108 protein-coding genes (1 of these 108 running past the window's edge) are annotated in these 114650 nt (G+C 64.9%); 58 read left to right on the top strand and 50 right to left on the bottom strand.

The window, feature by feature from the left end; translation table 11 throughout:
* From LB547_RS20890 to LB547_RS20875, 4 genes are all read left to right on the top strand, one after another.
* Window positions 1-967: the 3' portion of an ABC transporter permease gene (locus LB547_RS20890; RefSeq protein WP_140763523.1), read on the top strand. It extends 29 nt beyond the left edge of the window; only the last 967 of its 996 coding nucleotides appear in the window; the start codon falls outside the window, past its left edge; it ends in the stop codon at window positions 965-967.
* Between the two features lie 14 nt (window positions 968-981).
* Complete coding sequence (locus LB547_RS20885) at window positions 982-1920, top strand: sugar ABC transporter substrate-binding protein (protein ID WP_140763499.1); 939 nt, start codon at window positions 982-984, stop codon at window positions 1918-1920.
* Window positions 1921-2085: 165 nt separating this feature from the next.
* The gene (locus tag LB547_RS20880) at window positions 2086-2301 is read left to right on the top strand and encodes a KTSC domain-containing protein (protein WP_140763496.1); all 216 of its coding nucleotides are present in this window, start codon (window positions 2086-2088) and stop codon (window positions 2299-2301) included.
* Window positions 2302-2434: 133 nt separating this feature from the next.
* Window positions 2435-3115, top strand: coding sequence for an aspartyl/asparaginyl beta-hydroxylase domain-containing protein (locus LB547_RS20875; protein ID WP_140525094.1), 681 nt, complete (start codon window positions 2435-2437; stop codon window positions 3113-3115).
* A gap of 43 nt (window positions 3116-3158) precedes the next feature.
* On the opposite strand, the gene LB547_RS20870 is transcribed toward LB547_RS20875, so the two are convergent.
* A complete protein-coding gene (locus tag LB547_RS20870) occupies window positions 3159-4655 on the bottom strand; it encodes an HAL/PAL/TAL family ammonia-lyase (protein WP_140514475.1) in 1497 nt (498 codons plus the stop codon).
* 249 nt (window positions 4656-4904) lie between these two features.
* Here LB547_RS20870 and LB547_RS20865 point away from each other — a divergent pair, with 249 nt between their 5' ends.
* Together LB547_RS20865 and LB547_RS20860 are read left to right on the top strand one after the other, a co-directional pair.
* Window positions 4905-5585 (top strand): GntR family transcriptional regulator, encoded by a 681-nt coding sequence (locus LB547_RS20865; protein ID WP_224655938.1) that lies wholly within the window; start codon window positions 4905-4907, stop codon window positions 5583-5585.
* Between the two features lie 197 nt (window positions 5586-5782).
* On the top strand, window positions 5783-6616 hold the full coding sequence (locus LB547_RS20860; RefSeq protein ID WP_224519090.1) for an SDR family NAD(P)-dependent oxidoreductase: 834 nt from the start codon (window positions 5783-5785) through the stop codon (window positions 6614-6616).
* A 6-nt stretch (window positions 6617-6622) separates the two neighbouring features.
* Here the strand turns inward: LB547_RS20860 and LB547_RS20855 are convergent, their stop codons facing one another.
* Both LB547_RS20855 and LB547_RS20850 read right to left on the bottom strand, forming a co-directional pair.
* Window positions 6623-7498, bottom strand: a complete 876-nt coding sequence (locus LB547_RS20855; protein ID WP_140763493.1) for an SMP-30/gluconolactonase/LRE family protein — start codon at window positions 7496-7498, stop codon at window positions 6623-6625.
* Window positions 7495-8154, bottom strand: coding sequence for a GntR family transcriptional regulator (locus LB547_RS20850; RefSeq protein WP_140497561.1), 660 nt, complete (start codon window positions 8152-8154; stop codon window positions 7495-7497). Before LB547_RS20850 ends, LB547_RS20855 begins: the two co-directional genes overlap by 4 nt.
* 141 nt (window positions 8155-8295) lie before the next feature.
* On the opposite strand from LB547_RS20850, the gene LB547_RS20845 reads away from it, so the two are divergent.
* From LB547_RS20845 to LB547_RS20805, 9 genes are all read left to right on the top strand, one after another.
* The gene (locus LB547_RS20845; protein WP_140555621.1) at window positions 8296-9492 is read left to right on the top strand and encodes a UxaA family hydrolase; all 1197 of its coding nucleotides are present in this window, start codon (window positions 8296-8298) and stop codon (window positions 9490-9492) included.
* A 35-nt stretch (window positions 9493-9527) separates the two neighbouring features.
* Window positions 9528-10298: an ABC transporter permease gene (locus tag LB547_RS20840; RefSeq protein WP_140663305.1), complete on the top strand. Its 771-nt coding sequence runs from the start codon at window positions 9528-9530 to the stop codon at window positions 10296-10298.
* Window positions 10295-11047: an ABC transporter permease gene (locus LB547_RS20835; RefSeq protein WP_140583911.1), complete on the top strand. Its 753-nt coding sequence runs from the start codon at window positions 10295-10297 to the stop codon at window positions 11045-11047. The genes LB547_RS20840 and LB547_RS20835 overlap by 4 nt, the downstream gene beginning before the upstream one ends.
* Window positions 11044-11850: an ABC transporter ATP-binding protein gene (locus LB547_RS20830; RefSeq protein WP_140497569.1), complete on the top strand. Its 807-nt coding sequence runs from the start codon at window positions 11044-11046 to the stop codon at window positions 11848-11850. The genes LB547_RS20835 and LB547_RS20830 overlap by 4 nt, the downstream gene beginning before the upstream one ends.
* A gap of 24 nt (window positions 11851-11874) precedes the next feature.
* Entirely contained in the window at window positions 11875-13107 is a 1233-nt protein-coding gene (locus LB547_RS20825) for an ABC transporter substrate-binding protein (protein WP_140497572.1), read from the top strand.
* Between the two features lie 52 nt (window positions 13108-13159).
* Window positions 13160-14059, top strand: a complete 900-nt coding sequence (locus LB547_RS20820) for an NAD(P)-dependent oxidoreductase (protein ID WP_140497574.1) — start codon at window positions 13160-13162, stop codon at window positions 14057-14059.
* Window positions 14056-14337 (top strand): UxaA family hydrolase, encoded by a 282-nt coding sequence (locus LB547_RS20815; protein WP_140497576.1) that lies wholly within the window; start codon window positions 14056-14058, stop codon window positions 14335-14337. Before LB547_RS20820 ends, LB547_RS20815 begins: the two co-directional genes overlap by 4 nt.
* 127 nt (window positions 14338-14464) lie before the next feature.
* Window positions 14465-15253: a DeoR/GlpR family DNA-binding transcription regulator gene (locus LB547_RS20810; RefSeq protein WP_140525088.1), complete on the top strand. Its 789-nt coding sequence runs from the start codon at window positions 14465-14467 to the stop codon at window positions 15251-15253.
* Between the two features lie 83 nt (window positions 15254-15336).
* Window positions 15337-17814 carry a GcvT family protein gene (locus LB547_RS20805; protein ID WP_140763490.1) on the top strand — a complete coding sequence of 826 codons (2478 nt, stop codon included), beginning with the start codon at window positions 15337-15339 and terminating at the stop codon, window positions 17812-17814.
* Here LB547_RS20805 and LB547_RS20800 read toward each other — a convergent pair.
* Window positions 17811-18680: a LysR substrate-binding domain-containing protein gene (locus LB547_RS20800; RefSeq protein ID WP_140497582.1), complete on the bottom strand. Its 870-nt coding sequence runs from the start codon at window positions 18678-18680 to the stop codon at window positions 17811-17813. The two genes, LB547_RS20805 and LB547_RS20800, sit on opposite strands and share 4 nt — an antisense overlap.
* A gap of 293 nt (window positions 18681-18973) precedes the next feature.
* On the opposite strand from LB547_RS20800, the gene LB547_RS20795 reads away from it, so the two are divergent.
* From LB547_RS20795 to LB547_RS20755, 9 genes are all read left to right on the top strand, one after another.
* Entirely contained in the window at window positions 18974-20173 is a 1200-nt protein-coding gene (locus LB547_RS20795; protein ID WP_140497584.1) for a 2-aminoethylphosphonate--pyruvate transaminase, read from the top strand.
* Between the two features lie 25 nt (window positions 20174-20198).
* Window positions 20199-21455 carry a phosphonoacetate hydrolase gene (gene phnA / locus LB547_RS20790; protein ID WP_140562341.1) on the top strand — a complete coding sequence of 419 codons (1257 nt, stop codon included), beginning with the start codon at window positions 20199-20201 and terminating at the stop codon, window positions 21453-21455.
* Window positions 21456-21689: 234 nt separating this feature from the next.
* Window positions 21690-23147: a phosphonoacetaldehyde dehydrogenase gene (gene phnY / locus LB547_RS20785; protein ID WP_140564383.1), complete on the top strand. Its 1458-nt coding sequence runs from the start codon at window positions 21690-21692 to the stop codon at window positions 23145-23147.
* A 71-nt stretch (window positions 23148-23218) separates the two neighbouring features.
* Window positions 23219-24577, top strand: coding sequence for an aspartate aminotransferase family protein (locus tag LB547_RS20780; RefSeq protein WP_140497589.1), 1359 nt, complete (start codon window positions 23219-23221; stop codon window positions 24575-24577).
* Window positions 24578-24579: 2 nt separating this feature from the next.
* Complete coding sequence (locus LB547_RS20775) at window positions 24580-25590, top strand: NAD(P)-dependent oxidoreductase (protein WP_140671901.1); 1011 nt, start codon at window positions 24580-24582, stop codon at window positions 25588-25590.
* A gap of 273 nt (window positions 25591-25863) precedes the next feature.
* Window positions 25864-26892: a 2-aminoethylphosphonate ABC transporter substrate-binding protein gene (locus LB547_RS20770; RefSeq protein WP_140497593.1), complete on the top strand. Its 1029-nt coding sequence runs from the start codon at window positions 25864-25866 to the stop codon at window positions 26890-26892.
* Window positions 26893-26951: 59 nt separating this feature from the next.
* Complete coding sequence (locus tag LB547_RS20765) at window positions 26952-28064, top strand: ABC transporter ATP-binding protein (RefSeq protein ID WP_224646565.1); 1113 nt, start codon at window positions 26952-26954, stop codon at window positions 28062-28064.
* Window positions 28057-28914, top strand: coding sequence for a 2-aminoethylphosphonate ABC transporter permease subunit (locus LB547_RS20760; protein ID WP_140497597.1), 858 nt, complete (start codon window positions 28057-28059; stop codon window positions 28912-28914). The genes LB547_RS20765 and LB547_RS20760 overlap by 8 nt, the downstream gene beginning before the upstream one ends.
* Window positions 28915-28916: 2 nt before the next feature.
* On the top strand, window positions 28917-29714 hold the full coding sequence (locus LB547_RS20755) for an ABC transporter permease subunit (RefSeq protein ID WP_140497599.1): 798 nt from the start codon (window positions 28917-28919) through the stop codon (window positions 29712-29714).
* Window positions 29715-29721: 7 nt separating this feature from the next.
* On the opposite strand, the gene LB547_RS20750 is transcribed toward LB547_RS20755, so the two are convergent.
* The 8 genes from LB547_RS20750 to LB547_RS20715 all read right to left on the bottom strand — a co-directional run bounded on the left by LB547_RS20750 (window position 29722) and on the right by LB547_RS20715 (window position 37032).
* Window positions 29722-30168: a MaoC/PaaZ C-terminal domain-containing protein gene (locus LB547_RS20750; RefSeq protein ID WP_140562340.1), complete on the bottom strand. Its 447-nt coding sequence runs from the start codon at window positions 30166-30168 to the stop codon at window positions 29722-29724.
* A gap of 8 nt (window positions 30169-30176) precedes the next feature.
* Complete coding sequence (locus tag LB547_RS20745; protein ID WP_140562338.1) at window positions 30177-31253, bottom strand: Gfo/Idh/MocA family protein; 1077 nt, start codon at window positions 31251-31253, stop codon at window positions 30177-30179.
* Window positions 31246-31575, bottom strand: a complete 330-nt coding sequence (locus LB547_RS20740; protein ID WP_140497605.1) for an L-rhamnose mutarotase — start codon at window positions 31573-31575, stop codon at window positions 31246-31248. The genes LB547_RS20745 and LB547_RS20740 overlap by 8 nt, the downstream gene beginning before the upstream one ends.
* Before the next feature lie 10 nt (window positions 31576-31585).
* Window positions 31586-32698 (bottom strand): mandelate racemase/muconate lactonizing enzyme family protein, encoded by a 1113-nt coding sequence (locus tag LB547_RS20735; protein ID WP_140623726.1) that lies wholly within the window; start codon window positions 32696-32698, stop codon window positions 31586-31588.
* Between the two features lie 4 nt (window positions 32699-32702).
* Complete coding sequence (locus LB547_RS20730; RefSeq protein WP_140562477.1) at window positions 32703-33800, bottom strand: ABC transporter ATP-binding protein; 1098 nt, start codon at window positions 33798-33800, stop codon at window positions 32703-32705.
* Between the two features lie 4 nt (window positions 33801-33804).
* A complete protein-coding gene (locus LB547_RS20725) occupies window positions 33805-34671 on the bottom strand; it encodes a carbohydrate ABC transporter permease (RefSeq protein WP_140497611.1) in 867 nt (288 codons plus the stop codon).
* Window positions 34671-35567, bottom strand: coding sequence for a carbohydrate ABC transporter permease (locus LB547_RS20720; protein WP_140514521.1), 897 nt, complete (start codon window positions 35565-35567; stop codon window positions 34671-34673). Before LB547_RS20720 ends, LB547_RS20725 begins: the two co-directional genes overlap by 1 nt.
* Window positions 35568-35712: 145 nt before the next feature.
* Complete coding sequence (locus LB547_RS20715; protein ID WP_140655549.1) at window positions 35713-37032, bottom strand: ABC transporter substrate-binding protein; 1320 nt, start codon at window positions 37030-37032, stop codon at window positions 35713-35715.
* A gap of 168 nt (window positions 37033-37200) precedes the next feature.
* On the opposite strand from LB547_RS20715, the gene LB547_RS20710 reads away from it, so the two are divergent.
* A complete protein-coding gene (locus LB547_RS20710; RefSeq protein ID WP_140497617.1) occupies window positions 37201-37986 on the top strand; it encodes an IclR family transcriptional regulator in 786 nt (261 codons plus the stop codon).
* A gap of 62 nt (window positions 37987-38048) precedes the next feature.
* Window positions 38049-38885, top strand: a complete 837-nt coding sequence (locus LB547_RS20705) for an amidohydrolase family protein (protein WP_140763487.1) — start codon at window positions 38049-38051, stop codon at window positions 38883-38885.
* Window positions 38886-38899: 14 nt separating this feature from the next.
* On the opposite strand, the gene LB547_RS20700 is transcribed toward LB547_RS20705, so the two are convergent.
* The 8 genes from LB547_RS20700 to LB547_RS20665 all read right to left on the bottom strand — a co-directional run bounded on the left by LB547_RS20700 (window position 38900) and on the right by LB547_RS20665 (window position 46462).
* The gene (locus LB547_RS20700) at window positions 38900-39868 is read right to left on the bottom strand and encodes an ABC transporter permease (RefSeq protein ID WP_140763484.1); all 969 of its coding nucleotides are present in this window, start codon (window positions 39866-39868) and stop codon (window positions 38900-38902) included.
* 1 nt (window position 39869) lies between these two features.
* The gene (locus LB547_RS20695; RefSeq protein WP_140623722.1) at window positions 39870-40820 is read right to left on the bottom strand and encodes an ABC transporter permease; all 951 of its coding nucleotides are present in this window, start codon (window positions 40818-40820) and stop codon (window positions 39870-39872) included.
* Window positions 40817-41557, bottom strand: coding sequence for an ATP-binding cassette domain-containing protein (locus tag LB547_RS20690; protein WP_140623720.1), 741 nt, complete (start codon window positions 41555-41557; stop codon window positions 40817-40819). The genes LB547_RS20695 and LB547_RS20690 overlap by 4 nt, the downstream gene beginning before the upstream one ends.
* Window positions 41550-42287 carry an ATP-binding cassette domain-containing protein gene (locus LB547_RS20685; protein WP_140497628.1) on the bottom strand — a complete coding sequence of 246 codons (738 nt, stop codon included), beginning with the start codon at window positions 42285-42287 and terminating at the stop codon, window positions 41550-41552. The genes LB547_RS20690 and LB547_RS20685 overlap by 8 nt, the downstream gene beginning before the upstream one ends.
* A gap of 72 nt (window positions 42288-42359) precedes the next feature.
* The gene (locus LB547_RS20680) at window positions 42360-43547 is read right to left on the bottom strand and encodes an ABC transporter substrate-binding protein (RefSeq protein WP_140763481.1); all 1188 of its coding nucleotides are present in this window, start codon (window positions 43545-43547) and stop codon (window positions 42360-42362) included.
* A 22-nt stretch (window positions 43548-43569) separates the two neighbouring features.
* Window positions 43570-44715: an extracellular solute-binding protein gene (locus tag LB547_RS20675; RefSeq protein ID WP_140498094.1), complete on the bottom strand. Its 1146-nt coding sequence runs from the start codon at window positions 44713-44715 to the stop codon at window positions 43570-43572.
* A gap of 32 nt (window positions 44716-44747) precedes the next feature.
* Window positions 44748-45908, bottom strand: a complete 1161-nt coding sequence (locus LB547_RS20670) for a CaiB/BaiF CoA transferase family protein (RefSeq protein ID WP_140763478.1) — start codon at window positions 45906-45908, stop codon at window positions 44748-44750.
* A 2-nt stretch (window positions 45909-45910) separates the two neighbouring features.
* Entirely contained in the window at window positions 45911-46462 is a 552-nt protein-coding gene (locus LB547_RS20665) for a MaoC family dehydratase (protein WP_140655555.1), read from the bottom strand.
* Between the two features lie 199 nt (window positions 46463-46661).
* Here LB547_RS20665 and LB547_RS20660 point away from each other — a divergent pair, with 199 nt between their 5' ends.
* Window positions 46662-47759 carry a lactonase family protein gene (locus tag LB547_RS20660; protein ID WP_140655558.1) on the top strand — a complete coding sequence of 366 codons (1098 nt, stop codon included), beginning with the start codon at window positions 46662-46664 and terminating at the stop codon, window positions 47757-47759.
* A 299-nt stretch (window positions 47760-48058) separates the two neighbouring features.
* On the opposite strand, the gene LB547_RS20655 is transcribed toward LB547_RS20660, so the two are convergent.
* The 3 genes from LB547_RS20655 to LB547_RS20645 all read right to left on the bottom strand — a co-directional run bounded on the left by LB547_RS20655 (window position 48059) and on the right by LB547_RS20645 (window position 50657).
* On the bottom strand, window positions 48059-49048 hold the full coding sequence (locus LB547_RS20655) for a Tim44 domain-containing protein (protein ID WP_140655561.1): 990 nt from the start codon (window positions 49046-49048) through the stop codon (window positions 48059-48061).
* A 68-nt stretch (window positions 49049-49116) separates the two neighbouring features.
* Window positions 49117-49413, bottom strand: a complete 297-nt coding sequence (locus LB547_RS20650) for a zf-TFIIB domain-containing protein (RefSeq protein WP_140497640.1) — start codon at window positions 49411-49413, stop codon at window positions 49117-49119.
* A gap of 254 nt (window positions 49414-49667) precedes the next feature.
* On the bottom strand, window positions 49668-50657 hold the full coding sequence (locus LB547_RS20645; protein ID WP_140514536.1) for a zinc-dependent alcohol dehydrogenase family protein: 990 nt from the start codon (window positions 50655-50657) through the stop codon (window positions 49668-49670).
* 103 nt (window positions 50658-50760) lie between these two features.
* On the opposite strand from LB547_RS20645, the gene LB547_RS20640 reads away from it, so the two are divergent.
* The gene (locus LB547_RS20640) at window positions 50761-51663 is read left to right on the top strand and encodes a LysR family transcriptional regulator (RefSeq protein ID WP_140763475.1); all 903 of its coding nucleotides are present in this window, start codon (window positions 50761-50763) and stop codon (window positions 51661-51663) included.
* A 142-nt stretch (window positions 51664-51805) separates the two neighbouring features.
* Entirely contained in the window at window positions 51806-53452 is a 1647-nt protein-coding gene (locus tag LB547_RS20635; protein WP_140514539.1) for an acetolactate synthase large subunit, read from the top strand.
* A 58-nt stretch (window positions 53453-53510) separates the two neighbouring features.
* Here the strand turns inward: LB547_RS20635 and LB547_RS20630 are convergent, their stop codons facing one another.
* Window positions 53511-54158, bottom strand: a complete 648-nt coding sequence (locus LB547_RS20630) for a GNAT family N-acetyltransferase (protein ID WP_181171737.1) — start codon at window positions 54156-54158, stop codon at window positions 53511-53513.
* Window positions 54159-54324: 166 nt separating this feature from the next.
* Here LB547_RS20630 and LB547_RS20625 point away from each other — a divergent pair, with 166 nt between their 5' ends.
* From LB547_RS20625 to LB547_RS20610, 4 genes are read left to right on the top strand one after another with little or no spacing between them, the layout of a single operon-like run.
* Complete coding sequence (locus LB547_RS20625; RefSeq protein WP_181178031.1) at window positions 54325-55626, top strand: ArgE/DapE family deacylase; 1302 nt, start codon at window positions 54325-54327, stop codon at window positions 55624-55626.
* Window positions 55623-56681 carry a phosphotransferase gene (locus LB547_RS20620; RefSeq protein ID WP_140497648.1) on the top strand — a complete coding sequence of 353 codons (1059 nt, stop codon included), beginning with the start codon at window positions 55623-55625 and terminating at the stop codon, window positions 56679-56681. Before LB547_RS20625 ends, LB547_RS20620 begins: the two co-directional genes overlap by 4 nt.
* 6 nt (window positions 56682-56687) lie before the next feature.
* Entirely contained in the window at window positions 56688-57992 is a 1305-nt protein-coding gene (locus tag LB547_RS20615; protein ID WP_140763472.1) for an aspartate aminotransferase family protein, read from the top strand.
* A 28-nt stretch (window positions 57993-58020) separates the two neighbouring features.
* A complete protein-coding gene (locus tag LB547_RS20610) occupies window positions 58021-58677 on the top strand; it encodes a GntR family transcriptional regulator (RefSeq protein ID WP_140555566.1) in 657 nt (218 codons plus the stop codon).
* Between the two features lie 32 nt (window positions 58678-58709).
* Here LB547_RS20610 and LB547_RS20605 read toward each other — a convergent pair whose 3' ends face one another.
* Genes LB547_RS20605 through LB547_RS20585 form a run of 5 tightly spaced genes read right to left on the bottom strand, consistent with a single transcriptional unit; the run spans window position 58710 to window position 63448 of the window.
* Window positions 58710-60008: an NAD(P)/FAD-dependent oxidoreductase gene (locus LB547_RS20605; protein WP_140763468.1), complete on the bottom strand. Its 1299-nt coding sequence runs from the start codon at window positions 60006-60008 to the stop codon at window positions 58710-58712.
* Window positions 60005-60982, bottom strand: coding sequence for a branched-chain amino acid ABC transporter permease (locus LB547_RS20600; RefSeq protein WP_181178032.1), 978 nt, complete (start codon window positions 60980-60982; stop codon window positions 60005-60007). The genes LB547_RS20605 and LB547_RS20600 overlap by 4 nt, the downstream gene beginning before the upstream one ends.
* On the bottom strand, window positions 60979-61887 hold the full coding sequence (locus LB547_RS20595; RefSeq protein ID WP_140763462.1) for a branched-chain amino acid ABC transporter permease: 909 nt from the start codon (window positions 61885-61887) through the stop codon (window positions 60979-60981). The genes LB547_RS20600 and LB547_RS20595 overlap by 4 nt, the downstream gene beginning before the upstream one ends.
* Window positions 61884-62651 carry an ABC transporter ATP-binding protein gene (locus LB547_RS20590; protein WP_140763459.1) on the bottom strand — a complete coding sequence of 256 codons (768 nt, stop codon included), beginning with the start codon at window positions 62649-62651 and terminating at the stop codon, window positions 61884-61886. Before LB547_RS20590 ends, LB547_RS20595 begins: the two co-directional genes overlap by 4 nt.
* Entirely contained in the window at window positions 62648-63448 is an 801-nt protein-coding gene (locus LB547_RS20585) for an ABC transporter ATP-binding protein (protein WP_140520932.1), read from the bottom strand. Before LB547_RS20585 ends, LB547_RS20590 begins: the two co-directional genes overlap by 4 nt.
* A 145-nt stretch (window positions 63449-63593) precedes the next feature.
* Between LB547_RS20585 and LB547_RS20580 the strand changes: the two genes are divergently transcribed.
* The 6 genes from LB547_RS20580 to LB547_RS20555 all read left to right on the top strand — a co-directional run bounded on the left by LB547_RS20580 (window position 63594) and on the right by LB547_RS20555 (window position 67984).
* Complete coding sequence (locus LB547_RS20580) at window positions 63594-64322, top strand: GntR family transcriptional regulator (protein ID WP_140497664.1); 729 nt, start codon at window positions 63594-63596, stop codon at window positions 64320-64322.
* Between the two features lie 9 nt (window positions 64323-64331).
* On the top strand, window positions 64332-64820 hold the full coding sequence (locus LB547_RS20575) for a DUF3830 family protein (protein ID WP_140497666.1): 489 nt from the start codon (window positions 64332-64334) through the stop codon (window positions 64818-64820).
* Window position 64821: 1 nt separating this feature from the next.
* Window positions 64822-65181 (top strand): TIGR04076 family protein, encoded by a 360-nt coding sequence (locus tag LB547_RS20570; protein WP_140520931.1) that lies wholly within the window; start codon window positions 64822-64824, stop codon window positions 65179-65181.
* Complete coding sequence (locus LB547_RS20565; protein WP_140763457.1) at window positions 65178-66233, top strand: aldo/keto reductase; 1056 nt, start codon at window positions 65178-65180, stop codon at window positions 66231-66233. The genes LB547_RS20570 and LB547_RS20565 overlap by 4 nt, the downstream gene beginning before the upstream one ends.
* A complete protein-coding gene (locus LB547_RS20560; RefSeq protein ID WP_140497672.1) occupies window positions 66230-66661 on the top strand; it encodes a DUF4440 domain-containing protein in 432 nt (143 codons plus the stop codon). The genes LB547_RS20565 and LB547_RS20560 overlap by 4 nt, the downstream gene beginning before the upstream one ends.
* A gap of 63 nt (window positions 66662-66724) precedes the next feature.
* Window positions 66725-67984 (top strand): ABC transporter substrate-binding protein, encoded by a 1260-nt coding sequence (locus LB547_RS20555; RefSeq protein ID WP_140497674.1) that lies wholly within the window; start codon window positions 66725-66727, stop codon window positions 67982-67984.
* Between the two features lie 107 nt (window positions 67985-68091).
* On the opposite strand, the gene LB547_RS20550 is transcribed toward LB547_RS20555, so the two are convergent.
* Entirely contained in the window at window positions 68092-69753 is a 1662-nt protein-coding gene (locus tag LB547_RS20550) for an alkaline phosphatase family protein (protein ID WP_140763452.1), read from the bottom strand.
* A gap of 131 nt (window positions 69754-69884) precedes the next feature.
* On the opposite strand from LB547_RS20550, the gene pcaD reads away from it, so the two are divergent.
* Window positions 69885-70709, top strand: a complete 825-nt coding sequence (gene pcaD / locus LB547_RS20545; protein WP_140671878.1) for a 3-oxoadipate enol-lactonase — start codon at window positions 69885-69887, stop codon at window positions 70707-70709.
* Here pcaD and LB547_RS20540 read toward each other — a convergent pair.
* From LB547_RS20540 to LB547_RS20530, 3 genes are read right to left on the bottom strand one after another with little or no spacing between them, the layout of a single operon-like run.
* Entirely contained in the window at window positions 70699-71562 is an 864-nt protein-coding gene (locus LB547_RS20540) for a carbohydrate ABC transporter permease (protein ID WP_140583863.1), read from the bottom strand. The genes pcaD and LB547_RS20540 overlap by 11 nt on opposite strands.
* Window positions 71559-72449: a carbohydrate ABC transporter permease gene (locus LB547_RS20535; RefSeq protein WP_140763449.1), complete on the bottom strand. Its 891-nt coding sequence runs from the start codon at window positions 72447-72449 to the stop codon at window positions 71559-71561. Before LB547_RS20535 ends, LB547_RS20540 begins: the two co-directional genes overlap by 4 nt.
* An 8-nt stretch (window positions 72450-72457) precedes the next feature.
* Window positions 72458-73750, bottom strand: a complete 1293-nt coding sequence (locus LB547_RS20530) for an ABC transporter substrate-binding protein (protein WP_140763446.1) — start codon at window positions 73748-73750, stop codon at window positions 72458-72460.
* A gap of 321 nt (window positions 73751-74071) precedes the next feature.
* On the opposite strand from LB547_RS20530, the gene LB547_RS20525 reads away from it, so the two are divergent.
* The 8 genes from LB547_RS20525 to LB547_RS20490 all read left to right on the top strand — a co-directional run bounded on the left by LB547_RS20525 (window position 74072) and on the right by LB547_RS20490 (window position 81725).
* On the top strand, window positions 74072-75340 hold the full coding sequence (locus LB547_RS20525; RefSeq protein WP_140514572.1) for an extracellular solute-binding protein: 1269 nt from the start codon (window positions 74072-74074) through the stop codon (window positions 75338-75340).
* Between the two features lie 50 nt (window positions 75341-75390).
* Complete coding sequence (locus LB547_RS20520; protein ID WP_140514575.1) at window positions 75391-76323, top strand: carbohydrate ABC transporter permease; 933 nt, start codon at window positions 75391-75393, stop codon at window positions 76321-76323.
* Window positions 76320-77177, top strand: coding sequence for a carbohydrate ABC transporter permease (locus LB547_RS20515; protein ID WP_140763443.1), 858 nt, complete (start codon window positions 76320-76322; stop codon window positions 77175-77177). Before LB547_RS20520 ends, LB547_RS20515 begins: the two co-directional genes overlap by 4 nt.
* Window positions 77174-77911, top strand: a complete 738-nt coding sequence (locus tag LB547_RS20510) for a PIG-L deacetylase family protein (protein WP_140555546.1) — start codon at window positions 77174-77176, stop codon at window positions 77909-77911. Before LB547_RS20515 ends, LB547_RS20510 begins: the two co-directional genes overlap by 4 nt.
* On the top strand, window positions 77908-78783 hold the full coding sequence (locus LB547_RS20505; protein ID WP_140520923.1) for an ROK family protein: 876 nt from the start codon (window positions 77908-77910) through the stop codon (window positions 78781-78783). The genes LB547_RS20510 and LB547_RS20505 overlap by 4 nt, the downstream gene beginning before the upstream one ends.
* The gene (locus LB547_RS20500; RefSeq protein WP_140520922.1) at window positions 78780-79550 is read left to right on the top strand and encodes a GntR family transcriptional regulator; all 771 of its coding nucleotides are present in this window, start codon (window positions 78780-78782) and stop codon (window positions 79548-79550) included. The genes LB547_RS20505 and LB547_RS20500 overlap by 4 nt, the downstream gene beginning before the upstream one ends.
* 40 nt (window positions 79551-79590) lie before the next feature.
* Window positions 79591-80382, top strand: coding sequence for a sugar isomerase domain-containing protein (locus LB547_RS20495; RefSeq protein ID WP_140497698.1), 792 nt, complete (start codon window positions 79591-79593; stop codon window positions 80380-80382).
* A gap of 308 nt (window positions 80383-80690) precedes the next feature.
* Window positions 80691-81725: a LacI family DNA-binding transcriptional regulator gene (locus tag LB547_RS20490; protein WP_140562048.1), complete on the top strand. Its 1035-nt coding sequence runs from the start codon at window positions 80691-80693 to the stop codon at window positions 81723-81725.
* On the opposite strand, the gene LB547_RS20485 is transcribed toward LB547_RS20490, so the two are convergent.
* Both LB547_RS20485 and LB547_RS20480 read right to left on the bottom strand, forming a co-directional pair.
* Window positions 81713-82678 (bottom strand): alpha/beta hydrolase, encoded by a 966-nt coding sequence (locus LB547_RS20485; protein ID WP_411961466.1) that lies wholly within the window; start codon window positions 82676-82678, stop codon window positions 81713-81715. The genes LB547_RS20490 and LB547_RS20485 overlap by 13 nt on opposite strands.
* Window positions 82679-82686: 8 nt before the next feature.
* Window positions 82687-83835: a Gfo/Idh/MocA family protein gene (locus tag LB547_RS20480; protein ID WP_140562050.1), complete on the bottom strand. Its 1149-nt coding sequence runs from the start codon at window positions 83833-83835 to the stop codon at window positions 82687-82689.
* A gap of 178 nt (window positions 83836-84013) precedes the next feature.
* On the opposite strand from LB547_RS20480, the gene LB547_RS20475 reads away from it, so the two are divergent.
* From LB547_RS20475 to LB547_RS20450, 6 genes are read left to right on the top strand one after another with little or no spacing between them, the layout of a single operon-like run.
* A complete protein-coding gene (locus LB547_RS20475) occupies window positions 84014-84835 on the top strand; it encodes a sugar phosphate isomerase/epimerase family protein (RefSeq protein ID WP_140763440.1) in 822 nt (273 codons plus the stop codon).
* A gap of 4 nt (window positions 84836-84839) precedes the next feature.
* A complete protein-coding gene (locus tag LB547_RS20470; RefSeq protein ID WP_140763437.1) occupies window positions 84840-85916 on the top strand; it encodes a Gfo/Idh/MocA family protein in 1077 nt (358 codons plus the stop codon).
* Window positions 85916-86737, top strand: a complete 822-nt coding sequence (locus LB547_RS20465; protein ID WP_140763434.1) for a sugar phosphate isomerase/epimerase family protein — start codon at window positions 85916-85918, stop codon at window positions 86735-86737. The genes LB547_RS20470 and LB547_RS20465 overlap by 1 nt, the downstream gene beginning before the upstream one ends.
* Window positions 86734-87567, top strand: coding sequence for an alpha/beta fold hydrolase (locus LB547_RS20460; RefSeq protein WP_140763431.1), 834 nt, complete (start codon window positions 86734-86736; stop codon window positions 87565-87567). Before LB547_RS20465 ends, LB547_RS20460 begins: the two co-directional genes overlap by 4 nt.
* Window positions 87564-88286 carry a ribulose-phosphate 3-epimerase gene (locus LB547_RS20455; RefSeq protein WP_140497712.1) on the top strand — a complete coding sequence of 241 codons (723 nt, stop codon included), beginning with the start codon at window positions 87564-87566 and terminating at the stop codon, window positions 88284-88286. Before LB547_RS20460 ends, LB547_RS20455 begins: the two co-directional genes overlap by 4 nt.
* On the top strand, window positions 88283-89293 hold the full coding sequence (locus LB547_RS20450) for an ROK family protein (RefSeq protein ID WP_140583851.1): 1011 nt from the start codon (window positions 88283-88285) through the stop codon (window positions 89291-89293). Before LB547_RS20455 ends, LB547_RS20450 begins: the two co-directional genes overlap by 4 nt.
* Window positions 89294-89411: 118 nt before the next feature.
* On the opposite strand, the gene LB547_RS20445 is transcribed toward LB547_RS20450, so the two are convergent.
* Window positions 89412-90734, bottom strand: coding sequence for a dicarboxylate/amino acid:cation symporter (locus LB547_RS20445; RefSeq protein ID WP_411970496.1), 1323 nt, complete (start codon window positions 90732-90734; stop codon window positions 89412-89414).
* 329 nt (window positions 90735-91063) lie between these two features.
* Here LB547_RS20445 and LB547_RS20440 point away from each other — a divergent pair, with 329 nt between their 5' ends.
* From LB547_RS20440 to LB547_RS20430, 3 genes are all read left to right on the top strand, one after another.
* Window positions 91064-92869 (top strand): sensor histidine kinase, encoded by a 1806-nt coding sequence (locus LB547_RS20440; RefSeq protein ID WP_140763425.1) that lies wholly within the window; start codon window positions 91064-91066, stop codon window positions 92867-92869.
* On the top strand, window positions 92866-94257 hold the full coding sequence (locus LB547_RS20435; protein ID WP_140763422.1) for a sigma-54-dependent transcriptional regulator: 1392 nt from the start codon (window positions 92866-92868) through the stop codon (window positions 94255-94257). The genes LB547_RS20440 and LB547_RS20435 overlap by 4 nt, the downstream gene beginning before the upstream one ends.
* 65 nt (window positions 94258-94322) lie before the next feature.
* Window positions 94323-94751, top strand: coding sequence for a GNAT family N-acetyltransferase (locus LB547_RS20430; protein ID WP_140555529.1), 429 nt, complete (start codon window positions 94323-94325; stop codon window positions 94749-94751).
* Here LB547_RS20430 and LB547_RS20425 read toward each other — a convergent pair whose 3' ends face one another.
* The 9 genes from LB547_RS20425 to murA all read right to left on the bottom strand — a co-directional run bounded on the left by LB547_RS20425 (window position 94752) and on the right by murA (window position 105705).
* Window positions 94752-95867 (bottom strand): anhydro-N-acetylmuramic acid kinase, encoded by a 1116-nt coding sequence (locus tag LB547_RS20425; RefSeq protein ID WP_140497724.1) that lies wholly within the window; start codon window positions 95865-95867, stop codon window positions 94752-94754.
* A complete protein-coding gene (locus LB547_RS20420) occupies window positions 95867-96868 on the bottom strand; it encodes a serine hydrolase domain-containing protein (protein WP_140763419.1) in 1002 nt (333 codons plus the stop codon). The genes LB547_RS20425 and LB547_RS20420 overlap by 1 nt, the downstream gene beginning before the upstream one ends.
* Before the next feature lie 226 nt (window positions 96869-97094).
* Window positions 97095-98843, bottom strand: a complete 1749-nt coding sequence (locus LB547_RS20415) for an ABC transporter ATP-binding protein (protein WP_140763416.1) — start codon at window positions 98841-98843, stop codon at window positions 97095-97097.
* A complete protein-coding gene (locus tag LB547_RS20410; RefSeq protein ID WP_140497733.1) occupies window positions 98840-99679 on the bottom strand; it encodes an ABC transporter permease in 840 nt (279 codons plus the stop codon). The genes LB547_RS20415 and LB547_RS20410 overlap by 4 nt, the downstream gene beginning before the upstream one ends.
* A complete protein-coding gene (locus tag LB547_RS20405) occupies window positions 99679-100638 on the bottom strand; it encodes an ABC transporter permease (RefSeq protein ID WP_140763412.1) in 960 nt (319 codons plus the stop codon). Before LB547_RS20405 ends, LB547_RS20410 begins: the two co-directional genes overlap by 1 nt.
* Before the next feature lie 148 nt (window positions 100639-100786).
* Window positions 100787-102301 (bottom strand): ABC transporter substrate-binding protein, encoded by a 1515-nt coding sequence (locus tag LB547_RS20400; RefSeq protein ID WP_140763409.1) that lies wholly within the window; start codon window positions 102299-102301, stop codon window positions 100787-100789.
* A 140-nt stretch (window positions 102302-102441) separates the two neighbouring features.
* The gene (gene murQ / locus LB547_RS20395) at window positions 102442-103374 is read right to left on the bottom strand and encodes an N-acetylmuramic acid 6-phosphate etherase (protein ID WP_140763406.1); all 933 of its coding nucleotides are present in this window, start codon (window positions 103372-103374) and stop codon (window positions 102442-102444) included.
* A gap of 193 nt (window positions 103375-103567) precedes the next feature.
* Window positions 103568-104452: an N-acetylglucosamine kinase gene (locus LB547_RS20390; protein WP_140763403.1), complete on the bottom strand. Its 885-nt coding sequence runs from the start codon at window positions 104450-104452 to the stop codon at window positions 103568-103570.
* Window positions 104449-105705, bottom strand: a complete 1257-nt coding sequence (murA, locus tag LB547_RS20385) for a UDP-N-acetylglucosamine 1-carboxyvinyltransferase (protein WP_140497743.1) — start codon at window positions 105703-105705, stop codon at window positions 104449-104451. The genes LB547_RS20390 and murA overlap by 4 nt, the downstream gene beginning before the upstream one ends.
* Before the next feature lie 169 nt (window positions 105706-105874).
* Here murA and LB547_RS20380 point away from each other — a divergent pair, with 169 nt between their 5' ends.
* Window positions 105875-106735 (top strand): MurR/RpiR family transcriptional regulator, encoded by an 861-nt coding sequence (locus LB547_RS20380; RefSeq protein WP_140562071.1) that lies wholly within the window; start codon window positions 105875-105877, stop codon window positions 106733-106735.
* Between the two features lie 15 nt (window positions 106736-106750).
* Here LB547_RS20380 and fhuB read toward each other — a convergent pair whose 3' ends face one another.
* From fhuB to LB547_RS20355, 5 genes are all read right to left on the bottom strand, one after another.
* Window positions 106751-108745: a Fe(3+)-hydroxamate ABC transporter permease FhuB gene (fhuB, locus tag LB547_RS20375; RefSeq protein WP_210241353.1), complete on the bottom strand. Its 1995-nt coding sequence runs from the start codon at window positions 108743-108745 to the stop codon at window positions 106751-106753.
* Between the two features lie 11 nt (window positions 108746-108756).
* Complete coding sequence (locus tag LB547_RS20370) at window positions 108757-109632, bottom strand: iron-siderophore ABC transporter substrate-binding protein (protein WP_140663182.1); 876 nt, start codon at window positions 109630-109632, stop codon at window positions 108757-108759.
* A 22-nt stretch (window positions 109633-109654) separates the two neighbouring features.
* Entirely contained in the window at window positions 109655-111844 is a 2190-nt protein-coding gene (locus LB547_RS20365; protein WP_140763400.1) for a TonB-dependent siderophore receptor, read from the bottom strand.
* Between the two features lie 136 nt (window positions 111845-111980).
* Complete coding sequence (locus LB547_RS20360) at window positions 111981-112865, bottom strand: helix-turn-helix domain-containing protein (RefSeq protein WP_181178030.1); 885 nt, start codon at window positions 112863-112865, stop codon at window positions 111981-111983.
* Between the two features lie 127 nt (window positions 112866-112992).
* Complete coding sequence (locus LB547_RS20355; protein WP_140514618.1) at window positions 112993-114348, bottom strand: glutamine synthetase family protein; 1356 nt, start codon at window positions 114346-114348, stop codon at window positions 112993-112995.
* Between the last annotated feature and the right edge of the window lie 302 nt (window positions 114349-114650).

Here is a 114650-nt window from a genome sequence, read left to right as displayed (position 1 = left end):
CAGGGTGGTGATCATCCTCGGCCTGACGCTGATCATTTCCGCCTTGGCGGTTCCGGGTTATTTCTCCGCATCGACCCTCGGACTCGGCCTCGACCGGGCGGCGACGATCGGCCTGATCGCCATTGGACTTACGGTGCTTCTGGTCGCCGGCCAGATCGACCTCTCCGGCGGCGCGGTGTTCGCGCTGGCGGGGATCATGTCGGTCATCCTGCAGCGCGAGATCGGCATCCTGCCTGCCACACTTGTCGGTATCCTGGTCGGCATGCTGGCAGGCGCCATCAACGGCGCGCTGGTCGTCGGGCTGAAGGTGAACTCGCTGGTGCTGACGCTGGCGACGATGCTGATCTTCCGCTCGCTCGCGCATTGGATCACCAACAGCCAGCCGGTGACCGGCACCGACATCATGCTTTCACTGGCGTTCGCCAAGATCCATCTCGAAATCTTCACCATCCGCAGTGCGCTGTTCATCGTTCTGATCGTGCTGCTGCATGTCTGGCTGACGCGTACAATACCGGGCCGAAATGTCTTTGCGGTGGGGTCCAATCCGGCGGCAGCCAAGGAGAGCGGCATCGCTTCCGATCGCATCGTTTTTCTGGGCTTCGTCTTCGCCGGGACGCTCGCCGGTCTCGCAGGCGTTCTCCAGAGCCTCGTCACCAACACCGGTTCGCCCGTCTTCGGCTCGGAACTGACGGTCGCCGTCATTGCCGCGGTCGTGGTCGGCGGAACCCGCCTCGAAGGCGGCAAGGGATCCGCGCTCGGCACGCTTGGCGGCGTGCTGACGATCGGCTCGCTGACCATCGCGATGGAGTTCCAATCCGTTCCCGCATACGTCCAGCAGGTCGTGTCGGGGCTTATCCTGATCCTGCTCGTCGTGCTCGATCGGGCCGTGACTACCAAGGGGAGGGCGCCGGGCACAGGCCCCGCGCTCATTCGCGACAATCCAATCACTCAAGGAGGAAATACATGATCGGGAGGAAACCTATGGTTGGCAAGAAAAGCATGCTCCACATTACCGCCATGGCGGTAATACTGGCCTCGACGGGCTGGGCCAGTGCAAAGACGGTCTGCTACGTCACGGCCGCGGATTCGCATGCCTATGCGACGCCGGCCAACAAGGCGCTCCAGGCGCGCGCCGGCGAGCTCGGCATCGAGATCCTGAGCCTCAGCCAGGATTTCGACGTCCAGAAGGGCACCGAGCAGCTCAACACCTGCGTCGCGCGCAGGGTTGACGGCATCATCCTGTGGCCGCTCGACCCGCAGGCCTACATACCGGGCCTCGCCCGCGCACAGCAGGCGAACATTCCCGCGATCCTCATCAACTCGCCGATGAGCGACGATGCCAAGCCGTTCATCAAGTCGTTCACCGGGCCCGACGTTTACGAGGAAGGCAAGCTTGCGGCCGACTCGCTCAGCAAGGCGCTTGGCGGCAAGGGTTCCGTCGTCATCATCGCCGGCCAGGCCGGCAACGGCACGACGATCGGCCGCGTCGGCGGCTTCACCGATCGTCTCAAGGAAACCAGCGCCGACATCAAGGTGCTCGATACGGTCAATGCCGATTTCGACCAGCAGAAGGCGCTGGTGGTCAGCCGCGACCTGATCACCCGTTTCGGCGACCAGATCAGCGGCGTCTATGCCAATGACGACACCATGGCGCGCGGCTTCATCGACGCCTGGAAGGAGGCCAATCCGTCCAAGGCGGCACCGCCGATCGTCGGCATCAACGGCCAGAAGGACGCGTTCGAATCGATCCGCACCAACGAAATGTACTCCACCATCGTGCAGTCGCCGGTCGAGGACGGCCGCTTGGCGATCAACACCATGGCGGAGATCATGGACGGCAAGGAGGTCAAGGACCGTTTGCCGATCCCGCTGACGGTCGTCACCAAGGACAATGTCAACGCGGTCGAGCCGGCGTTCTGATCCCTTGGGGCCGGCTCGGCAGAAGCGGGCCGGCTCCTTCATCTCCTGGCGCGGACGGACGATCCGGCTGCGCTGCTCCCGAATGGAAAGGCCTGTCGGCCAGGGCTGCCCGGCACAGTTGGAACTTCCGTTTGCGCCCCGGATTATCCATCCGGGAGAACGCCAATGCCTTCTACGGCCATCCGCAGCACACAGTACCATTTCGCCACCAGGGTGCTCTCGGTCTGGTTCGTGCCGAGCGGAAACCGCTATGACTACGAAGACGTGGAGCCCGAGACCTACGCTGCCTTCAAAGCCGCCTCTTCCAAGGGGCGCTTCTTCAATGAATTCATACGGGATCGCTACAGGTTTCATCTGGTCGAACGCGCCCCTGAACGCTGACGCACGCCAGCAACAAAGCGCGGTATCGCGGGACTGTTCGTCGGTCACGAATTCGTGCCGACAGGCATACGCCGAACAAGATCAGCAACTTAATTGCCGGATATTCGTTTCATGATGTCCTCGAGGCCATGAAATGTCTCAAGTTTACGATCTTGCATCCGGTCTGGTGCGGCGGATCTACGAAAAGCGCATCGACGCGCCGGCGATCCTCGATACCGCCAGCGAATTTCCAAACGCGACCAAGTTCACGGCCGCCTGGCAGGCCATCCGCGACGAAGCGCTTGCCGTGGGCAAGGCGCCCCGCTTCCACGACATCATGCCTGAACAGGCCGACATCTCGGCCAATGACGGTCGCGACTGGCGTATGTTCGTGCTCAAGGCCTACGATGTCGCGGTTCCGCAAAACCTCGCGCGAATGCCGGTCCTCGACCGGCTGCTTGCAGAATGCCCTGAGGTGAAGTCGGCGGCGATCTCTTTCCTGGCTCCGGGCAAGCACATTCCCAGCCATCGCGGCCCTTTCAGAGGCATAATGAGGTTCCATCTCGGCCTGGTAATCCCTCGACAGGCAGATGGTCGTCCGGCGACGGTCATGATGATCAATCATCAGGAGAGGCGGATCGCCGACGGCGAGTGTCTGTTGTGGGACGACACGTTCCCTCACGAAGTGACAAACAACGCCGACAAGCCTCGCGTGGCCCTGCTTTTGGATATCTGGCGTCCACGAATGCCGCGCGACATGGAAATCCTGTCACGCCTGATCGTCCACGGCGTGCAGGCAGGCATGCGCCGCAGAGGCGTGTCCTTTTCTGCGTGAGGAGAGGCTCGCGGGCCATGGGCTCGCCGAGCGCCTTGGCGCGTCAGTCGCGTGGGCCCGCCACCATCCGTGCGATCCGTGTCATGTCCGTGCTCATTTCGCGGTCGTCGTCAAGCGGGCTGACAAGGGAGCGCACGGCGGCGAAGGTGCGCTGCGGTCCGTCGCCCATGCCGTCGACGACACCGCGCAATTCTACCCCCGTAGCCGCAAAGATCAGTTCCATCGCAACGAGATAACGCAGCCGCTCGACGATCTCGGCTGTCTTGGCCACCACGCGCGGGGCCATCGACGACTGATCCTCGATGCCGTCCGAAACGGCAAGCGGGCTGAGCGACATCGGGTTGGCGAGGTGCCGGATCTCGACTTCCAGCGCGGCAAGCGGTTTCTGCAGCTCCGCGTAGCCCTGGCGGCTCCCACCCCTGGCCGACAGGAAGCGCGGCAGCTCCGCCGTTATCGGCGACATCAGCTTCATGCAACGGTTGGCGGTGCCGACCGCGCAATGCGCAAGCGCCTGGCCGAGCTGTTCCCAGGCCAGCGTCATCGCCGTCAGGTCGAAGTTGCCGTTCGAGACGACCCGCTCGATCTCCGGCAGGATAACCGGGTTGTCGCCCGAATGGGCCAGTTCGATCTCCGTCGCCAGCTTCGCCTGTTCGAACGCATGCAGCAGGCCGCCCCACACTTGCGGCACGCAGCGATAGCTGAGCGGGTCCTGGAGACGCCGCGCGGCGTTGTCCTCCCACAGGCCGCTTCCCGCCAGTTCCGCCCGCAGACGCGCGCCGATCTCGCGCTGGCCGAATGCCGGGCGGGCTGACAGCGCCTCCTCGCTGATTGCGCTGACGGATGAGCGGAATGCCTCATAATTGAGGGCCACGGCAGCCAGCGACCAGTCGATGAGATGGGCGACGTCTTCCAGGCACAGGCATGCCGTTCCGGTCGAAAGGCTGTTCGCGACGATGATGGCGTGGCCGTCCTTCTCGCGCAGGTTGAGTGGTTCGAGCCCGGCGAGAGCCAGCGCCTCGGCGGACGGCATGATCTTGCCCTGGAACTCCGCTTCGCCGTCGCCGCGCAGCGCCCTTGCCATATGCCCGAGGGCGGCAAGGTCCGCCGCCCCGATCGATCCCCAACTGGGGATCACCGGATGAACCCCGGCGTTAAGTGCCGCCACAAGGCCCATGACCACATGTTCGGAGGTGCCGGTGCCGCCGGCCGCCATGCCTGAAATCCTTGCGGCCATAAGCGCCCGCACGGCCTCCGTCGGAAGGGCGGGGCCGATGCCCATACTGTGGCTGAGCGGTACGCTATGCTGGAACGCGATCAGGTCGGCCTGCGCAAGCGGCGTATCCACGCACGCACCGAGACCGGTGGTGACGCCATACATGGGCTTGCCAAGTTGCGTGAGATGCTCGATGAGCGCACGGCTCTCGCGGATGCGGCGCATCGCCTGACCGCCCAACTCGAGGCGGGCGTTGCGCCGTGCGACCTCGGCCACATCAGCCGCACTGAGCGGCTTGCCGTCAAGCACTACCATTCTGAGTGTCATATCCTGCCCCCATGATCGCTGCCGCCAATGCCGCGCGGGCCTCACCGCATGCGGCTGGCGGCTGCCGGTTTTGCTGTTTCCGCGGGCCAAACTGCAAGCCATTCCCGTTCCGAAGGTTTCGCCGCGGCGATCTCGCGTCCATGCCGGGCGCATCGCCGCCGGCTTGCAACTCTTCTCGTACACATGGATACCTATATCCGAGAATGAAGCTTTCCCCTAAGCTGACGATACGTGAAATGGGAGCATGGATTGCGCGGATTTGGCGAAGGCTTGATCGAGAGGCCGCAAACGGTTGCCGAGCAGGTCGCCAATGTCTTGCGCGAGGCCATTGCCAGCGGGACCCTGAAGGCCGGCACGACGTTGCGCCAGGATGATCTGGCCGAGCAGTTTGGCTTCAGCCGGATGCCTATCCGGGACGCGCTTCGTCAGCTCGAGGCCGAAGGCATCGTGTCCATCCACCCGACAAAGGGTGCGCACGTCGCCAGAATGGACGGCGACGAGATCCGAGAGATCTATGCCGTGCGCGAACTGCTCGAGTGCGAGGCACTGCGGCTCTCCATTCCCGGCCTGCCCGGCGGCAAGCTGGACGAGGCCGAACAGGTGCTCGATCAGATCGATGCCGAGCGCAATGTCGGCAGGTGGGGCGTGCTGAACCGGGCCTTTCATCTGGCGCTTTATGACGCCTGCGGCAATCGCCGGTTGCTCGGCCTGATCGAGGCGCACCATAATGCGGCCGACCGCTACGTCCGTATCCTGTTGTCGAACCTCGACTACCGCGCCCGCTCGCAGACGGAGCATCGCGACCTCTTGGCCGCTTGCCGGCGACGCGACGCCGGCGAGGCCGTCAGCGTTTTGACGCAGCATCTGCGCCAAGGCAGCGAGACACTGGTCAACGCCATAGAAGGCGACGGTCTGTCGCGAAAATCTTAGAATCTTTGTCCAATTCCGATGGGCGCGCGTGACGGGCTGTACGCCTTCGTCTAGCCGCTGCCGCCAGGGACGCTGCTTTTCAGCCTGCCTGATTTGATCAAATGGAAGAATTGGTTCTGGATTTCTCCCTGAAAATACGTTTTGAAGAGCACTCCAAATAAAAGTGTGATCAAATTGGAAAGGCTGGGCTATTGACGGTGCAAAAGGAAGAGATCGACATCCAGAATGCGCTGGCTCTTGCCGAGCGCTTCACGATGGCTGGCCGGCGCGCCTTGGTGACCGGCGGCAGCGTCAGCATCGGCCGTGAGATCGTGCGGGTTTTTGCCGAGGCGGGCGCCGATGTGGCCGTCCATTTCGCTCGCGACGCCGACGTGGCATTCGGGCAGCCGGATGCGGCCGCCGAAGCTGTCCGTGAAATTCGCGGGAAGGGCAGGCGCGGCGTCGCCATCGATGCTGATTTCGCTCGGGCCGGAGAGGCGGCTCGCTGTGTCCAGGCGGCGATCGAGGCGTTGGGTGGTGTCGACGTGCTTGTCGTCTGCGCCTCGATCCAGTACCGCACGCCTTTCCTCGATCTACCCGCCGAGCAGATCGAGCACCAGATCCAGATCAACTTCAAGGCGACGATCGAATTGCTGCAGGCCGCCTTGCCCGGCATGAAGGACAATGGCTGGGGCCGTGTGCTGACGATCGGCAGCATCAACCAGACGCGGCCCGAATCCGATCTCGCCGTCTATGCCGCGCTGAAGAGCGCGCAGCACAATCTGTCATTCAACCTTGCCAAGGATTATGCGCCACACGGGGTGACGATCAACAACCTGTCGCCCGGGCTTGTCGTTACCGAGCGCAATCGCTGGCGCCGCGAGGACGCGGCCAAATGGGCGGAGATCCAGAAGGGGTCCGCGCCGATGCAGCGGGCCGGCGAGGCGCGCGAGATGGCGGGAGCGGCGTTGCTGCTTTGCTCCGACGCCGGCAGCTTCATCACCGGGGCGGACCTGCAGGCGACGGGTGGCCGCCATCTCGGCTGGCAATAGCCGAGATTAACCGGCAAAAGCCGGCTCCGGCAGTCCCGCCATGCCGACGTCGAGTGCAAGCAGGCAACCCGCCAGGGGCTCGTTGGCCAGTTGATCCTCCGTCAGCTTCTGCGTTGCGGTCGTCACGTACAGTGTCTTCAGGCCTGGACCGCCGAAGGCGCAGGAGGTCGGCTGAGTGACTGGCAGAGGGACCAGCCTGTCGAGCCGGCCATCGGGCGCGAACCGCGCCAGCGAGCCGCCTTGGTAGCGCGCATTCCAGAGGAAGCCGTCCGCATCGACGGTGGCGCCGTCGGGCTTTCCAGGCGCCGCGTGCCGGTCGGCGAACAGGGACCACGGCCCCACAAATCCGCTCGCCGGGTCGAAATCCGCCCGCTCTATGTCACCTTGCCGCGTATCCGTGAAGTAGACGGTGCGGCCATCCGGGGCAAAGGCGATCGCATTGGGCACGGCGATCCTGTCGCGGATCCGGCTCGAACTTCCGGCGACCTCGATCCGGTAGAGCGCCCCGGACGCATGCAGCCCATAGTCCCACATACTGCCGCAGATTATGCCGCCGCCAGGATCGCACTTCATGTCGTTCAGCCGATGCTCGGGCGGCCCATCCTCCACGCGCGCCAGCAGGCTCAGTGCGCCGCTGGCGGGATCGAATGCGTGGAGACCTTGCCGCAAGGCCACGACGACTCCGCCCGATGCTCGTGCAACCACCGAGCCGATGACCTCAGGCATCGGCCACGATGTCACCGCTCCGGTCTCGGGCCGCAGCCTGTGCAGGCAAGGACGCCGTAGATCGACCCAGAACAGCTCTCCGTCCCGCGCCAGCCATGTCGGCGATTCGCCGAGCGTGTCGGCCGTTGACGCCGCAACCTCGAACCGGGCCGTCATTGCCGGCCGATATCGGGTTTGGGATCGACGGCGATGCGCGCCAGGAGGTCGTGTTTGGCCTTTTCGATATGCGCGCCCATCAAGGTCGCCGCCGAGCCGGCATCCTGGCGCTCTATGGCCCGGATGATATGGCGATGGTCGTCGATGACGCCATGGAAGCGCCCCTCGTCATAGCCGTAGCGTTGCCAGATCGCCGCCACCAGCAGCCAGTTGCGGTCCACCATCGACAGCGCGCCCGGATTGCCGGCCGCCTCGTTGATGACGCCGTGAAAGATGTTGTTGGCATGCGGGACGGCAAGGAAGTCGTCGCTGGCCACTCTTTGCTCAAGCATGTCCTGCGCGGCCTTCAGATCGCGCAGGTGCTCGGCGGTGCGCCTTTCGCTGGCGCGCCGTGCCAGCATCGTTTCGACGGCGCTGCGGATATCGAACAGGTCGATCACAAACGACATGTGGACCGTCCTGACGCTGGCGCCGCGATTGGGTTCCAGCACGACCAGTCCCGTGCCGCTCAAGGCGCGCAAGGCCTCGCGGACCGGCATGTGGCTTACGCCATAACGGCCGGCGAGATCGTCGATCCTTAGCCTTGCCCCGAATGGAATGGCTCCGGAAACGATGTCGTCACGAAGAAGCTTCTGAACGTCGGGAATACGCGCCATGCATCCAAGCCTACCCTGATTTGAGCAAATATTGCTCGCACGGCGATCGAAAGAAGTCAATTTTGCCCTTGCCAAGGCGACATTTGATCAAATATTGAGATTTGAAGAGATTGCCACGCTCGCGACGGTTTGGAAACGCCAATGCCACTGCCTGCCTCCGGTGCCGACAAAATCGACGGCCTGCCGCCATTCAGTGGCTACAGGCGCGCCGATGGCCGCGCCGGAATCCGCAATTATGTGCTGATCCTGTGCATCAATGGTTTGGCGCTGCGTGTCAGCGAGCGAATCACGGCGGGTCTCGAAGGCGCGCTTCTGGCCGCGACGAGCGCGGGCAGGGGGCACATCGAGCCGGACCTCGGCCTGCACCTTGATCAACTTGTCGGTCTCGGCCGCAATCCGAACGCCGCCGCCGTTCTGGTGGTCGGAGTGGATTCGGCGACGACCGAGATGGTCGCGGCCCGCATTTCGGCTTGCGGCAAGCCGGTCGCCAGCGTTTCTTTCGCCGAGCAGCATGAGGACATGCTGTCGGTCATGGGCGAGGGCATCAGGCGCGGCGCGGCGTTGCTGCGCGAGGCTTCGCGGATCCGGCGCGAGAACTTGCCCGGCGCGCAGCTGGTGGTCGGCATCGAATGCGGCCATTCCGACGCGACGTCGGGTCTGGTCAGCAATCCGGTCGTGGGGGCCGCGGTCGATCTTCTGGTTTCGCATGGCGGCACCGTCATTGTCGGTGAGACCGTCGAGTGGCTGGGGGCAGAACATATACTCGCGGCGCGCGCTCGCGATGCAACGGTGGCACGACAGATCCTGCAGGCCGTGGAGCGCAAGGAACGCTTCGCCGCCGCTTCCGGCCACAGCCTGACCGGCAACAATCCGGGCGAGGAGAATATACGCGGCGGGTTGAGCACGATCGAGGAGAAGTCCCTCGGTGCCCTGGCCAAGACGGGAACTTGCCGCATCGACGGCGTGCTCGGCATGGCCGAGCCGGTCACCGCCGGCGGCCTTTACCTCATGGACGGCCCGTCCTTCTCGCCGGAATCGATGACAGGCTTCGCCGCGGCCGGTGCCCAGATCATGCTGTTCACAACCGGGCCAGGCAACAGCACCGCGAGCGCGCTCGCGCCGACGATCAAGATCACGGCGCGGCGCGAGACGGCTCGCCGGCTGCCTGAGCAGATCGATTTCGACGCCAGCCCGGTTTCGGAGGGGATCGAAACCGTCGCCGAAGCGGCGAACCGGCTGCTGGCGACCATCCTCGATGTCGCCGGCGGCACCCTCACCTTCGGCGAGATTTTGGGGGAAGGGCTCGAAGTTCCGACCCGCGTGCGGGGCTCGTTGTGACGGCTATCTCCTCGAACGATGCCGGCCAAAGGACAATGCGCTTTGCGCGCCTGACCAGCCTGTTCGTGTATTTGCGCACGATGGGCCTGTTCGTCCTTGCCTGGTATGTCGGCTCGTTCTTCGTGCCTTCGAAGCTGCTCTTGCCGTCGCCGGTCGCGGTTGCGCTTGCGCTGCGCGATACGGCCCTCAACGGCGAACTGCTCGGCAATGCAGGGATCAGTCTGGCCCGTCTGCTGGTAAGCGTCGCGGCTGCCGCGGCGGTGGCGGTGCCGCTCGGGCTGCTGATGGGCCGCAGCTGGCTCTGGAACGATCTGCTCGAACTGCCGGTGGAGATCCTGCGGCCGATAGCCGGCATCGCATGGATACCGCTTGCGCTCTACATGTTCGGCATCGGCCATCGGCTGCCGCTGTTCATCATGTTCTATACCGCCTTCTTCCCGCTGCTGATCGGCACCGCCGCGGGCGCCGCCGCCGTCGACAGGCGGCTCGTCGCGGCGGCCAGCACGATGGGCCTGTCTGGGCGGGCGATCATGCGGCGCGTCATCGTTCCGGCGGCGCTGCCGGCGATCCTGGTCTCGGCACGGCTTGCGGTGGCGGCCTCGTGGACCGCCGTCGTCGCTGCCGAACTGGTAGGAGCGCCGAACGGCCTCGGCTACGCCATCGAATACTACCGCAGCATGCTGTCGACGCCGACGGTGATGGCTTTCATCGTCGCCATCGGCCTGCTCGGCTTCCTGACGGACAAGGGGTTGCGCTGGCTCTCTGATGTCTTGACTCCGTGGGCGCGGACGGAGGTGGCGCGATGAACAGGTTTGCGCTTCGCCTCATCGTTCCCGTGCTGCTGCTGGTCGTCTGGGAAGCTCTCGCGTCCGGCTCCGCCCAGGCGCCACGCCCCAGCACGGTGGCCGAAACGGCCATTTCCATGCTGCGCGACGGCGATCTCGTGGCCGGTCTCGCCACCAGCCTCGGACGGGTCTTCGCCGGCTTCGCGGCGGCGGCCCTGTTGGCGATCCCGCTTGGCATCGCCATGGGCAGCATGCCGGCCGTCGAGCGCAATCTCGATCCGCTGGTCGAGACCTTCCGGCCGATAGCGGCACTTGCCATCCTGCCCCTGGTTATCCTCTGGTTGGGCTCGGGCTCCGGGGCAGCTGTCGCCATCGTTGCCTATGCCGCCTTCTTCCCGATCCTGATCAACACCATCTCGGGCGTGAAGCGTATCGAGCCCAGTCTGATGCGCGCCGCGCTGACCATGGGGCTGGCGCCGCTGACGCGGATGCGGGTGGTGCTGCTGCCGGCCGCCTTGCCATCCATTCTGGTCGGCATGCGCATCGGCCTCGGCATCGCCTGGACGGCGATCATTGCCGCCGAGCTCGCGGTCGGCGCCAAGTCCGGCAGCAGCGGCGGCATCGGCCAGATGATGTTCGTCTTCTACGCCTACTCGATCAACCTCAACGGCATGGTGGTCTGCATGATCGCGGTCGGCATCGTGGCCTTCGCGCTCGACCGCATCCTGCGTGCCGCACTCGCCTTCGCCGTGCCGTGGAGCCAGCCATGAGCGATGCCAAGATCCGCCTCGACGGCGTCAGCAAATGCTTCGGGGAATCTGCGTCCGTGGTGGCGGTCGACAGCCTGTCGCTGGACATCAAGGCCGGCGAGTTCATGGCTATCGTCGGCCCGTCCGGATGCGGCAAGACGACCGTTCTCAACATGCTCGCCGGCCTCGACAGGCCGACGTCGGGTACGATGAGCCTGAACGGCAGGCCGATCGAAGGACCGGGGGCCGAACGCGGCGTGATGTTCCAGGACTATGCCCTGTTTCCCTGGCGCACCGTGCGCGGCAATGTCGAGTTCGGATTGATCTATGGGCCGGCCGGGCGAGGGCTTTCGCCCGCGCAGCGCGCCGACCGCGTCAACCGCACCGTCGAAATGGTCGGCCTGACCGGCTCCGAGGACAAGTACCCGCACCAGCTATCGGGCGGCATGCGCCAGCGCGTGGCACTGGCGCGCCTGATGGCGAACGAGCCGGAAATCCTGTTGATGGACGAGCCGCTAGCGGCGCTGGACGCCCAGACCCGCGTCATCCTGCAAGACGAATTGCTGCGCATCTGGGGGCAGGACCGCCCCGCTGCCGAGCGGCGGACGGTCGTCTTCATCACGCACGCCATAGACGAGGCGGTGTTCCTGGCCGACCGGGTCGCGGTGCTAAGCAGCCATCCGGGCCGCCTGAAGCAGGTCATCGACATCGACCTGCCCAGGCCGCGCGGCGACGAGACGCGGCGCTCCGGCGATTTCGCCAGGCTCAGCCAATCGATCTGGGAACTGATCCGCGAAGAGGCTTACCGCGCAACGATGAACTGAAACGACAACAGGGAGAGGATTGTCATGAGGAAACTTCTGGAAACCGCATTCAACCGACGCGCAGTCCTGAGTGGTGCCGCGGCTGCCGCGCTGGCCATGCCATCGATCGTGCGGGCGCAGGACCGCAAGCCGGCCAAGGTCTCAATCGGCCGCCAGCCCTACGCGGCTGGCAACTCGCCGCTGACGCAACGCATGATCAACGAAAAGCTGCTCGAGAAGGCGGCCGCCGAACTCGGCTACGACCTGACAGTCGACTGGCGCGACTATCCTTCCGCGCTGCCGATGGTGGAGGCTTTCGTCTCCGGCGATCTCGACATCGGCATGTGGGGCAACACCCCGATCGTGCGGCTGCTTTCGCAGGCGCAGCCGATCAACATTCTCACCGTCGGTGAGGGCCACATGCGCATGGTGCTGGCGACCCGCAAGGGCTCCGCCATCAAGAACATCGGCGACCTCAAGGGCAAGACCGTCGGCGCGCTTGTCGGCGGCGACCCCTACAACGCGCTCTCGCAAATGCTGCTGCAGGAACTGGGCGACGCCGACCCGCGCGCCTTCGGCATCAACATCGTCAACACGCCGACCCAGGCCGTTGCCGCGTCCCTCCCGGAGGGCATGGACGCGTCGGTGGTGATCTACCCGGCCTTCCTCAAGGCGAATGCCGAAACCGGCCTCACCGGGATCATGAATTCGTTCGGCTATACCGAGGCCGGCTACAGCGGACCCGCGGGCGAGGGCGAAGGCCACATGCTGCCCGGCGTCAAGAAGTCGAAATTCTACCCCGACGGCTACTATTTGCACCGTTCCTTCTGGATCTGCAGCGACCGCATCGTCGGCGACGATGCCGCGCTCGGCCAGGCCTTCCTGACGGCCGCGCAACGCGCGCTTGCCGATCTCCAGAAGATCGACCCGCGGGAGATCTCGCAGTCGGTTGTCAAATATTGGGGGCTCGATCCTGCGCTGGGCGCCAAGGTCATCGGCGACGAGGTGCTTTTCCAGCGCGGCTGGATCTGGCCGACCGAAGGCGATGCGGCGGCAATCAGCCAAATCTCCCAGTTCATGGTTGCCGGCAAGATGATTCCTGAGGCGCTGAGCTGGGACCAGGTCAAGGCCGCCTTCGGCAAGGCGGCGCCGCTGCTTCAGAAAGCCTATGAGGGCACGGGCAAGGTGCCGGACGAAAGCGGCTTCACCGACAAGAATGCCAAGGATCTGCGTGGCCTGCCGGCATGGCAGCTCGACCAGTGGAAAGTGCCGTCCTGAGGAGTTCGGGCGGCACGCGCATTCAGAGTAATTCAGGGAAGGAAGTTGATCCATGACGTCAGTCGGTTTTGTCGGGCTTGGAACCATGGGCGCACCCATGGCCCGCAACGTGCTCAAGGCGGGACACGCGCTGACGGTCTTCGACCTCAATCCCGTGGCGGTGAAAAAACTCGTCGAGGCCGGCGCTCGGGCGGCGGCGTCGCCCCGCGAGGTTGCACAGCAATCGGAAATCGTCATCACCATGCTGCCGGATGCGCCTGATGTGGAGGCCGCCGTGCTCGGTGCCGACGGCATCGGTCATGGCCTCAGGGCCGGCAGCCTCTATATCGACATGAGCACGATCGACCCGCAGACCACCCAGCGTATCGGCGCATGGCTGGCGCAACGCGGCGTCGACATGATCGACAGCCCTGTTGGCAAGACGGTGGAGCACGCCATCGCCGGAACCTCGACGCTGATGATCGGCGGCGATGCCGCCGTGCTGGAGCGCGCGCGCCCGATCCTGTCGAGCATGGGGGCCGACCTCATCCATTGCGGCGGGCTCGGCATGGGGCAGGCAATGAAGCTCACCAACAACCTGCTGGCCAGCGTGCTGATAACGGCCAGCTCCGAGGCGCTGGTCGCCGGCGCCAAGGCGGGCCTGACGCTCGACACCATGATCAACGTGCTGAAGACGACGATGGCCTGGAACCAGCAATTGGCGGTGGCGATGCACAATCGCGCGCTCAAGGGCGACTTCGAGCCAGGCTTCATGGTCAAGCTTGCCCACAAGGATTGCCGGCTTGCCCTGGCGATGAACGACGCGCTCGGCGTCGAGACGCCGGTCGGGGGCGCCACGCTCGCCGTGCTCAGGGAGGCGATGGATGCTGGCATGGCGGGCAAGGATGTCGGCGCCGTGCTGAAGCTGCGCGAAGACGCGACCGGCGTCCAGGTCCGGCTTGCCGGCGCATGACCAAGCCTGGAGCCATAGTGCTGCACGCTGACGACGACGTGGCTGTCCTCGTCGAACCGGTCGAGGCAGGCGCCGAAGTGACGACGCGAGGCGCCCGCGAGGGGGTTGTCCTCAAGGCCGGCGCCGCGTTGCAAGCCGGTCATAAGCTGGCGTTGCACGACCTGGCCGCCGGCTCCACCATACGCAAATACGGCGAGGCGATCGGCCGCCTGACGGCTGCCGTGGCGGCCGGCGACCACGTCCACGTGCACAATCTGCAAAGCCTGCGCGGACGCTGACGCCGGGTCAGCACCCGAACAGGGCCAGACCTTATCGATCGACTATGGCCACGCCGTCCTCGCGGTTGCCTTCCGGCCGGTTCACTGCCACATATTGCAACATCATTCGTTCGATATGAGGTTCTTCATGTCCCCCGACAGCCGTCTGCCGGCACGTGCCCTTGCTCCTCGCCGCCATGACGAGATCCTGAGGCGCCTGGGTGCCCAGGGCTCGGTCAGCGTCGCCGAACTGGCCGGTTTCTTCGACGTCTCGCGCGAGACCATCCGCCGCGACCTGAAGCTGCTTTCTGACCAGGGACGGCTCGGCATCGTGCACGGCGGCGCCGCTCGCTTCGAGCCGAGCGAGCCGGCAATGGGCCTGCGCAGCCGGGAGAATGCGCCTGGCAAGGCGGCCATCGGCAGGGCGGCGGCCGGCCTCGTTAGCAGCGGTATGGTGGTCTTCCTCGATTCCGGCACCACCACCTTGGCCGTCGCGCAGGCCATGAATGATCTGCGCGATCTCACCATATGCACGGCCAGCCTGAAGATTGCACTGCACCTGTGCCATGTGCCCGGCATGCGTGTGCACATACTGGGCGGTGAAGTCGACCCGGGCGAGGAGGCCGCTTCCGGCATCGATGCGCTGGATGCAATGGCGCGCTTTCGCGTCGACATCGCCTTTCTCGGCGGCGGCGCGCTATCGCCGGATGGCGAAGTGACCGATTTCACCAGGGCCGGCGCCGAGCAGCGCGGCCGCATGATCGCGCTCGCCGGCAAGACCTATTTCGTCCTCGACAGCAGCAAGTTCGGCAAGCTGACGCCGCTGAGGATTCCGAACTTCGACCGCACCGCCGGCGTTATCGTCGACGCCCGGCCGCAACCTGCGCTTGCCGACGCGCTTTTACAAAAAGGGCCGGAACTGATCATCGCATCTTGATGTGATATTTTGTGGCTTTTTGACTTGATATTTGACTTTCCTGTGTTAGCTTGCCGACCATCCCTCAAGATGGCGGAACCCTCATGGCACATGAATTTCCAACGCAGGCACGCGTCGTGATCGTCGGCGGCGGCATCATCGGCTGCTCCGTCGCCTATCACCTGACGAAGCTCGGCTGGGCCGACGTTGTCCTTCTCGAGCAGGGTCAGCTCAGCGGCGGCACCACCTGGCATGCGGCGGGTCTGGTCGGGCAATTGCGCAGCCATTCCAACATGACCAGCCTGATCAGGTACTCCACTCAGCTCTATGGCGAACTGGAGGCCGAGACCGGTCTCGCGACCGGCTGGAAGAATTGCGGCTCGCTGTCGGTGGCGCGCACCGCCGACCGCATGACGGTGCTGAAGCGTACGGCTGCGTCGGCGCGCGCCCAAGGCGTTGAGATCGACGTCATCTCGCCGAGCGAAGCCGGCGATCTGTGGCCGGTCATGGCGACGGACGATCTGGTCGGCGCGGTCTGGCTGCCTGGCGACGGCAAGGCCAATCCGACCGATCTCACGCAATCGCTCGCCAAGGGCGCGCGCAATCGCGGCGCGAGGATATTCGAGCGCGTCAAGGTCACCGGCATCACGGTGAGAAACGGCGTCGCCTGCGGTGTCGAGACCGACCGTGGCGACATCGTCGCCGAGATCGTCGTCAACTGCGCCGGCCAGTGGGCGCGTAAGGTCGGGCTGATGTGCGGCGTCTCGGTGCCGCTGCATTCGGCCGAGCATATGTACATCGTCACGGGCCGGATCGAGGGTGTGCATCCGGGCCTGCCCGTCATGCGCGATCCGGACGGCTTCATCTATTTCAAGGAAGAGGTCGGCGGGCTGGTCATGGGCGGCTTCGAACCGCATGCCAAGCCGTGGGGCATGAACGGCATCCCCGAGAATTTCGAGTTCGCGCTGCTGCCGGACGATTGGGATCAGTTCGAGATTCTGATGGAAAACGCGCTGGTGCGCGTGCCGCAACTGGCGCAAGCCGAGGTCAAGAAGTTCTACAACGGTCCCGAAAGCTTTACGCCCGACAACAATTTTCTCCTCGGCGAGGCGCCGGAGCTGAAGAATTTCTATGTTGGCGCCGGCTTTAACTCGATGGGCATCGCCAGCGCCGGCGGCGCCGGCAAGGCGCTGGCCGAGTGGATCGTCAACGGCGCGCCGACCATGGATTTGTGGCCTGTCGATATCAGGCGCTTCGCCGCCTTCAACAACAATCCGCGCTGGCTGCATGATCGCGTCAAGGAGACGCTCGGTTTGCATTACGCCATGCCGTGGCCGAACCGCGAGCTGGACACCGCCCGACCCTTCCGCCGCTCGCCGCTCTACGACCGGCTGGACGCCAGGGGCGCCTGCTTCGGTTCCAAGATGGGCTGGGAGCGCGCCAACTGGTTCGCGGTCCCGGCAGAGAGGGCCGGGAACGATTATGCCTTCGGCCGCCAGAACTGGCATGAGGCAGTCAAGCGCGAAATGAAGGCGACGCGCGAGGCTGTTGCCGTATTCGACCAGACCTCTTTCGCCAAGCTTCTCGTGCAGGGCCGCGACGCCTGTGCCCTGCTCAACCGCATCTGCGCCGGCAATGTCGATGTACCGGTCGGTACATCCGTTTACACGGGCGTGCTCAACGCGCGCGGCGGGTACGAAAGCGATCTGACCGTAATGCGACTTGGTGCGCAAAAATTCCTCATCGTCACCGGTTCGGCGCAAGCGGTCCACGACGCCGACTGGATCGCCAGGAACATCCCACCGGACGCACATGCCATCGTGACCGACGTCACCTCGTCCTACGCGGTGCTGGCGCTGATGGGGCCGCGCTCGCGCGATCTCCTGGGCAAATTGTCGTCGGCCGATCTTTCCAACGCCGGCTTCCCCTTCGCCACCATCCGCGAGATCGATATCGGCTACGCTACCGCCTACGCCAACCGCATGACCTATGTCGGCGAGCTCGGCTGGGAGCTGATCGTGCCGACGGAATTCGCCGTCGGCGTCTACGAGGCGCTGCACGAGGCTGGCGGCGAATTCGGCCTCCTGGACGCCGGCTACTACGCGCTTGATGCCTTGCGCATCGAAAAGGGTTTTCGCGCCTGGGGCCGTGAGTTGACGCCTGACATTACCCCCTGGCAGGCGGGGCTTGGCTTCGCCGTCGCCATGGACAAACCGGGTGGCTTCATCGGCCGTGACGCGCTGGTCGAGGCCAAGCCGTCGACGGCGCCAGCAAAACGCATCGTACTGTTCACGCTCGACCATGCCGAGCCGATGCTGTGGGGCGGCGAGCTGATCCTGCGCGACGGCAAGCCCGTCGGCGAGGTCCGCTCGGCCGCCTACGGTCACACGCTTGGCCGCTCGGTGGCGCTCGGGCTGATCGAGAACGAGACGGGCGTCGACGCTGCGTTTCTGGCTAGCGGCCGTTTCGAGATCGATCTTGCCGGCGTTCGCCACGCGGCCACGGCACATTTGCGCACCCCTTACGATCCGAAGTCGGAACGGGTGAAAGCGGATGTGGAGGAGATCAGGGCCGCCGCCTAATCCGCCGACATCGAACGCGCCATGTCGAGGAAGGCGCGCACCAGCTTGCCGCCGCTGCGTTCGCGCAGGCAGATCAGCGCTTCGTCCATCAACGTCTCAGGCGCGTCGAGCGCGATCGCTACCAGCCGCGAATCCTGGCCGAATTCGGCCGCCGAGACAAAGCCGATGCCGGCACCCGAGGCGACGATCTCGCGGACGGCTTCACGGCCTTCGGCCTCGATCACCGGCCTGAGTTCGACCTTCGATGCCGCGGCCAGATCCTCGAGCTTCTGGCGCGTCTTGGAGCCGCGCTCCCGCATGACCAGCGATTCCTGCGCGAGTTGCTTGAGGCTCAATGATTTCTTGCCCGACAGCGGATGATCGACGGACGCAAAAGCGATGATCGGCGTCGAATTGAGTTTCAGCACCTCGAAGTCGCGTCCGGTCGGCACCTCGCCCAGCACGCCGATGTCGGCATCATAGCTGTAGAGGCTGCTGATTACCGTCTCGGTGTTGCCGGCGCGCAGCGAAACCTGGACGCCGGGATAGCGCGCGCGAAAACTGCCGAGGATGTGAAGCAGATGATGCGCGGCGTCGGCGACGATGCGCAGCGTGCCGGAGCGCAGGGCGCGCGATTCCGTCAGAAGCTCGAGCGCCTGCTGCTCGGTGTCGAACATGCGGTGGGTAATTTCGAGCAGCTTCTGGCCCGAATGGGTCAGCGTGACCTGCTTCTTGTTCCGGTTGAACAGCAGCACGTCATATTCTTCCTCGAGCTTGCGCACCTGGTCCGAAATTGCCGGCTGCGTCAGGAACAGCGCTTCCGCGGCACGTGAAAACCCGCCTGATATCGCCACCTGGTGAAAGGCTCGCAATTGAACGTAGCGCATGTTCTCACCTTTCTAGATCCGAGTTCCGGCCGCCAACCTATCATAAGCCTCGCAGGCAAAAAGGCATGAAGGAACGATTCTTCTTATATCTGGGGAGGATCGCCCACGGTCACGCACGTGTCATGGATACCACGCAGGCTGCGCTCGGCTGGAGGCGCGATTATCCCGCCGGGCAATAATTCGACTGCAAGCCAGATCATCGGGTTAGCTTATACATCAATACAAAATAACGATTTTACAAATACGTCGTTCCAGCCAAGAATGGCCCCACATAAAAAGCAGCGGAGGACACTATGCTCGCCGAGACGAAATTTGCCGCGGAGCCGTTGGCCGGTCCGGCGCTGGGCGAGCCATACCTGCTGACGCCCGGGCCGCTCACCACCTCCTATCCGGTCAAGCAGGCGATGCTGCGCGACTGGGGATCCTGGGACGGCGATTTCCGCGCCATGACGTCAGACATGCGCCGCCGCCTGCTGGCGCTGACCGGCGATGCGAAAGGCGAATTCGACTGTGTGCCGATGCAAGGCAGCGGCTCCTTCTGCGTCGAGGCGATGCTGGGTTCGTTCGTGCCGAAGGACGGCAAGGTTCTGGTCCTGGCCAATGGCGCCTACGGCCTGCGCGCGGCCCAGACCATGCAGTATCTCGGCCGCGCCTATACGCTGATCGACAAGGGCGACTACCTGCCGCCGCGCGGCGACGAGGTGGCCGCCGCCCTCGAGGCCGATCCTGCCATCACGCATGTGATCGCCATCCATTGCGAGACCAGTTCCGGCATCCTCAACCCCGTCGCCGAGATTGCCGAAGCCGTCCATGCCAAGGGCCGCAAGCTGCTGGTCGATTCCATGAGCGCCTTCGGCGCCATCGCGCTCGACGTGAACGAGATCCGCTACGAGGCGATGGTCTCGTCCGCCAACAAGTGCATCGAGGGCGTGCCGGGCTTCGGCTTCATCATCGCCCGCAAGAGCGAATTGGAAGCCGCCAAGGGCCGCAGCCATTCGCTGTCGCTCGACGTCCATGCGCAGTGGGCGCATATGAACAAGACCGGGCAGTGGCGCTACACTCCGCCGACCCATGTCGTCGCCGCCTTCCTTGAAGCGCTTCGCCAGCACGAGGCCGAGGGCGGTGTTGCCGGCCGCGGCGCCCGCTACACCAGGAACCGCGACGTGATGGTGGCCGGCATGCGCGAGCTCGGCTTCGAGACTTTGCTCAGGGATCGCTGGCTGTCGCCGATCATCGTCACCTTCTTCAACCCGGCCCACGCCAACTTCGCCTTCGACCGCTTCTACGAGCTGATGAAGGACAAGGGCTTCATCATCTATCCGGGCAAGCTGACCGTCGTCGATAGCTTCCGTATCGGCTGCATCGGCCAGATGGACGAACATGTCATGCGCCGCGTCGTAGAGGCGGCGGCGCAGTCGCTGAAGGAGATGGACGTCGACACCGCCGCTCCTCCCGCCGCGGCAATCGCCGAGCGCGCCAAACTCGCCGCCTGAAGCGGCAGAATTTTTGAGGATTTCGATGAACCAGATGTCTCCCATCAACGTCGCGGTCAACGGCCGCACCTACGCCTGGCCACGTGTGCCGGCCATCGCCATCTGCCTCGACGGCTGCGAGCCGGCCTATCTCGACGAAGCCATCAAGGCCGGGCTGATGCCGGCGCTGGTCAGGATCAAGCAGAAAGGCACGGTGCGTTTTGCGCATTCTGTCATTCCGAGCTTCACCAACCCCAACAATCTGTCGATAGCCACAGGCCGCCCGCCCTCGGTGCACGGCATTTGCGGCAACTACCTCTACGAGCGCGAAACCGGCAAGGAAGTGATGATGAACGACCCGCGCTTCCTGCGCGCGCCCACCATCTTCCAGGCCTTCTACGATGCCGGCGCCAAGGTCGCGGTGGTCACCGCCAAGGACAAATTGCGTGCGCTGCTCGGCAAGGGCCTCGCCTTCGACGACGGCCGCGCGCTGTGCTTCTCGGCCGAAAAATCCGACACCACCACCAAGGCCGAGCACGGCATCAACAATGCCTCGAAGCATTTTGGACTGCCGGTACCGGAAGTCTATTCGGCCGAACTGTCGGAATTCGTCTTCGCCGCCGGCGTCCAGCTGCTGAAGGAATTCCGCCCCGACATCATGTATCTGACCACCACCGACTATGTGCAGCACAAATACGCGCCCGGCGTGCCCCAGGCCAACGCCTTCTACGAGATGTTCGACAAGTACCTGGCCGAGCTTGATGCGCTGGGCGCGGCAATCGTGGTGACCGCCGACCACGGCATGAAGCCCAAGCACAAGCAGGATGGTTCGCCTGACGTCGTCTATGTCCAGGACCTGCTCGACGAATGGCTGGGCAAGGATGCCGCGCGCGTCATTCTGCCGATCACAGATCCCTATGTCGTGCATCACGGCGCGCTCGGCTCGTTCGCCACCGCCTACCTTCCTGACGGCGCCGATCAGGCCGACATCATGGCGCGGCTGGCGAAGATCGACGGCATCATGCTGGTTGTCGACAGCCCGACCGCCTGCGAGCGTTTCGAACTGCCGGCCGACCGCATCGGCGACATCGTGCTGATCTCGACGCAGAACAAGACGATCGGCACCTCGGAACACCGCCACGACCTGGCAGCCCTCAACGAGCCGCTGCGCTCGCATGGCGGGCTGACCGAGCAGGAGGTGCCGTTCATCGTCAACCGCGTGCTGGCCGATTTGCCTGATGAGCCCGTGCTGAGGAACTTCGACGCGTTCTACTACGCGACGATGGCGGCCGCGCTCGCGTGACGGATGGGTCGGGTGCCGGTGTCGCCTCCAAGATGGCGCTGGTCGACCCCACTCCGCCTCGCTCCGCTCGGCACCTCTCCCCGATCGACGGGGGAGAGGAAAGGCGCCAAGCCTGGGGCGCTGACCTCACCTGATTTCCTCTCCCCCGTCGATCGGGGGAGAGGTGGCCCGAAGGGCCGGAGTGGGGGTCGACCCTCGCCGCGACGTACCCAAGAATCTGCTGGAGCAGAGCACATGACCCAACTCGACCCTGCCATCAAAGTTCGCCACGAGCCGATGCGCATCGCCGGCAAGAAGGTTGATGCCGACGACGTTGTCGAGGTGCGCTATCCCTGGAACGACACCGTTATCGGCACCGTGCCTGCCGGCCGCGCCGAGCATGCCCGCCAGGCCTTCGAGATCGCCGCCGGCTACAGGTCGAAGCTGACGCGCTACGAGCGCCAGCAGATCCTGTTCCGCACGGCGGAAAAACTCGCGTCGCGCCGGGAAGAAATCTCTGATCTCATCACGCTCGAGCTCGGCATCTCCAAGACGGATTCGCTCTATGAGGTCGGCCGCGCCTATGACGTGTTCACATTGTCGGCGCAGATGTGCATCCAGGATGACGGCCAGATCTTCTCCTGCGATCTCACCCCGCACGGCAAAGCGCGCAAGATCTTCACCACGCGCGAGCCGCTGAAGGCGATCTCGGCGATCACCCCGTTCAACCATCCGCTCAACATGGTCTCGCACAAGGTGGCGCCGGCGATCGCCACCAACAATTGCGTGGTGGTCAAACCGACCGAACTGACGCCGATGACGGCGCTGCTTTTGGCCGACATCCTCTACGAAGCCGGCCTGCCGCCGGAAATGCTGTCGGTGGTGACCGGCTGGCCGGCCGACATCGGCAACGAGATGATCACCAACGACAACATCGACCTGATCACCTTCACCGGCGGCGTGCCGGTCGGCAAGATGATCGCCCGCACAGCCGGCTACAAGCGCCAGGTGCTGGAGCTCGGCGGCAACGATCCGCTGATCATCCTCAACGATCTCTCGGACGACGATCTGGCCAGGGCCGCCGATCTCGCCGTCGCCGGCGCCACGAAGAACTCCGGCCAGCGCTGCACGGCGGTCAAGCGCATCCTCGTCCAGGAAAGCATCGCCGACCGCTTCGTGCCGCTGGTGCTGGAGCGGGCCCGAAAGATCCGCTTCGGCGACCCGATGGACCGCACGACCGATCTCGGCACCGTCGTGCACGAGAAGGCGGCGGCACTCTTCGAAGCCCGGGTCCACATGGCCGCCGGGCAGGGCGCCGAAATCCTCTACAATCCGGGCCGGCAAGGCGCGCTGCTGCCGCCGATCGTCGTCGATCGCGTGCCGCACACATCCGAACTGGTGATGGAAGAGACGTTTGGGCCGATCATCCCGATCGTGCGCGCACCGGACGATGACGAGGCGCTGATCAGGCTGTCCAACTCGACCGCCTTCGGCTTGTCCTCGGGCGTCTGCACCAACTCGTTCCCCCGCATACAGAAATACATTGCCGGCCTTCAGGTCGGCACCGTCAACATCTGGGAAGTGCCGGGCTACCGCATCGAGATGTCGCCCTTCGGCGGGATCAAGGACAGTGGCAATGGCTACAAGGAAGGCGTCATCGAGGCGATGAAGAGCTACACCAATGTGAAGACGTTTTCGCTGCCCTGGTCCTGACCGGACCACTCGGCTGACAGAACAACAGAGGGAGCGTTCCACGCTCCCTCATTCGCGTTTCGGAGAGGGTTATGGCCGCGATCAAAGAGCTTGTCCATACCGAGGGTGATTCCAACACCACGGCGGCCCGCAGCCGCTGGGATTCCGGCCAGGATGATCCGCGCATCCGCGGGCTGCTTGACCGCGACGCTTCGGCCTTCATGCACCAGAGCCTGTCCAGCCCCTGTCTTTCGACGATTGCCAAGGCCGAAGGCATCTGGATCGAGGACACCGCCGGCCGCCGTTTCATGGATTTCCACGGCAACAGCGTGCACCATCTCGGCTATGGCCATCCGAAGCTGGTCGCCGCGATCAAGAAACAGCTCGACGATCTCTGTTTTGCGCCGCGCCGCTTCACCTGCGAACCCGCTGTCGAACTGGCCGAGAAATTGGCCGAGCTGGCGCCCGGCGATCTCGGCAAGGTGCTGTTCACGACAGGCGGTTCCGACGCCATCGAGGTGGCGCTGAAGATCGCGCGCGCCGCGACCGGTCGCTTCAAGACGGTTTCGTTCTGGGATGCCTTTCATGGCGCCGGCTTCGGTGCCGCAAGCGTCGGCGGCGAAGCGACCTTCCGTTCCCATATCGCCGGCCCGATGATGACCGGCACCGAACATGTCGCGCCCTGGGACGGCTACCGCTGTCCTTACGGCCACGGCACCCTGGAAGCCTCCGGGCTCGCCTGCGCCAACATGATCGCTTATGTGCTCGGTCGCGAACAGGATGTGGCCGCGGTCGTCGCCGAGCCGATGCGGGCCACGCCCAACCCGCCGCCGCCCGGTTTCTGGAATCGGGTGCGCGAGGCCTGCGACCGGCACGGCACGCTGCTGATCTTCGACGAGATACCGACCGGCCTTGGCAAGACCGGAAAATTCTTCGCCCATGAGCATGACGGCGTGACGCCGGACATCGTCGTTCTCGGCAAGTCGCTCGGCGGCGGCATCCTGCCGATCGCCGCTGTCATCGCCCGCCGCGATCTCGACGTCACCGGCGGTTTTGCCATCGGTCACTACACCCACGAGAAGAACCCGGTGACGACGCGCGCGGCGCTGACGACGATCGATATCATCCTGGAAGAAGGACTGGTCGAGCGTGCGGCCGAGCTTGGCCGGCATATGCTGGGACGCATGCAGGATCTGATGGGGCGCTCGCCCCATGTCGGCGATGTCAGGGGCAGGGGGCTGATGGTCGGCGTCGAACTTGTCGAGGACCGTACCTCGCGCCAGCCCGCGCGCGATCTTGCCGAACGCGTCTTCTATGCCTGCCTCGAACGGGGGCTGAGCTTCAAGGTCAGCCACGGCAACGTGCTGACGCTGTCACCGCCGCTGGTGATTTCGAAAGCCGATCTCGACCGTGCGCTCGACATCGTCGAACGCGCCGTGCTGACAGCCTGACCGTGAAGGCCGTCCGCACCGACCGCGAGCTCGAATGTCCAGGCATCGATGCCGGCTTGCGGGCAAGGGGTGTCGAGCTGGTGACGCTGCCGGACGGCATTTCCGAGGCGGAGCTCAAAGCCGCGGTCGCCGACGCCGATCTGCTCTTGATGTGCTACACGCCAGTCACTGCGGAGGTGATCGACGCGGCGCCCAGGTTGAAGGGCATCGTCAAATATGGCGTCGGTATCGACGCCATCGATATCCCCGCTGCCATGAGGCGCGGTATCCCCGTCGTCAACGTGCCCGAATATGCCGAGGAAACCGTCGCCGAAGGTGCTTTCGCCATGATGGTCGCGCTGGCCAAGCGGCTGCCCGCCATCACCGCGGCGGTATCGCGCGATGGCTGGATCTGGCCCGAGCCGCGCTGGCTGGGACGCGACATTTCAGGCGCCACGCTTGGGATCGTTGGTTGTGGCAAAATCGGCCGCAGCATGGCGCGCATGGCCGGCCAGGGATTTCATGCGCGGCTTCTTGGCTTCGATCCCGGTGTCGACGCCGAAACGATGCGCGCCGCCGGCATCGAAAAAGCCGACGACCTCCAGGCAATGCTTCGCGCCTGCGACTTCGTCTCAATCCATTGCGTGCTGAACGACAGCACGCGCGGCCTGATCGGCAAGGCTGAACTCGCCTGTCTCAAACCTTCCGCCATCATCGTCAACGTCTCGCGCGGCGCGCTCATCGACGAGGCGGCCCTTGTCGAGGCGATCGTTTCCGGGCGCATCGGCGGCGCCGGGCTCGACGTCTATTCGGTCGAGCCGCTGGCCAAATCGGGCCATCCGATGGGCGCGCTTTTCGGCCGCGAGGACGTCATCCTGTTCCCGCACCTCACCTTCTTTACGCATGAGGCGATGCGCCGGCTCGAGGACGACACGCTCGCGCGCTGCTTTGAGATTCTCGACGGCCGGCCGGTGACCGTGCGCTCGTCCGACCCGCGGTTGCGGGCGCAGACTTCTGGCGTTTCATTCGTCTGATCATCACCTGCTCAAACGCTTCGACGGCCTGCCCTGAGCAGGCCGAAATATGTTCGCGACATGACTGCGACGGTTCCATGACAACTATCAGATGAAGTTTGCCTGTCATAAAATAAATAGATTTTACTTATCGATTCCCAATCCCCAGAGTTGTCCTAACGACGACGCTGCCGGTACTAATCGAAGCAGAAGCAGAAGCAGAAGCAGAAGCAGCCGGCGCCGTCGCCACAGTGCATCGCAGAATGTGCCATCAATCAAAAAGGGGAACTGGACATGAAATCACGCAACGCAACCACGGTCGCGGCTTTCGCCGCGTTGCTGGCGTCGGCTGCCCTCATCGGACCGGCGATGGCAGATGGCGTCGTCACCATCTACTCCGCCGATGGCCTGCATGACGGCAACGGCAGCTGGTTCGAAACCGAGTTCGCCGCCTTCACCAAGGCCACCGGCATAAAAGTGCAGTATATCGAGGCTGGTTCGGGCGGTGTCGTTGAGCGTGTCGCCAAGGAGAAGTCGAACCCGCAAGCGGACGTGCTGGTGACATTGCCGCCCTTCGTGCAGCGCGCCGCCGCCGGCGGCCTGCTGCAGGATTACAAGCCCGAAGGGGCGGACCAGATCGACGGCGGCACCGACAAATACCGGCCGCTGGTCAACAACTACATGAACTTCATCTACAACAGCGCCGTGCTTTCGGAAGCGCCGAAGAGCTACGACGATCTGCTGGACCCGAAATTCAAGGGCAAGATCCAATACTCGACGCCCGGCCAGGCCGGCGACGGCACCGCTGTCATGCTGCAGATCATCCATGCCTTCGGCGGCGAGGATGCAGGTTTCGAGTTCATGAGGAAATTGCAGGACAACAATGTCGGCCCCTCCGCTTCGACCGGCAAGCTGACGGCGCTGGTCAACAAGGGCGAGCTGCATGTCGCCAACGGCGATTTGCAGATGAACATGTCGCAAATGGCCGACAATCCCAACATCAAGGTGTTCTGGCCGGCGGGGCCTGACGGCGTGCGCTCCACCTTTGCGCTGCCCTATGAGATCGGCCTGGTAACCGGCGCGCCCAATGCCGACAACGGCAAGAAGCTGATCGACTTCCTGCTCTCAAAGGAAGCTCAGTCGAAGGTCAGTTCCGTGGCTCTTGGTCTGCCGGCCCGCAAGGATGTGACGCCGAACGACGCCAATTTCGCGAAGGCGCAAGAGGCGATGAAGGGCCTGACCATCTGGTCGCCGAACTGGGATGACGCTCTGGCCAAGCTGCCTGACTACGTCAAGCGGTGGAACGAAGCGACCGGAAGTTGATCCCTGCCAATCCGGAGGACCATGCCATGTCGGCCGCCGCTTTTACTGGGACCAGTGTCATGGACATCGACGCCGCGAAGGTTCGCGGCGCCGGCTCCAACGTCCATTTCGACAAGGTTGTTGTCGCCTATGGCGCTCACGTCGTCTTGCATCCGCTGACCCTGGATATTGCTCCCGGCGAGATCCTGGCGATGATCGGCCCATCCGGCTCCGGCAAGACCACCGCCTTGCGGGCGGTGGCCGGCTTCGTGCGGCCGAGAAGCGGACGAATCCGCATTGGCGCGACGGATGTGACCGATCTGCCGCCTTATGAGCGCGGGCTCGGCATGGTGGTTCAAAACTACGCGCTGTTTCCGCATATGCGGGTCGAGGACAACGTCGCCTTCGGCCTCAGGGCTCAGGGAGCCGACAAGGCGCTGATCGCCGAGCGGGTCAAGGATGCACTCGGTACCGTCGGCATGGCTGCCTATGCAGGACGCTATCCGCGCGAGCTTTCCGGCGGCCAGCAGCAGCGTGTCGCGATTGCGCGCGCTCTTGCCGTGCGGCCCCGCGTGCTGCTGCTTGACGAGCCGCTTTCGGCGCTGGACGCACAGATCCGCCGCAATATGGTCGAGGAGATCGCCAGGCTGCACCGCAGCCTGCCGGGCCTGACGATCCTCTATGTCACTCACGACCAGACAGAGGCGCTCACCCTCGCCGACAAGATCGCCATCATGCGCGACGGCTCGGTCTGTTCGCATGGACCGACGACCGAGCTCTACCGCCGCCCGCCCAACCGCTTCACCGCCGAGTTCCTCGGCCGCGCCAATCTACTGCCGGTCACCATTGCCGAGGCTGCCGGCTCCAAGGGTTTTGCCGCGGCAAGGCATGGCGACGCGGTGCTGATGGGCACCGGCCGTGACGAGAAGGCCGGCGACAAGAGCCTGCTTTGTATCAGGCCCCAGCACCTCAGCCTGACGGCCGATGGCGACCATACCAATCGCATTGTCGGCACGCTCCTGGAGGTGCACTGGCAAGGCGAACTCACCCATCTCGTGCTCGATGTCGACGGCACGACGGTGCGCGTCTCGGCGACGAGACTGCCGATGGCCCTGCCGGAACCCGGCGCCAAGGTGCCGCTGTTCTTCGCGCCCACCGACACCTCGCTCGTTCCGGAAGACGCCGGTGTCTGAGGCTGTCGCTATCGCCTCGCCAGCGGTCAGGAGAGAGCCTGGCAGATTCTGGATCGTGCCGCCGGCCGCACTCCTGGCCCTGCTGTTCTTCTATCCGCTGGCGCTCATCGCCCGGCAGGCCTTCCTGGACGACAGCGGCGTTGCCAATGTCGCCGAAGTGATCCGCGTCCTGCATTCGCGCTTCTTCCTCAACGCGCTGATCAACACGGTGACGATTTCGGTTACCGCGACTGCCGGGTGCCTGATCGTCGGTCTCGTGCTGGCACTGATCCTGGCCTTCGTTCCGTTCCCCGGCAGCGGCTTCATTGCCAGGCTGATCGACACCTTCATCGCATTGCCGACCTTCCTGGTGACGCTCGCCTTCACCTTTCTCTACGGCTCCGCAGGCATGCTCAACGCAGGGCTGATGGAGACCTTTTCACTGCCGTCGCCGCCCGTCGATTTCCTCTATTCGAGCTGGGGCGTGGTGCTGGCCGAGGTCACTGTCTACACGCCGTTCATCCTACGGCCGCTGCTTGCCGCCTTCTCGCTGGTGGACCGCGGCCAGATCGAAGCGGCAAGCGTGCTCGGCGCGCGGTCGTTCCGCATCGTGCGCCAAATCATCCTGCCGGCCGCCATTCCGGCACTCATTGCCGGCGGGAGCCTCTGCCTGCTGCTCACCGTCAACGAGTTCGGCATCGTGCTGTTCATCGGCGCCAAGGGGGTCATCACGCTGCCGCTGCTGATCTATGGCAAGGCGATCCAGGAATCGGCCTATCAGGTCGCCTGCATCATCGCCCTGATCAACATCGCGCTGTCGCTCGGCCTGTTCGGGCTCTATCGTTTCGCAGCCGGCCGGCTGGGGGTCTAGCCATGCTGGTTTGGTCCCGCTCCGGTCGCCTCGTTCTGTGGCTCCTCTTCGCGCTGATCTTCGGTGTGCTGTTCCTGGCGCCGCTTGCGGTCATTCTCCTGTCCAGCCTTGCCGGCCAGTGGAACGGGGTGCTGCCGAGCAGCCTGACGACGGAACACTACAGCGATGTCTTGCATGGCGCGGCCGGCGATGCGGTCAAGGCGAGCCTTCTCACCGGTTTTGCAGCCAGCGCGCTGGCGCTGGTCAGCGGCACCTGGGCGGCGCTGTCGCTGCGGGTCCAGGGGCATGCGCTGCGGCGCCTGCTGGGCCTGTTGTTCTTCGTCCCCAGCGCCGTGCCTTCGGTCTCCGTCGGCCTTGGCCTGCTGGTCGCCTTCAGCCATCCGCCGCTGCTGCTCAACGGTACGATCGCGATCGTCATGATCGCGCATTTCGTGCTGATATCGGCCTTCACCTTCGGCAATGTGTCGGCCGGACTGGCGCGGCTCTCGCCCGACTTCGAGCAGGTGGCATCGAGCCTCGGCGCGCGGCCGGCCTACCGCCTCTGGCACGTCACCTTGCCTCTGCTCGCACCCTATCTGGTCGCAGCGTTCGGGCTCAGCTTCGCACTGTCGATGGGTGAACTCGGCGCCACCGTGATGGTCTATCCGCCGGGTTGGGTGACGCTGCCGGTGTCGATCTTCAGCCTCACCGACCGAGGCGACATCTTTGCGGGAGCAGCGCTCACCATGATCCTGGTGGTGGCGACCCTGGCGCTGCTGCTCGGTCTGGAGCGCATCACCGCCCGCGCCACGGGATCGTAGCGCTGCCTCAGCCGGGTTTGCGTTCGACGATGTAGATGTGATCCGCGGCCAACACAACTTCGTCGCGCTGGTTGATCACCTCGCAGCGTTCGATGACCCGGCCCGCGGCCGGCCGCTTCGGATCGTCCTGCTTGGCTGCGATGGTGGTGCGCGTGCGGATCGTGTCGCCGATGAACACCGGCTTGATGAAACGCAGCCGATCATAGCCATAGGAGAAGGCAACGGGATTGACGACGCTTGCCGTCAGTCCGATGCCGACCGAGAACACCAGCGTGCCGTGCGCGATGCGCTGGCCGAACGGCGTCGTCTTCATGAACTCGGCGTCCATGTGGTGCGGGAAGAAATCGCCGGTGTGGCCGGCATGGACGACGAAATCGGTCTCGGTAATGGTGCGGCCGCTGGTCAGCCGCGAGGAGCCGATCTCGTAGTCTTCGAAATAAATGATCTGTTCCATGTCCTGCCTCACGGCCTTTCGGCCAGCGGCGTCGCCGGCGCCGCGCTCGATTTATAGGCGGCTTCCACCAGCGCCATCGTGTTCCAGGCGTCCTCGACCGAGCTGACCAGCTCGTCGTCTTCTCCGCAAGCAAAGCGCTGGACATTGGCCATACGCCCGACAAAGGCATCGGGGAACCATTCGCCGGCGAGTGGCACGGCAATCCAATCCGTCCCGCCTTTCGGGTATATTTCCAGGACGTCCGGTTCGCCGCGGGGATAGTCGAGGTTGAGGCCGAGTTTGAGATAGGCCGCGCCCTCGGTGCCGCAGATGCGGAATTCGCAGGCCTGGTGCCGGCGCCCGAACTTGTGGTCATGGTTGATCGACAGCGCGCAGCGCACGGTGTCGCCATAGTCGAGGATGGCGCTGGTGCGCGTCTGTGCCACCGTATGGTTGGGATGGCCGAGCGTCTTGGCGTGCACCCCTTTGGGGTCGCCCAGCAATTGTCTGACGAGGTCCAGATAGTGGATCGAATGCATCGCGATCTCGACACGCGGCGCCTTGAGCAGGAATTCCCACAACTCCCAAGGTGTCGCCAGCGCCAGCCAGGCGTCGAAGTCGACGACCTCGCCGAGCCATCCCTTGGCGATGGCATCCTTGAGCGCCAGCATCATCGGCGCGAAACGCAATTGGAAATTCACCGCGGCCTTGAGCTTCCTGGCGCGGCAGATCTCGAGGATTTCGGTTGCCTCGCCGAGATAGTTGCCCATCGGCTTCTGGATCAGTGCGACCGCCCCCTCGGGAAGCGCCTTCAGGATCTCGGCATGCCGACCGGGCGGTGTCGCGAGATCAAAGATCGCATCGTTGATTCCGGCGGCTTCTTCCACGGAGCGGAATGCGGTGACACCCCATTTCTCGGCCAACGTCCGCGCCTTGGCCTGGTCCGGATCATAGAGGCCGGCAACCGGAAACTCGGCCTTCCGGTAGGCGGGAAAATGGGCATCGCCGACAATCGAACCTGCGCCGAAGGTGACGATCGGCCGGGGCTTTGTAGGCTTAGGCCAGGACTGGATGAGTGAGGCAGGGTCGAAACCGCCTTCAGTCATGATGGAAGACCTCGTCCATCGAAGCCCACCATTCGCCCTCCTTGCGGGTCGCCAGCGGCTCCTGGCAAGGCATGCAGAGGGCCCACCATTCCTGTGTTTTCGGGTCTGCCGCCATCTTGGCCATGTCGGCGGCATAGTCGGTGCCGTGGTATTCGAAGTAGGCAAACAGCAGGTTCTCCGGCCGCTTCAGGTAGATCGAATAGTTCTCGATGTTGCAAGCCGAGATCATGGTCAGCACGTCGGGCCAGACGGCGGCATGGAGGCGCACATACTCCTCGACCTTTTCCGGCTTCAGTCCCAGAACCATTCCCATCCGCTGCATGTTCGTTCCCCTATTTCGTGATCGCCGTGGTGAATTCGGCGATGCTCATGGCCTTGACCGCGTCCCAGTCCCAATCGATGCCGATGCCGGGCTCGTCGGGTGCCAGCGCGTGCCCATCCTCGATGCGCATGCGCTTGCCGGTCAACTGGTCAAGCTGCGGAATGTACTCGACATACCGGCCGTTCTGAACAGCGCAGGTGAGGCTGACATGCAATTCCATCAGGAAATGCGGGCAGACCGGGATGTCGAAGGCCTCCGCCGCATGCGCCACCTTTAGCCAGGGCGTGATGCCGCCAATGCGGCCGACGTCGACTTGCACGATCGAACAGGCGCCTTTCTGCATGTATTCGCGGAAATGCCTGATGGAATAGAGCGACTCGCCGATGGCAATCGGCGTCTGCGTCGAATTCGACAGTCGCACATGGCCATCGATGTCGTCGGCCGGCAGCGGCTCCTCGATCCAGGCGAGATCGAGTTCACGCAGCCTCGCTGCGCGGCGGATCGCTTCGTCGACGGAGAATCCCTGATTGGCGTCGGTCATGATCTCGTAGCCGTCGCCCACCGCCTTGCGCACCGCCGCCAGCCGCGCCAGATCTTCCGATCCGTGCGGTTTGCCGATCTTCACCTTCGAGCCGCGAAATCCCTTGGCCTTCGCGGCCAGCGCGTCATCGACCAGCGCCTGCGTCTCGATGTGCAGCCAGCCGCCCTCCGTCGTGTAGAGCGGGCAGCGGTCCTTGGCGCCGCCCGCCAGCTTCCACAGAGGCAGGCCCTGCTTCTTCGCCCGCAGGTCCCAAAGCGCGGTGTCGATCGCCGCGATCGCGATGGCCGTGATCGCGCCGATCGTGGTGGCGTGTGTGGCGAATTCGAGATCGTGCCAGATCGCCTCGATCATGTCGGGGTCGCGGCCGATCAGGCGCGGCGCCAGATGGTCGGACAAGAGCCGCATCACAGACGAGCCGCCGGTGCCGATCGTGTAGCTGTAGCCGGTGCCGACGGCGCCGTCGGAATCGGTGATCGTGACGAGAGGCGTTTCCTGGCTGACGAAACTCTGGATCGCGTCCGTGCGCTTGACCTTCGGCACAAGGTCCACCATCCGCAGTTCTATCTTTTCGATCGTGGCCATGTCGTCAGCTCCGCAATGACTTTCCCGTGTCGGCGGCAAACAGGTGCGCCTGCGACAGGTCGAGGCTCATGGCCATCCGCTCGCCCGATCTCAAAGCTCTTGGGTTCAGCATGCGCGAAACCCAGTCTGCGCCATTGAATTCGACGAACACCAGCGTCTCGTTGCCGAGTGGTTCGGTGACCGTGATCGGCAATTCGATCTGGTGGACGTCTGCGGCACCACCGGAACTGATACCATGGCCGGTCGGGTAGATGTCGTCGGGCCGCAACCCGAACACCACCTTGTTACCCCTGGCGACATTGGCTTTGAATTGGCTAGGCAATGGCAGCTTTTCGCCGCTGGCGAAAACCAGCTGGCCGTCATCGATCGTCGCCTCGTGCAGGTTCATCGGCGGCGAGCCGATGAAGCCCGCGACGAACCGCGTCGCCGGCCGTCGGAACACCTCGTCTGGGGTGCCGACCTGTTCGATATGGCCGTCGCGCATGATGACGATGCGGTCGGCAAGCGTCATCGCCTCGACCTGGTCATGGGTGACATAGATCACCGTCGACCGCACCTTGGCGTGCAGCTTCTTGATTTCGGTCCGCATCTGCGTGCGCAGTTTGGCGTCGAGATTTGAAAGCGGCTCGTCGAACAGGAACACGTCGGGATCGCGTACGATGGCGCGGCCCATGGCGACGCGCTGGCGCTGGCCGCCGGAAAGTTGCGACGGGCGACGGTCGAGCAGCGTGTCGAGGCCGAGGATGGCCGAGGCTTCGGCGACGCGGCGCTCCATATCCTCCTTGGCGGCCCCGGCAATCTTCAGGGAGAAGCCGAGGTTCTCGCGCACCGTCATGTGGGGATAAAGCGCGTAGGACTGGAACACCATCGAGATGTTGCGCGAACGCGGCGGCAAATCGTTGACGACGCGGCCGCCGATCTCGATCGAGCCGGCGCTGATCTCTTCCAGCCCTGCGATCATCCTGAGCGTCGTCGACTTGCCGCAGCCGGAGGGGCCGACCAGCGCGATGAATTCGCGGTCCGCGATGTCGAGGTCGATGCCGTGCACGATCCCGACATTGCCGTAGCGCTTGGTCAGCTTTTGGAGGGAAACCGTTGCCATGGGATCAGCCTTTCACCGCGCCGGAGGTCAAGCCGCCGACAAGGTGTTTCTGGACGATGTAGGTGAGGGTGAGCGCCGGGATGATCATCACCACGGCGAGCGCGCACATGCCGCGCCAGTCGATGGTGAATTCGGCCGTGTAGTCGAGCAGGCCGACCGGCAGGGTCTTGGCGCTGACCGAGCGGGTAAGCTGCGAGGCCAGCGCGAACTCGTTCCAGCAGGTCAGGAAAGCAAAGATCGCGGCGGAGGCGATGCCGGGCCCGGCAAGCGGGAACTCGACCTGCCAGAAGGCCTGCCAGCGGGTGCAGCCGTCGATCTGGGCGGCTTCCGCGAGGTCCTTCGGCACCTGGCGGAAGAAGCCGTCGATCAGCCAGATGGTGAACGGCACGTTGAGCGCGACATAGGCCAGGATCAGTCCGAAATGCGTGTCGATGATGCCGAGCCTGACATAAAGGAAGAACAGCGGCAGCGAGAGCGCGATACCCGGCACCGTGCGCGTCAGCATCAGGCCGAGGAAGACGCCCGACTTGCCGCGGAAACGGTAGCGCGCGAAGGCATAGCCGCCGGCCATGCCGATGGCCACCGCGATCATCGTCGAGGTCACCGAGATGATCAGCGAGTTGCGGAAATATTCTATGACCGGGATGCCGCCCTTGCCGATCCCTGAGAACATCGCGACATAGGCGTCGAACGAGATCTGCTGCGGGATCCACACCGGCGGCTTGGCCATGATCTCCACAGTCGGCCGCAGCGACGAAAGCACGATCCACAGGCCGGGCAGGCAGATGGTCAGCATCGCCAGGAACAGGCCGATGCGATAGGCGATGCCCAGCAGCCGGCGCTTGAGGCGGGCGGAAGAATTCTCGTCCATCACCACTCCGCACCGATCTGCGTGCGCGCCGCGGCGAGCTTGTTGAAGAAGTAGACGGTGAAGGCGATCGACAACAGGATCGAGAAATAGGCCATGGCGTTGGCCATGCCCATGCGCCCGTCGCTGTAGGCGGTGCGCGCCACCAGCGTCCACAAAAGCTCGGTGCGGCCCGCCGGCCCGCCATCGGTCATGATCTTGACGATGTCATAGGCGCGCGCCACGTCGAGCGAACGGATGGTCATGGCGATGTAGGCGAAAGGCATGACGAACGGCCAGGTCACATAGCGGAACGTCTGCCACGGCGTGCAGCCGTCGACGCGCGCCGCCTCGATTGGCTCCTTGGGCATGGCGAGCAGCCCGGCGAGGATCAGGATGGCGAAGATCGCCGTCGACGACCAGATCTCGGCGATCGAGATGGCGATGAAGGCGAGATGGCCTTCGATCAGCCACGCAATGGCATCCCTGGTGATGCCGAGCGATTGCAGGGCGTTGTTCACCAGGCCGATATTGTCGTTGAACATGAACTTGAACTGGAAGCCGACGAGGATCGGCGAGAACATCATCGGAAACATCATCAGCGTGCGCAGGATGCGCTGGCCGCGCGTCGCCTTTTCGACCAGCATGGCGAGGCCGAGGCCCAGCAGCATTTCGAGATTGAGCGCGATGGTCAGCAACAGAACCGTGCGGCCGAACGCCCACCAGAAATCGGCGTTCGCCAGGATCGAGAGATAATTGCGGAAGCCGACAAAGACGAAGAACGTTTCGGGCTTGGTCAGGCGGAACGGCGTGAAGCTGGAATAGAGCGACAAAAGCAACGGCACCACGACGACCGCCGCCAGCACGATCATCGCCGGAAGCAGCAGCAGGAATGGCGCGGATGGCTTGAAGCCCTTCATTGGGACCCTGTGAGTTGCATTCGATTGCCGCCTGTCGAGCCGGGCGGGGCAGGCATCGTCATCGTGGAACACCCGAGGCAGTGCGCGCCCTAAAACGCGAGCGCCTCCCCCATGACTGATGGGGGAGGCGGCCTTGGGAGCGGTTCTACAGCTTGCCGGCGTCTTCGAGGATTTGCGTCGCCTTGGCGGCGGCTTCGTCGAGCGCCTGCTTGGACGTCTTGTCGCCGAGGATCGCCGCCTGCAATTCGGGATAGACGGCGTTCGAGATCTCGATCCATTCAGGCGTCTGCGGCACCGCGAAGGCGTGCTTGGCTTCTTCCTGGAAGGCGGAGAGGACCTCCTTCTTGTAAGGATCGTTTTCGGCCTGCTTCAGGTCCCAGTCCCAGACCGCGGTGCGGGTCGGCAGCGGGCCCGCGGCGGCTTCCAGCTTCTGGCTGTCCTCATTGGTGAGCCACCACACCAGCGATGCCGCGGCCTCCTTGTTCGGGCAGTTCTCGGTCACCGAGAAGCCATGGAAACCGGACCAGCCGGTGCGCTTGCCGGACGAGCCTTTCGGCGCGACCTTGACGCCGACATTGCCGGCGACCTTCGACGACTTCGGATCGTTGAAGAAGCCGGCCCAGCCCGGCCAGTCCAAGTTGATGGCGACGGTGCCCGAGGCAAAACCCTGGCCCAGATCGTCCCAGAGATAGTTGGTGGTTCCGGCCGGCACGGCCTTGGCCTTGTAGAGGTTGACGAACCAGTCGAGCGCCCGCACGCCGGCTTCGGAGTTGAAGACCGGCTTGCCGTCCTTGTCGAGATACTCGCCGCCCTCGGCCACCACCATCTCGTAGAAGCGGCCGTTGATCGCCTCTTCCTTGCCGGCGAACTGCGTGCCGTAGAAGTTGGGCGGGTTGGCGAAGAACTCGGCCTGGTCGGTGACTTCCTTCCAGGTGTCCGGCGGCACCAGATCATAGCCGTATTTCGCCTTGAACTTGGCCTTGTTGTCGGCGTTCTCGTAGAGGCTCTTCTGGTAGTAGAGGGCAGAGACGTCGAACTGCGCGCGCGGCAGCATCTCCAGCTTGCCATCGATGGTCGCCGCCTTGATCGTCGATGGCACGAAGGCATCGATCTCTTCCTTGGGCAGCAATTTGCTGAGGTCGGTATAAAGGCCGGTATACTGCGGCGCGAAGGAGGAATGGTTCCAGCCGACGCACCAGTTGGTGCTGCCCGAGGCGATGTCGGACTTCAACTCCTTGTCGATGTCGAAGCCGTTCTTCTTGGTCAGGATGTTGACCTTGGCGCCGGTCGCCTTCTCCCATTCGGGGATGCGCTCGTAGAGCTTTTCGTATTGCTGGCCGCCGATCAGCTTCACGTCGACGGTAACGCCTTCGAACTTGCCGGGCAGGTCGCCGGCAAGGGCTGCGCCTGCGCCTGACGCAAGCAACAAAGCGCCGGCGCACACGCCGGAAAGCAGTCTGTTCATTGGTATCCTCCCTGGGTGCGCCTTAGCGGCGACCGCAACTCGTCTGATGACAAGAAGTGCTACATTCATATACAAACAAAACATTCATGGATACGTCAAGGCGAAATTTGTTTCCGCCGGCAGCATTCCTGCGTATATGAAGAATCGATTTCACTGGAGGGAAGGCCCATGGATGACAGCGAAGACGAGCGGTATCGCGCGCCTGCGCTCGACAAGGGGCTCGACATCCTGGAACTGCTGGCCGGCGTCGACGGCGGCCTGACGCAGGCGGAAATCGCCAAGAAGCTCGACCGCAGCCCCAATGAGTTCTACCGCATGCTGGACCGGCTGGTGCGGCGCGGCTATGTCACGCGGCTCGACGGTGACCGCTATTCACTGACGCTCAAGCTGTTCGGCCTGGCGCAACTGCACGCGCCGGTGCGGCGGCTGGTTTCCTACGCGACGCCGTTGATGCGGGAACTGGCGGAGACATCGCAGCAGGCCAACCAACTTGTTGTTTTTGATCGCGGTTCCGCCGTGGTGATCGGCCAGCAGGAGGCGCCGAACTACTGGGGCATCTCGATCCGGGTCGGTGCCCACATCAGCCTGTTCGACACCGGTTCGGGACATGTGCTGCTCGCCTTCCGTTCGCAGGAGGAGCGCCAGATGATGATCTCCGAACATGTCCGCAGCACCGACAATACGGCGCAGCCGCCCGAGTTCTTTGCCCGTCTCGACCAGATCAGGGAACGGGGATATGAGATGATGGCCTCGATGCAGACTGCCGGCGTCTACAATCTGTCGGCACCGGTGCGCGGCTCCGACGGCAAGGCGATCGCGGCGCTTTCGATTCCTTACATCACCGTCGTCAACGCACCGTCCGCGCCGGACATGACCCGCACCATCGAACTGCTGCTGGCCACATGTGAAAAGCTGTCGCGTCTGGCCGGGTCGGCCGTCGGTTCATCGGCGTAATTCTTATTTGAATGAAGAATTCCTCCGTGAGATGATCTGAAAGACATAGGGAGGAGCCCTGCATGATCATCGACACCCACCTGCACCTCATCGATCGCTCGGCCTTGCGCTACCCGTGGCTTGCCGGCGTGCCCGCTCTCAACCGCGACTTCTCCTATGACGAGTATGCCGCGGAAGCTCAACGTGTCGGCGTCGAGCGCGTGCTGCATATGGAGGTCGATGTCGATCCGGCTGACATCGAGGCCGAGACCCAACGTGTCGAAGGCCTGTCCAGACAGGCCGGCAGCATGCTGGCCGGGGCGATCGCCGCCTGCCGTCCGGAAGAGGCCGACTTTGCGGCCTATCTCGAGCGCCAGCGAGCAAAGCCGTTGGTCAAGGGTTTTCGCCGCGTCCTCCACGTCATGCCCGACGAACTCTCGGAAGGCGCGCTATTCCGGGACAGCATCCGGCGGCTTGGCGGCACCGGGCTCACCTTCGATCTCGTCGTGCTACCGCATCAGATTCCCAAGGCGATCGCGCTCGCCGATCTGGCGCCCGACGTCCAGTTCGTGCTCGACCATTGCGGCGTCCCCGACATCAAGGGCAATGGCGAGCATCCGTGGCGCGAACACATGAGCGAAATCGCGCGGCGTCCCAACGTCGTGGCCAAGATTTCCGGCGTCGTCGCTTATGCGGATCCCGGCAGTTGGACGGTCGAGACGCTGCGGCCCTATGTCGAACACACGATCGGTTCGTTCGGATGGGATCGTGTTGTCTGGGGCAGCGATTGGCCGGTCTGCACGCTGGGTGGCGGTCTGTCGACCTGGGTGGCGGCGACCCATGCGCTGCTTGCCGGCTGCAGCGTTGCGGAACGCGACAAGCTCTTGTCCGCGAACGCCCGCAAGCTCTGGAGGCTTTGACCGGCTCCGCTTCTTCAGATCGTCGCCGAAACGTGCCGTTCGCGCCCGTAGAGCGAAACCAGCAGCACGATGATGAAGCCGAGTGCTGCCTGCACCGCCGAGGGCTGGAATCCGAGCCCGATCAGCAGCGTGTTGATCTCGGTCAGCACCAGCACGCCGGCGATAGTGCCGAGATAGCTGCCGCGCCCGCCGACCAGCGCGGCGCCGCCGACGACCACGGCCGCGATGGTCTGGAACAGGTAGGGCTGCCCGACATCGCCATAGGCCGAGCCGGTGAAGCCGAGCAGCAGCACGCCCGCCACCGCGGCGAAGAAGGCGCTTGCCGCATAGGTGATCACCCACATTCGGACGGGGTCGATCAGCGCCAGCGGCGCGGCACCCGGATTGCTGCCGAGTGCGTAGAGCCGGCGCCCATAGGGCGTCCGCTCCAGCACCAGGACGACGAGCGCCACCAGCACGACGAGACAGGGCACCAGCCATGGAACCGGCAGTGGCCCGGCCGATCCGCCGATCGACACGAAGCTCGAAACCGCTTGCGGCGCGGAGCCTGAAGGGAAGCCGGCAGTCCACAAAAGCACAAGCCCTTGCACGACCATGCCGATGCCGAGCGTGACGATGAGCGGCTGGATGTCGAGGCTGCGCGCGATCAGCCCGTTCACGCCACCGATAAGGATCGCCAGCACGCCGACGAGGCCGCAGACGAGGACAAAATTCCAGCCATCGCCGTAGAGTTGCGCGGCCACGACATTGGCAAAGCCGATGACGAAGGGGATCGACAGGTCGATGCCGCCCATGATGACGACCAGCGTCTGCCCGATCGAGGCGACGGCGAGCAGCGAAGCAAGCACCAGCATGGCGCGCACCGCAAACGGGCTGGAGTAACCCGGAATGAGGATGGTGCCGGCAAGATGCAGAAGGGCGGCAACACAGAAGGCGCCAATGACACGGGCATTGGTTGTCGCGAATAGATTTCGGCCAGCCATGTCAGCGCCTCCCGATGGCAAAGCGTTCCTGCAGCGCGGTCAGCATCACCGCCAGCACCAGTACGGCGCCGTAGGCGATCTGCAGCACGAAGGTCGAGACGTTGAACGTCGTCAGCACGCTCTGCAGCAGGAAGATGTCGACAGCGCCGATCGCGGCACCCGCGACGCCACCACGGCCGCCGGTAAGACTGACACCGCCAAGAGCTACAGCCGCAATGGCGATCAGCGTGTAGGTCGGGCCGATATTGGGATCGGCCGAACCGATCAGCGCAGTCAGCATCAGCCCGGCGCAGCCGCCAAGGATGCCGGTCATGACATAGGCGATGAAGCGCACGAGCGTGACGTCGACGCCGGCGGTATAGGCGGCGCGATCGTCGCTGCCGACCGCCATCAGCTGGTCGTAATAGGGGCTGCGCCGCACCAGCCACCAGAAAAGGAACATCAAGGCCAGCGGCAGAAGCGAGAACGGGCCTGCCAGGGATTTCAGCCAGGCCGGCGCCGGGCCGATCGGCGCCGGCAGGATGGTCAGCGTCACCCCCGTCAGGATCAGATAGGTGCCGAGCGTGGCCACGATCGGTTGGATGCGCACGATGGTCGCCAGGAAACCGTTCGCCGCCCCGACCAGCGCACCGATGAGCAGCGCCGCCGGAACAAGCGCCAGCGGCGAGGATATTCCGGCGCGCAGGAAAAGCACCTGGATCACGATGGCGTTGACGAAGCCCATCAGCGGCCCGACCGAAATATCGATGCCGCCGCGCCCGGCGAGGATCACCGGGGTCGAGGCGATGGCCGCGCCGATCAGCGGCGCCGCCAGCCCAACCAGCGCACCCCAGGAGCCCGGCTGGAACCGTGCCGGGCTCAGCATCAGATTGACCGCCAGCAGGACGATCAGCAGCACGGCGGCGAAGCCGACGCTTCGGCCGAGGGACAGGATGCGTGCGAAGGGTCTCATGCTGCGCGTCCGAACATGGCTGCGATCACGTTCCCGGTGGTCATCGCCTGGCCGGCGATTTCCGCCGCGACTTCATTTTCGCGGAACACCAGCACGCGATGGCAGAGAAGAAGGATCTCCTCGATCTCGCTGGACAGGATGACGAGCCCCATGCCGTCGGAAGCCAGCCCGCGAAAGACGTCGTAGAGAACATGCCGGGTCGCCACGTCGACGCCGCGCGTCGGATCGTTGAGAAGCAACATTGCGGGGTCCAGCGCGAGGGCCCGCGCCAACAGCACCTTCTGCTGGTTGCCACCGGACAGGGTGGTGATCGGCGCGTCGGGCCGAGGCGCCGATATCGACAGCCTTTCGCGATAGGCCTCGTAGCGCGCCTTGCGCGCCGCCGGGCTGATCAGGCCGAGGCGGGTATCGCGAGACAGCGTCGAGACGGCGAAATTGTCGAGCACCGATTGCGTCGGGAAAATGCCGTTGGCACGCCCGCGCGGAAGATAGGCGATGCCGCTCGATACGGCCTTGCGGAAGCCGGTGATGGCGCGGGATGCGCCGGGCAGATCGAGGGTTATCGAACCGCCAAGCGGCGCGACTAGGCCGGCGAGCATCTCGAGGAAAAGCTCCTGGCCGTGGCCATCCAGGCCGGCGAGCCCAACGATCTCGCCGGCGGCGACCGCCTGCATGATCGGGCTGGCGTCCGGTGCGATGACGAGGTCGCGGATAGTGAGGGCGGCGCGATCAGCCATGCGCCAGCTCTGCGGCGGTGCGTGGCGCCATCGCCTTGAGAAGCTCCGCCGGCGTCGAAGCGCCGCGCTCCTCGGTGCGCACCACGCTGCCGCCGCGCAGGATCGAGATGCGATCCGAAAGCGACGTCACCTCATCCATGCGGTGGGTGATGAACAGGATCAGGCAGCCTTCGCCGGCAAGCGTGCGCATCAGCGAAAAAACGGACTCGCGGTCGGCGAAGTCGAGTGCTGCGGTCACTTCGTCGAGGATCAGGATCTTTGGATCGCGCACGACCGCACGAGCAAGAACGACGAGTTGCTGTGCTGCGAGCGGCAACTGCCCGGCGGGCATGTCGAGCGGAACGTTGGTGACGGCGAAACGTTTGAGGGCGGCGGCTGCCCTGTCGCGCCGCTCGTTGCGGGGAACCGCGCGCCGGACCAGGCCGTCGAGGCCAAGCAGGATATTGTCGGTCACGCTGCGGTCCGGCGCGATCAGCACTTCCTGGAAGACCGTGGCGAAGCCTTGCGCCTGGAAGGCCGAGGGGGTTCCGCCCGAAAACGGCCTGCCTTGCAGCAGGACCGTGCCGCTGTCGGGCTGAACGATGCCGGACAGCAGCTTGACCATGGTGCTCTTGCCCGAACCATTCTCGCCCAGGATGGTGTGGATGGTTCCTGCCCGGAACGCGATCGAGGCGTCCGCAAGCGCGACCGTCTCGCCATAGCGTTTGGATATGTTTCTGATTTCAAGCATGTCGCGTTTCGAAGCTGGCAAGCCGGCCCTCCGAAAGGAGCCGGCTTGTCGAGGTCTTATCTGGCCCAGGCGTCACTTCGCGCAGGCGTCTGGCACCTTCGAATAGTCCCATCCCTTGGTCGGCGCCGGGTTGGAGAAATAGGCGTCGAGCCATTCTTCCGGCATCGGATCCTTGGGCGGCACCGGGAAGATCGATACGGCATCCGTCGTCATGCAGTCCTTGTACCAGGCGCCGAGATCGGCATTGTGGACCGGCGGAATCGGAATGAGCAGCGTGTTCAGCTTCGGCTTCTGGCCGTCGAGCATGCGTTCGCCGACGCGAAACAGCGTTTCGGCGGTCCAGTGCGGCAGCACGGCATGGCCCTCGAAGCGGTACTTGTCGGGATTGGCCTTCCAGTAGCCCAGGGCATCGCCGGTGATCGAACCGGTGATCAGCGGCGCCGGCCGGCCGGCTTCGGCGAACGCCTCCGCGACGACGCGGCTTTCGCTGCCTGTCGTCCACACCGCATCGATCGGCGCCGGGTTGGTGGCGATCGCCTGCAGCACCACCGTCTTGGTGACATTGGCCGTCCAATTGCCGTTGACCGTGCGCGAGATCTTCAGCTTGGGGTTTTCCGCCAGCGCCTTGTCGGCGCCCTGGCGCTCCTGAACCACGATCGGGTGGCCGGCGATGCCCTCGACCAGCAGGATGCTGGCGCCATCAGGCTTGGCCTTGCCGATCGCCGTCATCATGTCGTAGCCCCAGCGCGTATAGTTGGAATCGACATTGATCGCGTTCGGGCTGGTCACCGAACCGGCGGCGGTGATGAACGGGATGCCTGCCTTGGCGGCCGCATCGATGGCGTCATCGAGCGCTGTTGCCGAGCCCGGGATCGAGGTGATGATCGAGCACTTCTTGTCGATGAAGGCGCGGATCTGGTTGATCTGCTGGCTGGCGTCGTTGTTGGAATCCGACACTTCGAAGCTGGAGACGGTGCCGTCGGCGATCAGCCCGTCGACCAGGCGCTTCAGCTCCTTGGTGACGGTGACCCGCCAGGGGTTGCCCTGGTAGGATTCCGAATGGCACCATTTCCATGGCTTGGACGGCGGGTTGAAATTGTCCCAGGCCGATGGCAGCACCGTCTGCGGCGCGCCGTCATATTGCGCCTTGAGTTCATCGGGCAGCCCGCTGATGACGCCTTGTACGTCTTCGGCAAAAGCTGTCGTTGCGAGTGAGGCGAAGGCGGTTGCGGCCACAAGGCCGCGGATCAGGCTTTTCATTTGTCTCCTCCGTTCAATTTTTTCAGGCTCCTCCACCGGCAGTGCCGGTCGCCTGCGCCGGGGCGCTCTGCCGAAACAGGCGATTGAGATCGGCAATGACCTGGCTGGAACGATGCCCTGAGGTCATGCCGGAATTGACGCGGTCGGACGCGGCCTGCTGGAACGCCATGTAACCATCATGGCGAGGCCGCACCCATGCGCCCTCCAGGGTCGCGCGCGTATCGCGATAGAAATTGCCGGTCGCCGCATTGACGGCCTGATCCTCCCAGGCCGCGGCATGGCCGGGCTGTCCGCCGGCCGCGGCATAGGGGCCACGCTGGACCTCGCCGCTGGCGAGCCAGTAGGCGAAATCGGTTGCCGCCTCTTTCGCCTTCGAGAAGGCCGACACCGCTATGCCTGTGCCGCCAAGCGCCGTGCCAATCGGGCCGCTGGATCCGACAACAGGGATGTCGCCAAATGCCAGGCGATGTGGGCGAAACCCGGCCATCGCGTAGGAAACATAGCCGTAGATCAGCGGTGCGCAGACGATCGGGGATCCGGCCTGCGCCATCCGCTCCGAAACGGCGATCGGATCCATCTCGAAGCAGGCCGGGTCGACCAGCGCGGCAATCTCGCGCATTGTCTCGAAGACTTCGCTGCCGGCCTCGCCGTCGATGAGATCGTTGGATGGGTCGGTCGCGCAAGCATGCCCGAGATTGCCTGCGAGCGTGAAGAACACCATCATCGAATGCGGTGGCCGCAACGGCAGCAGCACGCGTGCCTGCCGGGCGAGATCGAGCACTTCGCTCCATCGCGATGGCGGTGCGCCAAGCGCATCGGGCCGCCATGCCTGGACCTGCGTCGCGGCATCGATGGGAAACGCCCAGTGCCGTCCCTGCCATGTGTAACTCGGATAGGACTGGCCGACGCTGCCGGAGGAAAGTGCCGCGCGCTCCGCCTCGCGGCCGGCGACATCGAGCGGCTCCAGGCAGCGTTCGGCGGTGATCTGGCCGACATGCGGATGGTCGATGACGATCAGATCATAGGCGCGCGCCAGTTCCTCGACCGGGAAGGACTCGAAGTCCTGCAGCGAACGCTTGTCCCATTCGACGGCAATGCCGGTTTTCTGCTTCCACAGCGACGAGCAGGCGACCATCGGATCATAGCCGCGCGGATGGTTCCAGGTCATGCCCCTGAGCGTGGGCTTGAGGAAGCGCGTGGTCACAAGCCGAACTCCTCGCGGATCGCGGCGCTATGCTCGCCGATGCGCGGTGCTGCCCGATCGACCTTGGCCCTGATGCCGTCGACCCTGAGCGGCGAGCTGGTGGTAAGGATCGAGACATCGTCCTCGCGCGTCACCGTCTGCAGCATGTCGAGCGACTGGAAGCCCCCACTTGCCAGCATTTCCGGCCAGGTCAGCACCTTGGCGCACCAGATGTCGGCGGGTTCGAGAACGCCAAGCCACTCGTCGACCGTCCTGGTGGCGATCCGCTGCGCGACGATCGCCTTGATGTCGTCGCGCGCAGTGAACCACGATGCCGGCTCGTCGCGGTAGGGCGCCAGTTCCTCCAGCGACAGCAGGTCGGCGAGTTTCGGGATTGGCGTCATGGCGATGGCGAGATAGCCGTCCTTGGCGGGATAGACGCCGTAAGGTGCCGACAGATAGGCATGCGCGCTGCGGAAGCTGGAGCGGCGCGGCAAACGGCGGCCATCGTTGAGATGCGTGGTCAGTACCTCGAACTGGAAGTCGACCAGCGCTTCCAGCAGGCTGGTTTCGATATGGCTGCCCTGACCGGTGATGCCGCGCCGCACAAGGGCGGCCAGTATGCCTTGCGCGCACGCCGCGCCCGCCAGCATGTCGCCGATGGCAAGCCCAAACGGCACCGGCCCCTGGTCCTCGTCGCCGTTCAGCCACATCACCCCGGAGCGCGCCTGCGCCAGGAGGTCCTGGCCGGGCCGCTTGACCCATGGGCCATCCTCGCCATAGCCGCTGATCGAGGCATAGACCAGGCGCGGGTTGATCTTGCGGACGGCCTCGTAGTCGAGGCCGAGCCGTTCGATGACACCTGGCCTGAAATTCTGGATCAGCACGTCGGCCTTGGCCAGCAGGCCGCGCAACGCTTTGAGATCCGCCTCGTCCTTCAGGTCGATGGCGAGGCTTTCCTTGGCCCGGTTGATGGCATGGAAGATGGTGGAATCACCGCCGATCTCGGTGTCGCTGAGATAGAGCCGGCGCGACAGGTCGCCGCCGTCCGGACGCTCGATCTTGATGACGCGGGCGCCGAGATCCAGCAGCCTGAGCGAGCAGTAGGGCCCGGACAGGAACTGGCTCATGTCGACGACGACGAGACCGGCAAGCGGCAATTCGGCTGCTGCCGGCATTTCTACTTCTCCGTCTTGCCGAGGAAATCGGCAGGGTTGCGGTACTTCACCGTCTGCAGATGCTCGCAATAGAGTACGAGTTCGCCTTCGCCCTTGAACACCTCGTAGCTGGCGCGGATCAGCCCCATGTCCTTGTAGCGCGGCGTCTTGTCGAGGTTGGAGCGGATCGAATAGATCGTGTCGCCGATGAAGACGGGCTTTATGAAGCGGAGCTTGTCGTAGCCATAGGAAAACGCATTGACGCAATTAGTGGCGACGAGCCCCAGGCCAGCCGAGAAGACGAAGGCGCCGGCCACCAGCCGCTTGCCGAAAATGCCCTCCGTCTCGGCAAACATCTGGTCCTGCACGTAAGGATGGATGTCGAGCACCAGCGTGTTGAACAGGTGGCTGTCCCCTTCGGCCAGGGTGCGGCGCAACGAGCGGATCTTCTGGCCGACCGGCCAGTCCTCGTAGAACCAGTTCTCGGCGTTCCAAACCGGCAGGGCGGCATGCGCCTCGGGCATGTTGGCCGGATGCGTCGAGGCGACGCCGACGGTCGGTGCGAAGTCGTTCATCGCTGGCTCCGCTGGCACTGCGCGAGGCACGGCACAAGTTTCGGAACACGCGTCAAGGCGCCAGATTGCACGACGTCTCCTCCCGTCAATCTTCTTTTGTAAATACTATTTTCACATATGGGGTTGCGTTGCAAGCGAGGACGGGCGAAATTTTGGCTGTTTCCGCTGCGCTCGAGCCCGGCGGAACAGGGAGGAAAACATGCGCGATGCCTGTCTGGTCTTTGTCGGCAGCCTGAACCGGGAGGCGCCCTATTTTCAGGGCGCACGCGGCGTCGGCCTCGGCGTCTACAGCTTCGACGAGGAGACGCTGGAAACACGAAAGCTGGCCGAGACCAGTGACATCGACAATCCGACCTTCCTTTCGGTGACGCCGGACGGTTCGCGCCTCTACGCCAATTCGGAAGTCTTCGCCTGGCGCGAAGGAACGGTTTCGGCCTACGGCTTCGACCGCGCCTCGGGCACGCTCACTTACCTGAACAAGCAGCCGTCACTCGGCAGCATCACCGCGCATAACACCATCACCCACGATGGCACGAAGCTGCTGGTCGCCAACTACGGCATGGGCGAGGGCGGTCCGGATCGCGCAGTCGCGGTCTATGGCTTCGACAGCGATGGCGCCTTGTCGACTCCTCTGGCCAGCGTTTCGCACAAGGGCACTGGCCCGAACGCAGCCCGGCAAGAGCGCTCGCATGCCCATAGCGTCACCGAAACCATCGCCGGCGGAACGGCCATCGTCGCCGATCTCGGCATCGACCGGCTGGTGTCCTACCGGATCGAGCATGATGGCAATCTGACCAAACTGGCCGAATCCGCTTTGCCGCCGGGCGCCGGTCCACGCCATCTCGCCTTGCATCCGAACGGCCGTTTTGTCTTCGTCATGAACGAGCTGGATTCGACCATCGTGTCGATGGCGCTGGACGAGGCAAGCGGCAAGCTCTCGACCATCGACGCCAGGCCGGCCGTGCCGGCCGAGGCGCGCCAGGCCAATCACTGCGCCGATATCCAGATCTCGCCCGACGGCCGCTTCCTCTACGGCTCCAACCGAGGCCATGACAGTGTGGTCGTCATGGCCGTCGACCAGCAAAGTGGCGCGCTGAGCCTTGTCGGCTATGTCCCTTGCGGGGGCGCCACGCCGCGCAACCTGGCGCTGACGCCGTCCGGCGGCCACCTGTTCTCGGCCAACCAGAATGCCGACCGCATATCGATTCTCGCGCGCGACGCCGAGAGCGGCGGGCTGACCGACACCGGCCGTGCCATCAAGATCGGCACGCCGATGTGCGTCAAGATCGTGCGGTGAACCGTGCGCGACATCGGCATCGAGCTTCGGACGGAAACGGGCCGGAGCTCAGGCCGGGCGATCCGGGTTGACGGGTGCCTTCGCCGGAGCTGTTGACGGAGCATTGAACGAAAAAAACCCGCCTGCGCGGCGGGTTCCTGGCGCAACTCAGCACCATAGATAAATATCTACCATAGTTGCCTTCACCCAGTCAAGAAAAAATTCCTATCTTGAGAGCTGCCGGCCATGGAAGGCTGCTGACACAGCCGGACCGGCCGTCGTCAGGCCGCCTTTGTCAACGCGAGTTCGCACGCTGGAGCTCAGGCCTGTTGGATTGCCGAGAGCTTCCAACTCGAGCCATTCTGACGCGTGAAGGTCCACAGCTCCGTCGTCTCCGTGGGATGATCCTCGTCGCCCTCGACGACCTTGCCGTTGGCCCGTTCGCGCATCACGTCGCGCGATTCATAACGCAGGGCCGCCGTGGCATAGTCGCGGTCATCCTCGCGCCAGCTTTCCGCGATGTCGGCCTGCAGGAGGGTGACGTCGGATACCTCGTTCCTGAGGCCCTTCTTCGCATTGTCGGCCAGCTCTTCAGAGAGATAGGACACCATTTCGGGAGTCGTCGTCTTGCGCAACGCGGCATGATCCTCACGCCCGAACGCTTCCTGGACATCGCTCAACAGCTGCTGGAATGCGTCGAGGTCGGTCTGGGCGAGCCGGATTTCATCGGAACCGGTGGCCGCGGCGGAGCCTCCGCCTGAACCGCCGCCAAAGCCGGGAATGGCGAAAGAATGCGCATTGTTGGCATCGCTCTGTCCGGCTGCGCGGTTTTCAAATCGCGAGGCATTGCCGGCGCCGGCGAGCGCAGGGGCGGGGCCACGCGCGGATTGCGACCGGAAGAACCTGATTGCCAGCATGATGGCGCCACCGATCAGCACGGCCTGCAGCAGGAAACCGAACATGCCCGCCAGCCCGCCGAAGCCCTGGCCCAGGAGCAGCCCGATCAGGCCGCCGATCAGCAGGCCGCGCATCATTGTTCCACCGAAGCCGCTCATGAAGCCGGGCCTCTGCGGGCCGGCCTGCGGCTGCCGGGCCGCGGTGTTCACGCCCGTATTGGGCGTCATCGAACGCTCGACCGGAGCGGTCGGCGCCGGAGCGGTCCTGGTCGGCGGCGCTGATTGGAACGTGCGCATGCCGCGGCTGCCGAAACTGCCGCCGCGACGGGCCTCGGCATGGTCTACCGCGACCATGGAGAATGCCAGGAACAGTCCGGCAAACAGGGCGGCAAATCGGCTTGTGCGGGAAATCATCTGGACGGACCTTTATCGATGGGTTTCGGAAATTCTCGACAGACGTCGGGCCGGCTACCGGCGTGCGGTCAATCGAACAGCTCTTCGAAGAACGATTTCTTCCGTTTCGGATAGCGGTGGCCCTGCGAGCGCGCATAGTCGTCATCGCGGTCCCGGCCATGCTGGGGCTGGGAGAACGCTGCCGGCTGTGGCGCGGGCGAGGCCTCCTTGGCCGATCGCTCGATGATCTTGTCGAGTTCGCCTCGGTCAAGCCACACGCCACGGCACTGCGGGCAATAATCAATCTCGATACCCTGGCGTTCGCTCATCACGAGCGCGACGCGGCAGGAGGGGCAAACCAATCCAAGAAGGGAAGACGATGTCATATGGGGCTCCAAACCAAAAGAGATGAGCCCGCTTGACCGAAAGGATGGAAACGGGCCCGTTAAAGCGGTCCGACATCACGGTCGCGAGATGCGACAGTCAGAGGGGCCCGGCCCGCATGCGAGACTTAGGAATGGAGAACCGCGCCTTCAAGAGCGACATTGTCCGCGAGGATCGAATTTGTTCCCCATCGCTGACGTCATTGCGCTTCGAGCGTTGGGTACCGCGCCTGCGCCAACGACCCCGGCGTCCCTGCTCAGACCGTCACCACGATCTTGCCGAACTGCTCGTTCGATTCGAGATAGCGATGCGCCTCGACGATGTGCTCGAATGGAAAGGTCCTGTCGATGATCGGCTTCAGCGTGCCGGCCTCCAGCCCTTCGAGGATGAACGCCTTGGCGGCTTCCAGCTTCGCTGGGTCGCCGGTGATCTCGTGGACGAGGTAGCCGCGCAGCGTCAATGTCTTGCCAAGCACGGCGGGCAAGGGAAACGGCGTCGGCTCGGAGCTCAACCCGCCATATTCGATGAGAATGCCACCACGGGACATCGCCGCCGCGAGCGGCTCGAAAATCGGGCCGCCGATCGCCTCCAACACGATGCGCACGCCTCGCGGCCCGGCGATCCGGCGTAGCCGCGCCTCCAGATCCTCCTCGGCCAGGACCACGACTTCAGCCGCGCCGGCGTCGAGCAGGGCCTGCTTCTTCGTCGAGGTCCGTGTCACCGCGATCGCCGTCGCGCCGACGCTGTTGGCGATCTGGATCGCGGCAAGCCCGACGCTGCTCGAGGCTGCCGTGATGACGACGAAGTCCTCGTTGCGCAGCCTGGCGATGTCTATCAGCGCGCCATAGGCGGTGAGGTACGGCATCCACATCGCGGCCGCGGTCCGCCAGTCGAGTGATATCGGATTTTTGACGACGAGCCCGGCAGGATAGGTAACAAGCTCTCCGTAAGCCGGCCAGCGGATCATCGATTGCGGCGGGATGACGCTGACGGCATCACCCGGAGCCAGACCCGTCACGGCTTCGCCGACCGCTTCGATGAGGCCTGCGGCCTCCAGGCCAAGCCCGGAGGGCAGGGTGGGCGTCTCGATATAGGTGCCCGCGCGCAGCAGCGCCTCGGCGCGATTGAGGCCGAGCGCCTTGACGCGGATCTGAACCTCGCCCGGGCCGGGTAGGGGAAGATCCACATTTTCGATCCGCAGGACCTCGGGGCCACCATGCCGATGAAAGCGAACGACGCGCGCCATTCGGTCTACTCCTAATTGTCTGAACCGAAAGGAGCTATGCCGGTAAGATGAAGTCGGATAAATGGCCTTCGGAGCAGAACAGTAGAAACCAGGAGTTTCGAATATGGATCGGCTTGAGAGCATGGCCGTGTTCGTCAGGGCGGTCGACCTCGGCTCGTTCGCGGCGGCCGCGGCCGCACTCGATCTGTCCGGACCGATGGTCGGCAAACACGTCCGGTTTCTGGAGGAGCGTCTCGGCATGCGCCTGCTCAACCGCACCACGCGCCGGCAGAACCTCACCGAGTTCGGACGCGCCTACTACGACCGCTGTCGGCTGGTGCTGGCCGAGGCCGAAGCTGCCGATCAACTTGCCGCCGGCCAAATCTCGGAGCCGCGCGGCAAGCTGCGCGTCACCATGCCGGCGCATTTCGGCCGCCACTGCGTAACACCCGTGCTGCTGACACTGGCGCGGCAATATCCGATGCTGGAACTCGATCTGTCGCTCAGCGACCGCTTCGCCGATCTTGCCGAGGACGGCTACGATCTTGCCATCCGAACCGGTGATCTGGAGGACAGGGCAGGCGTGATCGCGCGCCGCGTCGCGAGCCAGGACATGATTGTCTGTGCGGCGCCGTCCTATCTGAAAATTCAGGGCGAGCCACGGCGGATCGAAGATCTCGCCAATCATCATGCCATCGTATATCGCCTGCTCGGCCAAGCCGTTCAGCCTTGGCTGTTCCCGCGCGAAGGACAACCAGCACAGGAGATCATGCCCGGCGGCCGGCTGCGGCTCGACGATCTCGATGCCATCGCCGATGCTTCGGCCGAGGGCATGGGGCTCGCCTGGTTGCCATGGTGGCTGGTTCGCGAGCGCATTCAGGCAGGCGCGCTGGTCGAGCTCTTGCCGGACCAGCCGCGATATCTCTATGACTGCCACGCCCTTTGGCTGCAGACACCTCACTTGCCGCTGAAAGTTCGGCTGGCCGTCGATGCGCTGGCGGCCGCCTTGCCGAAACGGATGGCTTGATCGCCAGCGCTCGCGGTCACTCTCGTTTTGGATCGCGCGGACATTCCGTGGAGAGGCGCCTCCGGCTCTTTGAGGCATCGCTTTCCAATGTGATATGGGGCAAAGCTGGCGGCATGCACGCGCATTGCGGGAGAGACGGTTGATGACCAAAGGTTCGGATCTGTTCGTGGCGGCCCTCGAGAACGAAGGGGTCGACCGGATATTCGGCATTCCGGGCGAGGAGAATCTCGACATCGTCGAATCCATCCGCCGCTCCTCGATCCAGCTCATCCTGACCCGTCACGAGCAGGCGGCCGCCTTCATGGCCGCGACCTATGGCCGGCTCACCGGCAAGCCAGGTGTGTGCATCACCACGCTCGGCCCCGGCGCGCTCAATCTGACGACCGGCTCGGCCTATGCGCTGCTCGGCGCCATGCCGATGATCATGATCACCGGCCAGAAGGGAATCCTGTCGTCCAGGCAGGCGCGGTTCCAGATCGTCGACATCGTCGCGGCGATGAAACCGCTGACCAAGCTGTCGCGCCAGATCGTCTCGCCCAAGATGATCCCCTCGCTGGTGCGCGAAGCCTTCCGCGTCGCGCAGGAAGAGCGGCCGGGTCCCGTGCATCTGGAACTGCCGGAAGACATTGCGGCGGCTGAGTGTGAGGATGTCCCGCTGGTGCCGACGCATCCGGTCGAACTGCCGCTGGCCGGTGCGGGCGCGCTCGACCGCGCCGCCCGCATGATCATCGAGGCCAAACGTCCGCTGCTGATGTTCGGCGCCGCGGCGTCGCGGCCGCGCGTCACGCCCGATGTCGCCCAGTTCGTGCTGCGCACCCAAATTCCCTATTTCACCACGCAGATGGGCAAGGGCACCGTGCCCGGCGGCACCGAACTCTACATGGGAACGGCGGCCCTTTCGGAACGCGACTACGTGCACGAGGCCATCGAACAGGCCGACCTGATCATCACCATCGGTCACGACACGGTCGAGAAGCCGCCCTTCATCATGGGCGTCAACGGGCCGAAGGTCATTCATGTCGGCTATCAAACCGCCGATGTCGAGCAGGTCTATTTCCCACAGACCGAGATCGTCGGCGACCTCGGCCCTTCGCTGGCGCTGCTGGCGGATCGCATCGAGGGCAAGATCCCCAACGCGCAGGCCCTGTTGCCGTTGCGCGAAGGCATTCTGAGCCGCATCGCCGCGCGCGCCACGGAAGACCGCTTCACGCCGCAACGCATCGTGCATGACGTGCGCGCCGTGATGCCCGCCGACGGGATCCTTGCCCTCGACAACGGCATGTACAAGATCTGGTTCGCGCGCAACTACCGCACGCGCATGGCCAACACGCTGCTGCTCGACAATGCGCTGGCCACCATGGGCGCGGGGCTGCCGTCGGCGATGATGGCGGCACTGCTCCATCCGCAGCGCCGCGTCATGGCCATCTGCGGCGATGGCGGCTTCATGATGAACAGCCAGGAACTGGAGACCGCCGTCCGGCTCAAGCTCAATCTTGTCGTCCTGCTGCTTGAGGACCACGCCTATGGCATGATCCGCTGGAAGCAGGCGGTCGACGAGTTTCCGGATTTCGGCATGACCTTCGGCAATCCCGATTTCGTCAAATACGCCGAGGCCTATGGTGCCAAGGGAACCAGGGTCGGCGCGGTCGCCGAATTCCGGCCGGCGCTGGAGCAGGCTTTTGCCGGCGGCGGCGTGCATCTCGTCGTCGTGCCCATCGACTATTCCGAAAACATCAGGGTGCTTGTCGACGAATTGCGTGAGCGGCTGCCAGCGGTGCAGGCGACCTGACGGCGGCTGGCGCCAAGGCCGTCGATGCCGAGATGCCTGGCTGGTTGTGAAGGCGTTTTCATCTGGCGTCGGGGGACCAGTCCGTCTCGATCAAGGGAATCTGCGGCGCCGCATCACGCGGCAACGTTCCCTTGGTCCTGGGGTCGTCGGCGATTTCAAAGCCGGTCGCAAAGGGCTCAAATCCGCAGGCCCTGTAGAAACCGATGACACTGTGATGGTCGAAGCTGCTGGTATGCAGCCAAATGCGGCTGGGCCGAAGACGCCATGCCTGGTCGAGCGCGCCGGCCATCAGCCGCTTGCCGAAGCCGCGGCCGGTCAGGGAGGGGAACAGGCCGAAATAGGTGATCTCGATCTCGTTGTCCTCGGCCGCCGAGAACTCGACCATGCCGACATGGGCGCCGCTTTCATCATGGCCGTAATAGAGATGCTGGCGCGGATCGGCGAAATGCGCGGCGATCTCGGCATCCGACATTTCGGCGGCGTGATCCCAGAGCCAGGGAGCGCCGATCTCCAGGAAGATTGCACGGTAGGAAGCACTGTCGGGTTTCGCGATCCTTGTCATGGTCAACGGCCGCGCGAGACCCGGCACCGGCGCGCGCGCTTCCATCCATGTCACCGCATTGACGATCTTGCCGGCCGGCACCCGCCGATAGCCAACCGTTAGATTGGTGATTTCATCAGGCAATCTGCCTTCGGTGACCAACATCTGTCCTCGACCTTCCCCACCGGCGCGCAAGAAGCTGATGCCAACTCTGCGCTCGCCTGCCAAGAGGCTCCCGAGGTGGGTCAAGATTTTTGGCCCGCCTGTCCCTTGCGTTTCACAGAGATGGCATATGAGATATGATACACCATCGAACGGAAAGCGGAATATCATGCCTGAGCGAATTGCCGACGAGGCCATTTTGAACGCGGTCGACGACGGCTTCGCGCGGCAGGTGGAATTCCTCGCGAACCTCGTGCGCTTCCCCTCGCAACGCGGCGAAGAACACGCGGCGCAATCCTTCATGGCAGCCGCGTATGAAGCAGATGGCTATACGGTGGACATGTGGCGTGTCGATGTCGATGCGATCCGCGACCTGCCGGGCTTTTCGCCCGTGGCCGTCTCCTATGACGACGCCTTCAACGTCGTCGCCACCCACATGCCGCGAAACGCGACCGGCCGCTCGCTGATCCTCAACGGCCACATCGACGTCGTGCCGACGGGCCCGCTCGATCGCTGGCTGCGCGATCCCTATGATCCGGTCATCGAGGACGGCTGGATGCATGGTCGCGGCGCCGGCGACATGAAGGCTGGGCTCTCGGCCTGCCTCTACGCGCTGGCCGCACTGCGCCGCCTCGGCTATCAGCCGGCCGCGAAGGTCTTCCTGCAATCGGTGGTCGAGGAAGAGTGCACCGGCAATGGCGCGCTCGCTTGCCTGCAGCGCGGTTACCGCGCCGACGCAGCCTTCATCCCCGAACCGCTGGAGCCGAAGCTGATGCGGGCGCAGGTCGGCCCGATCTGGTTTAGGGTCGAGGTCGACGGCGATCCCCAGCATGCGTCGGGCGCTTTCTCGGCCGGCGCCAACGCCATCGAAAAGGCTTTCCTCATCATCCAGGCGTTGAAGCAGCTCGAAATCGTCTGGAACGCGCGCAAGGTCGACGACAGGCATTTCTGCGATCACCCGCATCCGATCCGTTTCAATCTGGGCAAGATCGAAGGCGGCGAATGGACATCGAGCGTCCCCGCGCGCTGCGTGTTCGAGATGCGTGTCGCCACCTATCCCGGCCAGAAGCTGGAGGATGCCAGAGCCGAGCTCGAGGCCTGCATCGCCGACGCGGCCCGCGCCGATCCGTTCATGGCCAACCGCCCGCCCAGGATCACCTACAATGGCTTCATGGCCGAGGGCTATGTGCTGGAGGGCGCCGACGAGATGGAAGCCGTGCTGCGCCGCAGCCATACCGCCGTCTGGGGCGAGCCGCTGCAGGAACACGTCACCTCGGCAACCACCGATGCGCGCTTCTTCGGCCTCTACGCCGATACGCCGGCCATCGTCTACGGTCCGATCTGCCGCATGCCGCATGGCTATGACGAAGCGGTGGACCTTGATTCCGTACGCAAGGTCACCCAGACAATCGCACTGTTCATCGCCGACTGGTGTGGGCTGGAGCCTGTCGACCCCGAGGCAAGGCCATGACCGGCGCCGTGACCAATGCATTCGGCGAGACGCTGGCCGAGGACGCGCCCGATGTCTCGATCGCCGATGCGCTTGCCATCCTGCGCCAGCACTACGGCCTTGCCGGCACCGCTCAGCCCTTGCCCGGGGAGCGCGACCACAATTTTCACATCCGCACCGATGGCGAGGGCGAATTTGTCCTGAAAATATCGCATCCGGCGGAAGAGGCCGGCTTCACCGATTTCCAGAACAAGGCGCTGGACCACATCCTTGCGGTCGATCCCGCCTTGCCGGTTCCCTCGGTGCGCAAAAGCCTCGATCGCGATGCGCAGTTTACGGTCAGCATCGGCGGTTCGCAGCCGCGTATCGTCCGGCTGGTCACCTATCTGCCCGGCCAGTTGCTTTCGCGCTCGCCGGTGTCGGCTGCGCAAGATCGCAATCTCGGCATCTTCCTCGCTCGGCTTGGCAGGGCACTGCGCGGCTTTTTCCACCCGGCCGCCGGCAGCGATCTTTTGTGGGATATCCGCAAGGTCGCCAAGACGCGGCCCATGCTGGCACATATCGCCGATGCCGGGCGCCGCGCCATGGTCGAGCGCGTCATCGATGCCTTCGAGGAGCACGCCGCGCCCATTATTCCCAGCCTGCGCGCCCAGATCGTCCACAACGACATGAATTCCTACAATGTGGTGATGGACGCATCGCGGCCCGAGATCGTCAGCGGCATCCTCGATTTCGGCGACATGATCCATTCGCCGCTGATCTGCGATCTCGCCATCGGCGCCGTCTACCGCTGGCCGGCCGACGGCCACCCGCTGGCGCCCGCCGCACGCTTCGTTGCTGGCTACCAGTCGGTGCAGCCGCTCGAGGCCGAGGAGATCGGCATCCTGTTCGACCTGATCCGTGCCCGCCTTGCGCTCATCGCCAACATTGCCACCTGGCAGGCGGAGCGCTTCCCGGCCAAGCGCGACTATGTGCTGCGCCTCATCACCGAGGTCTGGGCCTCGCTCGAGCGGCTGGACGGACTGTCACACAGCGATGCCCGCCGTTATTTCCTCGATCATTCCAATCCGGAGTAGACGCTCGTGTCCCAATCCTCGCCCGCAAATGCCTCCGCCGATGCCGGTGCATCAGCATCCGCGCTGCTCGAGCGCCGTGCCAGGCTGCTCGGCCCGACCTATCGCGCCTTCTACCGCAACCCGATCCATCTCGTGCGTGGCAGCGGCGTTTGGCTCTACGATGCCCACGGACGCAAGTTTCTCGATGCGTACAACAACGTCGCTTCGGTCGGGCACTGCCACCCGCGCGTCGTCGAGGCGCTGTCGGGGCAGGCGGCCACGCTCAACACCCACACGCGTTACCTCAGCGAAATCATCCTCGACTACGCGGAAAGACTTCTCGGCACGCTTCCGCCCCATCTCGGCCATGCCATGTTCACCTGCACCGGCAGCGAGGCCAACGATCTCGCCATCCGCATCGCCCAGCATTCGAGCGGCAATACCGGCGTGATCATCACCGATTTCGCCTATCATGGCGCCACCATCGCCACCGCGCAGCTGTCGCCGGCCGCGGTCGGGGCGAAGGGCGTGCCCGCGCAGCACAGGACCGTGGCCGCCCCGGATACGTTTCGCGATCAGGGCCGGGCCGCACGCGATTTCGCCAGGAATGTCGCCGCCGCCATTGAGGACATGCGCGCACAGAACGTGCGCCCGGCGGCGCTGCTGATCGACTCGGCATTTTCCAGCGACGGAATTTTCTTCCCCGATGCGTCGGCGATGCGCGAGGCCGCCGATCACGTCAGGAAGGCGGGCGGCATCGTCATTGCCGACGAAGTCCAGTCCGGCTTCGGCAGGCTCGGCCAGGGCATGTGGGGTTTCGCCAATTACGGCCTCGAACCTGACATCGTCACCATGGGCAAGCCGATCGGCGACGGGCATCCGATGGCCGCGGTCATCGTGCGGCCGCAGCTTGTTGCCTCCTTCGGTTCCAACACCGGCTACTTCAACACATTCGGCGGCAATCCTGTCGCCGCCGCCGTCGGCATCGCGGTGCTCGATGTCATCGAAGGCGAGGGACTGGTCGAGAATGCGCGCACGGTTGGGGCCTATACGGGCGAGCTGCTGCGGGCTCTGCAGAACCGGCATGCCATGGTCGCCGATGTCAGGCATAACGGCCTTTATTTCGGCGTCGAGTTGACGGCGGCGGAGGACGAGGCGCTGGCCGCCACCAGGACGTCGGCGGTCGTCGAAGCCATGCGCGAGGACGGCGTGCTGATCTCGTCATGCGGTCCGCGCGGGAACGTGCTGAAGATCAGGCCGCCATTGCCGTTCGCCAGGGACAATGCCGAGCAACTTGCCGAAACGCTCGATCGCACCCTGTCGCGCTGGTGAGGGGATAGGAAAGGGTGCGGCAATCGACATGCTGAAGCTCGAACATCAGACCCTGAACGACCGCGCCTATGGCGCGCTCAAGCAGGAGCTGATTTCGGGCGGCTTCAGCCCGGGCCAGACATTGGTCATCCGCAAGCTTGCCGAGACGTTCGGCATTTCGACGACGCCAATCCGCGAGGCGCTGCAACGGCTCGTCGCCGAGCGGCTTCTGGAGTTGCAGAACAACCGCTCGATCATCGTGCCCTTGCTGTCTGCCCCCGCCTTCGAGGAACTGACGCGCATCCGCGTCGCGGTGGAGGGGCTGGCGGGCGAGATGGCCGCCTCGCGCATCACCGAAGACGGGCTGGTCGACATACAGGCCACGCTGGCGGGCATGCAGCGCGCGATCGAGGCGGGCGACGCCGGGGCCTATCTCGCGCTCAACGAGGCCTTCCACTTCGCCATCTACCGGCATGCCGGCGCGCCGATCCTCCTCAACATGATCCGTGATCTCTGGGGGCGGGTTGGGCCCTATCTCAAGCTCCTGATGCAGGCTGAGCGCTACAAACCCCAGTCGAACGAGGCGCATCGCAAGATCGTCGCGGCATTGGCGCAGCGCAACGGCGCCGACGTCAGGACCTCCATAGAACAGGACATCGCCACGGCGGCAGCGGTGCTGGCGGGGAACCTTCGCGCGGCCGAATGACGACGCGATCCCGTCGCGCCCCGGCGATCGGCCTATCCGGTCTTGTCCAGCCGGTCGCGAAGCATGCTCCACGGCAGCAGCGCGTTCGGCGCGAAGCGCAGCAGGCTGTGGAACGGCATCGGCGACGGTGGCCCGAAGGGCAGCGGCAGATCGCGGGCGTCGGTTCCACCAGCCCAATCCGCAAGCACCTTGCCCAGGGCCGTGGTCATGGCGATGCCGCGGCCGTTGCAGGCGCGACCCGCGATCAGCCCCGGTCCGAGATCGATGAGGTGGGGCAGGAAATCGGGTTCGACCGCAGCCATGCCCGACCAGCCATAGGCGAGCGGCGGCAGGTCCGGGAGCTCGAGATGCCGGGCCAGCCGCCGCTGGATCGTCTGCGGCAGGCGTCGGTCCGCACCGGGGCCGAAGACATGCATGCCGCCGCTGATCAGCCTGTTTTCGGCATCGAAGCGGTAGGTGAAGAGATTGCGTCTCGTGTCGCCGACGCCTTGCCCGCCGGGCAACAGGCGGCTGCGCACCTCGCGCGGCAGCGGCGCCGTCGCGATCTGGAAGATTTTCAGCGGGAAATAGGTTTTCCGAAGCCCCGGATTGAGCTGTCCGCCATAGGCGTTGGTGGCGATCAGCACCTTTCCTGTGCGCACCGAACCCATTTGCGTCTTCAGCGACCAGCCGTCCGCGATACGGTTGATCGCGGCGACGCGCGTGTGCTCGAACAGGCGCGCGCCGGCTTTTTCCGCTACGTCGGCCAGGCCGCGCGCATAGGCGACCGGATTGAGCACGCCTCCGGAACGATCCATCCAGCCGCCGACATAACCGCGCGCGCCGGTTAGCGCCTCCGTTTCTTGCCGGTCCAACACGACGGCCGGCCGGCCGCGCTGCGCCCATTGCCCTGCGCGTGATTTGACCTTTTCGAGCGCAACAGGGGAATGTGCCGGCTGGATCCAACCGCTCTGCACTGCGTCGCATTCGATACCGTGCCGCCTGATCAGGCCGAAGACCAGATCGGCGCTGCCGGCCGCGAATTCGATCAGCCTCTCGCCGCGCTCGGGTCCAAGATGGGCCTTTATCGCATCCGGATCCATTTTGGCGAAATTCGGCACGATGAAGCCGGCATTCCTGCCGGTAGCACCCCAGGCGATGGTTTCGGCTTCAAGGACCGCGACCGAAAGACCTCTGGCCGCGGCATGCAAGGCGGTCGAAAGGCCGGTGAAGCCGCCGCCGACGATGGCAAGGTCGACATCGAGCTCGCCTTCCAGCGCCGGGCGGAGGCGGGTCTCACGGCTGACCGCGTGCCAAAGCGAAAGCGCTTCCTGCCGGGCCATTGCGGTCACGAGCCGCTCTCGCTGGCGGCCACCTTCGCCCGCTTGCCGAGCCGTGCCCGCCGCGGCCGTTCCCCGAACAGTCCGTTGGGGCGGACCAGGAGGATGATGCACAGCATGACGCCGATTGCGACGATCTGCAGGGACGCGGCGCGGGCCTGTTGCTCCGGCGGGAACAGCGCGCTGGTGAGCGTGCCCGACCCGGCCCATATCCCCCAGACCAGGATGCTGCCGATGACGGCACCGGCATTGCTGCCCGAGCCGCCGACGATCAGCATCACCCAGACCTGGAAGGTCAGGATCGGCAGGTAATTGTCCGGCGCAATGAAGCCGGTGAAATGCGCCTGCAAGGCGCCCGCTAGGGCCATGATGGCGCCGCCGACCGCGAAGGCCTGGACACGGTAGAAGCGCGCGCTCTTGCCGAGCGAGATCGCCGCCCGCTCATCCTCCCGCAGCGCCTTCAGCACCCGGCCCCACGGGCTGCGAGACAGGTGCTCCAGCGCCAGATAAACGACCAGCGTGACCGCCGAGACGACGGCAAGGTTCGACAGGTTGAACAGCAGCGGCGTCTCGGCGAGGCTGCCGAAGGGGCGCGGGATGAAGCCGATGCCGAACGGACCGCCGGTCAGTTTCTGCGCATTGAGCGCGACCAGTTGCACGACCACGGCGACGCCGAAGGTGGTGATGGCAAGATAGTCGGATCTGAGCCGCAGCGTGGCGATGCCGGTCAGGGCCGCGGCGATGCCGCCGACGACCATGGCGCCGAGCCAGCCGGCCAGGATCGGCAGGCCGAAACCGCCCAGACGCGCGGCATCGTCCGGCGTCGTCAGCAGCGCCGACGTATAGGCGCCGATGGCGACGAAGCCGGCGAGCCCGACATTGAAGAGCCCGGTCAGCCCCCATTGCAGATTGAGCCCCAGCGTGACGAGCGAAAAGATCAGCGCCGTGGTCAGGAAGAAAGCGCCATAGCCGAGCAGGTCCATCAGCGTTCCCTCACACCAAAAAGGCCGATCGGCCGCACGAACAGCACCGCCATCAGGATGATGAAGGAGACCGCCGCGCGCCATTCGGCGCCGATCAGTTGCACGGCGCCCGCTTCGGCGAGCCCGATGATCAACCCGCCGAGCACGGCGCCCGGGATGCTGCCGATACCGCCCAGAATGGCGGCCGCGAACATCGGCAGCAGCATGTCGAAGCCCATGAATGGGCGGATCTGCACCAGGATGCCGATCATCACGCCGGCGACGCAGGCAAGCGCTGCGCCGAGGATCCAGGTGACGCGCACCACCTTGGCGACATCGATGCCGACGACGCGGGCAAGTGCTGCATTCTGGCTCAGGGCCTGCATGGACCGGCCGGTCTGCGTGCGCGTCATCAACAGGTGTACGCCCAACACCAGAATTGCTGTCAGCAGCAACAGCGCGATCTGGTCCGGCGTGATGCGGATGCCGAAGCCGACCGGCATGGCGATCTGGATGGCGCGGCTGAAATAGGTCGGGCGTGAGGTGAAGGTGAACTCGAGCAGGCTTCGCAGCGCCATCGAGGCGCCGAAACTTGCCATCACCACGATGATGGCCTGGCCCTGAGAGCGCAGCCGCGCGAACAGCACCTTGTCGAGCAGCAGCGCCAGCAGGGCGGTGAATGCCATGCCGACGACCAGCGCGACGATGAGCGGCCAGCCGAAGGAAAGCGGGGCGATCGGCGCCACCTTGCCGATCGTCGCGCCGATGGCGCCTACGACGGCCAGCGTCGCATAGGTGCCCCAGGCCATGAAGTCGCCATGGGCGAAGTTCGAGAAGCGCAGGATCGAATAGGTCAGCGTCACGCCGATGGCGCCGAGGCCGATCATCGAGCCCGTCAGCAATCCGTCGACGATGAATTGCAGGTTCATGCCGCACTTCCCTTGCCTGAAGGCGCGGCCTTGCCGGCGCTGTCCGGGCGCTGGCCAAGATAGAGCTCGGCGACCACCGGATCGCTCCACAATTCAGCGGCGATGCCCTCGTGCCGGTCCTTGCCTTCGACCAGCACATAGGCGCGGTCGCCGATGGCGAGCGCCGCCTTGGCGTTCTGTTCGACGAGAAGGATGGTGACGCCGGACTTGCGGATGCCGGCCAGCATCTCGAACACCATCGAGACGAATTTCGGCGACAGGCCGGCCGACGGCTCGTCCAGCACCAGCACCTTGGGATGGACGATCAGCGCCCGCGCCACGGCCAGCATCTGGCGCTGCCCGCCCGACAGATTGCCGGCGGCGATACGGCGCTGGCGCGCCAGGTCCGGGAAGGTCGCGTACATCTCGTCGATGCGGGCGGGAACCTCGCGGCGCTCGATAATGCCGCAGGCAACCCTGAGATTGTCGTCGACCGACATCAGTGGAAACACGTTCTCGGTCTGAGGCACGAAGGCGAGCCCAAGCCGCACCATGGTGTGGGCCGGTGCGGTGGTGATATCCTTGCCGTCGAGGAGAACGGTGCCGCCGGTGACCGGGACGAGACCGGCAATTGCCTTGATCAGGCTCGACTTGCCGGCGCCGTTGGGGCCGAGAACGACGACGATTTCGCCCTTCTTCACGGTGATCGAGGCGCCGCGCACGATCGGCACGCCGGGTTCGTAGCCGGCTTCGAGGTTGCGGACGTCAAGCACGGTGCCGGTCACGCCGCGCCCCCGAGATAAGCCTCTATCACGCGCGGATCGCGCGCCACCTCGTCGGCCGTGCCTTCGCACAGAAGCTCGCCGCCCGCCATCACCAGGACGCGATGGCAAAGCCGCGTCACCATGTCGATGTTGTGCTCGATCAGAAGAAAGGTGATGCCGCTTCTGTTGATGTCGCGGATGCGGTCGATGATGACTTCGAGCAGCGTGGCGTTGACGCCGGCCGCGGGCTCGTCGAGCAGGATGATCGCCGGGTCGGCCATCATCACACGGGCAAGTTCGAGCAGTTTGCGCTGGCCGCCCGAAAGCACCCGCGCCGGTTCGTGCGCCAGCCGGGTGAGCGAGACGAGTTCAAGCAGTTCGGCAGCCTTCTCGGCGGCTGCCTTCTCTTCGGCGGCGACCCGCCACGGGATCAGGAAATTGGCGAGCAGCCGCTCCCCTGCCTGACGTTGCGCGGCGAGCATGACGTTTTCGATCAGCGTGAGATTGGGCAAGGGCCGGGGAATCTGAAAGGTGCGCCCAAGACCGCGGCCAATGCGCAGGTGCGCTGCTTCGCCGGAGACGAGCGCCCCGTTGAGACGTATCTCGCCGCTTGTAGGCAGGATGCTGCCGGCGAGCAGGTCGAACATCGTCGTCTTGCCGGCGCCGTTGGGGCCGATCAGGCCGAGGATCTCGCCCGGGCGGACCTCGAACGAAACATCGTTGACGGCGACAAGGCCGCCGAAACGCCGCACGACGTTCTTTGCTGCCAGAACCGGCGCCTGGGTCTCCGTCCCATGCCGTTTCGCCGTGTCGTTCATCAAGCCCTCTGGCCGAAGCGATCTTTGCCGCTTTCTGATTTTTTGATTTGTGATCACACTTGCTTTGATCACGCTAATCAGCTTTAATTTTCTCCGCAAGCCGAAAACAGGCCAGGCCGTCGAAAAGGCCAAGATCGGGAACGCCATGCAAAGGGCTGCTGTCGAGCGCACCAACGAGGTCATCGCCGCGCAACTCGCGCCGGTCGGCCGCGAGACGGTGCAGGACCGCGTCTATTCCGAATTGCGCAGGGCGCTGATTGGCGGTCTCTTCGAGCCGAGCCAGGTTCTGACCATACGCGGCCTTGCCGATGCGCTGGTCACGTCTACCATGCCGGTGCGCGAGGCGCTTGGGCGGCTGATCACGGAAAAGGCGCTGGAAGCGCTTCCAAACCGCTCGGTGCGGGTGCCGCCGATCACGCTGGAACGCATCGACGACCTCCTGCGCGCCCGTGCCCTGATCGAAGGCGAGGCAATCGCGCTTGCCGCCGCGCGCATGGATCCGCGTCAGATCGCCACCATCGAAACTATTCTCGGTGAATGGGACGAGATGCGGGCGCTGAAGCACAAGAAGGATGTCGACCGCGAGGTGACGCTCAATCAGAGCTTTCATTTCGAAATCTATCGCGCCTGCGGTTCCGCCGTGCTGATCCCGATGATCGAGAGCCTCTGGCTGCAATCGGGACCATGCATCCGAGTTGCAATCTATGCCTTTTCCGAGGCCGGCGAAGTCGACACCGCCCATTATCATCGCAGCATCGTCGCCGCGCTTGCGGCGCAGGATGCCCAGGCCGCACGCGAGGCGCTGGTGGCCGACATCAGCCGCCCTTTCGCTTTCCTGCGCGACAAGCTGAAGTTGACGGCAAAAGCGGAGTGAATGCCTGATATGACCAGACGCATCATCAGGATCACCGAGCCGCATTCCGAGCTGTCGGTGACGGCGCAGTTGCTGCCGGAAAAAGCGCCAGAGAACGCAACGTTCCTGTGGTCTTACCTGGCCGAGCCGCGCGTCGTCGCGGGCATTCATGCCATGTGGACCGGCCCGGAAATCTCCTGTCCGATCCCCGCGGCGCATCTGGACGGCGAGGCCTTTGCCCAGGCCTTGCCGGCGGAGAACGCGACGCTGACGCCGCAGCCCGGCGACATCGTGCTTTCCTATGTGCCGCCGCGCATGTGGGGCGGCAACCCGCATGCGATCTTCGACATCGGCCTGTTCTACGGGCAAGGCGCGCGCCTGCTGTTTCCGATCGGCTGGCTGGCGGGGAGCGTCGTTGCGCAGGTGCTGCCTGAGCAACGCGATCAGTTCGCATCTGCCTGCGGCATCATTCGCCGCAATGGCGCCTGCGACGTCACCTTCGCGCGGCTGGAGAGCTGAAATGGCTGAACGCGACGACAGCTTCGAACTTTTCGACCTCCGCGTCGAGGCTGTCGTCCCCGAGGGCAAGCCGGTGTATTGCGGCGCCAAGCCCGGCGACTATTTCGAGCTGAAGGGCGAGATGCTGTCGATGCCGGCGGGCCAGGGATTTTCGATCTATTCCATAGCGGCCGTGCTGCCGCTGCTGGCGGCGAAGCAGCGCCCCACCCATGCCAATGACTGGATGACCTCGGATGCCGAGATCGCCTGTCCCGATCCCAATTGCGCCAGCAGGCTCAGGATCGTCAGGACCGGCAAACGGCGGTTCAGCCACGCCGAGACCACGGCGGTGCCGCTGCCGAAGGAGAGTGAGCAGAGATGACCGCCAAGACTTTCGAACTCAGCCCCGGCTACACAATCTCGCGCGTCATTCGCGGTGGCTGGCAGTTGGCCGGCGGCCACGGCGCGGTCGACCGTCAGCAGGCGGTGTCCGACCTGATCGCCACGTTCGACGCCGGCATCTGGACCTATGACTGCGCCGATATCTACACCGGCGTCGAGGAGCTGATCGGAGCGGCGCGGCTGCGTCTGGCCAACGAACGCGGTCTCGATGCCGCCGCCAGGATGAGGGTGCACACCAAGCTGGTGCCGGACCTCGAGCGGCTCGCCGGCATCAGCCGCGACTACATCAGAGGCATCGTCGACCAGTCTCTGCGCCGGCTGAAGACCGAACGGCTCGACCTCGTGCAGTTCCACTGGTGGGACTATTCAGTGCCTCGCTATGTCGACGCGATGGGTTGGCTCGACGAGCTACGGCTGGAAGGCAAGGTGCGCAATGTCGGCACCACCAATTTCGATACGCAGCGCCTTGGCGAGATCCTGTCGGCCGGCGTGCCAGTCGTCAGCCAGCAACTGCAATACTCCGTCCTCGACCAGCGTCCGGCGGCGAGCCTCGCCGCGCTCGCGGCACGCAACGGCGTCAGCTTTCTCTGCTACGGTTCGGTGGCCGGCGGCTTTCTCGGCGACAGATGGCTCGGCGTCGCCGAGCCGGACATGCCGCTCGAAAACCGCTCGCTGGTCAAATACAAGCTGATCATAGACGATTTCGGCGGCTGGGAGCTCTTCCAGGCCCTGCTCAGGGTGCTGAAGCGGATCGGCGACCGCCACGGCGTCGACATCGCCACTGTCGCCAGCGCCTGGGTGCTCGAGCAGCCGCAAGTGGCGGCCGTCATCGTCGGCGCCCGCAACCAGGCGCATGCGCTGGCCAATGCGAAGATCATGGATGTCGCGCTCGGGGCCGAGGACCGGGCGGAGATCGGCGCCGTGATCGCCCAGAGCCGGGGTCCCCTCGGCGACGTCTACACGCTGGAGCGCGACCGTCACGGCCGCCACGGCTCGATCATGCACTACAATCTCAACGCGGCCCGGCCATGAGCGCCACCACCGAAAGCCTGTTTTCGCGGGCCAGCACCGAAATCGTCGAGTTGCATCGCTTCTTCGTCGACTGGTTCGTCGCATCGCGCGCCGGCAAGGCCGATTTCAGCCGCTTCGAACGCGTCATGGGCGAAGGCCTGGCCATGGTCACGCCTGACGGCACGGTCCTCGATCGCGATGCGGTGGTCGACCATGTCCGCGCAAGCTGCGCTTCCTGCGACGAAGCCTTCGCCATCTCGATCGAGGACATCCGGCCGGGCTGGCAAACCGGCGGCGCGATCGTCGTGCTCTATGTCGAGGCGCAGTTGCGAGGCGGCAAGCATAGCCGCCGTCAGTCGAGTGCGCTCTTCACCACCAATCCATCGGCGCCCAACGGCGTCGAATGGCGACATCTGCATGAAACCTGGCTGCAGATGCCGGAAAGCTGAACAGGCTCCAGGCGTGAAATTTGGTTCGTGTAACTCGATTCGTGTAGCTCAAGGGGAACAACAATGAGAAAGACGATACTCCAACTCACCACCGCGCTCGCTCTCGTGATGATTGCCAGCGCGGCACATGCCGCCGACTGCAAGATCACGGTCGGCCTAGTCATGGAATTGACCGGACCGGCCGGTGAATACGGCCAGGCCGGCGCAAAATCGGTCGAGATGGCCTTCCGCGACATTAACGACGCCGGCGGCGTTCGCGGCTGCGATCTGGTGACCGACACGCGTGATAGTCAGAGCCAGGGCAATATCGCCGTCGATGCGGCGACCCAGTTGGTTCAGGTCAAGAAGGTGCCGGTGATCATCGGCGGCATCATCTCCTCTGTGTCGATCCCGATCCTGACCTCGGTCACCGCCCCGGCCAAGATCGTGCAGGTCTCGCCGGCTTCGTCCTCGCCGACGCTGACCGCACTCGGGCGCGATGGCAAGACCAACGGCATCTTCTTCCGCACCATCACCTCCGATGCGCTGCAAGGCGTGGCCGCCGCGAAATACGCCATCGACAAGGGCTTCAAGAAGCTGTCGATCATCCATGTCAACAATGATTTCGGGGTCAACATGGTGGCCGAATTCTCCCGCGCCTACAAAGCGCTCGGCGGCACCGTCGTCTCCGACACGCCCTACAATGAGAAGCAGTCGAGCTATGCCTCGGAAGTCACGGCGGCCATGGCCGGCGAGCCTGACGGGCTTTATCTCGTCAGCACGCCGGTTGACGGCGCCACCGTCGCCCGCACCTGGATTTCGCAAGGGGGCGTGCAGAAATTCCTGCTCAATGACGGCATGAACAGCCCGGACTTCATCGAGTCCGTCGGCGCCGACTATCTCAAGGAGGCCTATGGCACCTCGTCCGGCACCAGCCCGACCGCCTCCACCGACTACTTCACCAAGAACTACAAGGCGTTTTCGGGCATCGAACCGTCCAATCCCGCGGCCGACCGTTCCTATGATGCCGGCGCCATTGTCGGCCTGGCAATCGCCATCGCCGGCTCAGAGGATCCGGCCAAGATCAAGGACGCCATGTACAAGGCGGTCGATCCGGCTGGCGCGCCCATCTTTGCTGGCAAGGAAGAATTCGCCAAGGCGCTCGGATTGATCAAAGACGGCAAGCCGATCCGCTACGAAGGTGTCATCGGCCCGGTCGCCTTTGACAAATATGGCGACATCACCGGTCCGTTCCGCTTGTGGAAGATCGTCGACGGCAAGGTGACGACCGACGGTGAAATGACCACCGACGACGTCAACGCCCTGCAGGCGAAGCTCCAATAGGCCGCCACATCAGGCAGTCCGGCACCGCTCGCTCGATGCCGGACTGCGAGCAACCCGCTCCGGCACTGCGCTCTGAAACATGCCGTCCACAACAACGGTTGCGGGTTTCATTCTCCCGACTCGCGTGACAGCCAGCGCCTGCGTCTTTCGCGCTGTTCGGCCAGCTCGGCCTCGTCCCAGTAGCCGATCAGCACGCCGGACTCGATCAACGGATCGAAGTGCCGCATCTTGTCGTCGTTTCCCGTCAACCATTCCTCGGCGGCGGTGATGCGGTTGTTGGGCAGCGCCAGCCAGCGGAACAGCGCCTGCCGTAGTCGTTCGATGTCGGCCGCCGCCGATGCTTCGGTGCCGAGATCGCGCAGTTCGTCCGGATCGCCGTTCAGATCGAAGAACATCGGCGCCAGGCCCTCGCCATGGACCAGTTTGAAGCGGCCGTCGGTGATCATGTAGAGCTTGCAGTCGGCGACCGGCATAACGAGCTTCAGCCGCGCGGCATCGCCGCCATAGTCGTACTCGCTCACCGCGTGGCGCCGCCAGTTCACGTCCTGGCCGGCCAGCAGCGGCGCCAGCGACCGGCCCTCGAGAACGTGCGGCTTCGCCTTGCCGCCGAAGAAGTCGAGGAAGGTGGGCGCGAGGTCGATCATCTCCACCAGCGCCTCCGACGTCGTGCCGCGCGTCGCGTCGGCCTGCCGGCGCGGATCGTAGACGATCATCGGCACCTTGGCCGCGACATCGTGGAACAGGTATTTTTCGCCCAGCCAATGGTCGCCGAGATAATCGCCGTGGTCGGAGGTGAACACGATCAGCGTGTTGTCGAACAGACCGCGCTCCTCCATGAACTCGAACAATCCGCCCAACTGATCGTCGATCTGCCTGATCAGGCCCATATAGCAGGGAACGACCCTTTCGCGGACCTCGTCGCGGGAGAAGTTCCTGGAATAGCGCTCCTGCTGGAAGGCTTCGAAGATCGGGTGAGGCGAGACGCGTTCTGCTTCGCTGCGCACGACCGGCTTTATGTCGGCCTTGCCGTACATGTCGTGATAGGGCGCCGGCACGATGTAGGGCCAGTGCGGCTTGATGTAGGAGAGATGCGCGCACCAGGCTTCGCCCTTTGCCTCGGCCTCCTCGATGAAGCGCATGGCGCGGCGCGTCATGTAGGGCGTTTCCGAATGCTCCTCGGGAATGCGCGCCGGCTTGTCGGCATGGACGAGCAGCCAGCCGTTGAAATTCTCGCCGTTCTCGCCTTCACCGGAATTGGCCCAGTGCTCCCACGGATTGGCGGCGTCGAAGCCGTGCTCGCGCAGATATTGGTCGTAGGCCGGGTCGGGATCGTAGGCGGACGACGGATGCAACCCGTCGTCGCGCTCGAACGGTTCGAAGCCGCATTCGGCGACGCGCACGCCGATGATGGACGTCTTGTCGATGCCGAGGCGCTCCATGCCTTCCTCGTCGGCCCTCATATGCGTCTTGCCGATCAGCGCGCAGCGCACGCCGATCTCGCGCAGATGCTCGCCGAGCGTAGGCTCGCCGATCCTGAGCGGCACGCCGTTAAGCGTCGATCCGTGCGAGCGGACATAGCGGCCTGTATAGGCACTCATGCGCGAGGGCCCGCACACGGTCGATTGCACATAGGCGTTGGTGAAGCGCACGCCGCGGCTGGCCAGCCGGTCGATATTCGGCGTGTGCAGGGTCTGGTGTCCGGCGCAGCTCAAATAGTCGAAGCGCAGCTGGTCGCACATGATGAAAAGGACGTTGCGGCGGTCTGTCATTGGTCGTCCGTCATTGTGGTTCGCGCAAGACCGGTGTGCCAGAACGGCCGATGTCCTACAACGATGCCTCAAAATATCATTTTACCCAACCAGATGCCTCATGCACTGTGAGAGCCGGGAGGGTCCAAATCGTGCCGTTCGTCACCATTGGCGGCCTTGCGCTGCACCACCGCTATATCGAGGCGACCGGCACCGCGCGGCCGGTGATCTTCATCAATTCGCTGGGTACCGATTTGCGCATCTGGGACGATGTCATCTCGCAATTAAGCGGTGACATGCCTCTGCTGGTCTACGACAAGCGCGGCCACGGACTTTCCGATATCGGCAGCGGCATCCGGTCGATCGATGATCATGTCGACGATCTCCTGGGCCTCATCGATCATTTCGATCTCGGCAGGGTCGTGCTGTTCGGCCTGTCGGTCGGTGGCTTGATCGCGCAGCGGCTCTATACCCGTCATCCCAGCTGCGTTGAGGCTCTGATCCTGTCCGACACGGCGCACAAGATCGGCACGGACGAGAGCTGGAATAAGCGTATCGCCACCGTCGAGCGCGACGGGATCGAGGCGATAGCCGACGGTGTGATGGAAGCATGGTTCACGCCCGGCTTCCATGCCGCGCGTGCGGCCGACCTTGCCGGTTGCCGCAATATGCTGACTAGGCAGGCGCTGCCGGGTTACATCGGGACATGCATGGCGGTCCGCGACGCCGACCTCACCGAGGCCGCGCGGCGTATCGCGGTGCCGACACTTTGCATGGTCGGCGACCAGGACGGCTCGACACCGCCCGATCTCGTCCGCTCGCTGGCAGCGCTGATCCCCGGCGCCCGCTTCGAAATCATTCCTAATGCCGGCCATATTCCCTGCATCGAACAGCCGGAGGCGGTGGTCGCGCTGATCCGCGATTTTGTCGCGTCGCCTCCTCCGGGGCAGAAACCTTTGAGCGCGGCTACCCCTTGATCGCCGAGCCGACGATGGAATCGACGAAAAAGCGCTGCAGCAGGACGAAGAGGATGAGCGGCGGCAGCACGGCAAGCGTCGCGCCGGCCATCACCAACCCGGTGTTGACGGCGCCTCTGTTGTAACTCAACAGCCGGCTGAGGCTGATGACGATCGGATAGGCGTCGGCGTTGCCTTGTAGCACGGTCAGCGGCCACAGATAGCTGTTCCAGTGATAGACGAAGGCAAACAGCGCCAATGCCGCGATCGCCGGCGCCACGCTGGGCGCCACGATCTTGAACAGGATCAGCAGTTCGGAGGCGCCGTCCATGCGCGCAGCGTCGATCAGATCGTCAGGCACGCTTGCAATGAACTGGCGCATCAGGAAGATACCGAAGGCATTGGCGAGGTTGGGCACGATGATGCCGGCGAGGCTGGCATTGAGGCCGATCGAGCCGACGAGGCGATAGAGCGGGATCAGCGTCACGATCGGCGGCAGGAACATGGTCGCGATCAGCACCGAGAACAAAAGCGAGCGGCCGGGGAAGTGGTATTTGGCGAAGGCGTAGCCGGCCATCATGCTGGTGATGAGGATACCGGCTGTGGTGATCGAGGCGATGACCAGGGAATTCCACATAGAACGGCCGACATTGACCACGCCCGAAACTTTCTCATAGGCGTCGAGGCTCGGCGTGTGCGGGATCCACACCGGCGGCACCTGCATGCTCTCGGCCGGAGTCTTGAGACTGGACAGAACCATCCAAACCAGCGGAAAGGCCGACGCCACGGCCACGAGCAGCATGAGCGTGGCCAGCAGCGCCTTGCGGCCGGCGGGGCGTCTGCGCGGCAACCGGCTCGACGATCCCGCGCTCATTCCTGATCCTTCCGGTTGGCAAAGGCGAACAGAGCGCAGACCACGACGATCAGCGACAGCATCAGCATGACGGCCATGGCCGAACCCAGTCCGCCCTGCGCGCGCTCGATGCCGACACGGCGGATGTGGTAGGTCAAGACATTGGTCGAGCCGACCGGCCCGCCCTGCGTGATCAGCGCCACCGGCTCGAACACCTGCACGGCGTTGATGATGGCGATGACCGCGCTGAACAGGAGCGTGCGCCGCAGCAGCGGCAAGGTGATGAAGCGGAACTGCTCGAAGCGGTTGGCGCCGTCGAGTTTTGCCGCCTCGTAAAGGCTCCCGGAAATCTGGGTCAGCCCCGCAATCGCCAGCACCGTGAAATAACCGACCTGCTGCCACACATTGAGCAGGACGATCGAGATCAGCGCCGAGCGCGGCGACGACAGAAAGGGTTGCGGGCCGATGCCGAGCAGGCCGAGCATCTGGTTCAGCGGCCCTTCACCAGGCGAATAGAGCTTCGACCACACCAGCGCCACCGCGATCATCGGCACCATGTAGGTGGAAAACAGCACGGTCCGCAGCGCTGTGCCGCCGCCAACATCGTGCTGGTGGACCATCAGTCCGAAGGCGACCGAGAGCGGCAGGATGAGGATGACGGAAAGCGCGGTGTAGATGGAGGTGTTGATCAACGCGCCCTTGAAGTCGCGTCCGACCGAGGTCGGCCCGAAAATCTCGCGAAAATTGTCGAGGCCGATGAAGCTGGCGCTGGAAAAGGGCGTCTGCGTCGACCAGTCCTGGAAGGACAGCCAGAGCGTGAGCAGCATCGGCAACAGGATGAAGATGCCGATCAGCGTCACGGCGGGCGCCAGCATGATGCCCGCCGAGGCACGGTACCTGTTGATCATGGTTCAGTCTACTTGGCGGCGCGCTCCAGGATCGAGGCGGCGTCCGCTTGCGCCGTCGCCTGCGCATCCTTGGCCGAGACCTGGCCGTACTGCAACGCCTCCAGCGTCTGCTGCAGAGATTCCGAGAACTCCTGTCCGCCCGGCACGACCGGGAAGGGCTTGGCGTCGGCCAGCACGCTGACATAGCCCGACAGGAATTCCGAGCCGAGCTTGTCCTTGTGGGCCTCGATATCGGAGCTGCGCGAGGGCAGGATGCCCATCGACATCAATATGTCGGACATCGCCGAGGCGCCGTTCTTGCCGGATTTCGGATTGTTGAGCCAGGCCAGGAATTCCCATGCGGCCTTCTGCTCGGCCTGGCCGGCATTGCCGTTGACCACCGTCATCCAGGAATAGGAGATCGAATGCGGCTTGTCGCCGCTCGGGCCGACGGGGATTGGTGCGGTGGCGATATCCGCGAACCTGTCGCCCATGCCTGCCTTCAGCGCGCTTTCCCACCAATTGGCCATGATGATCATGCCGGTCTTACCGGAGACGAAATTGTCGAGGAAGGGGCCGGTGGTGTTGGCGTCTGCCGTCGCCATGGCCGGCACGCTGGCGCCCGATTTGATGAGCTCCTCATAGAGCTGGAAGGTCTGCGCGGCCTGCGGAGTGTCCAGCGCCGGCTTGCCGTCCTTGACCAGGTCGCCGCCATTGGAGACCAGCAGCGAGGCGAAGGGGTGGACGACGCCCGCCGCCCAGGAATTGATCATGCCGAAACCCTGCTGGCCGGCATCCTTGTTGGTCAGCTTCTTCGCCGCCTCCTTGAACTCGTCCCAGGTCTTCGGCGCAGCAGTAATGCCGGCCTGCTTGAACAGTGCCTTGTTGTAGTTCAGCGCGTAGACGTCGATCTCGTTGGGAATGCCGTAGAGCTTGCCGCCGACCGACGCGGCGCTCACCACGCCAGCGGGCCATGCTCCCTTGACCTCTTCGGCGACGGGGTCGGGGGCGGGCGCGACGAGCTTGTCGCGGGCGAGCTCAGGCAACCAGAGATCGTAGATGCCGCCGATCGTGGGACCGTCCGCGCCGCCGCCCTGGGAGCGCAGCGTGGTCAGCAGATCGCCGAAGGGAACGGCGCGCACGGTGACGCTGACATCTGGATTTGTCTTCGCATAGTCCTTGGCCGCCGCTTCCAGCAATGCGACCGTCTCCGGCGACCAATGGGTGAGATAGGAGATGTTGACCGACTGCGCCCAGCCGCTGGCGGGCAGGATGGCCAGGCTCGCGGCCAGAGCCAGTTTCGAAGTCCAGGCAAGAGACATCCTCATCCTCCCTCAGGCTAGCGATCACGATGACGTTATGACAACATGAAGCATTGGCGCAAGGGCCCGATTGCGAAAAAGCTGCGCATGGCGCTGTCCCTGATTTCTCTGCTGTCCGTTCACATACGAAATTTACGGTGGAAATACAGTTAGCTGTGAAGGAATCATGGTTGATTGGCTTAGCCCAGCCGTTCCCGGAGGGAGTGTCAGACCTCTTGCGGAGGCTGCTATGTCGTTATAATGACTTTCCTGAGGAATGACTCTCCGCGGCGTCGATAGGGCCGTGGGACGCCAAGGACAGATAAAAATGGGAGACTGGCAATGAGCATGCTTTCAATTCACCGACGCGCAGCCCTTGGCCTGATCGGCGGCCTTGCCGCCTGCGCTGGCCTGTTCACCAGCCTGCCGGCGCGGGCCGACAGCACGGTGACGCTGTGGAGCTGGCGCACCGAGGACGAAGCCGCGATGCGCCGCATCTTCGATGCCTTCGAGGCCAAGAACCCAGGCATCAAGGTCAACATCCAGTTCACGCCGGATGCCGACTACCAGAACCGCCTGAGCACGGCGTTGCGTGGCGGGCGCGGGCCCGACATCGCCCAGCTCAAGGCCTATGGCGAATTGCAGCCTTTCGTCGAGGCGGGCTATCTCGACGCGCTCGACGAGAGCGTGCCGGAACTGAAGAGCATGCCGGACGCAGCCCTTGGCGGCGCGCGTGGGCGCTCCGACGGCAAGCTCTACGGCGTGCCCTATTCGGTGCCGATGATGGGCGTCTTCTACAACAAGGATATCTTTGCCGCGCAGGGCATCGAGGTCCCCAAGACCTACAAGGATTTCGTCGCCGCCTGCGACAAGCTGAAGGCGGCCGGCATCACGCCGATCGCCACCGGCGGCGCCAACGGCTCGGCGTGGGAGCTGGAGATCGGCGTCGGCGTCATCGGCCCGACCGTCTACGGCCCCGGCTTTTACGACGAGATGATGACCGGCAAGGCGACCTTCGAGGATCCGCGCTATGTCGCGGCGCTGAAGCGCTTCGCCGAGCTGAAGCCTTATTTCCCCGACGGCTTCGCCGGGATCGACTACACCACCGCCACCCAGCAGTTCATTGGTGGCAAGGCCGCGATGTTTCTTGGCGGTTCGTTCGAGAATGGCAGCTTCAAATCGCAGAACCCGAAGCTGAAATTCTCGATCTTCCCGTTCCCCGCCGACGATGCGGGGGCAAAGCTCTACACCTCGGCCTTCTCGGACGGCTCCTACGGCCTCGTCTCCGAAAGCGCGAACAAGGAAGCCGCGATCAAGGTGCTGGACTTCATGGCCTCGGCCGAATTCGCGCAGATGTTCGCCGACGAACTCGGCTGGCCGCCGGCCCGCACCGATGTCACGGTGAAGGACCCGGTATTGGCCGAGATGATGGAGATGTCGAAGAACTCGACGCCCTACCTGACGCTGGTCGGCTTCCGCTGGCAGTCGCCGACCGCCTCTTCCGTCCTGCAAGCGGAGATCATCGACATGGTCGAAGGCAACATCGCACCGGAGAAGCTGGCGGCCGACATGCAGGCCGCCGTCGCCACCTGGTTCAAGCCGAAGCAGTAAGGAGCCGGGGGGGCCGCAATGCGGCCGGCCTCCCACCGGGCAAGCCACGCATGATCGATCGTCGCCGCAAAAGCAGCCTGAAGCGAACGCAGCAGCGCATGGCCGTGCTTTTCATCCTGCCGGCGCTGGCCGTCTACGCCCTGTTCGTCCTCTATCCCCTGGCGATGTCGCTGTGGGGCAGCTTCTTCATCTGGAAGGGGCTGCGCATCACCGAGTTCGCCGGCCTGTCGAATTTTTCGCGCCTGTTCGTCTTCCCCAGTAGTGCCAGGCTCTACGGCGCCCTCTGGCACAACACCGCCTGGTTCTTCGGCATCATGGTCTTCCAGAACGGCATCGGGCTGCTGTTTGCCTGGCTGCTGTTCCTGCGCGACAGGGGTGCTGCCTTCTTCCAGTCGGTTTTTTTCTTCCCCGCGGTGCTGAGCCCGGTCATCGTCGGTGCGCTGTGGCGCCTGCTGTTGGCGCCGGGCGGCGTGGTCGAATGGGCGCTGAACGGGCTTGGCCTGCATCAGGGCAGCCTAACCGTGCTTGGCAACAGCCACACCGCGCTGGCCATGCTGGTCGCCGTCGACGCCTGGAACTGGATGGGCCTGCCGGTGCTGATCTACACGGCGGGCCTGCGGCAGATTTCGGGCCAGATCTTCGAGGCGGCGAAACTCGACGGCGCCGGCAATGCGCGCATGCTGTTCTCCGTCGCGCTGCCCTTGCTGATGCCGGCGCTGGGCACGCTGACGACTTTGTCCTTCATCAACACCTTCAACCAGTTCGACATCGTCTATGTGATGCAAGGCGTGCAGGGCAATCCGAGCTATTCGACCGACACGCTGGTGACCTATTTCTACAGGCTGGCCTTCGGCGCGGAGGGCGCCGTCGGCATCACCGACATCGGGCTTGCTTTGGCATTGGGCACCATGCTGTTCCTCATCCTCAGCGTCGGCACGCTGTTGATGCTGCGCTTCTTCGACCGCCGCACGGTGCAGCTATGAGCACGCTGGCCATGTCAGGCAATCCCGTGATCTCGCGCCGGCTTTCGCGGCTGCCCGGCTGGACGGTGCTTGCCCTGTGGACGGCGGCCGTGCTGCTGCCGCTCTACATCCTCGTCGTCTCCTGCTTCAAGTCGACGGCCGAAATCTACGACAACCGGCTCGGCCTGCCGGCAAGCTGGGCCTTCGACAATTTCGTCAACGCCTGGACGCGCGCCGACCTCGGCCACAATTTCATCAACAGCCTGATCGTCACCGCCGGCGCGGTCATCCTCACCATCGTCGTCTCGGCCATGGCCGCCTATCCGCTCAGCCGCTATCGGCTGGGCTGGAACGCCATCATGCTCGGCCTGTTCCTGTCCGGCATCATGCTGCCGATAAGGCTCGCCTCGGTCGAGCTGTTCACGCTGATGCGCAATCTCGGCCTGCTGGATTCCCTGACCGGACTGATCCTCGTCTATTCGGCGATCCGCATTCCCTTCGCCGTCTTCATCTTCGCCAATTTCATGCGCGTTCTGCCCTCCGAACTCGACGAGGCGGCACGCATGGACGGCGCCGGCGAGGTCCGCATCCTGTTCCAGATCATCCTGCCGATGGTGAAGCCAGCGGTGTCGATCGTCGCCATCTTCACGGCAATCGCCGTGTGGAACGACTTCTTCTTCCCGCTGATCTTCATCTTCGACGACCGCTACAAGACCGTGCCGCTGGCCATCAGCGTCTTCGTCGGCCAGTACCGCACCGATTGGGGCCTGGTGTTCGCCTCGCTGGCGATCTCCATGGCGCCGATCCTGATCATGTATTGTCTGCTCGCCCGCCAGATTCGAGAGGGCGTAGGCGCCGGGGGAGGCATGAAATGATCGAGGACAGGATCTATGACGCCAAATCCATCCTCGTCGTCGGTGCGCATGCCTTCGATGCCGAGGTGATCGCCGGACCGCTGGCGGCGGCCGCCGTAATGAGGGGCGCCACGGTGACGTTCCTGCACCTGAGCATGGGCGAGCAGGGCCATCCGTGCCTGATCCCCGAGCATTATTGCGCCCAGAAGGAAGAGGAAGCGGGCAGGGCCGCCGCTCGCCTCGGCGTCGCCATACGCAATCTTGGCCTGCATGACGCCTTCCTGCCTTCCGACGACGAGACGGCGCTGAAACTGTGCGATGTCATTCGCGAGCTGAAGCCGGAAGTGGTCATAACCCATTGGCACGGCAGCTGGCACAAGGACCATCGCGCCGCAGCCAAGCTGACGCAGACCGGCATCTTCTTCGCCGCCCTTCCGACTGTTGCGCGCGACCATGCCGCCTTTACGCCGGGCTTGCTGCTGTTCGGCGAGAACTGGGAGGACGATGACGGTTTCCGCCCCGAGCACCTGGTCGACGTCAGCGACGGCTTCGAGGCGTGGAGCGAGGCGGTGCATGAATACGAGCTGGCGCGGGGTCTGAGCAGCTTCCCCTATGTCGATTACTACAGCGCGCTCTACCGTCTGCGCGGCTGCCTGCGCGGCACGCGCCATGCGCAGGCCTTCGCGGCGGCCTCGCATTCCTGGAACGCCGGCAGCGGTCTGTTCGCGCCACCGGCTGCCGGAGGGCGCCGATGACGCGGGTTCTGGCCATCGATCTCGGCGGCACCAATCTGCGCGCCGCCGTCCAGTCCGGCAATGTCAGCGCGCTGGAGAGGCCGAGCCGCGAACCGGCGCCGGCAAGCCTTGATGCCTTCGTCGCCCGTATCACGGCGCTTTGCGCCGAGGCTGGCGCGGTCAAGGCGTTGGGCCTGGCGGTGCCAGGTCTCGTCGAGGGGTCAGTCTGCCGCTGGATCCCGAATCTCCCTTGGCTCGACGGTGTCGACATCGCGGCGCTGTTCCCGCGGTTGCGCGTCGCCGTTGGCAACGACGCGCAGATCGCCCTGCTGGCGGAAGCCGTTGAAGGCAGCGCGAAAGGCATGTCGGATGCGATCCTGCTGGCAATCGGCACGGGCATAGGCTCGGCGGTGCTCGCCAACCACCGCATCGTCGCCGGCACGCATGGCGGCGCCTGCTCGTTCGGCTGGGCCTGCGCCGACATCAAGGACCATGGCGAGGAGCGCAGCGGCTGGCTGGAGCGCGTTGCATCGGGCCGCGCGCTTGATGCGCTTGCCGGCCAGGTCGGCCTTGCCAGCGGCCGCCAGCTGATCGCGGCTGCCCAGGCGGGCGAACTCGCGGCACAGACCCTGCTCGAGTTGCCGGCGCGCCGGCTGGGCACCGCGCTTGCCGGCGCCGTCGCGCTGCTCGACCCCCAGGTGATCCTGGTTTCCGGCGGCCTTGCCGATGCGCTTGACGTCATCGGACCGCCGCTGCTTGCCGCGCTGCGGCGCCAACTGCCGCCGCATCTCCGCGGCATTTCTCTCAAGGCTGGCGCGTTCGGCCCCGGCGCCGGCCTGGTCGGTGCGGCAGTGGCCGGACAGGCCGGAAGCGGGTGGAGACAGATCCGATGAGTGAAGCCAGTTTTCAGCAGCCGGATCGCAGAAGGCCCGAGCCGCTCTGGTATCAGGTCGAGGAGGCCATCCGCGCCATCGTCAAGAGCGGCGAATGGGCGACGGGCGACCAGATCCCGGCCGAAGACCGGCTGGGCGCGCTTTTCGGGGTCAGCCGCATCACGCTGCGCCACGCTTTGCGCAATCTGGAGGAAAGCGGATTGCTGCGCCGCGAACACGGACGCGGCACCTTCGTGCGCTCCACCACGCTCGTCGCCGGCACCCGCGAACTGACGAGCTTCACCCAGGAGATGGGCAATATCGGCGTCGTTGCCGGCTCGCGCCTGCTCGATTGCAGCCTCACCATCGCCAATGCGGCGGCGGCCGGCGCGCTGGAGATTGAGGAGGGTGACCCGGTGGTGCGCATCCGGCGGCTGCGGCTCGGCAACAACGAACCGATCGGCATCCAGACGGCGCAGCTCTCAGCCGCACGTGTGCCGGGCTTCCTCGACGCCGGCCTGCTGCAGGGATCGCTGTACGAGGCGCTGGAGCGCCACTACGGCATCGTGCCGGTGGCGGCGCGCGAGAATTATCGCGTCGGCGCGGTTGGCGCGGCGGATGCCGAGCTGCTCGATCTGCCGGTCGGCAGTCCGGCTTTCGTGGTCGAGCGTATCGCCACCGACGAGCGCGGTCCGTTCGAGTTCACCGTCTCCATCATGCGCGGCGACCGCTACGAGATACGCTCGACGCTGCGCGCCGGGCGCGTCCCGTCAAATCCGCGAAGCTGATCCATCATCACCCAAGCAGACACTTAACAGGAGTACCCACGTGTCCGACCTCTACATTCACCGTCTCGCCGCCCTCATCGACCAGGCAGCGAAAACCAATGAAGCGGCCTTTGGCCAGGCAGCCAGCCGCTTTGCCGACTCGCTTGAAGGCGGCGGTCTGATCCATCTCTACGGTTCAGGCCATTCGGTGCTGCCGGTGCAGGAAGTGTTTCCGCGTTACGGCAGCTATGTCGGTTTCAACCCGCTGACGGACCCGCGCGTGATGTGGCACAATGTGCTCGGCGCCGGCGGCGTGCGTGAGCTGCTGTGGCTGGAGCGCACCGAGAAATACGCCGAAAAATTCCTGGATCATCAGCCGCTCAACAAGGGTGACTCCATCATCATCTTCGGCCACAGCGGCCGCAACTCTTCCGGCATCGATACGGCGCTCTATGCCAGGAAGCGCGGCATCTTCGTCGTTGCGGTCACCAGCAAGAACAATCTCGACAAGCCCGCGACGCACTCCTCCGGCAAGCGACTGGCCGACGCGGCCGATCTCGTCATCGACACCTGCTCTCCGATCGAGGATGCGATCGTGCCGGTCGAGGGCTGGAGCCGTCCGGTGTCGGGCTCGTCGACCGTGCTCGCCATGATCCTGGCGCATGAGCTGGTCGCGCGTACCGCCGAGCAGCTCGCCAAGCGCGGCATCGAACTGCCGGTCTTCGCCTCGCCGACGATCGCGGGCGTGACCCTGCACGACACCGATGTCATCTACGGCGTCTACCGCGAACGCATGCTGGAAGCGCAGAAAAAGCACCTGCCGGCCTTCCAGGCGACGATGCGGGGCGAATGATGTTCGGGGGGGGGGGGGGGGGGGGGGGGGGGGGGGCGGGGGCGGGCCCCCCCCCCGCCCATGGATGCGCCCAATGCGAGCTTATCATCGTCGATGCAAGACCGGGCCTATCCCCTTGGCTTCCTTCTGAAGCTCCAGTGCCGCTTTGAAAGCGTCAATAAATAATTTGACGCGCGTAATGACTCTGCGATCCATTGGGAACCGTTAAAACTTGACTGGACAAGTTCGGTCGAGCATTGCTGCTTCCAGGCAACGGCCGCGTGACTGGTGTCGGCCGGGGCGGCGAGGGCAAGGGACCCTGAATATCGATGGCGGAAAAGACGCACCGCACGATGGATGACTTCGCCCGGGCGTGCGGCGTGTCACGGCCGACCCTGTCGAAATATTTCGATGATCCGGCAAGCGTCAAGCCGGCGACGCGCGCCCGCATCGAGGCCGCGCTTCGCTCCTCGGATTATCAGCCGAACCTCTTCGCCCGCAATCTCAACCGCAAGCGCACCCGCAATGTCGGCATCGTCGTGCCGGCGATCACCGATCCGTTCTATGCCGAGATGGTCAGCCGCATTGAACTGCGCTGCCGCGACGAAGGTTTTTGGCCGATCGTCATCTCCTCGCACGGTTCGCCCAGGCTTGAGTCGGAATCGGTCAAGACGCTCACCTCGCTGAAGGTGGCCGGCGCCATCGTGGCCCCGCTGGGATCGGTTTCCGAGCCGGGCGTCTTCGAACGGATGGGCAAAGACATCCCGATCGTCTATTTCGACACCTATATCGAGGGTGACACGCCCTTCGTCGGCAACGACAACCACCAGAGCACGTCGATCATGGTCGATTATCTCTGCCGGTCCGGCGAGCCGCCGGTGTATGTCGACATCCCGCACGTCAACCACAATTCGGGCGAGCGACTGCAAAGCTATATCGAGACGATGCGGGCCGCCGGCCTTGAGTCTGTCGTCATCAACGCGGCGCGCGACTACACCTGGGACTTCGAGCGGATCGGCCATGAATGGATGGAAAGGACGCTCGAGAAGGGAGGCCTGCCTGGCCGCACCATTCTGTGCGCCAATGACCGTCTCGCCTTCGGCATCATGTCGGCCGCCTTCACGCGCGGGCTGAAGATCGGCCGCAAGCCCGATTGCGACTTCCGTGTCGCCGCCCATGACGACCACCCGTTGAGCCGCTACACCTGTCCGCCGCTCACCACCATGGCGCAGGACTTCGCCGCAATGGCCGGCCGCAGCGTCGAGATCCTGCTGGCCTTGCTCGACGAGGCCCGCCCGCCCGCGCATGACCTCGTGCGAAACGTCAAGCTCGGCGCGACCCTGGTGATGCGTCAGTCGGCCTGAGCGCGCGTCTGCAATTGGAGCCAGGCCGCGGCCTCGCTCATCGCTTGCCGCGCGGCGAGAATGTAGCGGCCCATCGAGACGAAGCCGTGGATCTGGCCCGGCCAGTGCCGCAGGACCAGCGGCACCCCTTCAGCAAGCAGGCGTTCGCCATAGGCGGTCCCTTCGTCGGCCAGGATATCGTGACCGGCGGTCACGACAAACGCCGGCGCTGCGCCTGCAAGGCTCGGTGCCAGCAGCGGCGAAACGCGCCAGTCCTTGATGTCGTCCGGGGTGCGCACATAGTGGTCGCGGAACCAGGCCATGGTGGCGGCGGTCAGTCCAAACCCGTTACCGAAACGGCGGTAGCTGTCCGCCGTCTGGCGGGCATCGGTGTTGGGATAGATCAGGATCTGGGCGGCAAGCGGCGGTGCTTGCCCGTCGCGGGCGAGGAGTGCCAGCACGGCGGCAAGGTTTCCACCGGCGCTGTCGCCGGCAACGGCGATACGGGCCGGATCGATGCCGCGCTCCCCGGCGTCTTGCGCCATGAAGCGAAGCGCCGCCGCGCAGTCCTCGAGTCCGGCGGGGAACTTGTGCTCTGGTGCCAGTCGATAATCGGGGCAGACGACGACGGCATTGGCCAGATTGGCCAGCCAGCGGCAGATCTCGTCATGCGAATCGAGATTGCCGATGACCCAGCCGCCGCCATGCAGATAGAGCAGGGCGCGTGCGCCGGTTCGCGGCGCGCCGATGCCGCGATGGATGCGGATCGGAACCGGGCCGTTCGGTCCGTCGATCTGCCGCTGCGACGTCGCCGCGACCGGCTCATGTTCGCCCTGCTGCGCCGGGAACGAAGCGTTGTAGGCGGCCCGCGCCGCCGCTACGCTGCCGTTCTCGAACGGCTCACCACCGGCCGCGCGGCCGATTTCCAGGGCACGCAGAGCATCAGGATCGAGCGTCATCGCAATCTCCGTCATGATTGCATCTAGGCGAGCAGGCCGCGCGCCTCGTCCTCCGAGAGCAGGGCCGGCTGGACGACGTCGCCAGCAATGGCGACCGGGCTTTTCGTTTCGCCGGAGTGCAGGATCGCCTCCATGATCTCCAGCACATGCAGCGCCAGAGTGCCGGACGCGCGGGGCGTGGCACCTGTCGCGAGCGAACGCACGAGGTCGGCGACGCCGAGCATGCGATAATTGGCGCGGTCGGGCGCGGCATAGGGCCAGTTGCGGGCGCCGTAGAGTTCGCCCTCGCTGGGGAAATCCTTCCACTCGGCGCCGCGCTCGGACAAGGACACGGTGCCGCCGAACGTGTCGGGGTCGGGCAGGCGCAGCGAGCCCTCCGTGCCGTGCAGTTCGATCGGATGGTTGGAGTGCTTGAAGACGTCCCATGAGGCGCCGAAGGTGACTGTCGCGCCTGACCGGAATTCGAGCAGCGACAGCACGTTGGTCGGCGTGCCGACCTTGAAGGTCGTGTTCTTGAACGGTCCCTCGGCTGATATCAGCCGCTCCTGCTGGCCCCGCGTCGCCATTGCCATGACGCGTTGGACGGGACCGAGCAAATTGACCAGCATGGTCAGATAGTAGGGGCCCATGTCGAACACCGGGCCGCCGCCCGGCTGGTAGTAGAATTGTGGGTTGGGGTGCCAGTGCTCCATGCCGCGGCCCATCATGAAGGCTGTGCCGGTCACGGCGCGGCCGATGGCGCCTTCATCCATCAGGCGGCGCGCCCGCCGGCCGGCGGCGCCGAGGAAAGTATCGGGGGCCGAGCCGAGCAGCAGCCCTCGCTTGGCCGCCTCCGACACCAGGCGGCGCCCGTCGCTGGCCGAGGTCGCCAGCGGCTTTTCGGTAAACACATGCTTGCCCGCCGAAAGCGCCGAAAACGAGACGTCGAAATGTGCCGCCGGGATGGTCAGGTTGAGGACGAGATCGATCTCGGGATCGGCCAGCATGGCGTCGACGCCGAGCGCGCGGATGCCATATTCCTTCGCCCGCAGCGCCGCCATGTCGGCCGAGATGTCTGCGCAGGCGCGCAGCTCGATGCTGCCGAAGAGGGCGGCATTGCGCAGGTAGGTCATCGAGATGTTGCCGCATCCGACGACGCCGATCCCAAGCTTCGTCTTCGATCGTCCGTGCATTTTCTGTGTCATTCCTCCGATGCGGCCACGCTCTGCCGGATCCATTGCGCCGGCAACGGATCACTCCCCGCAAGCCGCTATACAACATTTTGAATATTGACGCGCGTAAAATTTTTATAGACCATGCGAAACCCAGGGGCGCCAAGGAAACCCAGGGCGGCGTCAAGGAATGAACAACATGACGAAGACGAAGCTCAAGGTCGGCTGCCAGACCTTCACCTGGGAAATGCTCGGCAAGGCCTGGACCGGCGGCCCCGACGATCTCCTGAAGGCGATCGCCGATGGCGGCTATGCCGGCATCGAGATCACCGACACCATGATCGGCCGCTATGCAGGCAAGCCGACGGAGTTCGCCGCGGCGCTGGGGTCATCCGGCCTGACGCTGGTCTCCTTCGCCTTCGGTTCGAAAAGCGGCTTCACGCTGAAGGACGAGATCGGCGCCGATCTCGAAACCGCGAGGCGCTGGATCGATTTCGCTGCCGCGTTCCCAGGTGCGCTTGTCTCGATGGGCTCGGCGACCGTCGTCTCCAACGGCTCGCGCGACGACAAATTCGCTATCGCCGCGGAGGTCTACAACAGGGCCGGCGAGCTCGGGCGAAAGGCCGGCGTCCAGGTCGCAGTGCATCCGAGTTCGCACCACAACACGCTGCTGTTCGACCGCGCCGACTACGACGCGATCTTTGCCTTGCTCGAACCCGACCTGGTCGGCTGGGTGCCCGATACCGGCCACATATTGCGCGGCCACAAGGACATGGCCGATACGCTTACCACCTACCGCGACCGCATCCGCTACATCCATCTGAAGGACGTCGACGCCAAGGGCGATTGGGCGATGCTGGGTAAAGGCGTCTGCGACACGCCTGAAGTGATCGAGATCGTCGGTGCGGCGCCGCGCTTCAACGGCTGGCTGGTGCTTGAAGAAGAATCCGACACGGCCGCGGCCGATCCTGCCGGCGCGGTCAAGACCAACCGCCAGACGATGCGCGGCTACGGGGCCTGAGACGGTGATTGGGAAACAGGACAGGCGCCTCAGGGTCGGCGTGCTCGGGTGCGGCCCCATCGCGCAGTTCGCGCATCTGGAATCCTGTGCAAAGGCCGGCAATGCCGACCTCTACGCCATCTGCGACGCCGCACCCGACCTGCTCGCCCGCATGGGCGCCACCTACGAGCCGCGGAAGATGTATGCCGACTATGACGAGATGCTCGCCGATCCGGAGCTGGAAGCGGTCATCGTCGCCACCTCGGACGCCTATCACGTGCCGATGTCGATCAAGGCGCTCGACGCCGGCAAGCATGTGCTGTGCGAAAAGCCGATCGGAACTTCGGTCGAGGAAGGCGAGGCGCTGGCGGCGGCGGTGAAACGCTCCGGCAGGATCCTGCAGGTCGGCCACATGAAACGCTTCGATCCGGCGCTGGAGGCGGCGCGCGACTTCGTGCGCGACGAAATGGGCGAGGTGCTGGCGCTGAAGGCCTGGTATTGCGATTCCACCCACCGCTACACCAATACGGATGCGGTGCAGCCGCTGCCTGTCACCAGCAAGCTGGCGAAGAAACCATCCGGCAATCCGAAGGCGGATCTCCGGCAGTATTTCATGCTGGCGCACGGCTCGCATCTGGTCGATACGGCCCGCTTCCTCTGCGGCGAGATCACGGCCGTACGCGCCCGTCTCAACGAACGCTTCGGCGCCTATTGCTGGTTCGTCGAGACCGAGTTCGCCAGCGGCGCGCTCGGCCATCTCGATCTCACCGTCGCCGTACGCATGGACTGGCACGAGGGTTTCCAGCTCTATGGCGAGAACGGCTCCGTCATCGCCAAGACGTTCAATCCCTGGTACTTCCGCGCCAGCGAGGTCGACATCTTCCATGAGAAGGACGCGACCTCGCGAAAACCGCTCGGCGCCGACGGCCATTTCTTCCGTCGCCAGCTGGAAGGTCTCGCCGACACGGTGCTGAACGGCGCGCCGATGCGCGGTGCCAATGTCGAGGACGGCATTGCCTCGATCCGCGCCATGGTCGCCATTGCCCGCTCCGTCGAGACCAGCGAGCGGATCGAGCTCGCTTCCGTCTCGGGTGCGGTCTGATGCGTCTCGGCGTCTTCGCCAAGACCTTCGCGGGCACCGAGCCGGCTGTTGTGCTGGAAGCAGTGCGGCAGGCGGGCTATGAGACGACGCAATTCAATCTCGCTTGCGCCGGCCTGCCGTCGATGCCCGATGCGGTGCCGGACGCAGCCATTTCGGCCATTCGCGCCGCCGCCCGATCAACAGGCGTATCGCTCGCCGCCCTGTCGGGCACCTACAACATGGCGCATCCAGACAAGGCGGTGCGCGACGATGGTCTTCGCCGCCTTGCCGTCGTCATCGATACAGCCGCCGCCCTCGACATTCCGCTGGTCACGCTCTGCACCGGCTCGCGCAATGCAGCCGACCAATGGGCCTATCATCCCGACAACGCCACACCGACCGCCTGGTCCGACATGGCCACTGAGATGGAAAAGGCGCTGGCGCTGGCCGAAGGCGCAGGCGTCGATCTCGGCATCGAGCCCGAACAGGCCAACATCGTCACCTCGGCGAAGGATGCCACCCGCTTGATCGCCGACATGGGCTCGAAGCATCTGAAGATCGTGCTCGATCCGGCGAACCTGTTCGAGCATACGACGCCGGAGGAGGCGCGCGCCATCGTCGCGGCGGCGATCGACGAGGCCGCTGCCCATATAGCCATGGCGCATGCCAAGGACCGGCATGCCGACGGCCGCTTTGCCACAACAGGGGAGGGCATTGTCGATTTTCCGGATTTCGTCGCGCGGCTGAACGCTGTGAAATTCGATGGCCCGCTTGTCACGCACGGATTGTCGGCCGACGAAGCTCCCGCCGTCGCCGCCTTTCTGCGCGGGCTGCTCCGATGAGCGTCGCACCGACAATAATGCTTCGCGACGATGCTGCGCTTCGTATCTTCGACACGGAGCAAGGCAGGCTTTCCGTCGTCTTCCAGCACGGTCTCGGCGGTGACGCCGCCCAGGTGGCGCAGAATTTTCCCGACAGCCCGTCGCGACGCCGGCTCACCGTCGAATGCCGGGCGCAAGGCGGCTCCGGCGCCGGCCACAAGCGCCCCCTTTCGATCGCCATGTTCGCCGACGACGTGCTGGCCGCCGCCGATGCGGCCGGCATCGAACGCTTCGTCGCCGGCGGCATCTCGATGGGTGCGGCGATCGCGCTGCGCCTGGCCGTCCGGCATCCCGAGCGCGTCACCGGCCTGGTGCTGGTCCGTCCGGCCTGGGCCTTCGACGCTGCCCCTGAAAACATGCGTCCCTATGCGGAAGTGGCCGAGCTCATCCGAAACCGCCCGCCGAACGAGGCGCGCGCCATCTTTGCCGCTTCGGCCACGGCGGCCCGGTTCCGCGCCGAGGCACCCGACAATCTGGCGTCCTTGCTCGGTTTCTTCGAACGCGACAATGCAGCGGACTTCGCCGAAATGATGCGGGCAATCGCCGGCGATGGGCCCGGCGTTTCGCGGGCCGCAGCCTCTGCGCTCTCAATCCCCACACTCGTCGTCGGAAGCGGCGTCGACCTCGTCCATCCCTTGGCGACTGCCGGCGAACTGGTGAAGACAATCCTCAACGCGATCTTCACCGAGGTGACACCGAAGGCCACCGACAGGGATCGCCACTTCGCCGAAATCCGTGCCGCGATCGGCGGCTTTCTCGATAAAAATTTCAACAACCAGGACCAGTCATGATCTCGAAACCCCTTTCAGGCCCGGCCGCCATCGCCGCATTGCCGCGCGATCGTCTGATCGCCGAGTTCTCGCTGTGGTCGGCCGATCTCGCCAATTTCGAGAGCGACCTCAGGCGCATCGAACCCTATGTCGATCTTCACCACATCGATGTCGCTGACGGCTACTTCGCGCCGTCCTTCCTGTTCTTTCCCGATCTGGTCGCCCGTATTGCCAAACTGACGGCCAAGCCCATCCATGTCCATCTGATGGTCGACGGGACAATCGTCGAGGAACAGACGCGCCAATTCATCGAGGCCGGCGCCGACATGATCAGCGTCCATGCCGAGAATGGCGAAGCAGGATTGCGCGCCGTGCGGCTGGCGCGCGAACTTGGCGCCGAAGCCGGCGTCGTGCTGCGGCTGGAAACGTCCGTCGAAGCGGTGAGGCCCTTCGTGTCCGAAGTCGCGTTCGTCACGCTTCTGGGAACCGCGATCGGCGTCAAGGGGCAAGGCCTTTCGGAGAAAGCCTGTGACAGGCTGGGCGCTGCCCGCGCCATCCTGAGGAAAGCCGGCCGCGAGGCGGACGTGGTTCTTGCCGCCGACGGCGGCATCCGCCACGAGACGGTGCCGCTGCTGCGTGCCGCGGGTGCCGAGACCGTGGTTCTTGGTTCGCTCGCCTTCGGTGACAAGGATCTGGCCGGCCGCATCGGCTGGCTGCACGGGCTGAAAGTCGCGGCATGAGCAACGAGGCCGCTCTCGCGATCGATCTGGGCGGCACCGAGCTTCGTGCCGCCCTGGTCGACCGTGATGGCAAGATACTGGCATTCGCGGCGGTGCCGACGCAGGCGCAGGCCGGTCCCGAAGTGGTGATCGGCCAGATCGAGGCTCTCGCCGCGACCATCCATGCCGAGGCGCCGGCGCTCGCCATCCTTGGCGTCGGCGTCGGCGCGCCGGGACCGCTCGATCCGCTGGCCGGCATCGCCGTCGGGCCGCCGACGCTTGCCGGCTGGCTGGACGTGCCGCTCGCCGACATTCTCGAGCGGCGGCTCGGCCTGCCGGTGCGGCTGGAGAACGACGCCAATGCGGCAGCGCTCGGCGAGTGGCGCTTCGGCGCCGGCCACGGCGCCCGTTCGCTCGTCTTCGTCACCGTCTCGACCGGCATAGGCGGCGGCGTCGTCGTCGACGGGCGCATCCTGCACGGCCGCCGCGGCCTTGCCGCCGAGATCGGCCATATGACCATCACCGATGAAGGCGAGCGCTGCATGTGCGGTGTCGTCGGCTGTTTCGAGGCCATCGCTTCGGGCACCGCGCTCGGCCGCCGCGCCAATGCCGCGACGTCGGCCTTCGACGGCTCGACGCTGCGCCGCCTCTCGGCCAACGGCGAGGTGACGGGCCGCCATGTCGTCGATGCGGCGCGGCTGCAGGACGATCTCGCCCTGGCCCTGCTCGAGGAGGAAGCGCGCTGGCTCGGCGTCGGCTTCACTAACCTCCTGCATCTTTATTCGCCCGACGTGCTGGTCGTCGGCGGCGGCATCGCCAATGGCCTCGATCTGATGGCTCCGGCAATAGAGGCGACCATCCGCCAGCGCGCCATGCGCGCCTATCGCGACGTGCCGGTGGTTCAGGCCCAGCTCGGCCGCCACGCCGGGCTGATCGGCGCGGCGAGCCTTGTCCTGTTCGACGACGGCACGGCCCGCGTGCCTGTCGAAGGGCCAAGCAGATATCCCGGACACGAGGGCGGACACTGATGGCCGAGCTCAAGCTGCGCGGCGTGCGCGTCCTGCTGCCTCACACGGTGAGCACACGAAAAACGGCCGGAGGCGGCGATGCCTCCGGCCATTTGCTATCGCTGTGCGACCGTGCGGACTACTCGGCTGGAACGATGTCCGCCGGCAGCCTGTCGTCGGCCGTTCCCGCCAGCGCTCTGGCCAGCTTGGCCTCGTCGAGTTCGCCTTCCCAGCGCGCCACCACCAGCGTCGCTACCGCGTTGCCGACGAAGTTTGTCAGCGCCCGGCATTCCGACATGAAGCGATCGACGCCGAGGATCAGCGCCATGCCGGCGACAGGCACGGCCGGCACCACCGAAAGCGTGGCGGCAAGGGTGATGAAGCCGGCGCCGGTGATGCCGGCCGCCCCCTTGGAGGAAAGCATCGCCACCAGGAGCAGCAGGATCTGGTCGCCGAAGGAGAGGTGGATGTTCGTCGCCTGCGCGATGAACAGCGCGGCCAGCGTCATGTAGATGTTGGTGCCGTCGAGGTTGAAGGAATAGCCGGTCGGGATGACCAGGCCGACCACCGAGCGCTTCGCGCCGGCCTTCTCCATTTTCTCCATCAGCGAGGGCAGTGCCGCTTCCGAAGACGAGGTGCCCAGCACCAGAAGCAGCTCCTCCTTGATGTAGCGGATCAGTGACAGGATGGAGAAGCCGTTGTAGCGGCAGACGGCGCCCAGCACGATGAACACGAACAGGAAAGCGGTCATGTAGAAGGTGCCGACCAGCATGGCGAGGTTGATGACCGAGCCGATGCCGTACTTGCCGATGGTGAAGGCCATGGCGCCGAAGGCGCCGATAGGGGCTGCCTTCATCAGCACGCTGACCAGCTTGAACATCGGCGCCATCAGCGCCTGCAGGAAATTGAGCACCGGCGCGCCCTTGTCGCCGACCAGCGCCAGCGCAATGCCGAACAGCACTGAAAAGAACAGCACCTGCAATATGTCGCCGTCGGCGAAGGCGCCGACGATGGTGGCAGGGATGATGTTCATCAGGAAGCCGGTGACCGACTGGTCGTGCGCCTTGGCGGCGTAGCTGTTGACGGTCGCGGCGTCGAGCGTCGCCGGGTCGATGTTGAAGCCGGCCCCGGGCTGCACGACATTGGCCACGATCAGGCCGATGATGAGCGCCAGCGTCGAGAAGGTGAGGAAGTAGAGCATCGCCTTGCCGGCGACGCGGCCGACCTTCTGCAGGTCGCTCATGCCGGCAATGCCGGTGGCGACCGTCAGGAAGATGACCGGGGCGATGATCATCTTGACCAGCTTGATGAAGGCGTCGCCAAGCGGCTTCATGCTCTCGCCGAGCGACGGATAGAAATGGCCGAGCAGGATGCCGACGGTGATCGCCACCAGCACTTGCACGTAGAGTTGGGCATAGAGCGGCTTGCGCTGCGCGGCGGGCGCGCGTGATTGGTCTGCCATGTGCATCTGCTATCTCCCTGGCCGGAGGGAACGGCACGCGCCGCCCCGCAAGACTTCTCCCATCGCGGCGCTCCGGTCGCTCGCCGCTGTCGGGAGTTTTGCAAGCGCCGTGCCAGATCGAGAAAAGGCCGGAACCCTGGGTTTCCGGCGGTTTTGTCCCCGCTTCGATGGAGGCCTGTGCGGATTTCCGCACTCACCCTTGTTTGCCTGGGCGGAGTTTCGCATTACAGTGGCTGCTGAACAGCGAACGGTGGAGAGGGCAGACGCCGCAGGCAGACACCGATAGCGCATCCCCGGAGTTCGCCGGCCGCGACCTGCTGCGTGAAGCGATGGCCAGGCTGCGTGACGGCCGCTGGCTCATTCTCCTGATCGGCCTGGCAATGCTGGGGGGAGCGGTCGCGATTGCCGGGCGCCTTGCCGCCAACCAGGCTGCCGGCGATCTGCGCGACGGAGCACTGGCAGCCTTGCCGCTGGCGGCGGGCACCTTGACCGGCGAAATCGAAAAGCAGCGTCTCGTTCCCTTGGTGCTGGCACGCGACGATGCCGTGCGCGACGCGTTGCGCCGGGCCGGCAAAACGCAAGAGACGGCGCTCGACGACAAGCTCCGGGCCATTGCCGCCGATGCCTCGGCATCCGCCATCTATGTCATCGACACGGCAGGCATCGCGATATCGGCCAGCAACGCCGGCGAGCCGGGCAGCTTCGTCGGCATCGACTACAATTTCCGCCACTATTTCACCGACGCCATGACCAAGGGCGCCGCCAGCCAGTATGGCCTCGGCACGATCAGCGGCAGGCCGGGACTTTATCTCGCCAGCCGCGTCGATGACGGCAAGACGCCGCTCGGCGTTGCCGTACTGAAGGTCGAACTCGACGGCGTCGAAGCCAATTGGCGCTCCAGCGGCTTTGTCGTCTTCGTCACCGACGAGCGCGGTGTCGTGCTGGCGACCAGCCGGCCCGAGTGGCGGTTCCACGCGCTTGCGCCGCTCTCGGCCGCGGATGCCGCGACAGCTCACGCGCAGCTTCAACTTGCCGAAACCGGCTTCGAACCGCTGCCGATACGACGCGGTGCCGGTGACGGCCTGGCGACAATCGACAATGCCGGAAAATCGCGCCAGTTCGTCGAAGTGGCGCAGGACCTGCCCGGCGCCGTTCCCGGTTGGCGTCTGTGGCTGCTCACGCCTGCCGATGCCGCTTTGACGTCGGCCGCCAACACGGCACGCCTGACCACGCTGCTGGCGCTGCTGTTCACGGGTTTACTTGCCTACGTGCTTCTCAGGCGCCGCCGTGCGCGCCGCGTGAGGCAGGAAGCGCTGGCGCGCATGAATGCTGAACTGGAGAGCAGGGTAAGCACGCGAACGGCGGAACTGACCCGCTCCAACACCGCCCTTGCCGGCGAGATCGCCGAGCGCGAAAACGCCGAGGCCAAGGTCCGCCGACTGCGCGACGACCTCGCCCAGGCCAACCGGCTTTCCATCCTCGGCCAGATCGCCGCCGGCGTCGCGCATGAGATCAACCAGCCGGTGGCGGCGATACGCACCTACGCCGAGAATGCCGGCCGCTTCCTGCATGGCGACAAAGTCGAATCCGTCTCGGGCAACCTGACATCGATCGTGTCGATGACCGAGCGCATCGGCGCCATCACCAGCACGCTGCGCAGTTTCGCGCGGCGGCCAGGCGTCGCCGCCTCGCCGCTGCCGGTGCGCGAAGCGATCGACGGCGCGCTGTCGCTCCTGTCCGGCCGCATCCGCGATTCCGGCGTGACCGTCGTCAAGCCGCGCGGCACCGCCTCGCCGGCGGTCATGGCCAGCCGCATCCGGCTGGAGCAGATCCTGGTCAATCTCTTGCAGAATGCGCTGGATGCCCTGAAGGACCGGCCCGATCCGCGCATCGAGATCGAGCTTGCCGAGCGCGACGACAGGGTGCTGGTTTCGGTGCGCGACAATGGACCTGGCCTCGGGCCGGAAGCGGCCGGCAATTTGTTCATGCCGTTCCAGACCACCAAGGAAAAGGGGCTTGGCCTCGGTCTGGTGATCTCGCAGGAGATCGCCCAGGAACTGGGCGGCACGCTGCGCCTCGACCCCGACAGCACGAAAGGCGCATCCTTCACCATCGACCTGAGGCGAATTGAATGACTGAGGGATCAGGGCTGGTCGCGCTCGTCGAAGACGACGCGGATATGCTTCACGCCACCACGCAATTGCTCGAGCTTGCCGGCTTCGGCGTCATCGCGTTCAAGGCCGCGGAGGCAGCGCTTGCCGCCGTCGACCGGGATTTCCAGGGCGTGGTTGTCAGCGATATCCGCATGCCCGGCATGAACGGCTTGCAGCTGTTCGATCGTATCAGGGCGATCGACATCGACATACCGGTGATCCTGGTCACCGGGCATGGCGATGTCGATCTCGCGGTGGCGGCGCTCAAGGACGGCGTCTACGATTTCATCCCGAAACCCTATGCGGGCGAACGCCTTGTCGAGGCGCTGAATCGGGCCGGCGAAAAGCGGCGGCTGGTGATGGAGAACCGGAGGCTGCACGAGGCCGCCGCGCAGGCCGCCGACGGCCTGCCGCTGATCGGCGAGGCGCCCGCCATCCGCCGCCTGCGCGAGACCTTGCGTCAGATCGCCGACATGGATGTCGACGTGCTGGTGGAAGGCGAGACCGGCACCGGCAAGGAGGTGGTGGCGGATCTCCTGCACCGATGGGGCCGGCGCCGCGCAAAGCCTTTCGTGGCGCTGAATTGCGGCGCTCTGCCGGAGACCGTCATCGAGAGCGAACTGTTCGGCCACGAGCCGGGCGCGTTCACCGGGGCGCAGCGGCGGCGGATCGGTCGCATCGAGCATTCGAGCGGCGGCACGCTGTTCCTCGACGAAATCGAATCCATGCCGCCGCCGCTACAGGTCAAGCTGCTGCGGGTGCTGGAAACGCGCAGCCTCACCCCGCTCGGCTCCAACGAAACGCGCCGCCTCGATCTGCGGGTCGTCGCGGCAACGAAGGTCGATCTAGGCCGGCCGGACCAGCGCGGCGATTTCCGCGAGGATCTCTATTTCCGCCTCAACGTCGTGACGCTACGCATCCCGCCGCTGCGCGAGCGGCGCGGCGACATCCCGATGCTGTTCGGGCATTTCCTAGGTAACGCCTCGCAGCGTTTCGGCCGTCCTGTCGCGGCCGTGAATGCCGCGGTGAGCGACCATCTCCAGTCGCATGACTGGCCGGGCAATGTGCGCGAGCTCGCGCATTTTGCCGACCGGGTCGCGCTTGGCCTCGGGCCCGACGAGGAGGCCAGGGCAACGTCCGCGCGCTTGCCGGAGCCCTCGGCGGCGCTGCCCGAACGGGTCGGCCGCTACGAGGCGCAACTCATCCGCGAGGCCTTGCGCGATCATGCCGGCGACGTGCGCGGGGCCATCGACGCACTCGGCGTGCCGCGCAAGACTTTCTACGACAAGCTCAAGCGCTACGGCATTTCCGCCTCCGAATTCCGCAATGGTGGCACCCCGGACCGGCACCCTGTTCGGGGACGGACATAGGCGTTGCGCAGGCGCTCCGGCCTTCGTAACTCTGTTCGTCTCCCGTTGCGCATTTCGGATGAGCCATGATCACGACACTTGAAACGACGGCAACCCCGTTGCCCGAGGAGCTCGCCTTTCTCGGCGAACGTTTGATGGCGTTCAACGACGGCGATGTCGGCGCTTCCGAAAGGAAGGCCCTTGCGGTGTTCGTGCGTGATGAAGCCGGCGCGATTGTCGCGGGCACTTCGGGCTACACCGCCTGGGGCTGGCTCTACGTGCAATGGCTGTGGGTCGACGAAAGGCTGCGCGGTCGGCACATGGCCGGCACGATGCTGGACGCGGCTGAGAAGGAGGCGATGGCGCGCGGCTGCCAGAACGCCTGGATCGACACCTTCAACCCCAACGCCGCCAGGGTCTATCGGCGCCAGGGCTATCAGCCCTTCGGAACACTCGCCGATTTCCCCGTCGGCCGCAGCCGCGTCTTCCTGCAGAAAAAACTGTCGGCGGGCTGATCAACCGGCCAGCCGTCCGCCGCGCATCGGCTGCGGCGCGCCCGTCGTGCTGGGGAAACTGATCGGCAGGCCGCGCAGCACGCGCACCGCCAAAAAGGCAAAACACTCCGCCTCCACCGCGTCGCCGCTCCAGCCGAGGCTTTCGGCCTGCACCACCTCGACACCGGCGCGGCTGGCGATCATTGCCATCATCGTCGGGTTGTGGCGGCCGCCGCCGCTGACCACCAGTCTTTTCGGCCGGCTCGGCAGAAGATCGAGTGCCTTGCCGACCGCGGCGGCGGTGAAGGCGGTCAAAAGCGCGGCGCCGTCCTCGGCGCTCAGGCCATCCGCCATGGTGGCGCCGAAGTCGAAACGGTCCAGCGATTTCGGATAGGGTTTGGTCAAATAGGGGTGTTGCAGCAGCTTGGCGAGCCGGGCTTCGTCGACCGTTCCCCCCCGGCCAAGCGCGCCGTCGCGGTCCATTTCGCCGAGCCCCTTTGACTTGATGAAGTCGTTGAGCGGCGCGTTGGCGGGGCCGGTGTCGAAGGCAACGACATTGTCGCCGCCGTCCCACCAGGTGATGTTGGCGACGCCGCCTAGGTTGAGCACGGCTACCTCGCCACTGGCGCCGGCGCTGCGCATCAGCGCGGTGTGATAGGCGGCCGCCAACGGCGCGCCCTGTCCTCCGGCGCGCATGTCGGCAGAGCGGAAATCATAGGCGACCTTGGTGCCGAGGATCGCATGCATCAACTCGCCGTCGCCGAGCTGCCGGGTCTGTCCGAGCCGGCCGATTTGCGGCGCGCGATGCAGCACGGTCTGGCCGTGGAAGCCGACGACGCCGATATCCGCCATTGTCATCCCATGGCCTTCGACGAGCTCCCTGACCGCCGCCGATTGCGCGCGCGTCAGCGCCTCCTCGGCCTCGCGGAAGATCGCCGGCTCCGGTCCGGCAAAATTCCAGCCCCGCGCCTGCTTAAGCGTCTCTTCCAGCAGCGAGCGGATCGACGGGGGGTAGGGCATCAGCCGGTAGGTGCCGAAATCGTCGATGCGCTCGCCATCTGTCTTGATCAGGGCGACATCGATGTTGCCGTCCAGCACGGTGCCGGTCATCAGGCCGACGGCCCAGATGGATTCCATTATCGAACTCCATTGATGAGATCGCCGACCGCTTGGCGAAGCGCGACGATTCCGCTGTCGAAGTGACGTGTCGGATGGATCCGGTTGGTAAGCAAGGTCCAGGCCTTTCCCTTGTCGAAGTCGATCCACAGCCCCGTACCGGTAAAGCCGGTGTGGCCTATCGTTTGCGGGCTGCACAAGGCGCCGCCGGACCAGCCGTCATAAGGACGCTCCCAACCATGGGTGCGGGTGGCGGACAAGGGCGTGCGCATCGGCGCGATCGACCGTTCGGATGCGCCGGTCAGCAGCCCTTGGGCGAAATCGAGCACCGAGGCCGCCGTGCCGAACAGGCCGGCATGGCCGGCCCCTTGCAGCGCCGCGCAATTGTCGTCGTGAACCTCGCCGGACAGAACCCGATGGCGCCAGGTGCAGTCTTCTGTTGCAGCGGCGAGATCTGGCTCGGCGGACCACGCAAAGCCCGGACCGGGCTCCATGTCGCGGATGGTTTTGCCCGACAGCCGCTCGAGCGCAAAACCGAGCAGGATGAAATTGATGTCGGAATAGACCGGATCGCGGGCCCGCCATTCCCGTTGCAGGATGAAGGCGCGCAGCAAGTCGGGGTCGCGCCCGTAAGTGTAGATCGGTTCGACGGCCGGGAAGGGCGTCTGGTGCCCGAGGCACTGGCGAAACGTCACCTTCCGCTCCCAGGCACTCGCGTCATATTGGCGAAGGTCCGGCAGCACCGAGACGAGTGGTGCGTCGAGATCGATGGCACCGTCCTGAGCCAGCGCCAGAATGCGCGGCGTGGTGAAGATCACCTTGGTCAGGGATGCCAGGTCGAACCAGGTCTCCTCACGCATCGGTCGCTGCTTAGGCACGAGTTGGGCTGAGCCGATCGCCCTGGTGATGCGGTCGCCATTCCTGTCAACGATGCCGAGCACGCCACCGGGGATGCGCTTGGCGGCAACTGCCGCTGCGAGTGGTTGGAACGCGCGGTCGAAGATCTGGGCGAGGTTGGTCAATGCGGGCCTCCTGAAAGGCCGAGTTCCGTCACACCCCCCTCTGCCCTGCCGGGCATCTCCCCCGCAAGGGGGGAGATTGGCAGAGTTGATGTCCCGCCAGCCTTCCAACATCGGAGATTGGCGAAAGCCGAGGCGACATCCGATCTCCCCCCTTGCGGGGGAGATGCCCGGCAGGACAGAGGGGGGTGCTGTCCCGCCGACCTAACCGAGCCCAGGGCACCATGCATCACCCTTCCACCCTCGCCATATGATCTACCCCAAATTCCTCCCATCTCGCCGGCGCCGGCTCAAACCCTTGCGGGCGCACCAGGGAAGGCACCTGGCGTGTGTCGACCTCGAAACGCTCATGCCGCCGGTCGATGGCCGGAACCGCTGATATGAGCTTTTTCGTGTAGGAATGTTTCGGCGCCGACAGCACCGAGGCCGCGTCTCCGATCTCGACGATCTGGCCGGCATAGATGACGGCGATGCGATGAGCGATCCGCTCGACGACAGCCATATCGTGCGAGATGAACAGATAGGCCAGCCCGAACTCGCGCTGCAGGTCGACCAGCAGCTCCAGCACCTTGGCCTGCACTGAAACATCGAGGGCGGAAACCGCTTCATCCAGAACGACGACCGACGGGTTGAGCATCAGCGCGCGGGCGATGCACAGCCTTTGCCGCTGGCCTCCGGAGAATTCGTGCGGATAGCGCTGCAAACTGTTCTGCGGCAGGCCGACGCGCTCCAGCAGGCTCGCCATCCTGGCTCGCGTTTCGGCGTCCGCCCGGCCGCCATTGGCGATCACCGGCTCCGCCAGGATGCTCTCGATGCTCAGCCGCGGGTTGAGCGAAGCGTAGGGATTCTGGAAAACCATCTGCACGGGCTTGGCGTTGTGCTTTGCCGAGGCCGTCCGGGCGCCCACCGAGAAGCTGCCGCGCGTCGAGCGCACCAGCCCAAGGACTGCTTTCGCGGTGGTTGATTTGCCCGAGCCGCTCTCGCCGACAATGGCCAGTGTCTCTCCCGGCATCAGGTCGAAGTCGATGCCATCCACGGCGTGCACCGCGCCGCTGGCATGGCTGAAGAAACTGCTCTTGAGCGGAAACCGCACCACGAGGCCGTTGACCTCAAGGGCCGGGTCCTTCCTTGCGTTCTTGTCGCGCTGCCCGTCCGTGCGTGTCGCGCGGCCGTGGGCGAAATGCGGCACATCCTGCAACAGATGCTGCGTGTAGGCGTGCTGCGGCCTGTCGAGGACCTGGTTCAGTTCGCCCTGTTCTACGGCCTGCCCGTTCTGCATCACCATCACCGTGTCGGCGATCCCGGCGACAAGGCCGATGTCGTGGGTGATGAAGATCATCGACATGCCGCTTTCCTGCTTGAGCTCCGCAAGCAGCGCCATGATCTGCGCCTGTACCGTCACATCGAGCGCCGTGGTCGGTTCGTCGGCGATCAGCAGACGCGGATTGCAGGCGAGCGCAATGGCGATCATCACCCTTTGCAGCATGCCGCCCGACAGCTGGTTGGGTGTGTATTTCAGCCGCCTTGCCGCATCGGGGATGCGCACTCGGTCGAGCGCGTCCCTGGCCGCCGCCGTGGCCTGCCGGCCGGTCAGGCCGCGATGCAGCCGGAAGGATTCCTCGATCTGCGTGCCGATCGTCAGCACAGGATTGAGCGAGGTCATCGGCTCCTGGAAGATCATGCCGATCTCCGCGCCGCGAACGCCGGCCAGTTGCGGCTCGGTCGCGGTCGTCAGGTCGAAGAGACTGCCGTCGGCCCGTTTCAGCGTCATGGCGCCGCCGGTGATGCGGCCGCCGCCGAAATCGATGAGACGGTTGATCGACAGCGCGGTGACCGACTTGCCCGAGCCGCTTTCGCCGACGATGGCCAGCGTTTCGCCGTCGGCGAGGTCGAAGCTGACGCCGCGCACCACCTCATTGGCTTTCGGGTCGCGGCCGAAGCCGACGTTCAGGTCGCGGACCGACAGAAGCGGGATCATGCGAGCGCTCTCCGCATCCTCGGATCGAGGATGTCGCGCAAGGCGTCGCCCAAGAGGTTGAAGCCCAGAATGCTGATCATGATCGCCAGGCCGGGGAAGATCATCAGCCATGGGGCGGTTTCCATCAGATTGCGGCTGTCGCTCAGCATCAGGCCGAGCGAAGCGGCCGGCGGCTGCGTGCCGAGACCGAGGAAGCTCAGGCCGGCCTCGGTCAGCAATGCCCAGGCGAGCGCCAGCGTCACCTGGACGGTCAGCGGCGCGACCAGATTGAGCAGCAGGTGCCGCGTGACGATGTAGCTGGAGCTGCTGCCGAAGGTGCGCGCGGCGTCGACGAATTCGCGCGCTTTGAGCGACAAAGCAGGGCCGCGCACCACTCGTGTGAAGATCGGCGTATAGACGATGCCGATGGCGACCACGCTGGTCCATGTGCCCGGTCCGGCAACGGTGACGATCAGCAGCGCCAGAAGAATGGCAGGAAAAGCCAGCAGCACATCCATGATCCGCATCAGCACGCCGTCCCAGCGACGCCCGAGCCAAGCGGCGGCGAGCCCAAGCACGGTGCCGGCAAGCGCGGCGAAGGCGACCGAAAGAAAGGCAACGGTGAAGGACTGGCCGACGCCCGCCATCAGCCGGCTCGCCACGTCGCGGCCGAACAGGTCGGTGCCCATCCAGTAGGCGGCACTGGGCGCGTGCAGCCGGTCGATCCGGTATTGCGTGATCGGATTGTGCGGCGTCAGTCCAAGCAAACCGAGGATGGCGACCAGGAGATAGACGCCGACGATCACGCCGCCGATACGACCGCTGCCGTGCCCGAGGATGGCGCGCAGCATGCGCATCACTGCTCGCCCAGCCGGATGCGCGGATCGAGCGCGACATAGGCGAGGTCGACCAGGAGATTGACGATCATGAAGTTGAAGGCGATGAACAGCACGCTGCCCTGCACCAGCGCGTAGTCGCGCTGGAGGATGGCGTCGAGCACCATGCGGCCGAGGCCGGGCAGGGCATAGATCTGCTCGACGATGACCGCGCCGCCCAGGAGATAGCCGAATTCAATGCCGCTCAGCGTCACCACGGGGATCAGCGCGTTGGGCAGCGCATGCCGCCAGATGACGCTGCGCGCCGAGGCGCCCTTGCTGCGGGCGGTGCGCACATAGTCGTCGCTCAACACGTCGAGCATGGCCGAGCGCGAGATGCGGGTGACCGATGCGGCGAAGGCGAAGCCGAGCGTGATGGCAGGCAGGATCAATTGGCTGAGATTGCGCAAGGGATCCTGCCAGAGCGGCGCGAATTCGCCCATGGCCGGCAGCACGCCGAAGCCGGCCGACAGCGCGTAGATGATCAAAAGGCCGAGCACGAAGCTCGGCGTCGACTGGCCGATCATAGCGACGACGCGCACACCGAGGTCGGACAGTTTCTCACTATGCGTGGCGGCGTAGATGCCCGCCGGCATGCCGGCGGCGAGTGCGATGATCATCGACAGCACGGCCAGTTCCAGCGTCCGCGGGAAGCGCTCGAGGATGACGTCCAATACCGGCCTACCATAGGTGACGGAGATGCCGAAATTGCCGTGCAGGATGCCGCCGATCCAGCGCCAGTACTGGACGAACCAGGGCTGGTCGATGCCGAAATAGGCGGCGAGCGCATCGCGCTGTGCCGGCGTCAGCAGGCCGGCTTCGGTGCCCAGCATCGCGGTGATCGAATCGCCCGGCACCATCCGGATCGCCACGAAGACCAGGATCGACACGCCAAGCAGGACGAGAGGAAACGCCGCAAGTCGTCGCATCAGATAATTCACGCGAAGAAGACCTCTCGTCTAGAGCATGATGCCGAAAAGTGTGAAGCGGTTTTCGGACGACATCATGCTCTATCCCTTTGATCTGGAGGCGGATTCAAATTTCAGGTCGATTCAACCTGAAATCATCCGTCTCCAGGGCCGCCCACGGCTACTGCTGGATGGTAACCTTGCTGAGGCTGAACAGCGTGCCCGTCGGCGTCGGCACGAACCCGGCGACGTTCTTCTGCTGGGCGGTATAGCTGTAGGACGTGTAGAGCCAGATCCAGGGCGAGACTTCGGCGAGGTGCTTCTCGAACTCGGTGAAGATCGCCTTGCGCTTGGCCGGATCGGTCTCGGCGCGGCCTTTCTGCATCAGGCTGTCCAGCGTATCGTCGATGTAGTTGGCCACCTTCTGCAGATTGCCTGATTTGGTCCAGTAGCGGTTGTACATGGTGTAGGGGTCGGCGCGGCCGCCATTGAGCGCGATCGCCATGTCGAAATCGCCCTTCAGCCAGGCGTCGACATAGACGTTGAGCTCCATCATCTTGATGTCGAGCTTGACGCCGATCTCGGCGAGCTGCGATTGGATGACCTGGGCTTCTGCCGCCGCCGTCGGCGGCTCGCCGGTGGCGCCGATCACGGTCGCCGAAAAGCCGTCGGCAAAGCCTGCCTCCGCCATCAACTTCTTGGCCTTCTCGACATCACGCTTGTAGCAGAAGAGCTGGCTTGGATCGGTCGCAAGTGCTGGGATGGTCAGCGGTCCGGTGACCTTGCCTTCACCGAGCGCGGCGGTGTCCAGAACCTCCTGCCGGTCGATGGCGCAGGAGATCGCCTGGCGCACCTTGAGTTCGGTCATCGGCTTGCGTGACGGATTGAGCTGCAGCACGTTATAGGCCAGCACCGGCGCGCGGTTCAGTTGCAGGCTAGCCTCCTTCGGCACCAGCGTGGCGACGAGCGGATCGTTGAGCAGCGCGAAATCGACCTGCTTGGTGCGCATGGCGGCGAGGATCGCCGCTTCATCGGGCAGCACGCTGATTTCGATACCGTCGACGCCGGTCGCGCCGCCGGCCCATTCCCTGTTGGCGCTCAAGACTTCCTTGGCGTTGGGGTCCCATTTATCGAGCTTGAACGGGCCGGAGCCGACCGTTTTGGTGCCGATCGAGCCGGCCTTGACCTCGGCCGCCGGCACGATGGCCGCGTTGATGTCGCTCATCGCCGTCAGGATCGGCGCGTCGGGCTGCGATAAATGGAACACGACGGTTCCAACGTCCGGCGTGTCGATGCTGGCGATCGACAGGAAGTTGGCGCGGGCGGCGGCGCCTGTCTTCTCGTCCAGGATGCGCTCGAAAGACGCCTTGACGTCGGCCGGAGTTACGGCAGCGCCGTCCTGGAATTTCGCCTTGGGATCGAGCTTGAAGGTCAGCTCCTTGCCGTCCTTGGAGAATTCCCAGGAGGTGGCGATGGCCGGGACGATCTGCAGGCTGGCATCGACCCGCACCAGCGGCTCATAGATCAGCTCCAGGAGCCGCAGCGAGGAAAAGGCCGTCTGCTTGTGCGGATCAAGTCCCGTTGCGTCCTGCGACCAGGCCATGTGCAGCGTCGCCGCCTGCGTCGAGACCGTGGCGATGCCGAGCATGGCTGCCAGCGTGATGCCCGACAGCAGCTTTCTTGTGAGGTGAACCATTCTCGTCTCCCATCTTTGCTTGAACCCGATGCCCTTGCAGTTTCTGCGGACCGCTTCCAAGGCACACGCGCTTTGGAGCATCGGCCCAGTCTATGCGGCTTCGCGCCGACTTGTGTAAAGCAGCTTCACGCCGTCTGGTCTCAAGCGCCTTCATGCGTCTCGTCGCTGATTGCCTTTCGCAGGAAACCCCTTGCCTTGGCGAGGGCTGCGCGCGCCTCCTCGACCTCAAGCCCGGTGATGGTCAGCAGGATCGCCAGCTTCACGTCGTTGTCGGTCCGGCCGAGCGCCTGGCGCGCCTGCGCCGCCGTGCAGCCTGTGGTCTGCATCACGATCCTGGTTGCCCTGGCGGCCAGTTTCCTGTTGGACGGATTAAGGTCCACCATCAGGTTCTGGTAGCTCTTGCCGATGCGGATCATCGAGGCCGTGCTCAGCATGTTGAGCACCAGCTTCTGCGCCGTTCCGGATTTCAGCCGCGTTGAGCCGGTCAGCACCTCGGGACCGACGACAGGCGAGATGGCGATGTCGGCAATGCCCGCTATGGTCGATGCCGGATTGCAGGACAGGGCGACCGTCGTTGCTCCCACCTGCTTGGCATAGTTCAGCCCGCCGATCACATAGGGCGTGCGCCCACTGACCGCGATGCCGACCACCACGTCGTCCGGAGTGAGCTTGATGTCCTGCAAGGCCCTGGCGCCCCTCTTGGGATCATCCTCGGCCCCTTCGGTCGAGCGCACCAGCGCGTCGGGCCCGCCGGCGATCAGGCCAACGACCATGCCTTTCGGCACGCCGAAAGTGGGCGGACATTCCGAGGCGTCGAGCACGCCCAGCCGGCCGCTGGTGCCGGCGCCCATATAGATAAGCCGAGCGCCTTTCTGGAAGGCGAGGACGATGCGGTCGACCGCGGCCGCGATGTCCGGCAGCACCTTTTCGACCGCTGCCGGAACCACCCGGTCCTCGTCGTTGATCTTGCGCAGCACATCGATCGTCGGCAGCAGGTCGATGTCCATGGTCCGCGGATTCCGGCCTTCGGAAACCAGCCGGTCCAGCTCGGACATCAAACCTTGCTCGCTCATCCCAGTGCTTTCAAATCAGTCCAGTGCTTTCAAATCAGTGCTTTCAAAAATCAGGCCGCTCAGCCTGTTCGGAAGTGGTTCCTCTTTGGCTCCGGCACACGCGTATTTCGTTATGCTACCCCGTTTCGTTAACGTCTTAGAATTCAATATTCGTTCCGTCAACGGAAAGATGGAATAAATTATTCCTGCCGCGCTAACGCTTGCCGAGCGACCTGCGGGCAAGAATGATCGCCCCGGAAACCGCGTCGCCATCGGCGGCTTTCAGGCGCCGGCGAACGTCGGGTGCGAGCCATGGTTCGAGTGGACTGGCGAGCCCGCCCAGCAGGGCCACGCGCGGCGCGCCTTTTTCGAACAGAACCCGCACCAGCGTGTCGATCTGTTCGGCGGCCTTTTGCACGATGCGCCGCCCTGCCGGATCGCCTTGGTCGGCGTGGCGCATCACCATCGGCGCCAGGGCCGCATAGTCGGTGGCGCTGGCGCGGTCCATCCAGGCCACGGCTTGCATCGGGTCGTTCTCGAAACGCTGCATGACTTCCGCCAGCAGTGCCGTGCGCTCATGCCGGCCGTCATGGGCGCGCAACGCCAGCTGCACGGCCTTCAGCCCGAGATCGGCGCCGCTGCCTTCGTCGGAGATCGGAAAGCCATAGCCTCCGGCGCGCAGGTCGCGGCCCTCGACGAAGCCGAGGCCGATCGAACCGGTGCCGGCGATGACGATGGCGCCGTCCTGGCCCGAATGCGCGCCGAGGCAGGCGGCGACGCCATCGCTGACGAAATCGATGCTGGCAAAGGGATGCGCGATCGCCCGCAGCGCCTCCAGCGCGCCCTTGCGGCCGATCCCGGCAAGGCCGATGCCGGCGTGAATCCGGGCGCTTTCCGCCGCGCCGAACCCTGCCTCCTCGATCGCCGCGCCAAAAGCCTTGGCAACCGACGCCCAGGCCGTATCGATGCCGAGCCGCGTCGACGCCGGACCGGAGAGGCCTTGTCCCAGCACGGTTCCCTCGGCATCCTCGACGCGGGCGCGACAGCCGGTTCCGCCGCCGTCGACGCCGAGAAAATAATCGGAGCGGCCGTTGTTCATGCGCTCAGCCGCTCGATGTCGGCGCCGCACAGACGCAGCTTGCGGTCCAGTTGCTCATAGCCACGGTCGAGATGATAGACCCGGTTGATGGTCGTCTCGCCCTCGGCGACCAAGGCCGCCAGCACCAGCGACACCGAGGCGCGCAAATCGGTGGCCATGACTTGCGCGCCATGCAGTTTCTCGCCGCCGCGCACCAGCGCGGTGGTGCCTTGCAGCTTGATGTTGGCGCCGAGCCGCATCAGTTCGGGAACATGCATGAAGCGGTTCTCGAAAATGGTTTCGCGCAGCAGCGACGCGCCCTGCGCGCAGCACATCAGCGCCATGAACTGCGCCTGGAGATCGGTCGGAAAGCCCGGATAGGGTTCCGTCGTGACGTCGGCGGCCTTGAGCGGCCGCTCGCGCGACACGATGAGCCCGCGGTCGCCCGGCCAGACGCCGACGCCGGTCGCCTCCAGCAGTTGCACCACCGAGGCCATGTGCTCGAGCCGGGCATGCGTCAGTTCCAGTTGCCCGCCGGTGATCGCCGCGGCGATGGCATAGGTGCCGGCCTCTATCCGGTCCGGAATGATGTCGTGCCTGGCCGCGCGCCAGTCCGTGTCGCCGGCGATCAGGATGCGATGTGTGCCGGCACCTTCGACACGCGCGCCCATCGCGTTGAGGCAAGCCGCGAGGTCGGCCACTTCGGGCTCGCGCGCCGCGTTGAGGATTTCGGTTTCGCCCTTGGCCGTGGTCGCCGCCATCATGGCGGTTTCCGTCGCCCCGACCGACGGCGAGCTCAGGACGATGCGCGTGCCGGTGAGCCCGTTCGGCGCCGAGGCGACGATCAGCCCGTTCTCGATGGCGATGCGGGCGCCCAGCGCCGCGAGTGCGGCGACATGCATGTCGACCGGCCGCGCGCCGATAGCGCAGCCGCCAGGCAGCGAAACCCGCGCATGGCCGAAACGGGCGAGCAGCGGCGCCAGCACCAGCACCGTCGCGCGCATCTTTCTGACGGTGTCGTAGGACGTCTCCCTGGAAACGGCGGCACGGGTGTCGATCGTCGCGGCATGGGCCGATCGCGTCACCTCGGCGCCGTGCAGCCGCACCACGCCGAGCATGTTCTCGACGTCGGTCACATCGGGCAGGTTGGTCAGTTCGAGCGGGTAGGGGCTTAGCAGCGCCGCCGCGATCTGCGGCAGAGCGGCGTTCTTGGCGCCCGATATGGTGACCGCGCCTTGCAGTCTTTGCCCGCCGACGATGCGCAGTCTGTCCATGGCTGAAACCTTGTGCGCCGGGCCGCGTCCGGGCGCGGCGCTCTCGAAAGCTGTTCCCGAGCTCAATCCGGCCCGCTTGAGAATTAATTCCGCGTTCTTGGCTGTCAATCGAAATTGGAATAAATTATTCCTTGGCCGTGCGGCTGGACGCCAAAGCGCAAGGGGGATCATGTCCGTTCTGAACAGGATCAATGCCAAGCTCGACGGCATGGCGCCCGGCGATCGTGAGATCGGCCAGTACATCGTCGAAAATCCCGAGGAGATGCTGCGGCTGTCGACGGCTGCTCTTGCGGCTGAGATCGGGCGCAGCCAGTCGAGCGTCGTCAAATTCAGCCAGAAGCTCGGCTATGCCAGCTACCAGGAGCTCAAGCTCGCCGTCAGCGAAGCCAAGGCGCGGGAATGGCAGGTGCCGGCCGGTATGATCCACGGTTCGATCGAGGTCGGCGACGGCTACCAGGTCATCCTGAAGAAGCTGATCGGCAGCAAGCTTCTGTCGATGGAGCGGACCGTCGCCGCCAACAGCGAGCGGATCATCTCCAGGGCGCTGGAATTGCTGGATGGTGCGCGCCGCATACATCTGGCCGGCGTCGGCGCCTCCTCGCTGGTGGCGCGTGATTTCTCCTACAAGCTGATGAAGCTTGGCCGCAATGTGCTGCATGACAGCGACAGCCATATCCAGATGGCCAATGCCTCGACGCTCGGGCCTGACGATGTGCTGTTCGCGCTCTCCCATTCGGGCGCCAGCATCGAAACCTTGCGCATCGCCGAGCTCGCCCGCAAGCGCGGCGCCATGGTGATCGCCGTCACCGGCCTGCACGACAACCCACTGGGCCGCGTTGCCGATATCTGCCTCTACACCATCGCCGACGAGGAGCGTGCGCGCTCATCGTCCATCACCGCGCGCGATGCGCAGCTGACGCTGACCGACCTTCTGTTCATCCTCATGGTGCAAAAGCAGCCGGACGCCAATGACTACGTCCACAACAGTGAGGCGGCGGTCTCGGTGCTGAAGGCCGAACGGTCTTCCTAACATGCCCGGACCGCGTCAGCCGTGGCGCGGCACGCCCTTGGCAAGCAGGTAGACGAGATACGGCCCGCCAAGCAGTGAGGCGAACAGGCCGACAGGCAGTTCGTACGGGAATGCCGCCATGCGCGACAGCCAGTCCGATATGGTCATCAGCAAGGCGCCCAGAAGCATCGCCCCGGCAAGATGAATGCGTGCGCGCCAAAAGCCGAGGAACCGGGCAAGGTGTGGCGCGATCAGGCCGACGAAGCTCAACGGGCCGACGATCAAAGCGGCCAGCGCGGTCAGGAGCGCGCTGACGACGACCAGCATCAGCCGCCCGCCGGCTACGGGCACGCCAAGTCCGCGCGCACTGTCGGCCCCGAGCGGCAGGATGTCCAGCCAGCGCGCGGCAAGAAAAAGCGGCGGCGTCAGTGGCAACAGGCAGGCCAGTGCAACGGATGCGTCCAGGGCGGTCGCCTGGCCGGTCGAGCCGCTCAGCCAGCGCAACAGCATATAGGACTGTGCATTGCCCATCGCGATCGTCGCGGTGATCAGCGCGCTACACAGCGCGCTCATGGCAATGCCGGCAAGCAGCAATCGGTCGGCGCCGAACTTTGCCTTGGCGGCGATGGCCAGCATGGCGGCCAGTGCCGCCAGTGAGCCCGCGGCCGAGCCGGCGAGCTGCCAGCCAAGCCCGGCCGTTGCGCTGACCGTCAGCACGGCGGTCAGGCCGGCGCCCGCGCCGGTGCCGACGCCAAGCACTTCGGGGCTCGCCAGAGGGTTGCCGGTAACGCGCTGGATGACCACGCCCGCCGCCGCGAGCATCGCGCCGGCGGCCGCGGCCACGCCGACACGCGGCGCGCGCCAGGAGACGAGATCGGCCAGCAGGTCGCAGCCGGCGATCGACCACCCTGCCGGTCCACGCCCGACGACGAGAGCCAAGGCGGCGGCGGCAAATGTGAGCGCAAGCAGGACGAAGATGATGAGCCATGGCCGGCGAGCCTTGCGCGGTGCCGCGCCATTGGAACCGAGATGCGGCCATTCGAACATGCGCAGCCTCGGCAACAGCCACAGCAGCAGTGGGCCGCCCAGAAGCGCGGTTCCCGCGCCGGTCGGAATGCGCTCGCCGCCGGCTCCGGCGGCGAGCTGGACCAGCCCGTCCGTCAGCCACAGCAGTACTGCGCCGATCAGCGGCGCGGCGACCAGCTTCTGCCGCAGGGTGCGCGCGCCCGAAAGCGTGGCGAGCGCCGGCGCGGCAAGGCCGACGAAACCAATGACGCCGATCTGCGCCGCGACCGTCGTTGCCATCCACACCGCAAGCGCGATGATGAGAAAGCGGCTGGTGTGGCGGGCAACGCCAAGGCCGCGCGCCGAGGCGTCGTCGAGGCCAAGGATGGTCAGCGGCCGCAGCAGCATCAGCGCCGCGGCGGCGCCGGCCGCCAGCCTGATCGTCAGGGCGATAGCCGGTTGCCAATCCTGCTGCACCAGCGACCCGCCGCCCCAGATGAACAGCGAGAACAGGTAGTCGCCATTGGCGAGGATCAGCGCGGCGCTGACGGAACTCGCGGTCAGCGCCACCATCATTCCGGCGAGCACGACCGACACCGGCTCCAGCCCGCGCCGCCAGGTCAACGCGAGCACGAGCAGCACAGCGGCGGTGCCGCCGGCAAAGGCGACCAGCCCTTGCGACCGCTCCATCAGCAACGGCGCGTAAAGCGAGGCGAGCGTCATGGCCAGTTGCGCGCCGCCCGAAATGCCGAGCGTCGATGGTTCCGCCAGCGGATTGCGCAGCACATGCTGCAACAGCAGGCCGGACAGGCCGAGCACGGCCCCCGCCAGCACCGCGACGAAGGCGCGCGGCAGCGAGCTGTAGAACAGGATGACATGGCGGAGATCGTCCGGCACCGATGCCGGCTGCTGCATGCCGACGCGCCATGCGAACAAGAGTGCGGCCAGCCCCGCGAGCAGGCCCCACAGGATAATGGGCGACAGCGCGCCGCCGATGGTGCGGTGAGGTATCTCGCTTCGGGCCACAGCGCGCTCCGTCACGAAGCATGACCCGCAAGCGCCGCCGTCGCCAGCCGCGCGAAGCGGCGCGCCGACGGCAGGCAGCCGAAATGGTTGATCGCTTCGAGCACCGCGACGCGGCCTTTGCTCACGGCCGGCAGCGCGTTCCACAACGCATTGGTGGGAAGCGAGCGCCCGACATCCGCCGGCAAGGGCGAGACGATCAGGATGGAGGCCTCGGGCACCCGCGCCAGCGCCTCCAGGCCAACGGGTGCTGCCGCGCTGTAACTTGTCTCTTCGGACCAGGCATTGACCAGGCCGAGCCGCGTGAGCACGTCACCGAACATGGAGTCCCGGCCGAAGGCGCGGAAGTGCCTGGAGTCGCCGAGGCTGATGACAAAGACCGGCCGTGCGGACCTGGTTGGCATGGCGGCGCGACGCCGCGCTATGTCGTCGGCGGTTTCGTCGACGTAACGCTTCGCTTCGGCCGGTCGTCCGAGCTTTTCGCCCAGGGCCAGCGTCGCTGCCTCGGCGAGTGCGTAGGGCGGCACTCCGGCCTCGTAGACGGTTTGCGCGAACACCGGCGCGATGCGCTCCAGAATCGGGCGTTGGTACTCGTAGAAATTGGAGATGACGATCAGGTCCGGCGCGACGATGCGCAACAGCTCGTAGTTGGGCGTGCCGCGCAGTCCGAGATCGGTCACGGATTGGGGAATTGCAGGCTCGACCGCAATCCTGCGGAACTGGATCAGTTCGGCCGCCGCCGCCGGCTCGATGCCGAGCGCCAGAAGCGTTTCCAGCATGCCCCAATCGATCGCGGCAACATTTGTCGTCGTAGTCCTGCCGGCAACCGGCGGCAGCAAGGCCGCGGCCGTTAGCGCAAGCACCTGCCGTCTGTTGGGCGGATGGATCATCGCCGGCGGGTTCGGTCCATGATTACCAACTCGTGTGCGCCTTCAGCTTGAAGGAGCGGCCTTCGCCGTAGGAGCAGGTGAGCGTTGTCTGGCAGCTCGACACATAGGTCTTGTCGAAAAGGTTGGTGATGTTGAGGTCGACGCCCCAGTTCTCCTTCTCGTAGCCGAGCTTCAGGTCGGCCAGCGTCACCGCCGGAACCTTCGCCGTATTCTCATTGTCTGCCCATGAGGAGCCGATATAGCGCAACCCGCCGCCAATCGAGATGCCGTCATACCAGTCGCCACGGAAGGTGTAATCGACCGATGCGGAAGCCATCACTTCCGGCACGATGAAAGGCGTCTTGCCGATGAGCGCCGGGTTGGCGTCCTTGGTGATGTCGATGTCGTAAGCTGTGAATGCACCGGTAACCCGGAAATCCTCCGTCACGTTCACCTTGCCTTCGAGTTCGACGCCGCGTGAACGCACCTCGCCGGTCTGCATCTGGGTGAAGGGAGTGACATTCGACGGCACGTTCTGGCGGGTCAGGTCGAACAGCGACAGGGTGAACAGGCCATCGATAAAAGTCGGCACGTATTTCACGCCGACTTCGTATTGCGTGCCCTCTTCCGGCTTGAACAGATTGCCCATCGCATCGGTGCCGATGATCGGATTGAAGAAGGTGGCGATGCTGGCATAGGGGGTTACGCCGTTGGCAAACTCATAGGCCAGGCCGGCGCGGCCGGAGAAATCGCCAACCGTGCTGCTCTGCGTGCTGGAGCCCGCCGAGTAATAGGTCGGGCGGTTGTCGGCTTCGAGCCAGCCACGGTCGTAGCGGCCGTTCAGCGTCACCAGCCAGCCGTCGCCGAAGCGCATTTGATCCTGTGCATAGAAGCCAAGCTGTTTCTGCGTCAGGTCCTGATTGAGATAGCTGACGCGAGGTGTCAGCGGCGAACCGTACACCGGATCGAAAGCGTCGATTGGATTGTCATAATTGGGATCGTAGAGGCCGGACGACTGTACCTGGTCGATGTTGTAATATTTGAAATCGACGCCAGCGAGGATCGTATGTTCGATCGCTCCGGTCGCCACCTTGCCTTCGATCTGGTTGTCGGCGAGGAACGTCTTGGCCGTGGTGTCATGATCGAAATTGATCCGCGCCAGCTCGGTCGGCCCTCCGATCGTTGACCAGCCGTTCGGATAGACGCTGACCTCGTTGATGTCGGCGGCGGTGAAACGGGCGCTGGAGCGAACGGTCCAGTCATTGTCGAACGTGTGCTCGAACTCGTAGCCGAGGGAGCCCTGTTCGCGCTTGTAGAGATCGATGCTCGGCTCCGTGAAGTTCGCATCGGGATCGATGCGGCCATAGTTCACGCCGCCGACAATGTGATCGACCACGGTGCCATCATAGGGCAGGAAGCTGCCGCCATTATGGTTCTCGTCGATGTGGCTGTAATTGGCCAGTATGGTTAGCGTGGTCGCTTCGTCTGGCTTCCAGCTAATGCTCGGCGAGATGAAGCCGCGCCAGCCGTTCTGCAGGTCGCTGTAGGTATCGCCGCCGGCGACCTTGCCCGTCATCCGGTAGCTGACCGTGCCGTTGCTGGCGACATCGCCGATGTCGAAGCCGAGATAGACATTGCCGGCATCGTTGATGCCGGTTTCGACATAGCGCGTGCGTTCGAAATCCGGGCGCTTGCTGACATAGTTGACCAGGCCGCCCGGATTGCTGCCGCCATAAAGCACCGAGGCCGGCCCCTTCAGCACTTCGATGCGCTCAAGGCCGAAGCTGTCGACATAGAAACCGCCGAAACCATAACTGAACAGCTGGAGGCCATCCATGTAGGTGCCGGTGGCCATTGCATCGAAGCCGCGAATGTACATCCAGTTGGTGTCGCTGTCGGGACCGAAGGGTTGGGCAAAGACGCCGGCGGTGTAGCGCAGCGCCTCGTCAGCTTTCTGTGCACCCTGATCCTCGATCTCCTGCCGTCCGACCACTGAGACGGATTGCGGGACCTCCTTGATGTCGGTCGCTGTCTTGGAGCCGGTTCTGGTTGTCTTGGCGACGACGCCGTCGACCGGCCCGGTCGCGCTGTCTCCGGCCTCGCCCTCGACCACGACCGGTTCGAGCTGGGTGCTGGATTGCGCCGTCTGCGCGAACGCCGGCATTGGCGGGATCGTCGCGGCAGCGGCGACGCCAGCCGCCAGAAGCGCCTTGATCCGGTAAATTCTGCTCATCAGGAAAGTCCCCGCCTGTCGTCGTTGAGATACTTGATGGTTTACCTCAACTTATCAACGGGTCATTGGACTGATTTGGGCGGCTTGTCCATTCTTGTCCAAACCACTGATATCGCGGTGCCGTGTTGCGGAAATGTCACCGGCGGCCGGCGCTCTTCATCCACGCACCCGGGGTCAATCCGACCACGGACTTGAACACGCGGGTAAGGTGCGCCTGGTCGAAGAAGCCGGTGGCCTGGGCGATGTCGCCAAGCGAGGCAGCCTCATGCGCCATCATCGCCTTTGCCCTGTCGATCCGCGCCTGCATCTGCCAGCGATGCGGCGGCACGCCCGTTGCTGCCTTGAAGGCATGGCTCATCGCGGTTTCGGACAGGCCGGTCAGCGCGGCAAGATCAGCAAGGCGGATCCTGTCCAGGCAGTGGGCGTCGATGTAATCCGTGACGAGGCGCAGTTTGCGGCGGGGCAGGGGCGACCGGCGCCTGGCGGCACTTGGCCGGTCTATCTGGAAAAGGGATGCGAACAAGGCGTTGAGCAGACCTTCGCCATAAAGATCATGCAGGTTCCACTCGCTGCCGCATTCAGCGGCGATAAGCGCGGCAAGCGTAGCGATCCGATCATCGCGAAACTGGAGGCGCGATATCTGCAAGGCATCGCGATCGAGGCTGCGGCCGAAGCGGCGGGTCAGTGTCGCCGCGTCGAAATGAAGGTCGAGATGCCTGATCCGTTTGAGTCCTTCGACGCGGCCGCGGATCGGCACCCCGGCCGGTATATAGGCTATGGAAAACGCCTGGTTGTGGCGGCGCGGTTCGCCCTGGGCGCCTTCGACGACGAAGGCACCGTCGCCGTCGATATCGAGAGCGACGAACAGCCGGGGGTCGGGAGAGACGTAATAACCCTCGGCATTGTCACCGCATGAGACATCCCAGAGGTCGGCGACGACGCCGTCCCAGACGTGCCATTTCAGCTCGCCGATCACGGCAAATCCCTGAATCCGGCTCTCCATGCGCGCGACGAAGGTCAATTCTGCTTATCCCGGGCATAAACATGATAGAAAAGATCATGTTTATGCCCGGTCAGCGACAGCACCGCAAGCCCTTGCGTTCGAAGGTCGTGCTGAACCGACGCCGCTGCTGTCGGTCAGCGCAGCCTCAGACGCTTTCGAGATAGGTCTCGATCTCGAAGTCGCTGACGTTGAGCGCGAACGTATTCAGTTCCTGGCGTTTGCAGGCGATGAAAGAGTGGCGCAGGATCGCCGGGAAGATCTCCGCCACATGCGTCCCGCTTTCAAAGGCCGCGATCGCGGATGCCCAGTCCGGCGGCAACTTGGCCGGGGCAAGGCCTTGCCCATCATTCCCGGTTGGGTCGCCCGGTGACATCTGCCTTTCGATGCCGACCAGTGCCGCGCCCAGTATGGCGGCAAGCACAAGATAGGGATTGGCGTCCGCTCCCGACACGCGATGCTCGATCCGGCGCGCACCAGTCGGGCCGCCGGGAATGCGGATCGCGACCATGCGGTTCTCGTAACCCCAGGCGACGGCGGTCGGCGCGTAGGATCTCGGCCGGAGCCTGCGGTAGGAGTTGAAATGCGGCGCGAACACCAGCGTGCTCTCGGCCATCGCCGCCAGCAGTCCGCCGACAGCGTGGCGCATAATGCCGGAGCCCTGGTCGGTGCCGTCGTCGAAGACGTTGCGCCCGTTGGCGTCGACAAGGCTGAAATGGACGTGGAAGCCGTTGCCGGCTCGGTCGCCATAAGGCTTGGCCATGAAGCAGGCGGCAAAGCCGTGCTTGCGGGCAATGCCCTTCACCGTGCGCTTGAACAGGACGGCGTCGTCGGCCGCCCGCAGCGCGTCCGCGACATGGTTCAAATTGATCTCGAACTGGCCGACGCCGTTCTCGGCAATGGCGGTATCGACGGGAATGCCTTGTGCTCGGCAGGCTTCGTAGATGTCGTGGATGAAGGCCTCGAAGTCGTCGATCTCGTCGATTGACAGTGCCGCGTCGGAATCCAGACGCCGCCCGGTGACCGGCGAGACAGGCCCGACCGGTCGCTGCGATTGCGGGTCGACAAGATAGAATTCGAGCTCGGTGGCGGCCACAGGCGTCAGGCCCAAAGCCTTGTAGCGGTCGAGGATACGGGCCAGTGCCCGCCGGGGATCCCCGAGATACGGTGCGCCGCCTTCGTCGGCGAGCCAGAGCGGGATGAGGGCGGTCGGATGCGCCGTCCAGTTCACCGGAAGGATGCCGCGGCCTGTCCATTGGCACAATCCGTCTGCGTCGCCGGTCGAGAACACCAGCGCGTTGCCTTCGATATCCTCGCCCCAGATGTCCAGCCCGATCAGCGAATAGGGCATGCGCAGCTTGCCTTCCAGTGCCTTGCGCGCCTGCTCGACGGGGATGCGCTTTCCCCGCATGATGCCGTTGAGGTCGCACACCGCGGCCCTCAGGCTCTGGATGTCGTTTCGGCTCTCAAGCCAGCTCAGAACGTCCGCAATTGCATCGCCCAATTTCCAACCTCTGGTTTCGAAGGTGCCCGAGCCCTGATCGGCCGCGCTGTCCCTGGTAAAAATGGCTTGTGAGTTTTCGGGATCCATAGCTGGCCGCAGCCGGATGTTTCCCTATTTATTCAAGTCATTAGCTGGGATGTCGGGAGGCATTTCAAAACCAGTTGCGCGATCTGCGACCGAAACATAGAGGCAAGAGCGTGGAAAGCCAAGGCTCGGCATCGGGCTTGTCGTAAGCACATGAGTTGTCCGGATTAGGTAGCACGTGAGTTGTCCGGTTTTATCGCCAGCGGATGGAGGCTGGG

The sequence above is a fragment of the Mesorhizobium sp. B264B1B genome (genome assembly GCF_020165765.1).
GTDB lineage: Bacteria > Pseudomonadota > Alphaproteobacteria > Rhizobiales > Rhizobiaceae > Mesorhizobium.
This window is presented reverse-complemented; position numbering and strand designations above follow the sequence as displayed.

Bases quoted from the DNA above. Each gene is read 5' to 3' on its own strand.
- LB547_RS20885 (WP_140763499.1), top strand. From the start codon at position 982: ATGGTTGGCAAGAAAAGCATGCTCCACATTACCGCCATGGCGGTAATA.
- LB547_RS20880 (WP_140763496.1), top strand. From the start codon at position 2,086: ATGCCTTCTACGGCCATCCGCAGCACACAGTACCATTTCGCCACCAGG.
- LB547_RS20875 (WP_140525094.1), top strand. From the start codon at position 2,435: ATGTCTCAAGTTTACGATCTTGCATCCGGTCTGGTGCGGCGGATCTAC.
- LB547_RS20870 (WP_140514475.1), bottom strand. From the start codon at position 4,655: ATGACACTCAGAATGGTAGTGCTTGACGGCAAGCCGCTCAGTGCGGCT.
- LB547_RS20855 (WP_140763493.1), bottom strand. From the start codon at position 7,498: ATGACGGCCCGGTTCGAGGTTGCGGCGTCAACGGCCGACACGCTCGGC.
- LB547_RS20850 (WP_140497561.1), bottom strand. From the start codon at position 8,154: ATGGCGCGTATTCCCGACGTTCAGAAGCTTCTTCGTGACGACATCGTT.
- LB547_RS20845 (WP_140555621.1), top strand. From the start codon at position 8,296: ATGCCACTGCCTGCCTCCGGTGCCGACAAAATCGACGGCCTGCCGCCA.
- LB547_RS20840 (WP_140663305.1), top strand. From the start codon at position 9,528: ATGCGCTTTGCGCGCCTGACCAGCCTGTTCGTGTATTTGCGCACGATG.
- LB547_RS20835 (WP_140583911.1), top strand. From the start codon at position 10,295: ATGAACAGGTTTGCGCTTCGCCTCATCGTTCCCGTGCTGCTGCTGGTC.
- LB547_RS20830 (WP_140497569.1), top strand. From the start codon at position 11,044: ATGAGCGATGCCAAGATCCGCCTCGACGGCGTCAGCAAATGCTTCGGG.
- LB547_RS20825 (WP_140497572.1), top strand. From the start codon at position 11,875: ATGAGGAAACTTCTGGAAACCGCATTCAACCGACGCGCAGTCCTGAGT.
- LB547_RS20820 (WP_140497574.1), top strand. From the start codon at position 13,160: ATGACGTCAGTCGGTTTTGTCGGGCTTGGAACCATGGGCGCACCCATG.
- LB547_RS20815 (WP_140497576.1), top strand. From the start codon at position 14,056: ATGACCAAGCCTGGAGCCATAGTGCTGCACGCTGACGACGACGTGGCT.
- LB547_RS20810 (WP_140525088.1), top strand. From the start codon at position 14,465: ATGTCCCCCGACAGCCGTCTGCCGGCACGTGCCCTTGCTCCTCGCCGC.
- LB547_RS20805 (WP_140763490.1), top strand. From the start codon at position 15,337: ATGGCACATGAATTTCCAACGCAGGCACGCGTCGTGATCGTCGGCGGC.
- LB547_RS20800 (WP_140497582.1), bottom strand. From the start codon at position 18,680: ATGCGCTACGTTCAATTGCGAGCCTTTCACCAGGTGGCGATATCAGGC.
- LB547_RS20795 (WP_140497584.1), top strand. From the start codon at position 18,974: ATGCTCGCCGAGACGAAATTTGCCGCGGAGCCGTTGGCCGGTCCGGCG.
- phnA (WP_140562341.1), top strand. From the start codon at position 20,199: ATGAACCAGATGTCTCCCATCAACGTCGCGGTCAACGGCCGCACCTAC.
- phnY (WP_140564383.1), top strand. From the start codon at position 21,690: ATGACCCAACTCGACCCTGCCATCAAAGTTCGCCACGAGCCGATGCGC.
- LB547_RS20780 (WP_140497589.1), top strand. From the start codon at position 23,219: ATGGCCGCGATCAAAGAGCTTGTCCATACCGAGGGTGATTCCAACACC.
- LB547_RS20770 (WP_140497593.1), top strand. From the start codon at position 25,864: ATGAAATCACGCAACGCAACCACGGTCGCGGCTTTCGCCGCGTTGCTG.
- LB547_RS20765 (WP_224646565.1), top strand. From the start codon at position 26,952: ATGGACATCGACGCCGCGAAGGTTCGCGGCGCCGGCTCCAACGTCCAT.
- LB547_RS20755 (WP_140497599.1), top strand. From the start codon at position 28,917: ATGCTGGTTTGGTCCCGCTCCGGTCGCCTCGTTCTGTGGCTCCTCTTC.
- LB547_RS20750 (WP_140562340.1), bottom strand. From the start codon at position 30,168: ATGGAACAGATCATTTATTTCGAAGACTACGAGATCGGCTCCTCGCGG.
- LB547_RS20745 (WP_140562338.1), bottom strand. From the start codon at position 31,253: ATGACTGAAGGCGGTTTCGACCCTGCCTCACTCATCCAGTCCTGGCCT.
- LB547_RS20740 (WP_140497605.1), bottom strand. From the start codon at position 31,575: ATGCAGCGGATGGGAATGGTTCTGGGACTGAAGCCGGAAAAGGTCGAG.
- LB547_RS20735 (WP_140623726.1), bottom strand. From the start codon at position 32,698: ATGGCCACGATCGAAAAGATAGAACTGCGGATGGTGGACCTTGTGCCG.
- LB547_RS20730 (WP_140562477.1), bottom strand. From the start codon at position 33,800: ATGGCAACGGTTTCCCTCCAAAAGCTGACCAAGCGCTACGGCAATGTC.
- LB547_RS20725 (WP_140497611.1), bottom strand. From the start codon at position 34,671: ATGGACGAGAATTCTTCCGCCCGCCTCAAGCGCCGGCTGCTGGGCATC.
- LB547_RS20720 (WP_140514521.1), bottom strand. From the start codon at position 35,567: ATGAAGGGCTTCAAGCCATCCGCGCCATTCCTGCTGCTGCTTCCGGCG.
- LB547_RS20715 (WP_140655549.1), bottom strand. From the start codon at position 37,032: ATGAACAGACTGCTTTCCGGCGTGTGCGCCGGCGCTTTGTTGCTTGCG.
- LB547_RS20710 (WP_140497617.1), top strand. From the start codon at position 37,201: ATGGATGACAGCGAAGACGAGCGGTATCGCGCGCCTGCGCTCGACAAG.
- LB547_RS20705 (WP_140763487.1), top strand. From the start codon at position 38,049: ATGATCATCGACACCCACCTGCACCTCATCGATCGCTCGGCCTTGCGC.
- LB547_RS20700 (WP_140763484.1), bottom strand. From the start codon at position 39,868: ATGGCTGGCCGAAATCTATTCGCGACAACCAATGCCCGTGTCATTGGC.
- LB547_RS20695 (WP_140623722.1), bottom strand. From the start codon at position 40,820: ATGAGACCCTTCGCACGCATCCTGTCCCTCGGCCGAAGCGTCGGCTTC.
- LB547_RS20690 (WP_140623720.1), bottom strand. From the start codon at position 41,557: ATGGCTGATCGCGCCGCCCTCACTATCCGCGACCTCGTCATCGCACCG.
- LB547_RS20685 (WP_140497628.1), bottom strand. From the start codon at position 42,287: ATGCTTGAAATCAGAAACATATCCAAACGCTATGGCGAGACGGTCGCG.
- LB547_RS20680 (WP_140763481.1), bottom strand. From the start codon at position 43,547: ATGAAAAGCCTGATCCGCGGCCTTGTGGCCGCAACCGCCTTCGCCTCA.
- LB547_RS20675 (WP_140498094.1), bottom strand. From the start codon at position 44,715: ATGACCTGGAACCATCCGCGCGGCTATGATCCGATGGTCGCCTGCTCG.
- LB547_RS20670 (WP_140763478.1), bottom strand. From the start codon at position 45,908: ATGCCGGCAGCAGCCGAATTGCCGCTTGCCGGTCTCGTCGTCGTCGAC.
- LB547_RS20665 (WP_140655555.1), bottom strand. From the start codon at position 46,462: ATGAACGACTTCGCACCGACCGTCGGCGTCGCCTCGACGCATCCGGCC.
- LB547_RS20660 (WP_140655558.1), top strand. From the start codon at position 46,662: ATGCGCGATGCCTGTCTGGTCTTTGTCGGCAGCCTGAACCGGGAGGCG.
- LB547_RS20655 (WP_140655561.1), bottom strand. From the start codon at position 49,048: ATGATTTCCCGCACAAGCCGATTTGCCGCCCTGTTTGCCGGACTGTTC.
- LB547_RS20650 (WP_140497640.1), bottom strand. From the start codon at position 49,413: ATGACATCGTCTTCCCTTCTTGGATTGGTTTGCCCCTCCTGCCGCGTC.
- LB547_RS20645 (WP_140514536.1), bottom strand. From the start codon at position 50,657: ATGGCGCGCGTCGTTCGCTTTCATCGGCATGGTGGCCCCGAGGTCCTG.
- LB547_RS20640 (WP_140763475.1), top strand. From the start codon at position 50,761: ATGGATCGGCTTGAGAGCATGGCCGTGTTCGTCAGGGCGGTCGACCTC.
- LB547_RS20635 (WP_140514539.1), top strand. From the start codon at position 51,806: ATGACCAAAGGTTCGGATCTGTTCGTGGCGGCCCTCGAGAACGAAGGG.
- LB547_RS20630 (WP_181171737.1), bottom strand. From the start codon at position 54,158: ATGTTGGTCACCGAAGGCAGATTGCCTGATGAAATCACCAATCTAACG.
- LB547_RS20625 (WP_181178031.1), top strand. From the start codon at position 54,325: ATGCCTGAGCGAATTGCCGACGAGGCCATTTTGAACGCGGTCGACGAC.
- LB547_RS20620 (WP_140497648.1), top strand. From the start codon at position 55,623: ATGACCGGCGCCGTGACCAATGCATTCGGCGAGACGCTGGCCGAGGAC.
- LB547_RS20610 (WP_140555566.1), top strand. From the start codon at position 58,021: ATGCTGAAGCTCGAACATCAGACCCTGAACGACCGCGCCTATGGCGCG.
- LB547_RS20595 (WP_140763462.1), bottom strand. From the start codon at position 61,887: ATGAACCTGCAATTCATCGTCGACGGATTGCTGACGGGCTCGATGATC.
- LB547_RS20585 (WP_140520932.1), bottom strand. From the start codon at position 63,448: ATGAACGACACGGCGAAACGGCATGGGACGGAGACCCAGGCGCCGGTT.
- LB547_RS20580 (WP_140497664.1), top strand. From the start codon at position 63,594: ATGCAAAGGGCTGCTGTCGAGCGCACCAACGAGGTCATCGCCGCGCAA.
- LB547_RS20575 (WP_140497666.1), top strand. From the start codon at position 64,332: ATGACCAGACGCATCATCAGGATCACCGAGCCGCATTCCGAGCTGTCG.
- LB547_RS20570 (WP_140520931.1), top strand. From the start codon at position 64,822: ATGGCTGAACGCGACGACAGCTTCGAACTTTTCGACCTCCGCGTCGAG.
- LB547_RS20565 (WP_140763457.1), top strand. From the start codon at position 65,178: ATGACCGCCAAGACTTTCGAACTCAGCCCCGGCTACACAATCTCGCGC.
- LB547_RS20560 (WP_140497672.1), top strand. From the start codon at position 66,230: ATGAGCGCCACCACCGAAAGCCTGTTTTCGCGGGCCAGCACCGAAATC.
- LB547_RS20555 (WP_140497674.1), top strand. From the start codon at position 66,725: ATGAGAAAGACGATACTCCAACTCACCACCGCGCTCGCTCTCGTGATG.
- LB547_RS20550 (WP_140763452.1), bottom strand. From the start codon at position 69,753: ATGACAGACCGCCGCAACGTCCTTTTCATCATGTGCGACCAGCTGCGC.
- LB547_RS20540 (WP_140583863.1), bottom strand. From the start codon at position 71,562: ATGAGCGCGGGATCGTCGAGCCGGTTGCCGCGCAGACGCCCCGCCGGC.
- LB547_RS20535 (WP_140763449.1), bottom strand. From the start codon at position 72,449: ATGATCAACAGGTACCGTGCCTCGGCGGGCATCATGCTGGCGCCCGCC.
- LB547_RS20530 (WP_140763446.1), bottom strand. From the start codon at position 73,750: ATGTCTCTTGCCTGGACTTCGAAACTGGCTCTGGCCGCGAGCCTGGCC.
- LB547_RS20525 (WP_140514572.1), top strand. From the start codon at position 74,072: ATGAGCATGCTTTCAATTCACCGACGCGCAGCCCTTGGCCTGATCGGC.
- LB547_RS20520 (WP_140514575.1), top strand. From the start codon at position 75,391: ATGATCGATCGTCGCCGCAAAAGCAGCCTGAAGCGAACGCAGCAGCGC.
- LB547_RS20515 (WP_140763443.1), top strand. From the start codon at position 76,320: ATGAGCACGCTGGCCATGTCAGGCAATCCCGTGATCTCGCGCCGGCTT.
- LB547_RS20510 (WP_140555546.1), top strand. From the start codon at position 77,174: ATGATCGAGGACAGGATCTATGACGCCAAATCCATCCTCGTCGTCGGT.
- LB547_RS20505 (WP_140520923.1), top strand. From the start codon at position 77,908: ATGACGCGGGTTCTGGCCATCGATCTCGGCGGCACCAATCTGCGCGCC.
- LB547_RS20500 (WP_140520922.1), top strand. From the start codon at position 78,780: ATGAGTGAAGCCAGTTTTCAGCAGCCGGATCGCAGAAGGCCCGAGCCG.
- LB547_RS20490 (WP_140562048.1), top strand. From the start codon at position 80,691: ATGGCGGAAAAGACGCACCGCACGATGGATGACTTCGCCCGGGCGTGC.
- LB547_RS20485 (WP_411961466.1), bottom strand. From the start codon at position 82,678: ATGACGGAGATTGCGATGACGCTCGATCCTGATGCTCTGCGTGCCCTG.
- LB547_RS20480 (WP_140562050.1), bottom strand. From the start codon at position 83,835: ATGCACGGACGATCGAAGACGAAGCTTGGGATCGGCGTCGTCGGATGC.
- LB547_RS20475 (WP_140763440.1), top strand. From the start codon at position 84,014: ATGACGAAGACGAAGCTCAAGGTCGGCTGCCAGACCTTCACCTGGGAA.
- LB547_RS20465 (WP_140763434.1), top strand. From the start codon at position 85,916: ATGCGTCTCGGCGTCTTCGCCAAGACCTTCGCGGGCACCGAGCCGGCT.
- LB547_RS20460 (WP_140763431.1), top strand. From the start codon at position 86,734: ATGAGCGTCGCACCGACAATAATGCTTCGCGACGATGCTGCGCTTCGT.
- LB547_RS20455 (WP_140497712.1), top strand. From the start codon at position 87,564: ATGATCTCGAAACCCCTTTCAGGCCCGGCCGCCATCGCCGCATTGCCG.
- LB547_RS20450 (WP_140583851.1), top strand. From the start codon at position 88,283: ATGAGCAACGAGGCCGCTCTCGCGATCGATCTGGGCGGCACCGAGCTT.
- LB547_RS20445 (WP_411970496.1), bottom strand. From the start codon at position 90,734: ATGGCAGACCAATCACGCGCGCCCGCCGCGCAGCGCAAGCCGCTCTAT.
- LB547_RS20440 (WP_140763425.1), top strand. From the start codon at position 91,064: ATGGCCAGGCTGCGTGACGGCCGCTGGCTCATTCTCCTGATCGGCCTG.
- LB547_RS20435 (WP_140763422.1), top strand. From the start codon at position 92,866: ATGACTGAGGGATCAGGGCTGGTCGCGCTCGTCGAAGACGACGCGGAT.
- LB547_RS20430 (WP_140555529.1), top strand. From the start codon at position 94,323: ATGATCACGACACTTGAAACGACGGCAACCCCGTTGCCCGAGGAGCTC.
- LB547_RS20425 (WP_140497724.1), bottom strand. From the start codon at position 95,867: ATGGAATCCATCTGGGCCGTCGGCCTGATGACCGGCACCGTGCTGGAC.
- LB547_RS20415 (WP_140763416.1), bottom strand. From the start codon at position 98,843: ATGATCCCGCTTCTGTCGGTCCGCGACCTGAACGTCGGCTTCGGCCGC.
- LB547_RS20410 (WP_140497733.1), bottom strand. From the start codon at position 99,679: ATGCGCATGCTGCGCGCCATCCTCGGGCACGGCAGCGGTCGTATCGGC.
- LB547_RS20400 (WP_140763409.1), bottom strand. From the start codon at position 102,301: ATGGTTCACCTCACAAGAAAGCTGCTGTCGGGCATCACGCTGGCAGCC.
- murQ (WP_140763406.1), bottom strand. From the start codon at position 103,374: ATGAGCGAGCAAGGTTTGATGTCCGAGCTGGACCGGCTGGTTTCCGAA.
- LB547_RS20390 (WP_140763403.1), bottom strand. From the start codon at position 104,452: ATGAACAACGGCCGCTCCGATTATTTTCTCGGCGTCGACGGCGGCGGA.
- murA (WP_140497743.1), bottom strand. From the start codon at position 105,705: ATGGACAGACTGCGCATCGTCGGCGGGCAAAGACTGCAAGGCGCGGTC.
- LB547_RS20380 (WP_140562071.1), top strand. From the start codon at position 105,875: ATGTCCGTTCTGAACAGGATCAATGCCAAGCTCGACGGCATGGCGCCC.
- LB547_RS20370 (WP_140663182.1), bottom strand. From the start codon at position 109,632: ATGATCCATCCGCCCAACAGACGGCAGGTGCTTGCGCTAACGGCCGCG.
- LB547_RS20365 (WP_140763400.1), bottom strand. From the start codon at position 111,844: ATGAGCAGAATTTACCGGATCAAGGCGCTTCTGGCGGCTGGCGTCGCC.